The sequence below is a fragment of the Micromonospora sp. NPDC048907 genome, from assembly GCF_055586885.1.
The window spans coordinates 510,099-621,685 of sequence record NZ_JBVJHI010000005.1 but is presented as its reverse complement, the minus strand read 5'-3'; the positions used below and the strand labels follow the sequence as shown (position 1 = coordinate 621,685).

Genomic DNA, 111,587 nt, shown 5'->3' with positions numbered 1-111,587 from the left:
AGTGCGGGGTCTGCGGGGTGCCCGGGGCGCCGAGCGCGTCGCCCACCTCGGCCATCAGCTCGGGCACCGTCTCCTCGTCGTACCAGGCGGCGTCGTCGGCCAGGTCCTCGTAGAGGGCGCGGGCGGCCGGGTCGGCGTCCGGGTCGAGGCAGGCGATGGAGAACCGGGCGGTGCCGGGCCGGTACTGCCGCGCCAGGGAGCGGGCGGCGGCGTCGAGCACCGCGCACGCCTCGTCGACCCGGGTGCCGAGCACGGCCAGGTTCCGCCCGGGGGCCCGGGGCAGCCGCAGCGCCGCCGAGCGGGACTGCACGTCGATGATCTCGCCGAGCAGCGCCACCGGGCTGCGCGGCACCCCCTGCTCGGGGGCGGTGAGCGCCCGGAAGTCGGGCGCCTCGGTCAGCCTCGGGATCGCGTCGCCGTCGAAGAGGCGGGCCGGGGCGGCGTCCTGCGGGCGCATCCGCCACAGCCGGTGCTGGAGCTGGCTCCACGTCTCCCAGTCCCCGGCCGACGGGATCCGGGCGACCTCGTTCCCCTCGGCCAGGCCGGACTCGGCGTTGACCACGGCGTGGTGCCGGGGCAGCGACTGCGCGGCGTCGTTGCGTTCGGCCAGGATCCGCAGCGCCTTGGGCAGCGCGATGCGCAGGGTGAACTGGGCGACCAGGGCGGGCCGCCCCCACAGCGCCTCGATGCCGCGCACGTCCTGGGAGGCGAGGACCAGGTGGATGCCCTGCGACCGGCCCCGCCGGGCCAGGTCCTCCAACAGGTCGGCGGCCTCCCGGGCGACCACGTCCCGGCCGGCGAGCAGCGCCTGGAACTCGTCGACCACCGCCACGATGCGCGGCCAGTGCCCGGTCGGGTCCACAGCGCGCAGCTCGGCCAGCTTGGTCACCTCGTGCTTCTTCGCGGCGTCGGCCCGGCGGCGCAGCTCCTCGGCGAGGAAGCGCAGCAGCGCCAGCCCGAACTCCCGGTCGGTGTTCACGTTGATCCCGACCAGCCGCATGTGCGGCAGCCAGCTCGGGTCCCGCCGGCCCTGGGCGAACCGGGCGAAGGACACCCCCTCCTTGAAGTCGAGCAGGTAGAACTCCAGCTCGGCGGGGGAGTAGCGGGCGGCGAGCGCGCCGATCCACGCGAAGATCAGGTTGGTCTTGCCGGTGCCGGACGGGCCGCCGATCAGCGCGTGCGGCGGGTAGTCGCCGAGGGTGAGCAGCACCTGCCGGCCGTGCGGGCCCTCGCCGATCGGCGCGGTCAGCCCGTGCGCCGAGTCCTCCCGCCAGTACTCGCCGGGCGGGGGGAGCAGGTCGGTGAAGGGCGCCGGCGGCGGACCGGCGTTGACCCGGGAGGCCACCTCGCGGCAGGTCTCGGTGACCAGCCCGGCCGGCGGCGGGTCGTCCAGCGCCACCGGCAGGCCGCCGATCCGGGCGTCGCCCGGATCGACCACCACCCGAGTGACGGTCGGCCCGTCGGGCAGGTCGATCCCGCGGACGACCAGGTGCACGCCGCACGCCGCCCCGGTGCGCACCACCCGGTCCAGCTGGCCGCGCTCGTGCCGGGACAGCTCGTCGCCGCCGAGCAGCACCGCCACCCGCCACGGCTCCGGGCGCCGGCCGGTCGCGGCGGCCAGCTCGCGCAGCGACGCGTACTCGCCGGCCAGCACCGTCTCGTTGATCCGGCGGATCTGCTCCACCAGGTCGTCGAGCAGCCGGCCCAGGCCGCCGGGGCCGACGAAGGTGAGCAGCCCGGCGGTGCCGAGCGGGGCGAACCCGGCCAGCCCGCCGCCCAGGTGCTCCGGGTCGTACCCGAAGAGCCGGACCCCGCCGGGGTCGGCCCGGCCGACCGAGCGCAGCAGCAGCGCGGGCACGACCGCGGCGACGCCCTCCCGGTCGCCGCCGGCGAGGTGCACGTGGCCGGCGTCGAGCAGCGGGACCAGCGCCGGGACCGGCTCGGCGCCGGGGATGCGGACGGTGCCGACCCGGACCGCGCCGGGTGGCTCGGCCCGGCCGGCGGGGGTGGCCCGCCAGTCGTCCCAGGGCGCGGACGCCGCACCCGGCGCCTCCCGCCCGGCCGCGGCGGCGGCCCGGCGGGCCAGCTCGGCGATCCGGGCGGCGTGCCGCGAGTCGATCTCGGCGAGCCGGTGGTCGCGTGCCGCGCCCACCCGCTCGGGCACGGCGGCGGCGGCCCGCCGCACCCGGGCCAGCCGGTCCCGGCCGGTGGCCAGCTCGGCTTCGGCGGCGGCGAGCCGGTTCCGGGTGGCGCCCAGGGCCTCGGAGAGCATTCCCCGGACCCGCGTCACCAGTTGCGCGCGGACGTCAGCCACGGGACGGCTCCCGGTCGTCGGTGTCCTTCGGCAGGTCGCGGCCGAGCCGGTCGAGCAGCACCCCGGTGACCACCCCGGCCGTGACGGCCGGGTCGGCGGCGTGCGGCTGCTCCTGGTCGTCGGCGCGGCGCGGCGGCGGCATCCGGCAGACCCGGGTGAGCAGGGTGTCCAGCACCGGTGGGGGCAGGCCGGGCAGCAGGTCGCGGACCCGACCGTCCAGCTCCCGGCGCAGCCGGGCCAGGTCGTCGGCGCGCGGCGGGTGGCCGAGCAGCTCGCCGGCCAGGCCGCGCAGCATCGGCGGGGCGATCGCGGCCAGCCCCAGCCCGACGTCGGCGTGCGCCCGGCGCAGCTCCCGGTGCAGCCGGTCCCGGTCGCCGGCGCGGATCCCGGTCACGACCCGGCGCAGCAGCTCGCGGGAGTCGCCGACCCGCTCGTCCGGCTCGTCCGGTGCGCCCTCCCGGCCGCCGGTCAGCTCCGCCACCCGCACCGCCCACCAGCGGCGCACCGCCGGCTGCTCGTCGGGTTCGGGGGCGGCGCCCGGGGCCGGTGGTCCGGCCTCGCCGCGGGCCGCGTCGTGCCGCGGCCGGCGGTCGGCGGCCTTCGGCGCGGGCGCCCCGTCGGCGGCCAGCCCGATCGCGGCCAGGTACGCCGACAGCTGCTCCTGCGCCACCCGCAGCGCGTAGCCGGCGGTCTCGGCGTGCTCGGTCGCGGCGGACAGCTCCGGCACCCCCATGGGGTTGGCGGACTCCTGACGCACCCAGCGCAGCCGCTCGGTGGCCTGGCCGAACTTCTCCAGCGCGGCGGCGAGCTGGGCCAGGGGCAGTTCCTCGGCGGCGGCGCGGACCTGCGCGCCGATGTCCTCGACGATGGACACGACCGGTCCTCAGAGGGTCGCGACGTAGAGCTGCGCCTGCTCGACCGCCACCAGCGTGGCGGCGAGACACTCCTCCAGCTCCTGGCTGGCCTGGGTCAGCGAGGCCTGGGCCGCCTCGACGGTCTCGTGGCCGCTGCCCTCCAGCGCGCCGGCGAGGGTCTGCTGCGCCTCGGCCAGCTTCTCCCCGGCCGCCTGCACCGCTGTCTGCCCGTCTCCTATCTGCTGGAGAGCGACATCGATGGCTGCCTTCAGCTCGGCGACGCTCGCCACGGGGGACCTCCTGGGGGCGGGGAGATCTCCATTACAACCCATCCCGTTGGGCGGGAGAACATCCACCCTCGCGGCGTTCCTGCCCGGCTGTCCGATTGTCGCTCTGACGTGCGGAAAGGCGCTCCAGGAGGGTGCCGGGAGTCCCGCCGGTGCACCCTCGGGTCCCGTGCACGGGACGCGCCGTAGGCGTCAGCGGGGGACCCGGCGCGGGCCGTACACCTCGGCGCCGAGCGCGCCCACCCGGGACCGCAGCTCCCGGTCGGCGGTGACCACCGCCCGCCGGCGGTCCGGGGCGGCCGCGACCAGCGCGACGATCGTGTCGTCGCCCGATCCGGGCGCGGAGACCACCGCGCACCCGGGCACCGCCGGGACGTCCCGGGCCGCGCCCTCCACCACGAGCACCACCTCCACGGGCGGCGGCAGCTCCGGCGGCAGGCCGGCCCCGGCGACGGGCACCAGCGCGTCGCGCAGCCGGGCGGCGGCCCCGGCCCGGTCCCGCCACCACCCGTCGGGGCGCGAGCCCACGACGTTCGCGCCGTCGACGATGAGCAGTGGCCGGGTCTCCATGCCCTCAGCGTGCCACCCGCCCGCGTTTGTCGCGCCGACCGCCGGGTAGCCACCGCCGACCGTGCCGCGCCATGTCGCGCCCCGGCGGCCGTGCCGACCGACTGCGGAGGACAGAGATGATGGGACCCGGTGACTTCGGCAACGACCCGTGGGACGAGTTCCTGGCCCGGTACTTCGGGCGGGGCGAGGGGGGACGCCGGCCGGCGCACCGGGTCGACATCACCCGGCTCATGACCGCCGACGCGCGGGAGATGCTGGCCGACGCGGCCCGCCGCGCGGCCCAGAAACACAGCAACGACCTGGACACCGACCACCTGTTGTGGGCGGCGTTGCAGCGCGAGCCGCTGCGCGACCTGGTCCGCCGGGCCGGGGCCGACCCGGACGCGCTGGTCAACGCGCTCGGCGGGCGCGGTGACGGGGCGCCCCGGGGGGAGGTCCCGCCGAACCTGTCGCTCACCCCGGCCGCCAAGCGGGCGCTGCTCGACGCCCACCAGCTGTCCCGGGCCATGGGCGCCAACTACATCGGCCCCGAGCACATCCTCATGGCGCTCCCGCTCAACCCCGAGTCGCCGGCCGGCCGGATGCTCGCCGCCGGGCGGATCCAGCCCGAGTCGCTCCAGGCGGCCAGCGCCGAGCGCGGCCCGATGACCGGCCCGAAGCCGGACCGCGGCACCCCCACCCTCGACCAGTACGGCCAGGACCTCACCGACCTGGCCCGGATGGACCAGATCGACCCGGTGATCGGCCGGGCCGACGAGATCGAGCAGGCCGTGGAGATCCTGTCCCGGCGCACCAAGAACAACCCGGTGCTGATCGGTGAGGCCGGCGTCGGCAAGACCGCCATCGTGGAGGGGCTGGCCGAGCGGATCTGCGACGGCGACGTCCCGCAGACGCTGCTCGGCAAGCGGGTCATTCAGCTCGACCTGGCCAGCCTGGTCGCCGGCACCCGCTACCGGGGCGACTTCGAGGAACGGCTCAAGAAGGTGATCGACGAGATCCGCGCCCACCGCGAGGAGCTGATCGTCTTCCTGGACGAGATCCACACCCTGGTCGGCGCGGGCGGCGCCGGCAGCGAGGGCGGCATGGACGCGTCCAACATGCTCAAGCCCGCCCTGGCCCGCGGCGAACTGCGGGTGATCGGCGCGACCACGCTGGACGAGTACCGGCGCAGCATCGAGAAGGACGCCGCCCTGGCCCGCCGGTTCCAGCCCGTCCTGGTTCCCGAGCCGACCGTCGAGGACACCGTGGCCATCCTGCGCGGGCTGCGCGACCGCTACGAGGCGCACCACCAGGTCCGCTTCACCGACGAGGCGCTGGTCGCCGCCGCCGAACTCTCCGACCGGTACGTCACCGACCGCTACCTGCCGGACAAGGCCATCGACCTCATCGACCAGGCCGGTGCCCGCGTCCGGCTGCGCACCCGCACGCCCGCCGCCGACGTGCGCGACCTGGAGCAGCAGCTCGACGAGGTACGCCGGGACAAGGAACAGGCCGTCTCCGACGAGCAGTACGAACGGGCGTCCACCCTGCGCGACCGGATCGCCGAGCTGGAGGACCAGGTCCGCCGCGCCCGCGGCGACGAGGGCCCCAACCACGTGCCCGAGGTCGGGCCGCGGGAGATCGCCGAGGTGGTCTCCCGGGCCACCGGCATCCCGGTCAACCAGCTCACCGAGGAGGAACGGGACCGGCTGCTGCGCCTGGAGGGGCACCTGCACGAGAAGGTGATCGGCCAGGACGAGGCGGTCAGCGCGGTGGCCGAGGCGGTGCGCCGCTCGCGTACCGGCCTGGCCGACCCGAACCGGCCGATGGGCAGCTTCCTCTTCCTCGGCCCCACCGGCGTCGGCAAGACCGAGCTGGGCCGGGCCCTCGCCGAGGCGCTGTTCGGCGAGGCCGACCGGATGGTCCGGGTGGACATGAGCGAGTTCCAGGAGCGGCACACGGTCAGCCGGCTGGTCGGCGCGCCCCCCGGCTACGTCGGCTACGAGGAGGCCGGCCAGCTCACCGAGGCGGTGCGCCGCCGCCCGTACGCGGTGGTGCTGCTCGACGAGATCGAGAAGGCCCACCCGGACGTCTTCAACATCCTGCTCCAGGTGCTCGACGACGGCCGGCTCACCGACAGCCAGGGGCGCACGGTCAACTTCAAGAACACCGTGCTGATCATGACGAGCAACCTCGGTTCGGAGCTGATCACCGGCACCCAGCGCACGGTCGGCTTCGGCGCCGGTGAGCCCGGCGAGCAGGAGGCCAGCGACCTGCGCGAGCGACTCATGCGCCGCCTCCAGGAGAACTTCCGGCCCGAGTTCATCAACCGCATCGACGAGGTCATCATCTTTCAGCGGCTGGAGGCCGAGCAGCTCCGCCAGATCACCGGGCTGCTGCTGGAGGAGACCCGCCGCCGGCTGCACGCCCAGGACATCCGCGTCGAGTTCACCACCGCCGGCGTGGACTGGCTGGCCGAGCACGGCTACCAGCCCGAGTTCGGCGCCCGGCCGCTGCGCCGGGTCATCCAGCGCGAGGTCGACAACCGGCTGTCCCGGATGCTGCTGGAGAACCAGATCTCGCCCGGCCAGCAGATCACCGTCGACGCCCGGGACGGCCAGCTCGCCATCGACGTGGCCGCCGGCGACCGCGGCTACACCGCCGCGACGACGTCCCATCCGCGATGAGGGAAGGCGCCCCACACCCGACGGATCGGAGGGCGGACATGACCGAACCCGAGGAGACCCGGGAGGACACCGAACGCAGCGAACCCATCGTGGCGCCGCCGACGGCCAACCCGGCCCGGGTCAAGGTGCCGCCGGAGGGCTTGAAGCAGCAGACCGACAAGGGCGAGGGCGACCCGACGCCGTCCGGGTCGCCGTCGGGAGAGGAGGCGTGATGGTACGCGAGGCGCGACTCGATCCGGAGGTCGAGGTGATCTGGGACGACTTCCACGCCGAGGTGAACGTCCCCTCCGAGCAGCTCCGGCAGTGGCTGCTCACCCGCGGCTCCGGGGAGGAGGCGTTCGGCCCGAACCCGGACCTTGACCTGCCCGAACCGGGGCGGCGGATCCTCCAGGTGCTCACCAAGCGCAAGGTGGACCTGACCCCGGAGGACATCGAGGTGATGCGGGACGCCATCGAGCGGATCCGGGCGCTCAGCGCGGAGAAGCCGAGCCGGGGCAACGCCGACGACGAGTGGCGGCACTCCCTGCTCGACCTCGGCCACGACGTCCTCATCGAACGCTGACCGCGGCACGCGGCGGCACCCGGGAACGCGTCCCGGGTGCCGCCGCCGTCGGTCTACTCCGATTCCAGGCTGGGCAGCATCAGCCCGGCGGCGTCCGCGGCGTCCTGCCGTTCGCCGCGGGCCCGCTCCTCCCGGCTGAGCAGGTTGGCGAACTCGGTGATGTCGGCCGGCTCCGGCACCTCCGGCAACCGGCGCAGGAACGCCTCCAGGTCGGCGGAGGCGGCGGTGTGCGCGGCGGCCGCCTGGCGCAGCAGCTCCCGCTGGTCGGCGGCGGGGTACAGATCAGTCATGTCGCCCAGATACCCGCGCTCAGGCGGTTCGCACCCCGCTCGGGGTGGTCGACTGCACGCCGAAGTCCGGGTGGGACAGCAGCCACGCCAGGTAGTCCGGGTGGTTCGCCAGCGCGTCGGTGTACGCCGCCACCGCCGCCTCCAGCACCGGCTCGGCGACCCGGGCCGCCGGGGCGTCCGGATGCCAACCGAGCAGCAGCCGCCAGCGCAGCGGCGCCCCGGCGAGCCGGCGGGTCACCAGGCCGGCCACCGGGCGGAACGTGGCCTGGCACAGCGCCACGGCCTCGCCGGCGTCGACCAGGTCGAGGCAGCCCCGCACGTCCGCCTCGTAGACCTTGCGGGGGGTGAAGCCGGCGCGGGCGCAGGCGGCGGCGAAGCAGTCGCCGAAGCAACCGTCGCCGGGCGCGGCCGCCCACTGCTCGCGGCGCAGGTCGACGAGGCGCACCTCGTCCCGGTCGGCCATCGGGTGGGTCTGCGGCAGGAGCACGAAGACCGGGTCGACGGCCACCTCCCGCCAGCTCAGCCCGGACTCCGCCGACGGGGTGGCGTCGCCGCACACCCCGGTGAGCGCGAAGTCGAGCCGCCCGCCGGCCACCAGCTGGGCCAGTTCGTCCACCGACCACGACGCGTACATGGTGATCTGCACGTCGGGGCGCTCGGCGGCGAGCCGGTGCACCAGCCGGCCGAGGATGGGGCTGTTCACCCCGCCGAACCGGTACCGGCTCAGCGCGTCGCCCGCCCCGGCCAGGCGGGCCGCCTCGTCCTGCAGGCCCTTCATGGCCGGCAGCAGCACCCGGGCCCGGTCCAGCACCAGCTCACCCAGCGCGGTGGGCCGGGCGCCCCGGCGGTCCCGCTCGAACAGCGGCCCGCCCAGGGCCCGCTCGATGCGTTGGAGCTGGGCGGTCAGCGCCGGCTGGGCCAGGCCGAGCGTGGAGGCCGCCTTCGTGACGCTCCCCGTCTCCGCGATCGCGCACACCACCCGCAGGTGTCGCAGCTCCAGATTCATAACGTGACGGTAGGACCACCCAACGGCTGGGCGGAAGGGTCTTACGGCATCGGTATACCTGTATGGGACAGCCGTCAGACGTCGCGGGGGCGCTCCAGGTCCGCGAGGCGGGTCCGCCGCCCGGAGACCACGTCGCGCACCTTGTCCAGCACACCCACCGCCGGCTCGACGATCTTGTTCCACGGCGGGGTGGCCGGGGTGCCCGGGTGCGGCCGGGTCGGCGCCGCCTCCTCGGCGATCTCCCAGCGGTTGCCCAGCCGGATCAGCTCGGCGTCGCTGGCCACCTCGCGCAGCGGCGTCACCAGCGCGGCGACCCGGCCGACGTGCCGGCGTACCCGGTCGGCGACGTCAGCCACCGCCGGGTCGTCCGGCCCGGACAGTCCCTTCAGCGCGGTCAGCAGCGCGGCGTCCGCCTCGATCTCCCGGTCCACCAGTTCGGCGCTCTCCGGAACGGCGGCCCGGGCGGCCGGGAAAAGGTACTGCTCCTCGGCGGAGACGTGCCGGGACACCGCGGCCGTCAGCACGTCCAGCACCTCACGGCGGCGCGCCGGGTCCAGGCTCGCGTCGCCGGCCTGCTCGGCCAGCCCGAGCAGCACCCGGTGCTCCCGGTCCACGAGGTCGGCCAGGCTCCGCCCGCCCGGCCGGTACGCGTCGTCGGCGGTGGGTGGCAACGGCGGCAGGGGGACGGTCATGGTGCCCTCCGTGAGCTGGCGGCCAGGGCCATCCGGGCTCGGCGCCTCTGGCGCCGCGGAACAGCCGATCGACGGGTGTGGTGGTCCGGCGGTACCCGCCCGCGCGATCCGCGAAACCGTGCCCCGACCGGGGGCGACCGGCCGGCCGGCCCTGCTGGTATGAAGAAGCGATGACGAGCGACCCCGCCTCCGCCCGACCGGACCCCACCGACGAGGTCGTGGACCTCTGCCGCGACCTGCTGCGCATCGACACCACCAACACCGGGGACAACGACACCAGCGTCGGGGAGCGCCGGGCCGCGGAGTACGTCGCCGAGAAGCTCGCCGAGGTCGGCGTCGACGTGGAACTCCACGAGTCCGCGCCGGGCCGGGCCAACCTGGTCGCCCGGATCCCCGGCACCGACCCGGGCCGGGACGCGCTGCTCGTGCACGGGCACCTCGACGTGGTGCCCGCCGACCCGGACGAGTGGTCGGTGCACCCGTTCTCCGGCGAGATCCGCGACGGCTACCTGTGGGGCCGCGGCGCCATCGACATGAAGGACTTCGACGCGATGGTGCTGGCCGTGGTCCGCGGCTGGCAGCGCGCCGGGGTCCGCCCGTCCCGCGACATCGTGCTCGCCTTCACCGCCGACGAGGAGGCCGGCAGCGACTACGGCGCGCACTTCCTCGCCCAGCGGCACCGCCACCTCTTCGACGGCTGCACGGAGGCGATCGGCGAGGTCGGCGGCTTCTCCTACTCGGTGGACGAGTCGCGGCGGCTCTACCTGATCGAGACCGCCGAGAAGGGCATCGACTGGCTGCGCCTGCACGCCAAGGGCCGCCCGGGCCACGGCTCGATGGTGCACGACGACAACGCCGTGACCGCGCTCGCCGAGGCGGTCGCCCGGATCGGCGGGCACCGCTTCCCGGTGGTCATGACCGACACCGTACGGGCGTTCCTGGCCGAGATCTCCGACGTCCTCGGCATCGAGATCGACCCCGACGACCCGGAGACCGCGATCGCCAAGCTCGGCCCGATCGCCAACATCATCGGCGCGACCATCCGCAACACCGCCAACCCGACCCGGCTGACCGCCGGCTACAAGGACAACGTCATCCCGGGCCGGGCCACGGCCACCATCGACTGCCGCAGCCTGCCCGGGCAGAGCGAGGTGCTGGAGCGGCAGCTGCGCGAGCTGGTCGGGCCGGACATCGCCATCGAGTACATCCAGCGCCAGCCGGCCCTGGAGACCACCTTCGACGGCGACCTGGTCGAGGCGATGTCCGCCGCGCTGCGCGCCGAGGACCCGGGCGCCCTGCCGGTGCCGTACATGCTCTCCGGCGGCACCGACGCCAAGGCGTTCTCGCAGCTCGGCATCCGGTGCTTCGGGTTCGCGCCGCTCCGGCTGCCCGCCGACCTCAATTTCTCCGGCCTGTTCCATGGCATCGACGAGCGGGTTCCGCTGGACGGACTACAGTTCGGCGTGCGGGTTCTCGACCGCTTTCTCCGCAGCTGCTGACCGTGCCCGTCGCGCCGCCGGCGCGGAACCTCCCCCATCGCGAAGGGACTGCCTCACATGACCGACCAGCACGGTGAGCTGGACGCCGCCCTCGAGCGGGTGATCGACGCGGCCCGCGCCCACCTGGCCGCCGTCCGCGCCGCCCAGGGCCGGATCGACGACGACGCCGTCTGGCAGGCGTACGTCAATTTGAACAACGCCTCGTTCGCCTACGACGAGCAGCTGCTCGACGCGTTCGGCGAGGTGACGCCGTGGGACGTCGAGTCGATCGACCCGGACGAGGCCGACGAGCGCTTCGGCGGGGCCGAGGGCGTCGAGGCGACCGACCCGCACCCGCGGGTGATCTCGGTGCGGCAGCGGCGGGACTACCGCGTCCCCAGCGTCTCCGCCCTGATCCGGGCGGCCGAGGCGGCCCGCCGCGAGGGCACCCCGGAGGAGGACGAGCCGGCCCCGGTCGAGGGCGTCGGCGAGGCGGTCCTGGAGCTGCTGCAGGGCGGCGACGGCTCGCTCTCCGCCCTCGACGTGCCCGAGCTGGAGCCGCTCGACGGCGTGGTCATGGTCAGCGAGGTCGGCACCCCGGTCGACCTGGAGTCGTTCGACGACGACGACCCGGTCGGCCCGTTCCAGCCGGCCGCCGACGACCGGCTGGTCGGCCGGCTCGACGAGCACCCGTTCCTGGAGCTCGACGAGGAACACGACCACGCCCACTAGGCAGCGACGCCCCCGGAGCCACCGCACGGTGGCTCCGGGGACGGTCCCGCCCGGCAGCCGTCAGTAGGAGAGGCCCGGCTGCGGCTGGTTGACCCGGCGCCGGCGCAGCATGACCTGCCGCGTGCCGTCCCGGTAGAGCCGCACCCGGGCCAGCTCCCAGCCGGAGAACTCCGCCTGGATCGCCAGCTGCGCCGCGGCGGTCAACCGATCAACATTCGAGGGCAACCGGAGCGGCGCGTATTCGTAGTCCATGGCTTCCATGCTGCCCAGCCCGGCAGCCCGCCGCCACCCCCTGAGGGTGACCCGCGTCGCCTCTTTCGCGCACCGGCGCCCAGCCGGCGGGGGGTCAGCCGTCCCGTTCCGGGTAGCCCACCGGCACCGCCGAGACGTCGTCCAGCGCCGTGACGATCTCCTCGGGCAGCGTCATCCGCTCCACCTGCAGCGCGCCGAGGAGCTGCCCCACCGTCCGGGCGCCGAGGATCGGCGCGGTCACGCCGGGCCGGTCCCGGACCCACGCCAGCGCCACCTCCAGCGGTGACACGCCCAGGCCCCCGGCCGCGATGGCGACCGCCTCCACGATGCTCGAACAGCGCGGCTCCAGGTAGGTGGCGACGAAGCGCTCGAAGTGCGGCGACACGGCCCGCGAGTCCGCCGGGCGGCCGTTGCGGTACTTGCCGGTGAGCACCCCGCGACCCAGCGGCGACCAGGGCAGCACGCCCAGCCCCATGGCCTCGCAGGCGGGCAGCACCTCGCGCTCCACGCCCCGCTCCAGCAGCGAGTACTCCACCTGGGCGGCGACCACCGGGGCACGCCCCGGCCAGGCGGCCTGCCAGGCGGCGGCGCGGGCGGTCTGCCAGCCGGAGAAGTTCGACACCCCGACATACCGGGCCTTGCCGCTGGACACCGCGTGGTCGAGCGCGGAGAGCGTCTCCTCCAGCGGGGTGTCCGGGTCGTACCCGTGCACCTGCCACAGGTCGACATGGTCGGTGCCGAGCCGGCGCAGCGAGGCCTCCAGGGTGCGCAGCAGGTGCCCCCGCGAGCCGTCCCGGCGGCGGCCGCTGCCCGGGCGCAGCCCCGCCTTCGTGGCGATGAGCAGGTCGTCGCGGGGCACCAGGCTGCCCAGCAGGGAGCCGATCACCGACTCCGCGTCGCCGTCGGCGTAGACGTCGGCGGTGTCCACGAGGTTGCCGCCCGCGTCGAGGTAGCTCTTCAGCTGGGCGGCCGCGTCATCGGCATCGGTGTCCCGTCCCCAGGTCATGGTGCCGAGCGCGAGCCGCGAAACCGCCAGCCCGCTTCGGCCGAGCGGTCGCTGTTGCATGGGTGAACCTTATTTCGAAGCCGGCTTCACGGATATCCTCGCCGCAGTCAACTTCCCGCGCGACCTCCCGCGGGTGTGACGTGTTCGAGGTGAGCCGGTGGTCCGCGCCACCACTGCCATTGCGTAACCTGATGCGACCTGTGGTGCGGATGGTGGGAGGACCAGTGCGACTCGGGCTCAGCCTCGGATACCAGACGGCGTGGAGCACGCCGGCCGACCACCTGGCGCTGGCCCAGGAGGCGGATCGGCTCGGCTACTCGGTGGTGTGGGCGGCGGAGGCCTACGGCTCCGACTCGCCGAGCATGCTGGCCTGGATGGCCGGCCAGACCGAGCGGATCGACGTGGGCGCCGCGGTGATGCAGATCCCCGCGCGCACCCCGGCGATGACCGCGATGACCGCGGCGACCATCGACGCGCTCTCCGGCGGCCGGTTCCGGCTCGGCCTGGGCGTCTCCGGCCCGCAGGTCTCCGAGGGCTGGCACGGCGTCCGCTTCGCCAAGCCCCTGGCCCGCACCCGCGAGTACGTCGACATCGTCAAGCTGGCCGTGGCCCGCAAGGAGGTCGCGTACGACGGCGAGCACTACACGCTGCCGCTGCCGGACGGCCCGGGCAAGGCGCTGCGGCTGGGCTTCCACCCGCCGCGCGAGCACATCCCGATCTACCTGGCCGCCGTCGGCCCGAAGAACCTGGAGCTGGCCGGCGAGATCGCCGACGGCTGGCTGGCCGTCTTCTACGCACCGGAGTTCGCCGAGGAGCAGCTCGCCTCGGTCCGCGCCGGGCGGGCCAAGGCGGGCAAGGAGCTGGCCGGCTTCGACGTCGTCCCGTCCGTTCCCGTGGTGGTCGGCGACGACATCGCCACCTGCGCCGAACTGGTCCGCTGGTACGCGGCCCTCTACGTCGGCGGCATGGGCAGCCGGCAGCAGAACTTCTACAACCAGCTCGCCACCCGGATGGGCTACGGCGACGCCGCCCGCGAGGTGCAGGACCTCTACCTGGCCAAGCGGCAGCGCGACGCGGCTGCCGCGGTGCCCATGGAGTTCATCGACCGCACCTCGCTGCTCGGCCCGAAGGAGCGCATCGCCGAGCGGATGCGGGAGTACGCGGCCGCCGGCGTGACCACCCTGTCGGTCACCCTGTTCGTGGCGGACCGGGACAGCGGCGTGCAGACCCTGCGGACCGTCGCCGAGGCGCTGGACCTCTCCGGAGTCGGCGAGTGACCTGGGTCGAGGCCATCGTCCTGGGCATCGTCCAGGGGCTCACGGAATTCCTCCCGGTCTCGTCCTCCGGGCACCTGCGGATCACCTCGGCGATCTTCTTCGACCGGGACGCCGGCGCGTCGTTCACCGCGGTGACCCAGCTGGGCACCGAGGCGGCGGTGCTCATCTACTTCTTCAAGGACATCTGGCGGATCGTCCGGACCTGGGTGCTCGGCCTGTTCGACAGCTCGGTGCGCTCCAGCCTCGACTACCGCATGGGCTGGTACGTCATCGTCGGCACCATCCCGATCGGCATCTTCGGGCTGCTGTTCAAGGACCAGATCCGCACCGCCGGCCGCGACCTGCGGCTGGTCTCCACCACGCTGATCCTCGGCGCGATCGTGCTCGCCTTCGCCGAGTACTGGGGGCGGCAGACCCGCACGCTGGAGAACTTCCGGATGCGCGACGGCGTCATCATGGGCTTCGCCCAGGCCGCCGCGCTGGTCCCCGGTGTCTCCCGCTCCGGCGGCACCCTCACCGCCGGCCTGCTGCTCAACCTCACCCGGGAGACGGCGGCGCGCTACTCGTTCCTGCTCGCCATCCCGGCCGTGGTGATCTCCGGGGTGTTCAGCATCCCGGACGTCTTCGAGCCGTCCGCGCCGGGCACCGCCGCGCCGAGCGTGGCGCAGATGGTCGTCGCCACCGTGATCGCCTTCGGCATCGGGTACGCGGCCATCGCCTGGCTGCTGCGCTACGTCGCGCACCACACCCTGTACCTGTTCGTCCTCTACCGGGTGGCGCTCGGCTCCCTGGTCCTCTGCCTGCTGCTCACCGGCACGATCGAGGCCACCTGACCTGATGCCGATACGCCGCTGGCCGGCACCCCGTGTTCGGGGTGCCGGCCAGCGGCGATTGCGTTGGGTCAGCTGTTCCAGTGCTGGTGGACGATGTCGGTGGCCTGCTGCTCCCACTGGGCGTAGGCGTCGGGGTAGGCCGAGACCTGCACGGTCTGCGCGGCGTCGGTCAGCGGCATGGTCTCCCAGCCGTCGACCTGCTTGAGGCCCTTGAGGAAGGCGAGGGTGGAGTACTCGGGGTTGGTGATCTGCTCCGGCGTGCCCCAACCGCTGGAGGGGCGCTGCTGGAACAGGCCCAGCGAGTCGTGATCATTCTTGTCGCCGAGGTGGCCCAGGTTCTCCAGCTTCGACTCCTGCAGGCTCGTGGCGATGGAGATGACCGCGGCCCGCTCGGGCAGGCCGGCCTTCTTCGTCGCCGCGATGATCGCCTTGGCGTTGGCGGTCTGCTCGTCGTTCAGGTCGATGTGCGACTGGGCGCCCTGCACCGTAGCGACCGCAGCCGGCTTGGTGCTGTTCACCGGCTCGGCGTGGGCGGCGACCGGACCGGCGAACACACCACCGGTGAAGGCCAGACCAGCGATACCCAGCACGCTCTTACGCAGCATCGTGTTCATGGGGGTAGCTCCATTCGGGGGTTGGCGCACACGCCGATGGGGGTCGGCTGTGCGCAAGCACCACGTCAGGCGCTCAAGAAAGTCTTAGGGGGATCATCCGGCGCACGGGGCGGGGGCCCTTTCGTCGCGCCGGGACCATGTACAACGACCGGCCGGCCACCATCATTCCCGCAGGGCCCGGGTCGGGCGGGCGGGTCGCGGGGGCCGGGCATCCCGTCGGGCGGGGCCGTGGTCCTCGGTCGTGCACCGGGTATAACGACCCCCGCCCACCGGCCATTCCACCGCCGGGATGCCGCCGGTCACCCCGCGAACCGGACACCACACCCACCCGCGCACGGCTCGGTGGAGCGCCATGGAGGTATCCGGCCGCCGGAGGCATCCATAGCGCTCCACTCACCGCCGGAAGCCGGGCATGAACCGGACATCCGCCCCAAGCTCACCGCCCGTGTCGGCGCAACGTGACGACCTGGCGGGATCGGCGTGACCGCCCCAGCCCCACCCACGGGCCACGTAGCCACCCGCCCAACCCAGCCGACCCGCTTTGCTCTGCAGCCATCCACGCACCACCTACGCTCCGTGCCCGCTGCGGCGATGGCTGCAGAGCAAAGGCGGTGAGTGAGCACTTGCCACCCGGCGGCCCAGGCGGCCGCGCTCGCTGTGTGAGGGGCTGCAGATTAGGGGCGGTGGGTGATCCCTGGCGGCCGCGCGCTGCTTCGAGGGCTGCAGAGCGGAGGCGGTGGGTGAGCACTTGCCACCCGGGCGGACCGGGCGGCCGCGCGCTACGGGGAGGGCTGCAGAGCAAAGGCGGTGGGTGAGGACCTGCCACCCGGGCGGGCCGGGCGCCGCGCGCGAACCCGCCCCGACGTGCGCTCGACGGCGGACAGCGGCGGACCCCCGGCGACCCGGGACCGGGGTGCGCGGAAGGCTGGGCGTACACAACAGCGCCGCCCGGCCCCGGAGGGACGGGCGGCGCTTGGGTGTCGGTGTGCAGGTCGCCTCTCGGCGAGTGGCACGACGCGGCTCCAGCCGGACGGTATTCCGCGAAGGCAATTTAGGTGAGGCCCGGGGACACTGGACACACCGACGCTCTGCACAACGGCCCGACCGGCCCCGGTGTTCCGGGCGTCGGCGTGTCCGCCGTCACACCGCCACCCCGGTGCGGCGCGGCCCGACGGGCGACACCGCCACATCCCGTGGTGCAGTCGATCAAGGGGGTGGGAGCGCCTAGGGTGGTCTGCGTGGCGACCCTTCTGCTTCTGCGACACGGCCGGACCACCGCGAACGCCGACGGTGGCCTGGCTGGCCGGCAACCGGTCGAGCTGGACGAGACCGGGCGCGCCCAGGCCGCGGCGGTGGGTGAGCGGCTCAAGGGGCTGCCCCTCGCGGCGGTGGTGACCAGCCCGCTGATCCGCTGCCGGCAGACCCTGGAGCTTGCCCTGCCCGGGGCGGCGCCGGTGGTCGAGGAGGGGCTCATCGAGTGCGGCTACGGCGCCTGGGAGGGGCAGCCGTTGAAGAAGCTGGCGAAGGAGCCGCTCTGGCCGGTGGTGCAGCAGCACCCGAGCGCCGCCGTGTTCCCGGAGGGGGAGTCGATGGCGGCCATGTCGGCGCGGGCGGTCGCCGCGGTGCGCTCCTGGGACGCCCGGGTCAGCGCCGAGCACGGGCCCGAGGCGGTCTGGCTGGCGTGCAGCCACGGCGACGTGATCAAGGCGATCGTGGCCGACGCGTTGGGCGTACACCTGGATCTGTTCCAGCGGATCGTGGCCGACCCGGCGTCGGTGACCGCGATCCGCTACACGCCGCTGCGGCCCTTCCTGGTCCGGCTCAACGACACCGGCGGCGACCTGGCCGGGCTGGTCCCGCCGCCGCGAAAGCGGCGCCGGCGGGCGACCCGGGCGACCGACTCGGACGCGGCGGTGGGCGGCGGCGCGGGGGCGACCCGGTGAGCGGCCTCGCCACGCCCGGGAACGGCGGGCGGCGGCCCTGGCGTTTCGCCCTGGGCGGATTCGGCGTCGGTGCGCTGCGCGACGGTTCCGCACGCCGGATAGGGTCGTGGGTATGACCCACCAGGTGCACGCCTTCGAGCCGCCGGAGCGGTTCGTCGCCGGAACCGTCGGCCCGCCGGGGGAGCGCACGTTCTTCCTCCAGGCGCGCGGCGGGGGCCGGCTGGTCAGCGTCGCGCTGGAAAAGGTCCAGGTGTCCCTGCTCGCCGAGAAGCTGGAGGAGCTGCTCTCCGAGGCGCAGCGCCGGTTCGGCGTCGAGCTTCCGGAGGCGGCCCCGGTGACGGGCGACAACGACCCGCTCGACACCCCGGTCGACGAGGAGTTCCGGGTCGGCACCCTGGGCCTGGCCTTCGACGTGGACTCCGCCACCGTGGTGATCGAGGCGATCGCCGCCGGTGAGGCGGAGGCCGAGGTCGAGCTCGGCGACGCGGACGACGACACCGACGAGGACCCGGACGAACCGGACGACGACCTCGATCGGCTCCGGGTCCGGCTGACCCCCGAGGCGACCCGCGCGTTCATCGAGCGGGCCCGGCGGGTGGTCAACGCCGGCCGTCCGCCCTGCCCGCTCTGCGGCCAGCCGCTCGACCCGGCCGGTCACCTCTGTCCCCGGCACAACGGTTACCACCGGTGACGTCGTCCGAACTCCAGCCCCGACAGGACGGCGCCTCCTCGCTGCGACTGCTCAGCGACGGTGAACTGACCCTGGAGGGGCGGCTGGTCGACGCCTCCAACACCACCCTGCGGGGCATCATCACCCTCGACGGGGCGTCCGCGCGCTGCGTCTACAAGCCGGTCCGTGGCGAGCGCCCGCTCTGGGACTTCCCGGACGGGACACTCGCCGGCCGGGAGGTCTCGGCCTACCTGGTCTCGCAGGCCACCGGCTGGGACCTGGTGCCGCCGACCGTCCTGCGGGACGGTCCGTTCGGTCCCGGCTCCTGCCAGCTCTGGATCGACGAGCCGGAGGACGCCGAGCCGCTTGTCGGGTTCGTGCCGGCCGAGACGGTGCCGCCGCGCTGGTTCCCGGTCGCCGCGGCGCGCGACGACGACGGGGCCGCGTACGCGTTGGCGCACGCCGACGATCCCCGGCTGGCCCGGCTGGCCGTCCTCGACGCCGTGATCAACAACGCCGACCGCAAGGGCGGCCACGTGCTCGTCGGCCCCGACGACCGGGTCTACGGGGTCGACCACGGGGTCTGCTTCCACGTCGAGGAGAAGCTGCGCACCGTGCTCTGGGGCTGGGCCGGCCGGCAGCTCCCGCCGGACGCGGTGGCGATGCTCGACGACCTGGCCGGCCAGCTCACCGGTGCGCTCGGCGACGAGCTGGCTGAGCACCTCACGATCAGCGAGGTCGCCGAGGTGGCGGCCCGGGTGGACCGGTTGCGGGAGACCGGGCGGTTCCCGCTGCCGCCCGAGGAGTGGCCGGCCATGCCCTGGCCGCCCATGTGAGCCGTTGTCGCGTTGATCACCCGAGGCGCGCCACCCGAGCGGCTGACGGATCGTTAGGCTGGAAATCATGGAGTCTTGGGCGGGACACGAGGTGCCACGGCTGCCGGGCAAGGGCACGCCACTGAACTTGTACGACTCGGCGCGGCAGGGCCTCCACTCCAGTCAGCCCGACGGTGCGGCCAGCATGTACGTCTGCGGCATCACCCCGTACGACGCGACCCACCTGGGCCACGCCGCCACCATGATCACGTTTGACCTGGTGCAGCGGATGTGGCGGGACGCCGGCCTGACCGTGCGGTACGTGCAGAACGTCACCGACATCGACGACCCGCTGCTGGAGCGGGCGGAGCGCGACGGCGAGGACTGGAAGGTCCTGGCCATGCGGGAGACCGCGCTGTTCCGCGAGGACATGGAGGCGCTGCGGATCATCCCGCCGGAGCACTACGTGGGCGCGGTCGAGTCGATCCCCGACATCGCCGAGAAGGTGTTGGTGCTGCTCAAGGACGGCGCGGCCTACCGGCTCGACGACGGCACGGGCGACGTCTACTTCGACGTCGCCGCCGCTCCCGCGTTCGGCTACGAGTCCAACCTGTCGCGCGAGCAGATGCTGGAGATCTTCCCGGAGCGCGGCGGCGACCCGGACCGGGCCGGCAAGCGCGACCCGCTCGACCCACTGCTGTGGCGCGGCGCCCGCGAGGGCGAGCCGTCCTGGCCGGGCGGTGAGCTGGGCGCCGGGCGCCCCGGCTGGCACATCGAGTGCGCGGTGATCGCGTTGAACCTGCTCGGCGACCGGATCGCCGTCCAGGGCGGCGGCAACGACCTGCTCTTCCCGCACCACGAGTGCTCGGCGGCGCACGCCGAGCGGCTGACCGGCCAGGCCCCGTTCGCCGACCACTACGTGCACGCCGGCATGATCGGCCTGGACGGCGAGAAGATGTCGAAGTCCCGGGGCAACCTGGTCTTCGTCTCCCGGCTCCGCGCCGACCACGTCGACCCGATGGCGGTCCGCCTGGCCCTGCTCAGCGGGCACTACCGCAGCGACCGCTCGTGGACCGACGAGCTGCTCGCCGAGGCGCAGGAGCGGCTGGCCCGCTGGCGCCGGGCCGCCGCCGCGCCGGCCGGCCCGTCCGGCGAGGAGCTTCTGGCCGGGGTACGCGCCCGCCTCGCCGACGACCTGGACAGCCCCGGCGCCCTGGCCGTGGCCGACGAATGGGCCGACCAGGCCCTCGCCGGGGTCGCCGACGACGCGGCCGCCCCGAAGCTGTTCGCCGACACCGTCGACGCCCTCCTCGGCATCCGCCTCTGAGCGGCTCATCCCGGCGTGGTCCCGCCCGGGGAGGGACTAGCCGAGGACGAGGCCGGGGTCGGGGTCCTGGTCGGGTGCCGGCGCGGGGATGCGGTACTCCTCGGTGAGCGTGGTCATCGGGCCGGGCCAGGTGGCGTGGGCGACCTCGATCGGCTTGCGCTGGGCGTCGTAGGCGACGTGCAGCAGGTGCAGGACCGGGGTGTCGGGGCGGATCTGGAGGATCTCCGCCTCCTCCCGGCTGGGCTGGCGGGCGCTGATCGTGTCGGTCGCGGTGACGTACCGGCGGCCGGTGGCCTCCTCGGCCTCCTGGTAGAGCGGCCGGCCGAACGCCTCCGCGCGCTCCAGGGAGGTGCCGGCGGTGTCGGCGGGCAGGAACCAGGAGGCGCCGACCTCGACGGGTGAGTCGTCGGTGCGGACCAGGTGCCGCCGGCAGAGCAGTTCGGTGCCGTCGGCCACCCCGAACGCGTCGGCCACCTCGGGCGGGGCGGCGGCGCGGCCGACCGAGACGAGCTGCTGCCGGTACCGGGCGGCCAGGTCGGTGTGGTAGCCGCGGAAGCCGCCGTACCGGCCGCGGGAGAGCCGGTTGAGCCGGCGCCGGGTGCCCCGGACGTACGTACCGGAGCCGGGCTTGGTGATCAGGACGCCCTCGACCCGCAGCTGGTCGACGGCGCGCTGCACGGTCTGCTTGGCGACGCCGAACATCTCGGCGATGGCCGGGATGGACGGCAGCCGCTCGCCGGGCCCCCAGTCGCCGCGGCGCACCTGGGCCTTGAGCTGCGCGGCGATCTGCCGGTGCGGGAACTCGGCCGCGCCGGGATTGATCTGCATGCCCGCCTCCTCATGACAGCTAGGTTCCTAGGATGCCGTAGCGGGTGTGACCGCGCCACCCCGGACACGCGAAAACCGGGCCCCACCGGGACCCGGTTCTCCACGCGACAGGGCTACCAGGAGCCGGCCGTGGGGCCGGCGGAACCGCCCCGGCGGCGCAGGTACTTCTCGAACTCCTGGGCGATCTCGTCCCCGGTCAGCGGGGTGATGCCGGCGTCGCCGACCCGTTCCTCCAGCTCACGGACGTACTCGCCCAGCTCGGCGTCCTGCTCCGCGGCGCTGCGCACCCGCTGCTCCCACTCCGCGGCCTCCTCGGCCAGGTCGGCCATCGGCACCGGCAGGTCGAGCACCTCCTCGACCCGGTGCAGCAGCGCCAGGGTGGCCTTGGGGCAGGGCGGGTTGTTGGCGTAGTGCGGCACGTGCACCCAGAACGACACGGCGTCCACCTCGGCCCGGGTGCAGGCGTCGTGCAGCACCCCGACGATCCCGGTCGGCCCGTCGTAGCGGGTGGGGGTGAGCTGGTAGCGCTTGGCGGCGTCGGCGTCCGAGGCGCTGCCGCTGATCGGCAGCGGCCGGGTGTAGGGCACGTCGGCCAGCAGCGCGCCGAGCAGCACGACCCGCTCGACCTCCAGGCTGTGGCAGATCTCCAGCACCTGCTCGCAGAAGGTGCGCCAGCGCATGCTGGGCTCGATGCCGCGGATCAGCACCACGTCGCGCTCGGTGCCCTCGGGGCTGGCCACCATGAAGCGGGTGGTCGGCCACTCGACCCGGCGGGTCTCCCCGTCGGCCATCGTGATGGTCGGCCGGCTCACCTGGAAGTCGTAGAAGTCCTCCGGGTCCAGCTCGGTCACCTGTCGGGCCTGCCAGACCTGCTCCAGGTGCTCCACGGCCGCGGTCGAGGCGTCGGCGGCGTCGTTCCACCCCTCGAAGGCCGCGATGGCTACCGGGGACCGCAGCACCGGCAGTCCGTCGAACTCGGTCACGCCGTCACCTCGAGCCGTCGTACGGTCGCGTCCCTGATGTCCTTCACGTCGCCAGCCTACGTGCCGCCGCCGGGCGCGGCCCGTCGGCCGCGCCGGTCCGCCGACCCGACCAGTCGGGCGAACCGGATGAAAGGTACGCGGTGATCCCGCTGACAGTATGTGGGAAGCCCATGTTGCGGTGACCTCTCCACGCCGCGCCGCACTAACCTGGCCCTGTGCGGACTTCGTTGCTCGATGTGCTGGCGGACCGGATCCTCATCGCCGACGGGGCGATGGGGACGATGCTGCAGGCGGCCGACCTGACCCTGGACGACTTCGACGGCCTTGAGGGCTGCAACGAGATCCTCAACGTCACCCGACCGGACGTGGTCCGCGGCGTGCACGAGGCCTACCTGGCCGTCGGCGCGGATTGCGTGGAGACCAACACCTTCGGCGCCAACCTGCCCAACCTGGCCGAGTACGGCATCGCCGAGCGGATCCGCGAGCTGTCCGAGGCGGGCGCGCGGCTCGCCCGGGAGGCCGCCGACGCGTACGCGACGCCGGAGCAGCCGCGGTTCGTGCTCGGCTCGATGGGGCCCGGCACGAAGCTGCCCACCCTCGGGCACGCGGCGTATGCGACCCTGCGGGACGCGTACCAGGAGAACGCGGCCGGCCTGATCGCCGGTGGGGCGGACGCGTTGATCATCGAGACCTGCCAGGACCTGCTCCAGGTCAAGGCCGCCGTGGTCGGTGCCAAGCGGGCCCGGGCCGAGCTGGGGCGGGACGTCCCGATCATCTGCCAGGTGGCCGTGGAGACCACCGGCACCATGCTGCTGGGCAGCGAGATCGGCGCGGCGCTGACCGCCATCGAGCCGCTCGGCGTCGACCTGATCGGCCTCAACTGCTCGACCGGCCCGGCCGAGATGGGCGAGCACCTGCGCTACCTGTCCCAGCACTCCCGCATCCCTGTCTCGGTCATGCCGAACGCCGGCCTGCCGGTGCTGACCGCCGACGGGGCCTACTTCCCGCTGAGCCCGGACGAGCTGGCCGACGCGCTGGACCGGTTCGTCACCGACTACGGCGTGTCCCTGGTCGGCGGCTGCTGCGGCACCACCCCCGAGCACATCCGGGTGCTGGTCGAGCGGCTGCGCGGCCGGCGGCCGGCGGCCCGGGAGCCGCGTCCCGAGGCGGGCGTCTCGTCGATCTACCACCACGTGCCGTTCGCCCAGGACGCCAGCATCCTGATGGTGGGGGAGCGGAGCAACGCCAACGGCTCCAAGGCGTTCCGCGAGGCGATGCTCGCGGCCGACTGGCAGGCCTGTGTCGAGATCGCCCGCGGCCAGGCCCGGGACGGCTCGCACCTGCTGGACCTCTGCGTCGACTACGTCGGCCGGGACGGCACGCAGGACATGCGCGAGCTGGCCGGCCGGTTCGCCACCGCCTCGACCCTGCCGATCATGCTGGACTCGACGGAGCCGGCGGTGGTCGAGGCGGGGCTGGAGATGCTGGGCGGCCGCTGCGTGGTCAACTCGGTCAACTTCGAGGACGGCGACGGCCCGGAGTCCCGCTACGCCCGGGTGATGCCGGTGGTCCGGGAGCACGGCGCCGCCGTGGTGGCGCTGCTCATCGACGAGGAGGGCCAGGCCCGCACCCGGGACTGGAAGGTACGCGTCGCGTGCCGGCTCATCGACGACCTGACCGGCCGGTGGGGGCTGCGCCGGGAGGACATCCTCATCGACGCGCTGACCTTCCCGATCGCCACCGGGCAGGAGGAGACCCGCCGCGACGGCATCGAGACGATCGAGGCCATCCGGGAGATCGCGACCCGCTACCCGGGGGTCAACTTCACCCTGGGCATCTCGAACGTCTCCTTCGGTCTGAATCCGGCGGCCCGGCAGGTGCTCAACTCCGTGTTCCTGCACGAGTGCGCGCAGGCCGGCCTGACCTCGGCCATCGTGCACGCCAGCAAGATCCTGCCGATGTCGAAGATCCCCGACGAGCAGCGCGAGATCGCGCTCGACCTGGTCTACGACCGCCGCCGCGAGGGCTACGACCCGGTGCAGCGGTTCATCGAGGCCTTCGAGGGCGTCGACGCCGCCTCGGCGCGGGCCACCCGGGCCGAGGAGCTGGCCGCGCTGCCGCTGGACGAGCGGCTCAAGCGGCGGATCATCGACGGGGAGCGCAACGGCCTGGAGGCCGACCTGGACACGGCCATGGCCGAGGGCCGTACGCCGCTGTCCATCATCAACGACCTGCTGCTGGACGGCATGAAGGTGGTCGGTGAGCTGTTCGGCTCCGGCCAGATGCAGTTGCCGTTCGTGCTCCAGTCCGCCGAGGTGATGAAGACCGCGGTGGCCTACCTGGAGCCGCACATGGAGAAGACCGACGACGACGGCAAGGGGCGCATCGTGCTCGCCACCGTCAAGGGCGACGTGCACGACATCGGCAAGAACCTGGTCGACATCATCCTGTCCAACAACGGCTACGACGTCGTCAACATCGGCATCAAGCAGCCGATCAACGCGATCCTGGACGCGGCTGAGGAGCACCGGGCCGACGCCATCGGCATGTCCGGCCTGCTGGTCAAGAGCACGGTCATCATGAAGGAGAATCTGGCCGAGATGGCCGCCCGCGGGGTCGCGGAGCGCTGGCCGGTGCTGCTCGGCGGCGCGGCGCTCACCCGGGCGTACGTGGAGGACGACCTGCGCTCGGTGTTCCCCGGGCAGGTGCACTACGCCCGGGACGCGTTCGAGGGGCTGTCCCTCATGGACCGGGTGATGACGGCCAAGCGGGGCGGCGCGCCGGTGGTGGACCCGGAGCGGGAGGCCGCCCTGGCGGCCCGCCGGGAGCGGCGGGAGCGGCAGCGGGCCCTGGTCCGCGAGGCGCTGCCGGAGCTGGACGACGCGTCGGTGCGCTCCGACGTGGCCGCCGACGTCGAGGTGCCCACCCCGCCGTTCTTCGGCACGCGGGTGGTCAAGGGCGTGCCGCTGGCGGACTACGCGGCGCTGCTCGACGAGCGGGCCACCTTCCTCGGCCAGTGGGGGCTGCGCGGGGCCCGGGGCGGCAAGGGCCCGTCGTACGAGGAGCTGGTGGAGACCGAGGGCCGGCCGCGGCTGCGGTACTGGTTGGACCGGCTCATCGCCGACCAGGTCCTGGAGGCCGCCGTGGTCTACGGCTACTTCCCGGCCTACTCGGAGGGCAACGACCTGGTGGTGCTGGACGAGAACGGGCACTCCGAGCGGGCCCGGTTCTCGTTCCCGCGGCAGCGGCAGGAGCGGCGGCTGTGCCTGGCCGACTTCTTCCGCCCGAAGGGCGAGCAGCTGGACGTGGTGGCGTTGCAGCTGGTCACCGTCGGGCAGCCGATCAGCGAGTACACGGCGAAGATGTTCGCCGGCAACGAGTACCGCGACTACCTGGAGGTGCACGGCCTGTCGGTGCAGCTCACCGAGGCGCTGGCCGAATATTGGCACCGGCGGATCCGCGCCGAGCTGGTCCTGCCGGGCGGGCGTACGGTCGCCGACGAGGACCCGGCCGACCTGGCCGGCCTGCTGCGCACCGACTACCGGGGCTGCCGGTACGCGTTCGGCTACCCGGCCTGCCCGGACCTGGAGGACCGGGCGAAGATCGTGGAGCTGCTGGGTGCCGAGCGGATCAACGTGCAGCTCTCGGAGGAGTTCCAGCTCGTCCCGGAGCAGGCCACGGACGCGATCGTCGTCCACCACCCGGAGGCCAACTACTTCAACGCCAAGTGATCGCCCTGGGCGTGCGGCGACCCGATCGGGGCAGGGCCGAGCGTCGGGCCCCGATCTGAGCGACCGCCTGGAGGATCGGCATCCTCAAGATCATGCCGTGTGCGGGCCGGGCGGTGTCGGGCGCGGCCCGCGATAGGGCAGGGTGGTGCTGTAGACCACGTTGGTGGTGGTGCTGCCGAACCCGGCGAGTTCGTTGACGACCTGTTCGAGGTGCGCCATCGATGTCGCGGCCACCTTCAGCACGTAGCAGTCGTCTCCGGTGGTGCGCAGGCACTCCAGAATCTCCGGCCGTCGCTCCAGCAGCCTGTGCAGCGGCTCGTGCCGGCTGCCGGGGTACTTGAGCCGAACCACCGCGAGCACGGGGAAGCCCGCCTTGGGCAGGTCGATCTCGGCGCGGTATCCGGTGATCACACCGGCCGCCTCGAGCCTTCGCACGCGTTCGGTGGTGGCCGATGCGCTCAGTTTGACCCGGCGGCCGAGCTCGGTGATGGGCAGGCGACCATCGCCCTGCATCTCGATGAGGATGGACCAATCGACGGAGTCAAGATCCTCGGCCATCCGGCCATTCTACCGGTGGATCCACGGCGAACAGCGGGAAGGGCCGGGAACATGATGTTCCCGCCCGGGCCACTCGCGACTAGCGTTGGACCCGTGCAGATTGGTGTGAACGTGCCGAACTTCGGCCCGGGTACCGACCCCGATGTGCTGCGGCGGTGGGCGCAGACGGTCGAGGGCCTCGGGTTCGACCTGCTGATGGTCTCCGATCACATCGCGGTGACCCCGGACGTGGCCGAGCAGTATCCGGCGCCGTTCTACGAGCCGTTCACGACACTGTCCTGGCTGGCCGGCGTAACCGGCCGGATCCGGCTGGGCACCACGGTCCTCATTCTCCCGTACCGGCACCCGCTGCTGACCGCCCGGATGGCGGCGAACCTCAACCGGCTCAGCGGCGGCCGGTTCGTCCTCGGCGTCGGCGTCGGCTGGGCCAGGCAGGAGTTCGAGGCGCTCGGCGTGCCGTTCCGGCGGCGCGGCGCGCTGACCGACGAATATCTGCGCGCCCTGCGCGACGCCTGGAGCAACACCGGCGACTACGACACCGCGGCGATCCCGATCTGGGTCGGCGGCAACAGCGACGCCGGCATCCGTCGCGCGGTGCTGCTCGGTGACGCGTGGCACCCGCTGCGGGTGACGACCGGATGGCTGGCGGAGGCAGCCGAGCGGCTGAAGGCCACCGCCGATGAACTCGGCCGCCCGGTGCCCGCGTTGATGCCTCGTATCAAACTCCGGGAGACCCGGGAAGCGGTCACCGTCTCGGACCGGCTTGCCGGTGTCGGCACCCTCGACCAGATCACCGCGGACCTGGACCGGATTCGTCTGCTTGGCGCGCAGACGGTGGTGCTCGACCCGTTCAACGGCGATCCGACCGAGATCCGCCAGCCCGAGCGCGCCTGGCAGACCCTTGCGGCCGTGGCCGCGTACCACAGATCCCAGGAGGACCGATGACTCCCGACGACGAGAAGTTCCTTCGCCGTGCCGTGGAACTCGCCAGCACGGCCGGGGCATCCGGCGAACGGCCGTTCGGCTCGTTGCTGGTCGGAGCGGACGGCGCCGTCCTGGTCGAGGACCACAACACGGTGGTCTCCGACTCCGACATCACCGCCCACCCGGAACTGAAACTGGCCCGCTGGGCCGCTCGGGAACTCGCCCCTGACCAGGCCGCCACCACCACGATGTTCACCAGTTGCCAGCCCTGCCCGATGTGCGCGACCGCGATCGCCCGCTCCGGCCTCGGCCGGGTGGTGTACGCCCTGTCCGCGGATCAGTTCGAGAAGGTCAAGCCGGCCACCCCGCCGTTGCCCCCGGTGCGCTACGAGGGGCCGGCGCTGTTCGACGAGGCGCGCCAGCCGATCGACAACTACTACTAGCACGCGCCGCCGCGCCGGCAACCCGGGCGTCAGTACGCGTAGGTGACCGAGATCGTGGCGGCGGGGCAGGTGTTCGCCCAACTGGTCAGGGCGCTCTTCTCGGCGCTGTCCACGGTGAGCCGCCACCGCACCTTCACCGCCACCCACTCGCCGATGTAGCGGCAGCGGGCGGAGGCGTACGACGGCAGCCAGGTGGCGGGGTCCTGGTCGCCCTTGGCCTGGTTGACGTTGTCGGTGACCGCGGCCAGCGCGCGGGAGTCGCCCAGGTCGTTCGCGTACGCCTGGCGGCGGCTGGTGGTCCAGTTGCGGGCGCCGGAGTCCCAGGCCTCGGCGAGCGGCACCATGTGGTCGATGTCGAGGTCGCCGGTGAGCGTCCAGTAGGCGTTGTCGTCGTAGGAGTACCAGCGGCCGCCGGAGAGGGTGCAGGTGCCGGTGACCGTGGGTCTGGTGGTGGCTTCGGCCAGGAGGACCTCGTTGCGGGTGGTGCAGCCGTCGCCGTCGGCGTCGATCCAGTGTGGAAAGAGGTCGCGGCTGTAGCCGGTGCGGACCTCGGTGGCGACGGGCAGTCCGGCGACCGTGGTGGTCAGGGAGGCGGAGTAGCCGGCGGCCGGGGCGGGCTGGGTGGGGCCGAGGGTGGCGGCCAGGATCGCGGCGAGGCTGACGGCCGTGGCGCGCAGGGTGCGGTTCATGGGACTCCATCCGGGTGGAATTGGCATGTGCTGGCACCCATATAGACAGAGCTGGAAGTAATGGTCTAGATCAAGTTCTGTGAACACTGGATGACGACGAACGGGACGGACACCGCCGCGGGTGCGGAACCGGGCGGCGGCCCGCGACGGCTCAGGTGTGTGCCGGCGGGGCAGGGGTAGACGCCGGGGGCAGCGACGAGACCAGACGGGAGGTCCCGGTGGAGTCGTACCCGGCGGTGGAGGACCACGGTCTGATCGGTGACCTGCAGACGGCGGCGCTCATCACGAAGGACGGCACGCTGGACTGGTTCTGCGCCCCCCGGTTCGACTCGCCGAGCATCTTCGGTGGCCTGCTCGACCGGCGTCGGGGCGGCTACTTCCAGGTCTCGCCGGACGGCGTCGACTACACCAGCAAACAGCTCTACCTGCCGGGGACCGCGATCCTCATCACCCGCTTCCTCAGCGCGGACGGGGTCGGCGAACTGGTGGACTTCATGCCGGTGGCGGGCGACCGGGCCACCGACCACCACCGGCTGGTCCGCATGCTGCGGGTGGTGCGCGGCACCATGCGCTTTCGGGTGGACTGCCGTCCCCGGTTCAACTACGGGCGGGACCCGCACGAGCAGGAGGCGCACCGGGACGGCACGATCTTCCGCAGTCCCGGACTCTCCCTGACCCTGAACACGGTCCGCTACGCCGACCGGCTCCTCGAAACGGACGAGCGCCGGCGGAGCGAGGACGGCGTCTGCGTCGTCGCCACCCTGCACGAGGGCGAGGTCGGCGGCGTGATCCTGGAGACCGACGCACCCGAGCCGCCGCGTCTCTACTCCCCCCAGGAGGCGCGTGACCTGCTCGAACAGACCCGCGACTTCTGGCGGCGCTGGCTCAGCCGCTCGCGCTACAAGGGACGTTGGCGGGAGATGGTGGAGCGGTCCGCCATGACGCTCAAGCTCATGACGTACGCGCCGACCGGCGCGCTGATCGCCGCACCCACCGCGGGGCTGCCCGAGCGGGTGGGCGGCGATCGCAACTGGGACTACCGCTACACCTGGATCCGGGACGCCTCCTTCTCGGTGCACGCCCTGCTGAGCCTGGGCTTCACCGACGAGGCCTGGCAGTACGAGCACTGGGTCGAGGACCGGATCCGCGACGCCGAGGCCGGCGGCGTGCCGCTGCAGGTCATGTACCGGGTCGACGGCTCACCGGACATCACCGAGGAGGTGCTGGGCCACCTCGAGGGCTACCGGGGCTCCGCGCCGGTGCGGATCGGCAACGGCGCGGCGACGCAACTGCAACTCGACATCTACGGCGAGGTGCTCAACTCCCTGCACCTCGCCAACGACCACGGCCTGAAGGGCTCCCACGACGGGTGGCAGCACCTCGCCCGGACGATGGACTGGCTCTGCGCGCACTGGGACCAGCCCGACGACGGGATCTGGGAGACGCGGGCCGGTCGCCAGGACTTCACCTACGGGCGCCTGATGTCGTGGGTGGCGCTCGACCGGGCCGTCCGGCTTGCCCACCGGCACGGGCGCCCCGGCGACGTCGGCCGGTGGGCGGCGACCCGCAACCGCGTCTACGAGCAGATCATGGCCCGCGGCTACCACCCGGGGCGACGCGCCTTCGTCCAGCACTACGGCACCGACGTGCTCGACGCGTCGCTGCTCGCCATGCCCTCGCTCGGCTTCGTCGCGCCGACCGATCCGATGTGGCAGTCGACGCTGCGGGCCATCGACGCCGACCTCGTCTCCGACAGCCTCGTCTACCGGTACGACCCGGCCGCCACCGCGGACGGCCTCTCCGGCGGGGAGAGCACCTTCACCATGTGCACCTTCTGGTACGTGCAGGCCCTGGCGGAGTCCGGCCGGCTCGACGACGCGCAGTTGACCTTCGAGAAGATGCTCACCTACAGCAGCCAGCTCGGCCTCTACTCCGAGGAGATCGCCCCGACCGGGGAGCAGGCCGGCAACTTCCCGCAGGCGTTCAGCCACCTGTCCCTCATCAGCACCGCGTCGAACCTCGACCGGCTCCTCGACGCCCGCGGATGACCGCCGGGCGCGGGAAACCCGCTGTGCGGCCCGGTCCGGCCCGCTACGGTGACCGGAGTACGGGTTACCGGCCCGGCCCGGGCGGGTAAGCGCCCGCGACCCGCAGCGCGTGCCGCGGTCACCGTCCACGGCGGGGCAGCCCCAGAGATGCGGCTGTGACGTCCGAGGACGAGCATGGGGGTACGACGAAAGGGGCGGAGATGACCGACGACATCGCTTCGGAGGTTCCGCCGGACCCGGCCCCCGTGCTGAGCGCGCCGGCGGGTCCACCGCAGGTCGGGCCGCCGAGCAGCCTGGACCTGTGGGCCCGGGCGCAGACGCTGCACCGCTGCTTCGGTGACGACGACGGCGAACCCCACATCATGCGCGGCCTGGACTGAGGCCACGCCACATCGCAGGCGCCCCGGGCGGGGCGCCGCATCGGCGTGTCCGGCACCCGCCCCGGGCGCGAGGCCGGGACAGTGGACGGACGCCGGTGGGGGCCGGGTCCGCCCGGTCAACCCAGCCGGGCGGCGCGGGCGTGCAGGTAGCGCTGCTGAGCCAGGTTCATCGACCGGCGGGCCGCCGCCAGGTACGCCGTCCGGGCCGCCTCCGGCTCCCCGGCCAGCTTCAGCAGGTGCGCCCGGGCCGCGTGGCGGCGGTGGTCCTCGGCGACCCGGCGGTCGCTCCCCAGCGCGTCGAGCAGCGCCAAGCCGGCGCGCGGACCGCGCGCCATGGCCACCGCCACCGCGTGGTTCAGCCGGACCACCGGGTTGTCGTGCAGGGTCAGCAGCATCTCGTAGAGCGCGACGATCTGCGGCCAGTCCGTCGCCTCGACGCCGGGCGCCTCGTCGTGCAGCGCGGCGATCGCCGCCTGGAGCTGGTACGGCCCCACCGCGCCCCGGGGCAGCGTGGCGGCGACCAGCGCCGTCCCCTCGGCGATCCGGTCGGCCTTCCAGCGCCGCCGGTCCTGCTCGGCCATCGGCACGAGCGTCCCGTCCGGGCCGGTCCGCGCCGGGGTACGCGCGTCGGTGAGCAGCATCAACGCCAGCAGCCCGGCCACCTCCGCGTCGTCGGTGAGCCCGTGCAGCAACCGGGCCAGCCGGATCGCCTCGCCGCACAGGTCGGGCCGGTGCAGCCGCTCTCCGGCGGTGCTCGCGTACCCCTCGTTGAAGATCAGGTAGAGCACGTGCAGCACGGCGTCGAGCCGGGCGGCCCGGTCCGGGCCGGCGGGCGGGGCGAACGGCAGGCCGCTGTCGCGGATGCGCTGCTTGGCCCGGGTGATCCGCCGGGTCATGGTCGCCTCCGGCACCAGGAACGCCCGGGCGACCTCGGCGGTGCTCAACCCGCCGACCGCCCGCAGGGTCAGCGCGATCTGCCCGGCCGGCGGCAGCGACGGATGGCAGCAGAGAAACAGCAGGACCAGGCTGTCGTCGGCGTCGTCCGGCACGCGGTCCGCGGGCGGCGCCACCCAGCGGTCCGCCGGCGCCTCCCGGGCCACGCCGTCCTCCCGGCGGCGCCGGGCCTGCTCGGCCCGGAGCAGGTCGGTCAGCCGGCGGGACGCCACGGTGATCAGCCACGCCTTCGGGTCGTCCGGCAGCCCGCCGGCGGGCCAGCGGGTGGCGGCGGCGAGCAGTGCCTCCTGGGTGGCGTCCTCGGCGGTGTCGAAGTGCCCGTACCGGCGGACGAGCGCGCCGAGGACCTGCGGCGCCAGGGCACGCAGCAGGTCCTCGACGCGCGCGGTGGGCACCGGTCAGCCCTGGAGTTCCTCGATGCCGTCGAGGACGGGCCGCACGTCGACGTACTCGCCCTCGGCGTCCGGGTTGACGAACCGGGCGGCGATCTCGGTGGCCCGGTCGAAGCCGTCGCACTCGACGACCGTGTAACCGGCCAGCACCTCCTGCGTCTCGGCGTACGGGCCGTCCGTGACCACGGGCGCGCCGCCGCGCAGCCGGACCCGCCGGGCGTGCACCGGCGCGGACAGGCCCTGCGCGTCGACGAGTTCCCCGGTCTCGGTCAGGTCCCTGTGGACGGCCTCCATGTGGGCGTGCATCGCGGCGAGCTGCTCCGGACTCATCGGTGGCTGGTCGCCGGGCCGCCCGGCCATCACGTCGTAGTCCCGCTGGCTGCCGTACAGCATGATCAGGTATTTCATCGTGTCTCCTCTCGGCCGGCGCCCCGCGGCGCCGGTCACCCGGGACGTCGGAGCCGCGAGGCCGCCCCGGACACCAGCCCGGAGGCGGATCAGTCGACCCGACCCGAGGCGAGCAGCGCGGCGGTGGGCAGCGCCAGGCTGCCGTCGGCCCGCCCCGCGACCCGGCCGCCGGGGCGGACCACCCGGCGCAGCTCGGCCACCCCGGCGGCGGCGCCGCGGCCCGCCCACCGGGACCGTTCGTGCGCGTCGAAATCGGTGCCGACCACCGCCGCAGCGTAGCGGTGACCGGGCGTGCGGCGGGGCCCTACAGTGGCCGCATGACGACGATCCTCGTGACGCTGGCGGCGCTGGCCGCGGTCGTGGCCGTGATGGTCGGGTTCGTCTCCTGGCGGGACCGGCGGCGGCGCGCCACCGAGGAGGACCCGGCGGCGGTGCGGGCGGCCAGGGGGGAGCGGCACCGGCGGGCGGCCGAGCGGGAGCACGCGCAGCACGACGGCTGGAACAACGGCGGCCACGGCTTCACCGGCTGACGCCGCGGGGCAGCACCGGCACCCGGCGGCGGTCCGGTGGCCGCCGTTCACCACCCCCGACTGAACGAAGGCCGGCGCGCGCACGTGATCCCGGGTGGCATCAACGGCGCACGGTCGGGGTACTGCGCTGACACAGCGGATCAGCCGGGGAGGCATCGGTGGGGGAGAACGCGGGACGCCGGCGGCCGGGATCACTCGCCGGACTGCTGGTCGCCGTGGTCGTGGCGGCCGGCTGCATGGGCGGCGGGCTGGACCAGGGCGAGCCGGAGCAGCCCCGCCCGCGGCCGAGCGGCCAGCCGGCCTCCGCCGGCGCGGACGCGACCCGGGCCGACGGCACGACCAGCGTCGCGGAGTTCAAACAGGACTTCTCCGACGCGGTCGGCATCGCCCAGCGCTACTGGACGGCGCAGTTCCGGGCCTCCGGCAAGCAGTTCCAGCCGATCCGGCGGGTCGTGCCGTACACCCGGTCCGGTGAGGTGTCCTGCGGGGGCGAGGGGCTGCCGCGCAACAACGCCGTCTACTGCTCGGCCGGCGACTTCATCGCCTACGACGTGAACTGGTCGGTGGGGGCATTCCGGCAGGTCGGTGACGCCTTCCTGTTCTACCTGCTCGGCCACGAGTACGCCCACGGCGTCCAGGTCCGCCTCGGCATCCGCTACAACTTCACCATCCAGCAGGAGCTGCAGGCCGACTGCATGGCCGGGGCGTACATCGGTGACAACGTGCGCTCGGGGACGCTGACCCTGGCCGAGGGCGACCTGGACGAGTTCCGGGAGGGACTGCTGGCGGTCGGCGACGACCCGGACCAGCCCTGGTTCGCCGAGGGCTCGCACGGCACCGCCGAACAGCGCAGCGAATCGTTCTTCCGCGGCTACGAGAACTCCCTGGACGCCTGCGACCTCGGCTGATGCCGCAGCTCACTGCCGCGGGGGACGGTGACCGGCCGGCGGGGCGCGGCTGAGAGGATCGGCGGAGACCCGCACCCGAGGAGGCCCCCGCTGAGCAGCACCCATCCCGCCGCCGTGCTCTTCGACATGGACGGCACCCTGGTCGACAGCGAGAAGCTGTGGGACGTCGCGTTGCAGGAGCTCGCCGCGGTCTACGGGGGCACCCTCTCCGAGGCCGCCCGCAGGGCGATCATCGGCACCAGCATGGCCGTGTCCATGCGGATCGTGCACGACGACCTGGGCCAGCCGGAGCGGGACCCGCAGGCCAGCGCCGACTGGATCAACGCCCGGATCCTGGAGCTGTTCCGCGACGGGCTGCGCTGGCGGCCCGGGGCGCTGGCCCTGCTGCGCGCGGTCCGCGCCGCGGGCATCCCCACCGCCCTGGTCACCTCCAGCACCCGGCCGCTGGTCGAGGTCGCCCTCGACACCCTGGGCCGGGACAGCTTCGACGCGGTGGTCTGCGGCGACGAGGTCGAGGCCGCCAAGCCGCACCCGGAGCCGTACCTGACCGCGGCGCGGCTGCTCGGTGTGCCGATCGAGCGGTGCGTGGCGATCGAGGACTCGCCGACCGGGGTGGCCAGCGCCCTGGCGGCCGGGGCCGCCGTGCTGGCCGTACCCGCCGAGGTGCCGCTGCCGCCGGCCGACGGCGTACACCAGTTGGCGAGCCTGACCGCCGCGGACCTGGAGCTGCTCTCGGCCCTGCTCGGCGAACGCCCCGCCTGAGCCGGTCGGTCAGTCGCCCTCGCCGAACACCGCCACGGCGATCTGGTAGCTGTCGAACGCGCGCGCGGCGCCGGCGTAGGCGGCCAGGTGGATGAACACCTCGACGATCTCCTCGCGGGTCACCCCGGAGTGCAGGGCGATCCGCAGCTGGCCGCGCAGCGGCTCGTGGGTGCCCAGCGCCGCGGCGACCGCCACCGACACCAGGCAGCGGGCGCGCAGGTCCAGGCCCTCGCGCGGCCACACGTCGCCGAAGGTGTGCTGGGTGGCCAGCCGGCGGAAGTCCGCGCCGACGGCCGGCTCGCCGGGGCCGAGCGGCAGGGTGAGCGGCCGGCCGAGCAGCCCCTCGGCGTTCTCCAGCGCCCGCGCGTAGGCGTCCTCCGGCACACCCCTCACCCCCTGGCCCCGAGTCTGGCAGCGGGCGGGGAGCCGGCGGGGACGGAAACGGCCCCCGCCACCCTTCGGTGGCGGGGGCCGTCGTGCGCCGGATCAGTCGTGCGCGATGGCGCCCAGCACGTTGATCCGCGCGGCGCGGATCGCGGGCAGCACCGCGGCCACCACCCCGATGATCGCCGCGAGGACCAGGAAGGTCGCCATCTGGCCCCAGGGCAGGACCAGGTCGGTGATGCCCTCGTCCTTGAGCGCCCGGACCACGGCCGCGCCGAGGCCGGTGCCGACCACGACGCCGAGCAGCGCGCCGAAGATCGAGATCACCACCGCCTCCACGGTGATCATCCGCATGGTCTGCGCCCGGCGCAGGCCGATCGCCCGCAGCAGGCCCAGCTCCCGGGTGCGCTCCAGCACCGACAGGGCCAGGGTGTTGATGATGCCCAGCACCGCGATCACGATGGCCAGCGCCAGCAGGATCTGGATCATCCGCAGCGGCGTGTCCAGTTGGCTGGTCTGCTGCTTGATGAACGCGGCCCGGTCCGCCACCGACACCTCGGGGCTGTCGGCGAGCAGCCGCTCGACCTGCGGCTGCACCGCGGCGACCGAGGTGCCCGGAGCGAGCTGCAGGAAGCCCTGGATCGGCTGCGGGATGGCGAAGTCGGTGGCCGCCTGCGGCGGCAGCACCACCGGGTTGGTCAGCTGGGAGCTCTCGTAGATGCCGCTGACCGTGTAGGTGCGGGCCTCGCCCCGGGACAGCTGGACGTTCACCGTCGAACCGACCGACAGGTTGCGGGACTTCGCGGTGTCCGAGCTGAGCAGCATCTGGTCCGGGTTCAGCCGGCTGATGTCACCGGCGGTCGCCTTCGCACCGAAGATCTTCTCCAGCGCGGCCACGTCGCTGGAGGCGGCCACCCAGGTCCGCTGGCCGTTCATCGTGGCCATGTCGCCGTACTCGCCGTCGACCAGCCGCACCCCCGGGATGGCGGCGGCCTTCTCCAGCACCGCCGGGTCGAAGCTCGCCGGCCGCGGGCCGGTCTGGGCGCCGGAGATCACCAGCTCCGCCTTGATGGTGTCCTCCGCCAGGGCGCCGATGCTGCCCTTGGCCGAGTCGAGGATCACCGTCACCCCGGTCACCAGCGCGATGCCGACCATCAGCGCGGCGGCCGTGATCGCCGTGCGGCGGGGGTTACGGCCGGAGTTCAGCCGGCCCAGCTTGCCCGGCACCGACCAGGCGAAGATCGTGCCCAGCAGGGCGACGACCGGCCGGCTGATCAGCGGGGTCAGCAGGGCCACGCCGATGAACGCGAACAGCACGCCACCGAGGATGGTGGCGAGGGTGTTGTCCCCGGCGTTGCCGCTGAGCCCGAGAAGGAGCAGGCCCGCGCCGATCGCGGTGACCACCGAACCGCCGACGGTCACCTTGGTCAGCGGCCGGTCCGGCGTGGCGACGTCCTGCATGGCGGCGATCGGCGGGATGCGCGAGGCGCGCAGCGCGGGCAGCAGGGCCGCCACCACCGTGATCACCGTGCCGACCGCGAAGGCGCCGATGACCGCCGCGGGCGGCACGCCCAGACCGGCCAGGGTCAGCCCGCCGGCGAGCTTGCCGAACAGGTACGCCAGCAGCGCGCCGACCCCGATGCCGGCCGCGAGCCCGAGCACCGAGGCGATCAGGCCGACCGCCACGGCCTCCAGCACCACCGAACCGATGATCTGCCGCCCGCTCGCGCCGATGGCCCGCATGAGCGCCAGCTCGCGGGTGCGCTGGGCCACGATGATCGAGAAGGTGTTGAGGATCAGGAAGGTGCCGACCAGCAGCGCCACCGCGGCGAAGCCGAGGAGGATCTTGTTGAAGAAGGACAGGCCCTCCTTCAGCCCGGCGGACGCGTCGTCGGCGAGCTGCTTGCCGGTCTTCACCTCGTAGTCCGCGCCGAGGGCGCGGGACACCTCGTCGCGCAGCGCCTCCGGCGTGGTGCCGTCGGCGGCCCGCGCGGTCACGTTGGAGAACACGCCCGGCTTGCCGAGCATCAGCTGCTGGGCGACCGGGGTGGTGAACGCCACCTCGTTGACCCCGCCGACCGAGTCCCGGCCGCCGCTGTAGCCGAAGACGCCGACGAGGGTGAACTCCTTCTTCGGCGCCAGGGTCAGCACGCCGACCCGGTCGCCGACCTTGACCTTGGCCGCCTCGGCGAGCGCGACGTTGACCACGATCTCGTCGTCGGCCTGCGGCGCGCGCCCCTCGCGCAGCTTCACCAGGTCGCCCTCGCCGAGCCAGTTCTCGCCGAGCTGCGGCGGGCCGAACGAGGTGACCACCTTGCCGTTGCTGCCGATCAGCCGGGCCCCGTCGGCGTTGACCACGCCCTGGACGTCGGTGACGCCCGGCACCGCCTTGACCCGGTCGACGACCGACGCGGGCACCGGGGCGGCGACCTGCTCGCCCTCGACCTCGGACAGGGCGACCTTCGGCTTCGCGGCCACGTTCACGTCGACCTCGGAGAACGCGTCGGAGAAGACCGCGTCGAAGGAACGGCCGAGGGTGTCGGTGAGCACGAACGCGCCGGAGACGAACATGACGCCGAGCACGACCGCCAGGCCGGACAGCAGCAGGCGCAGCTTGCGCGCCAGCAGGCTCTTCAGAGTGGCGCGGAACATCAGCTGCCCACCTCGGCCGACGCGTCGAGCTTCTTCATGGTGTCCAGCACCGTGTCGGCGGTCGGCTCGATCAGCTCGGAGACGATCTGACCGTCGGCCAGGAAGACCACCCGGTCGGCGTACGCGGCGGCGGTCGGGTCGTGGGTGACCATGACGATGGTCTGGCCGTGCTCACGGACCGAGTTGCGCAGGAAGTTGAGCACCTCGGCGCCGGAGCGGGAGTCCAGGTTGCCGGTCGGCTCGTCGGCGAAGATCACCTCGGGGCGGGCGACCAGGGCCCGGGCGCACGCCACCCGCTGCTGCTGGCCGCCGGAGAGCTGCGCCGGGCGGTGCCCGAGCCGCTCCCGCAGGCCGACCGTGTCGATCACGGTGTCGTACCAGGCCGGGTCGGGCTTGCGCCCGGCGATCGACAGCGGCAGCAGGATGTTCTCCTGCGCGGTGAGCGTGGGCAGCAGGTTGAACTGCTGGAAGATGAAGCCCACCTTGTCGCGGCGCAGCTTCGTCAGGCCGGCGTCGCCCAGCCCGGTCACCGTGGTGTCACCGATCATGACGGTGCCCCGGGTCACCGAGTCCAGACCCGCCAGGCAATGCATCAGCGTCGACTTGCCCGAGCCGGACGGGCCCATGATCGCGGTGAACCGGCCCCGCTCGAACTCGGCGCTCACCCCCCGCAGCGCGATCACCTGCGCCTCGCCGCTGCCGTACACCTTCCACACGTCGCTGGCGCGGGCCGCGGCCTGCGCCTGCTGCCCTACCGTCGCGGTCACGTTCATCTACCTCTTCCGTCAGCCTGCTGATCCGCACCGCCCCCGCTGGTCGGTGCGCAGTGTCCATCCTCCGTGCCGCCGGGCCCGGATCCGTCCGCCCCCGGGCGGACCCGCGCCGGAATTTCCGTTGGGGTCACCCCCGACGCCGGCTCAGGGTCATCCCTGACCGGCCGGCGCCGCCGACGCTAGGACCTCACGCCACGTCATGGTCAACCCCGCCGCGCCGCCGATGGTCACGGTAGGTGACCGGTGCCACCTCACCCGCCGGGGCGGACCAGGCCGGTCTCGTACGCCAGCACCACGGCCTGGACCCGGTCCCGCAGACCGAGCTTGGTCAGCACGTGCCCGACGTGGGTCTTCACGGTGGTCTCGCTCACCGACAGCTCCCGGGCGATCTCGGCGTTGGACAACCCGCGCGCCACCTGCACGAGCACCTCCCGCTCCCGCTCGGTCAGCGCGTCCAACGCCTTCGGCGGGGTGGCCGCCGGGTCGGGCAGCACGTCGGCGAATCGGTCCAGCAACCGGCGCAGGATGCGGGGCGCCACCACCGCCTCGCCGGCCGCGACCGTCCGGATCGCGGTCACCAGGTCCTCGGCCGGCACGTCCTTGGCCAGGAAGCCGCTGGCCCCGGCACGCAGCGCGCCGACCACGTACTCGTCCAGGTCGAAGGTGGTGAGGATGAGCACCCGCACGGGCAGGCGGGCGTCCACGATCGCCCGGGTGGCCGCCACCCCGTCCATCCGCGGCATCCGGATGTCCATGAGCACCACGTCCGGCAGCAGCCGCCGGGACAGCTCCACCGCCTCCACCCCGTCGCCGGCCTCGGCCACGATGTCCAGGTCGTCCTCGGTGCCCAGCACCATCCGGAAGCCGGTACGCAGCAGCGGCTGGTCGTCGGCGAGCAGGATCCGCACCGGTCGGCCGGCGGTGCTGTCGGTCATCGGTCTCCCTCGTTCGGCCGGGTGCCGGTCACGCCGGGACCGCCCCGGCCGGCTCCAGCGGAATCCGCGCGTACACCCGGAAGCCGCCGCCGGGCCGCGGGCCGGTCCGCAGGACCCCACCGTAGAGGGCGACCCGCTCCCGCATGCCGACCAGACCGTGTCCGATCCGATCGGCCACCGGCGCCGGGCCGCGCCCGGTGTCGGTGACCTCCACCGCCAGGAAGCCCGGGGTGACGGTGAGCCGGACCAGCGCGGTGGCCCGGCCGGCGTGCTTGAGCGCGTTGGTCAGCGCCTCCTGCACGATCCGGTAGACGGTCAACGCCACCCCGTCCTCCATCGGCCCGGGCGTGCCGTCGATCCGCAGCGTGACCGGCAGCCCCGCGTCGCGGACCTGCTCGACGAGGGCCTCGATGCCGGTCAGCCCCGGCTGCGGGGTCAGCTCGGCGGCCGGTTCGGCGTCGGTGCGCAGCACGTCCAGCAGCCGGCGCAGCTCCCGCAGCGTGGCCCGGCCGGTCTCCTCGACCGTGGCCATCGCCTCGTCGGCCGCGTCCGGGTCCCGGCGCAGCACCCGGCGCGCCCCGGTGGCCAGCACGCCCATCACGCTGACGTGGTGGGCCACCACGTCGTGCAGCTCCCGAGCGATCCGGCGCCGCTCGTCGGCGACCGCCTGCTCGGTCAACGACCGCTGGGTGGCCTCGGCGATCCGGGCCCGCTCCCGGAGCATCCGGGTGGACTGCCGGCGCGCCTGCACCGCCCGGCCCACCGCGAACGCCACCGACGCGGTGAGCAGGTTGTCGAGCACCAGCACGCCGGGGCCCATGTCCAGCACCCCGTCCAGCGGCGCGACCACGTTCGCCAGCACCACCGGCACCCAGAGCAGCAGCGCGGCCAGGGCCGCCGCGCGCAGCGGCCGGTGCGCCGCCATGGTGTAGGTCAGGACGATGAAGGCCAGCCCCTGGGTGGTGGGCGCCAGCGCGAACAGCACCGGCACGGCCAGCGTGGCCACCGCCGCGCCCACCGCGGGCCAGGGGGCGACCCGGCGGATCGCCACCGGAGCGGCGCAGAGCACGCTCCAACCCAGCGCCGCCCAGAGCTGCTCGGGTCGCAGCTCCCGCGGGGTCAGCAGCAGGAACGCCGCGTCCACGAGCGCCAGCGCGACGGCCGTGGCGGCGTCCGCGGCCAGCGGCCGGTCCCGCGCCCACGCGCGCAGCCGGTTCGTCATGCCCCGACGCTAGCCGCCGCCCGGCGCGGGCCCTCGTCGCCGAAGCCGAACCCGGCCTCCTCCGCGAGGAGGATGCTCACTCGTCCGCGCCGGGCGCGGCCGGCCGGGACCGGGCGTCGGTGAGCGGGTCGGCCGGCCCGCCCACCGGGAACGGCGGCGGCGTGCCGCCGAAGCTCGGGCACAGCGCCTGGTGGCTGCACCAGTCGCAGAGCCGGCTCGGCCGGGGCCGGAAGTCCTGCCGGGCGGTGGCCTGCTCGATGGCCTGCCAGAGCGCCACCACCGTGCGCTCGAAGCGCAGCAGCTCCTCGGCGTCGGGGGAGTAGTCGCACACCTCGGCGTCCTTGAGGTAGAGCAGCCGCAGCACCCGCGGCACCACCCCCCGGGTCCGCCACAGCACCAGGGCGTAGAACTTCAGCTGGAACAGCGCCCGCGCCTCGAACGCCTCGCGCGGGGCGCCGCCGGTCTTGTAGTCGACCACCCGCAGGGCGCCGTCGGGCGCCACGTCGAGCCGGTCGAGGTAGCCCCGGATGAGCAGCTCGTCGTCGACCACCGCGGAGATCAACGCCTCCCGCTCGGCCGGCTCCAGCCGGCGCGGATCCTCCACCGCGAAGTAGCCATCCAGCAGCGCCGCCGCCGAGCGGAGGAACCCCTCCACGGCGGCCGTGTCGCCCTCGGCGAACAGCGTCGCCAGCTCCGGCTGCTCGGTGACCAGCCGGTCCCACTGCGGGGCGACCAGGTCGCCGGCCGACTCCGGGGTGCGCGCCCCCGCCGGCAGGTCGAACAGCCGCTCCAGCACGGCGTGCACGAGCGTGCCCCGGACCTGCTCCACGGTGGGTCGCTCGGGCAGCCGGTCGATGCTGCGGAACCGGTAGAGCAGCGGGCAGGTCTTGAAGTCGGCCGCCCGCGACGGCGACAGCGACGCCCGGACGGTGGCCGGTGCCCCTGCTGTCGGGCCGTGCTGCGTGTCGATCACCGGTTCCGCCGTCATGCCCGGAAGGTTAGGGCACCGGTGTGACAGGGCTGCCGTCGCCGCACCGGTGCATGATCGGCCCCGCGACGCTGTCCTTCGTTCGCGACCGCGGGGCTCGCAGAACCGGCTCACTCCTCGCGCTCACGTAGCATCGGGCCGGTGGAGCAGCGGACCCGACCGTCACGCCGGCCCGGTCTGACCCTCGGCCGGCTCTTCGGGGTGCCGCTGCGCGCCGACGCCTCGATGCTGCTGCTCAGCGCGGTCGTCACCGTGCTCTACGCCGCGCTCGCCCGCCGCCAGCTCGACCTCGGCCACCTCGGCGGCTACCTGGTCGGCCTCGGCTTCGTGGTCTCCCTGCTCGGCTCGGTGCTGCTGCACGAGCTGGGGCACGCGCTGACCGCCCGGCGCTACGGCATCGGTGTGCGGGGGATCACCCTGGAGCTGCTCGGCGGCTACACCGAGATGGACCGGGACGCCCCCAGCCCCAGGGTCGACCTGCTGGTCTCCCTCGCCGGGCCGGCCGTCTCGGCGGTGCTCGGCGCCGGGGCGGTCGCCGCCACCCTGGCCCTGCCCGCCGGCACCCTCGCCCACCAGCTCGCCTTCCAGCTCGCGGTCAGCAACGTCGTGGTCGCCGTCTTCAACAGCCTGCCCGGGCTGCCGCTGGACGGCGGCCGGGCACTGCGCGCCGCGGTCTGGGCGGTCACCCGGGACCGGCACCGGGGCACCGAGGTGGCCGGCTGGGTCGGCCGTGCCGTGGCGGTCGCCACCGTGGCCCTGGTCGTGCTGCTCACCCTGCGCCGGGCGCTCGCCCCGCTCGCCCTGCCGCTCATGCTGCTGGTCGCCGTGACGCTGTGGCGGGGCGCCGGCCAGTCGATCCGGATGGCCCGGATCGGCCGCCGCCTGCCGCTGGTCGACCTGGCCCGGCTGGCCCGCCCGCTGCTGCCGGTGCCCACCGGCACCCCGCTGGCCGAGGCGCAGCGCCGCCGCGCCGAGGGGGCCATGCCCGACGCCGCGCTCGCCGTGGTCGACTCCGCCGGCCGGCCGGTGGCGCTGGTCGACCCGGCCCGCGTCGCCGCCGTACCCCCGGAACGGCGTCCGTGGCTCGCGGTGGACGCGGTGGCCCGCGACCTGGGCCGCGTGCCCGCGCTGCCGGTCGACGCGGACGGCGAGCGGGTGCTGGAGACCGTGCGCACCCACCCGGGCGCGCAGTACGTCGTGACGGCAGGCGAAGATGTGGTCGGCGTCCTGCACATCGCGGATCTCGCCCAGCTCCTGGAACCCAAACGGAAGACGAACACGTGACCGCAGAAACCTCCACCGTCCCGGCGCTGCCCCCGGTCCACCGGGGGCCGTTCCGCCCCGGCGACCGGGTCCAGCTGACCGACCCGAAGGGCCGGATGCACACCGTGACGCTGGAGCCCGGCAAGGAGTTCCACACCCACCGGGGCATCCTCAGCCACGACACGCTGATCGGCCTCCCCGACGGCAGCGTGGTCACCACCGCCGGCGGCGGCACCGCGTTCCTGGCCCTGCGGCCGCTGCTGTCCGACTACGTGCTGTCCATGCCGCGCGGCGCCCAGGTGATCTACCCGAAGGACTCGGCGCAGATCGTCGCCATGGGCGACATCTTCCCCGGCGCGAAGGTCCTGGAGGCCGGCGCCGGCTCCGGCGCGCTGTCCTGCTCGCTGCTGCGGGCCGTCGGCACCGAGGGCGAGCTGCACTCGTTCGAGGTGCGCGACGACTTCGCCCAGATCGCCCGGCGCAACGTCGAGGCGTTCTTCAACGGCCCGCACCCCGCGTGGCGGCTGCATGTCGGCGACGTCGCCGAGTGCGCCGAGACCGGCTTCGACCGGATCATCCTGGACATGCTCACCCCCTGGGAGATGCTCGACATGGTCGAGCGAGCCCTCGTCCCCGGCGGTGTGCTGATCGGCTACGTGGCCACCACGCCGCAGCTCTCCGAGCTGGTCGAGGCGCTGCGCGAGCGGGGCGGCTGGACCGAGCCCCGCGCCTGGGAGTCCCTGGTCCGGGACTGGCACGCCGAGGGGCTCGCGGTCCGGCCCGACCACCGCATGATCGCGCACACCGCCTTCCTGGTCTCCGCGCGCAAGCTCGCCCCCGGGGTCACCGCCCCGCCGCGACGGCGCAAGCCCAGCAAGGGCGCCGAGGCGTACGCCCAGCGCCGCGACGCGCTGCGCGCCGCCGAGGCGGCCCGGCGGACGGCCGCCGAGGAGGCGGAGCCCGAGCGGGCGTGACCCCGCGGTGCGGGCGCGGATGAGCGGGCGGATCATGGGTCCCGGCGGGGACGACACCGAGCGGGTGGAGACGGTGGCATGAGCGAGCGGATCGGGGCACGCGGCGGGCGCCGCGCCCGCCCCGGCGGTCCGGACCGGCGGCGGCACGCGGGCCGGGAGGCGGCGGCATGAGCAACCCGGGCTACGGCAACGGCGACCTGCCCGCCGTGTTCCCCGACTGGTCGCCGTACACCGACCTGGAGTCGGCCGCCCGGGCCTACCTGCGCGACCCCGACATCGCCCTGGACGCCCTCGGCGGGGTGCTGCGCGGCGCCTCCGTGCTCGGCTTCACCCTGGAACGCTTCGTCAACGAGGTCAACGGGGTGTGGCAGGAGGTCGTCGTCTGCGACGGCAGCCGGCTCGTGCTGTGGCACGGCGAGGACGTCCCGCCGGGGGAGGGGCCCGCCGGCTCGATGACCTCCTCGCTGCGGGTGGTGCCGGTCTCCACGGTCACCGAGGTGGGCTGCCGGCGGCGGCTCACCCGCGCCGACACCGGCGAGGTACGGGTCGACAGCATCGACGTCTACCTGCTGCTCAGCTCGCTGGACGAGGCGCCGCCCAGCGACGAGATGACCGGCGCGCCCCGGCACGACGCGCTGCGCTTCGGCAAGACCCTCGACGACGGCGGCGCCGGGCAGATCACCCGGCTGGAGGAGTTCGCCCGGCTGGTCGCCTCGGTCGTCGGCCGCCCGATGCTCTGAGACACCGCGGGCCGGGGACCTCGCGGTCTCCGGCCCGTCGTGTCCGTCGGCTCAGTCGTCGGCCTCCGGGCCGGCCACCTCCGTGCCGTCGCCGGCGCGCACCACGTGGATGCACTCGCCGGGGCACTCCTTCGCGGAGTCGATCACCTCGAGGCGCAGGTGCTCCGGCACGTCCACCCGGGCGCCCGGGGCCTGGCGCAGCTCGCCGTCCGGCCCCTTGACGTACGCGAGGCCGTCGACGTCGAACTCGAAGACCTCCGGCGCGTACTGCACGCACAGGCCGTCACCCGTGCACAGGTCCTGATCGACCCAGACCTGCAGCTGGTCCGTCGCGACGTCGGTCACGAAGCACCCCCCATGTTCTCCCGTCCCACGCTCCGACGGTACCCGAACGCCCGTACCCGCCCGACGACCAGCCCTTGGCGATCAAGCTTCGGTGACGAGCGCGTTGCGGAGGACCGAATCGGGCTCATAGCGGCTAGTGTTAGGTCAGAACGTTCAAGCCCCCCGGGGAGGTGGGACGTGGCACGCAGCGACGACGCGGACTCGCGCGCCGCACGGTGGGAGAAGGAGGCCCACGATCTCTCCACGCAGGTTGCGTTCCTTCAAGAGGAACTCGCCCTGGTGCGGCGCAAGTTGACCGAAAGCCCCCGACACGTCCGGCAGCTCGAGGAGCGGCTGGCGGCCACCCAGGCGCAGTTGGCGCGGCTGACCGAGAACAACGAACGGCTCGTGAGCACCCTCAAGGAGGCTCGCGCGCAGATCGTGACGCTCAAGGAGGAGATCGACCGCCTCGCCCAGCCGCCGAGCGGCTACGGCGTCTTCCTGGCCAGTCACGACGACGGCACGGTGGACGTGTTCACCGGCGGGCGCAAGCTCCGGGTGGCCGTCTCGCCCTCACTCGAGGTCGACGAGCTGCGCCGGGGCCAGGAGGTCCTGCTCAACGACGCGCTCAACATCGTCGACGCGTTCGGCTACGAGCGGGTCGGTGAGGTCGTGATGCTCAAGGAGATCCTCGCGGGTCCCGACGGCGCGCCGGGCGACCGGGCGCTGGTGGTCTCGCACTCCGACGAGGAGCGGATCGTGCACCTCGCCGAGACCCTGATCGGTGCGCCGATCCGGGCCGGTGACTCGCTCATGATCGAGCCCCGCTCGGCGTACGCGTACGAGCGGATCCCGAAGAGCGAGGTCGAGGAGCTCGTCCTGGAGGAGGTGCCCGACGTCGACTACACCGACATCGGTGGCCTCCACTCGCAGATCGAGCAGATCCGCGACGCGGTCGAGCTGCCCTTCCTGCACGCCGACCTGTTCCGCGAGCACCAGCTCCGGCCGCCGAAGGGCATCCTGCTCTACGGCCCGCCCGGCTGCGGCAAGACGCTCATCGCCAAGGCGGTGGCCAACTCGCTGGCCAAGAAGATCGCCGAGCGGGAGGGCAAGGAGCGGCACACCAGCTTCTTCCTCAACATCAAGGGCCCCGAGCTGCTCAACAAGTACGTCGGCGAGACCGAGCGGCACATCCGGCTGATCTTCCAGCGGGCGCGGGAGAAGGCCGGCGAGGGCACGCCGGTGATCGTGTTCTTCGACGAGATGGACTCCGTCTTCCGCACCCGCGGCTCCGGTGTCTCCTCGGATGTGGAGAACACGATCGTCCCGCAGCTGCTCAGCGAGATCGACGGCGTGGAGGGCCTGGAGAACGTCATCGTCATCGGCGCCTCCAACCGGGAAGACATGATCGACCCGGCGATCCTGCGCCCCGGCCGGCTCGACGTGAAGATCAAGATCGAGCGGCCGGACGCCGAGGCGGCGAAGGACATCTTCTCCAAGTACATCCTCTCCGGCCTGCCGCTGCACGCAGACGACCTCGCCGAGCACGGCGGTGACCCGCAGGCCACCGTCGCGGCGATGATCGACGCGGTCGTGCTGCGGATGTACTCGGAGACCGAGGAGAACCGCTTCCTCGAGGTCACCTACGCCAACGGCGACAAGGAAGTCCTCTACTTCAAGGACTTCAACTCCGGCGCGATGATCCAGAACATCGTCGACCGGGGCAAGAAGATGGCCATCAAGGAGTTCCTCACCTCCGGACGCAAGGGCCTCCGGCTCCAGCACCTCCTCGACGCCTGCGTCGACGAGTTCCGGGAGAACGAGGACCTGCCCAACACCACCAACCCCGACGACTGGGCCCGCATCTCCGGCAAGAAGGGCGAGCGGATCGTCTACATCCGCACGCTCGTCTCCGGCGGCAAGGGCGCCGAGGCCGGCCGGTCCATCGAGACCGCCAGCAACACCGGCCAGTACCTGTAGTCCGACGGCACGACGGAGGCCCGCGGCGCACCGCGCCGCGGGCCTCCGCGCGTCCGCACCCGCGCGCCGCCGCGCCCCGCCACACCGGACGCCCCGCGCCGCCGCGCCCCCTTCCCGCGTGACGGCGACTACGCTCGACCTGACGGGGGACCGGGACGGGCGAGCGGAGCGGGCAGGTCGATGAGCGTTAGACGGATCATGGGCACCGAGGTCGAGTACGGCATCTCCGTGCCCGGCCAGGCCGGAGCCAACCCGATGGTCACCTCCTCCCAGGTGGTCAACGCCTACGGGGCGCGGCCGGAACTCAACCGGGGCGGCCGGGCCCGCTGGGACTACGAGGAGGAGTCGCCGCTGCGCGACGCCCGCGGCTTCACCTACTCCGGGGCGGCCTACGACCCGGCCGAGGCGCTCGCCGACGAGGATCTCGGGCTGGCCAACGTCATACTCACCAACGGCGCCCGCCTCTACGTCGACCACGCGCACCCCGAGTACTCGACGCCCGAGGTGACCAACCCCCTCGACGTGGTGCGCTGGGACAAGGCCGGTGAGCGGGTGATGGCCGAGGCGTCCAAGCGGGCCGCCACGATCCCGGGCAGCCACCCCATCCACCTCTACAAGAACAACACCGACAACAAGGGCGCCAGCTACGGCTCCCACGAGAACTACCTGATGCGGCGGCAGACCCCGTTCGCCGACATCGTGGCGTACCTGACGCCGTTCTTCGTCACCCGGCAGATCGTCTGCGGCGCCGGCCGGGTCGGCATCGGCCAGGACGGCGGCCAGAGCGGTTTCCAGATCTCCCAGCGCGCCGACTTCTTCGAGGTCGAGGTGGGGCTGGAGACCACCCTCAAGCGGCCCATCATCAACACGCGGGACGAGCCGCACGCCGACGCCGACAAGTACCGCCGGCTGCACGTCATCATCGGCGACGCCAACCTCTCCGAGATCTCCACCTATCTCAAGGTCGGCACCACGGCGCTGATCCTCACCATGATCGAGGAGAAGGCGCTCGGCTCCGACCTGGGCATCGCCGACCCCGTCAGCGAGCTGCGCGCGGTCAGCCACGACCCGTCGCTCACGCACCTCATTCGGCTGCGCGACGGCCGCAAGCTGACCGCGCTGGACGTGCAGTGGGCGTACCTGGAGCGGGTCCGGTCCTTCGTGGACGACCGCTACGGCGCCGACGCCGACGCCCAGACCGTCGACGTCCTCGACCGCTGGGAGAGCGTGCTGGACCGGCTCGGCCGGGACGCCTTCCTCTGCGCCGACGAGCTGGACTGGGTGGCGAAGCTGCGGCTGCTGGAGGGCTACCGGGAGCGGGAGAAGCTCGGCTGGGGCTCGCACAAGCTCCAGCTGGTGGACCTGCAGTACTCGGACGTGCGGCCGGAGAAGGGCCTCTACCACCGGCTGGTGCAGCGGGGCTCGATGAAGACCCTGCTCACCGACGAGCAGACCCGCTCGGCGATGACCGAGCCGCCGGAGGACACCCGGGCCTACTTCCGGGGCCGCTGCCTCGCCCAGTACGCCTCCGAGGTGGTCGCCGCGAGCTGGGACTCGGTCATCTTCGACGTGGGCCGGGAGTCGCTGGTCCGGGTGCCGATGATGGAGCCGGAGCGGGGCACCCGCACGCACGTGGGGGCGCTCTTCGACCGTTGCGACACCGCCAAGGACCTGCTGGAGATGCTGACCGGCGGCTGAGCCGGATGCCGGAAAGCCCGTTCCGTGCCGGTACCCGGCGCGCGACGGGCTTTTCGTCGTCGGCGCGAGGTAAGTTGATCGCAGGCGATCGTGGAGGAGGCACACCATGGCGACCCAAGAAGGCGGCCAGACCCAGTCCGGCAAGTCGCACGAGGAGGTCGAGGAGGTCACCGCGCAGGCCAACCCCGAGGTTGCCGAGCGGCACGCCGAGATCACCGAGGACGTCGACGACCTGCTCGACGAGATCGACTCCGTCCTGGAGGAGAACGCAGAGGAATTTGTCAGAGGCTATGTACAAAAGGGGGGTGAGTAGGGCATAGTCGGTCGAATCGGACATGCCCCGCTCGCTCGATGATCGGGACGGCCTCCGCCGCTGTCGTGACTGCGACGAGTGGAAGCCGCTCGATGATTTCTGCGCTAACAGCCGTCGACCCGACGGCCGTGGCAGCTACTGCAAGCCTTGCTTCAACCTTCGCTCGAAGGCCAGTTATGCCAAGCGCCTGAAGGAGAAGCACGGTCGGGAGGTGCGCGAGCTGCCAACGGTCCCGGACGGTTACCGCCGCTGTCCCACGTGTGGTGAGACCAAGGAGCTCGACCACTTCCCGCGTAATCGGTCGGGCCGGGGCGGCTACGGCCGATACTGCAAGCCGTGCCACAACGAGAAGGGTAAGGAAACCGCGCTGCGCCTGTATGGCGGTAGCCGCGAGTATCACCTGCGGCGGCGGTATGGGATCGGGCAGAAGGAGTTCGATGAGCTTCTCGCCGAGCAGGGTGGCGTGTGCGCGATCTGCGGGTCACCCGACCCGGAACACCTGGACCACGATCATCGCACCGGATGGGTGCGCGGGATACTCTGCTTCAACTGCAACGGTGGTCTTGGCCAGTTCCGTGACAGTCCCGCGAGGCTGGCCAGGGCGATCACGTACCTGAGAGGAACCACGTGGCAGCGGGTTTTGATCCATCCGGGCGTCTTCCAGATGTGTTCACCAACGCGGGGACGTCCTCCTTCACAACGTTCCTGAGCAGGGTGGCTCCCGAGATGCTGCCCGGCCGTCGGCCGCTGCCGCCCGGCATGGCCGCCGACCTGGCGCCGCACGCGACGACCATCGTGGCCATCTCGGCCAGCGGTGGCGTGGTGATGGCCGGCGACCGGCGCGCCACGATGGGCAACCTGATCGCCCAGCGGGACATCGAGAAGGTCCACCCGGCCGACGCGTACTCGCTGGTCGGCATCGCGGGCACCGCGGGCATCGGCATCGAGCTGATGCGACTGTTCCAGGTGGAGCTGGAGCACTACGAGAAGATCGAGGGCGCCATGCTCTCGCTCGACGGCAAGGCCAACCGGCTGGCCTCGATGATCCGGGGCAATTTGGGCGCCGCCATGCAGGGTCTCGCCGTGATCCCGCTCTTCGCCGGCTTCGACCTGGCCGCCGCCGATCCGGCCCGCGCCGGGCGGATCTTCAGCTTCGACGTGACCGGCGGCCCCTACGAGGAGACCGGCTACGACGCGATCGGCTCCGGCTCGCTGTTCGCCAAGTCCGCGCTGAAGAAGCGGTTCCGGGCGGGTCTGTCGATCGACGACGCGACCCGGCTGGCCGTCGAGGCGCTCTACGACGCGGCCGACGACGACACCGCGACCGGTGGCCCGGACCTGACCCGCCGGATCTACCCGGTGGTGATGACCGCGACCGCCGAGGGCACGCACCGGCTCACCGACGCCGAGACGGCGGCGATCGCCGAGGGTGTGGTGGCCGGCCGGATGGAGAACCCGGGCGGCTGACCCCGCTCCCACCACCTGAGTCAGCAGTCCGCAGCACAGCGCCCGAAGGAGAACCGCCGCCGTGGCCATGCAGTTCTACGCCTCGCCCGAGCAGATCATGCGCGACCGCTCCGAGCTGGCCCGCAAGGGCATCGCCCGGGGCCGCAGCGCGGTCGTCCTGAGCTACGAGGGCGGGGTGCTCTTCGTCGCGGAGAACCTGTCCAGCACCCTGCACAAGGTCAGTGAGATCTACGACCGGATCGGCTTCGCCGCGGTCGGCCGGTACAACGAGTTCGAGAACCTGCGCCGGGCCGGGGTGCGGATGGCCGACCTGAACGGCCTGAGCTACGACCGCCGGGACGTGACCGGGCTGGGCCTGGCGAACGCGTTCGCGCAGACGCTGGGCGCGATCTTCACCGAGCAGTCGAAGCCGTTCGAGGTGGAGATCTGCGTCGCCGAGGTGGGCGCCACGCCGGACGACGACGCGCTCTACCGGCTGACCTACGACGGGTCGGTCAACGACGAGCCGGGCCGGATGGCGATGGGCGGCCAGGCCGAGGCGATCACCGGGGTGCTGAAGAACGAGCACCGGCCGGACATGTCGCTGTCGGAGGCGGTCCGGGCGGCCATGAAGGCGCTGAGCAGCGTCGGCGGCGAGGGCGGGGCGGCGCGCACGATCGCGGCGAACCAGCTGGAGGTGGCGGTCCTGGATCGGCGCCGGGTGGGGCGGACGTTCCGGCGGATCACCGGGGCGGCGCTGACCGCGCTGCTGGACGGCGACGCGAGCGCGGACGCGGCGCCGGCGGCCGGGCGGGCGAAGACCCCGACGGTGCCGACCGAGGAGGCGAAGAAGCCGACCACGTCGGCGGGCTCGGCCGACCTGGAGGGTCAGCCGCAGGAGGAGCAGCCCGAGGAGTGACGCCGGCCGGGTGCCGGGTCGTGGGCCCGGCACCCGTCAGCGGTGCGGCTTCAGGGGCGTCCACCAGGCCCGGTTGTCCCGGTACCAGGCGACGGTGGCGGCGAGCCCCTGGTCGAGGTCGACGGTGGGCGCCCAGCCCAGCTCGCGGCGGGTGGTGGTGGTGTCCAGGGCGTACCGACGGTCGTGGCCCTTGCGGTCGGCGACCGGCCGGACCCGCTCCCAGCCGGCGCCGCACGCGGCGAGCAGCCGGCCGGTGAGTTCCCGGTTGGTGAGTTCGGCGCCGCCGCCCAGGTGGTAGACGCCGCCGGCCCGGCCGCGGGTCTGGGCGAGCGCGACGCCGTGGCAGTGGTCGTCGACGTGCAGCCAGTCGCGCACGTTGCCGCCGTCGCCGTAGAGGGGCACGTCGTGCCCGTCGAGCAGGTTGGTGACGAACAGCGGAATGATCTTCTCGGGGTACTGGTAGGGCCCGTAGGTGTTGGCGCCGCGGGTGACCACGACGTCGAGGCCGTGGGTGCGGTGGTAGGCCAGCGCGAGCAGGTCGCCGGCGGCCTTGCTGGCCGAGTACGGGGAGCTGGGGTCGAGCGGGGCCCGTTCGGTCCAGGCGCCGGTGGCGATGGAGCCGTACACCTCGTCGGTGGAGACCTGGACGAAGCGGCGTACCCCGTGGCGCAGGGCCGCGTCGAGCAGGGTCTGGGTGCCGACCACGTTGGTGGTCACGAAGTCGGCGGCGGCGGCGATGGAGCGGTCCACGTGCGACTCGGCGGCGAAGTGCACGACGGCGTCGTGGCCGGCGACGGTGACGTCGACCAGGGCGGGGTCGCGGATGTCGCCGCGGACGACCCGCAGCCTCGGGTCGGCGCGGACGGGGTCGAGGGCGCCCTCGGTGGCGGCGTAGGTCCAGGCGTCGAGCACGGTGACGGTGTCCGCCGTGAGGTCCGGCTCGGCGCCGGTGAGCAGCCGCCGGACGTACGCCGAGCCGATGAAGCCGGCGCCGCCGGTGACGAGGATTCTCACGGCTGGGACCGTACCCGGCCGTGGGAGGTGCGAACGCGGGGAATGCCCGGCCCGGTGCGGATGAGACCCGTGGGTTGAGCGCTGCCCATCCGGGGCCCCGGGCGGCTAATGTCACATCATGGAGCGGCGAATCTTCGGCCTCGAAACCGAGTACGGCGTCACCTGCACCTATCGCGGGCAACGCCGACTGTCCCCCGACGAGGTCGCGCGGTACCTGTTCCGGCGGGTGGTGTCGTGGGGCCGGTCGAGCAACGTCTTCCTGCGCAACGGAGCCCGCCTCTACCTGGACGTGGGCTCGCACCCCGAGTACGCGACGCCGGAGTGCGACTCGGTGACCGACCTCGTGGCCCACGACCGGGCGGGGGAGCGGATCCTGGAGGGGCTGCTCGTCGACGCGGAGAAGCGGCTGCACGACGAGGGCATCGCGGGCGAGATCTACCTGTTCAAGAACAACACCGACTCGGCCGGCAACTCGTACGGCTGCCACGAGAACTACCTGGTGTCCCGGCACGGCGAGTTCGGCCGGCTGGCCGACGTGCTGATCCCGTTCCTGGTCACCCGCCAGTTGATCTGCGGCGCCGGCAAGGTGCTCCAGACGCCGCGCGGGGCGGTCTACTGCCTGTCGCAGCGGGCCGAGCACATCTGGGAGGGCGTCTCCTCGGCGACCACCCGCAGCCGGCCCATCATCAACACCCGGGACGAGCCGCACGCCGACGCCGAGCGCTACCGGCGGCTGCACGTGATCGTCGGCGACTCGAACATGAACGAGGTCACCACGCTGCTGAAGGTCGGCACGGCCGACATCGTGCTGCGGATGATCGAGGCCGGCGTGGTGATGCGGGACCTGACGCTGGAGAACCCGATCCGCGCGATCCGGGAGGTGTCCCACGACATCACCGGGCGGCGCAAGGTGCGGCTGGCCTCCGGCAAGGAGGTCTCGGCGCTGGACATCCAGCAGGAATACCTGGCGAAGGCGACCGAGTTCGTGGAGCGCCGCGGCGGCGACCAGACCGCGAAGCGGGTGGTGGACCTGTGGGCGCGGGTGCTGCGGGCCGTGGAGACCGGCGACCTGGACCCGGTGTCCCGGGAGATCGACTGGGTGACGAAGCTGCGGCTGATCGAGCGCTACCAGCGCAAGCACGACCTGCCGCTGTCGCACCCGCGGGTGGCGCAGATGGACCTGGCCTACCACGACCTGCGGCGCGGCCGGGGGCTCTACGGGCTGCTGGAGCGGCGCGGCGAGGTGGACCGGGTGGCCACCGACCCGGAGATCTTCGAGGCGAAGGAGACCCCGCCGCAGACCACCCGGGCGCGGCTGCGCGGCGAGTTCATCCGGCACGCCCAGGAGAAGCGGCGGGACTTCACCGTCGACTGGGTGCACCTCAAGCTGAACGACCAGGCGCAGCGCACGGTGCTGTGCAAGGACCCGTTCCGGGCGTACGACGAGCGGGTGGAGCGGCTGATCGCGAGCATGTGACCTGGGGCCGGGCGGCCGGTGCCGGGGCGCCGGCCGCCGCGTCCACGGGTACGCTGGCGTCGCGATGAACACTTCCGAACCTGCCGGCCGCCCGGGCCGCGACACGTCCGCCGCCCGCGACCGCGGCACCGAGAAGCTCAACTGGGTTGAGCGGCGCCGGGAGAAGATCCGCGCCGAGGTCGAGCGCAACCGCCGCGGCGAGTTCGCCGTGCCGACCTGGGTGCTGGCGGCGGCGCTGGTGCTGATCGTGGTTGCCTGGCTGGGGCTGATCTTCCTGGCCGGCTGACCGCCGGAGCGGCGGCGGGGCAGTTGCGCGCCGGCCCGGCCACCCGGGAAGGTTGTCACATCGACCGGATTCGACCCGCCGGCCCCGGCCGGCGCGGCACGGGAGGGTGACGTCATCGCACACATCGATCTCGGCCTGGACGAGCAGGCCCACCCCGGCATCAACGGGCTGGCCCGCTACCGCCCGGAGACGGCCAAGCCGCTGTTCGACCTCGCCGACACGCTGCTGCACGCCCCGCATCCCACGCTGAGCGCGGGCGAGCGGGAGCTCATCGCCGCGTACGTGTCGGATTTGAACGCCTGCACGTTCTGCTGCGCGTCGCACTCGGCGTTCGCTGCCGCCCAGTTGCCCGCCGGGATGCCGCTGGTGGAGCAGGTCCGCCGGGACCTGGACGGCGCGCCGGTCGATCCGAAGCTGCGGGCGCTGCTGCGGATCGCCGGGGCGGTGCAGCGCGGCGGCCGGGAGGTCACCACCGCGCTGGTCGAGGCGGCCCGCGCCGAGGGTGCCACCGACCTGGAGATCCACGACACGGTGCTGATCGCCGCCGCGTTCTGCATGTACAACCGCTACGTCGACGGCCTGGGCACGCTGGCGCCGGCCGACCCGGCGGGCTACACCCGGGCCGCGGAGCACATCGTCGCGCACGGCTACGGGCCGCGCTGAGGGGTCAGCCGAGCAGGCGGGCCGCGTGCCGGCCGGCGGCGGCCGCGGCCAGGAAGTAGGCGTGGTCGCCGTCGAGCCCGCGCCCCATCGTCGACAGGCCGACCGGGCTGGCCCGCAGCGCCGCGTCCAGGCCGTCGGTGGGCACGGTGACGATCCGGTGCCGCGCCGCGAGCGGGGCCAGCGCCGCACCCACCTCGGCCGCGAGAGCGGGATCCAGGCCGTCCGGCACGACCAGCTCGGCGGGGGCCAGGGCGACCCGCCCGTACGCGGTGAGGCTGTGGTGGGAGACGCCGCGGTGCCGGGGGCGGGGGTCGGCCGCGGAGATCCGCAGCGAGCCGACCGGCCGCCCGCCCAGCGTGGCGACCGCGTTGACCGCCTCGCCGACGGCCACCCCGGAGAAGCCCCAGCGGGTGCCGGTGCCCAGGTTGCCGGGCCCCTGGGCGACGATCGCGACGTCGGCGCCGAGCACGTGCCGGGCGGCGAGCAGCCCGCTGTGCAGGGTGCTGGCCTCCAGGTCGCCGCCGAACGCCTGGCCCACGCTGACCGTGCCGGCGAGGTGGCCGGCGAGTCCGGCGAGGGTGCGGGAGAACCAGGCCGGCAGCGCCCCGCCGTCGGTGAGCAGGTAGGCGACCCGGGCGTCCGGGGCGTCGGCGTGGACGCCGGCCAGGATCGCCGGCAGCGCGGAGTGCAGGTCGGCGGTCACCACGGGCATCCCGTCGACGGACTCGGCGGCGGCCAGGCGCGCGTGGTGCGGGGAGGCCTCCTCGTCGACGCCCAGCAGGATCGGCTGCAGCGGGGTGTAGCGGGCCTTGACCAGGTGCCCGGCGTCGCGGGTGTCGGCGGCCTGCGGCGGGTCGGCGGGGAGCCGGTCGGGCAGGGCCACGACGAGGGCGTACCCGCCGGTGCCGAGACCCATCAGCAGCGCGCCGGCGTTGAGCAGCACCCGGTCGCCGGGCTCCGGGTCACCGACCAGAGCCGGGTAGGCCAGGGCGCGCATCCGGCCGCCGCCGGGCAGGTCGACGTCGAGTTCGGCGGCGCCGGCCCACCGCCGCCGTACCGCCGCCACCGTGCCGGACCGCCATCGCACCATGCCGGGCACGGTATCGGCCGGCGCCGGGCCGGGGTGCGGCCGGGTCGCCGGCCTGCCGGTCAGGGCACCCCGCCCGGCTCCTGGTCCACGGCCCGCTCGTCCTCGTCCTGGGTGGTCCGGGCCCGGTGCCCGTCGCTGCCGCGCCTCGACCGGGTCGGGTCGAGGAAGACGTACCCGATCTCCGGGAACCGGTCGGTGAGCCGCCGCTCGGCCTCGTCGGCGGCGGCCTCGATGTCGGCGCCGGTGGCGTCGTCGTGGAAGTCGACCTTGGCGGCGACCAGGATGTCCTCGGGGCCGAGGAACATGGTCATCAGGGTGTCGACCCGGTCCACCGCGGGAAGCCCGGCCAGCTCGTGCTCGATCTGCCGGTGCACCCGGTCGGACACCGCCCGGCCCACCAGCAGCGAGATGTTGCTGCGGGCCAGGATGCCGGCGACCACCAGCAGCAGCACGCCGATGAGGATCGAGGCGACGCCGTCGTAGACCTCGTCGCCGGTGAGGTGCGACAGCGTGAGCCCGGCGGCGGCGAGCAGCAGGCCGATCAGGGCGGCGCTGTCCTCCAGGAACACCGCCTTCACCGTGGTGTCGGCGGTCAGCCGCAGGTAGCGGCGCGGGGTGGCCCGCCAGCGCCGGGACTCGTTGCGGACCTGCCGGACGGCCCGGGCCAGCGAGACCGACTCGATGGCGAAGGAGACCGCCAGCACGACGTACGAGGCCAGGTAGTTGCCGGTGTGCTCGTGCACGAGGATCGTGGTGACGCCGTGGGTGATGGCGAAGCCGGCGCCGACCACGAACGTGAACAGCGCGGCGAGGAAGGCCCAGACGTAGCTCTCCTTGCCGTACCCGAAGGGGTGCCGGGTGTCGGCGGGCCGCGCCCCGCGGCGCAGCGCCATGTAGAGCAGGACCTCGGTGGTCGTGTCGGCGACCGAGTGCGCGGCCTCGGAGAGCATCGCCGCGGAGCCGGAGAGCAGGCCCGCGATCAGCTTGGCGATCGCGATGGCGAGGTTCGCCGCGCCGGCCACCACGACCGTGCCGACGCTCTCGCTCTTGACCTCCGGCTCCGCCATGCGAACCACCCTATGGCCGCCCTCGGCCCTCCGCGCGGCGAGCGGGACGGGCCGGGGGCGGTGTGGTGCGCATCGCCTCCGCGGCGGGACTCCCGCGCGCCGCGCCCGCGCGGGTGCGCGCCGCGGACGTGCGGGCTGCTAGCGTTTCCCACGTGTCGCGGACCCGTACCGAACGCCTGGTCAACCTGGTGATCTGCCTGCTGTCCACGCGACGGTTCCTGACCGCCGCGCAGATCGCCGCGACCGTGCCCGGCTACGAGCACGATCCGGACGACGCCAAGGACCACGAGGCGTTCCAGCGCAAGTTCGAGCGGGACAAGGCCGAGCTGCGGGAGCTCGGGGTTCCGCTGGAGACCGGCACGGCCAGCGTGTTCGACGCCGAGCCGGGTTACCGGATCGCGCCCCGGGAGTACGCCCTACCCGACATCCCCCTCGAACCGGACGAGGCCGCCGCCGTGGGCATCGCCGCCCGGCTGTGGCAGCACGCCGGCCTGGCCGCCGCCGCCTCCTCCGGGCTGGCGAAGCTGCGCGCCGCCGGCATCGACGTGGACCCGCAGGCCACGCTGGGCCTGGAGCCGATGGTCACGGTCGACCCGGCGTTCGCGCCGCTGACCGCCGCCGCCCGCGACCGGCGCGAGGTCAACTTCGACTACCGGGTGCCCGACCGGGACGCGCCGACCCGCCGCCGCGTGCAGCCGTGGGGCGTGGTCTGCTGGCGCGGCCGCTGGTACGTGGTCGGCCACGACCTGGACCGGGCCGCGACCCGCTGCTTCCGGCTCTCCCGCGTGGTGGGCGCGGTCCGGGTGACCGGGCAGCCCGGGGCGTACGAGCCGCCCGCCGGGGTGGACCTGATCAGTCACGTGGCCCGCTGGTCCGGGCCGGTGGAGCGGACCGGCCGGGCCACCGTGCTGGTCGCCGCCGGCCGCGCCGCGGGGCTGCGTCGCTGGGCGGTGGAGACCCAGGCCGGGCCGGACGGCGACCGCCTCGTCCTGCCCTACGCCGACGCCGACTACCTGGCCGGCCACATCGTCGGCTACGGCCCGGACGTGCGGGTGCTGGAGCCGCCGGAGGTCCGCGAGGCGGTCATCCAGCGGCTGAAGGAGATCGCGACCCGGCACGACGACCTGGCCGTGACGGGGGGCGCCCGGTGACCCGCCCGGCGGCCCGGGGCGGCCGCGCGTCGGCGGACCGGCTGGCCCGGCTGCTCAACCTGGTGCCCTACCTGCTGGCCCGCCCCGGCATCGAGATCGCCGAGGCGGCGCACGACCTCGGGGTGACCGAGAAGCAGCTCCGCGAGGACCTGGAGCTGCTCTGGGTGTGCGGGCTGCCCGGTTACGGCCCCGGTGACCTGATCGACATGGCGTTCGACGGTGACCGGGTGACGATCACCTACGACGCCGGCATCGACCGCCCGCTGCGGCTCACTCCCGACGAGGCCCTGGCCCTGGTGGTGGCGCTGCGGATGCTGGCCGAGACACCCGGGGTGGCCAACCGGGAGGCGGTCGAGCGGGCCCTCGCCAAGATCGAGAGCGCGGCCGGTGACCTGGCCGGCGCCCCGGTCGAGGTGCGGCTGCCCGGCGACACGGCCCGGGTCCGCGAGCTGCGCGCCGCCGTGGAGCGCGGCCGCGCGTTGCGGATCACCTACTACACGGCCGCCCGCGACGAGACCACCGAGCGCACCATCGACCCGCTGCGGATGCTGATGGTCGGCGGCCGGGCGTACGTGGAGGCGTGGTGCCGCCGGGCCGAGGCGGTCCGGCTGTTCCGGGCCGACCGGATCGACGCGGTCACCGAGCTGGCCGAGCAGGCGGTGGTCCCGCCGCAGGCCCGCCCGCACGACCTCAGCGACGGGGTGTTCCGACCGTCACCGGACCTTCCGCTGATCACCCTGCGGATAGGCCGGGGCGAGCGGTGGATCACCGAGTACTACCCGTGCGAGCGGGTCGAGGCCGACGGCGAGCAGTGGCTGGTGTCGCTGCGGGTCACCGACCTGGGCTGGGCTCGCCGGTTCGTGCTCGGCCTCGGGCCGGACGTGACGGTGGTCGCGCCGACCGAGCTGGCCGAGCAGGTGCGGGCCCAGGCGGCCGCCGCGCTCGACGCGTACGCCACCCCGGTCGACCGCGCCGACCCGGCGGTGGCCGGCGTCACCCAGTAGGCTGACCGCCGTGGTGACGTGGATCGTGCTCGGGGTCGTGCTGTTCGCGCTGGTCGTGCTGGCCCTGGCGGTCCGGCCGGTGCTGGCGCGCCTGCCCCGGCTGCGCCGCGCCGCGCTGGCCCTCCAGCGTCGCGCGACCGAGGCGGAGTCGCTGCGCTCCGCCGCCGAGGAGCTCCAGGCGCGGGCCGCGTCGCTGCAGGAGCGGGCGACCGTCGCGCAGGAGCGGATGGCGGTCATCAGGGCCCGGCGCGGGGAGTGATCGACGGCGGTCGGTCCGCTGCGCGGTAGCTGCGCGTTCGCGCCCGGATCCGCGCACGATTGCGCCCCGTGGGTGGTTGACGGGACACTACGGGTTGGCCGAGACTTCACCGGCCAGGCCCGCAACCGGGGGCCGGGCAGGGTGGCAACCGCCTTCGACGCACGTACGATGGGCTCCGACCACCCTCACCGACACAGAGCGACTGGAGCTTCCCATGGGTGCCCTCAAGCCGTGGCACATCGCCGTACTCGTGGTCGTGCTGATCCTGCTCTTCGGCGCGAAGCGGCTCCCCGACGCGGCCCGCTCGCTGGGCCGTTCGCTGCGGATCATCAAGGCCGAGACCAAGAGCCTGCACGACGACGACCGTGACCTGGCCGAGAAGGCCGACGCGCAGGCCGGCTACCAGCCGCTCCCGCCGCAGCAGCCGCAGTTCGCCCCGCAGCCGCAGCAGCCGGTCGCCCCGCCGGTCGACCCGGTGCAGCGCGTCCGCGAGAACTGATCCGAAAGGGCCCCACCACCGTGGCCTTCGGGTTGAAGAAGCGCGGCCCGAGCACGTTCGAACGGGCCGCCGACGGCTCGATGACGCTCATCGAGCACGTCCGGGAGCTGCGTAACCGGCTGTTCCGCGCGTCGCTGGCGATCCTGGTCGGCTTCGGCTTCGGCGTCTGGCTCTCCGGGCCGGTGCTGCACCTGTTGCAGAAGCCCTACTGCGACCTGCCGAAGGCGCGGCTCGTCAACGGCACCTGCAACTTCGTGCAGCTCGGTCCGGCCGACCTGTTCCTGTTGCAGATGAAGGTCGCGCTCTGGGTCGGCCTGATCATCGCGGCGCCGATCTGGCTCTACCAGCTCTGGGCGTTCATCGCCCCGGGCCTGCACCGGCACGAGCGGCGGTACGCCTACTTCTTCACCGCCCTGGCCGCCCCGCTGTTCGCGGCCGGCGCGGTGCTGGCGTTCTTCGTCACGTCCAAGGGCCTGGAGTTCCTGCTCAACGTCTCCGGTGGCGGCGACGTCACCACGACGCTGGACATCACCCGCTACATCGGTTTCGTCACGAACCTGATCCTGCTGTTCGGCGTGGCGTTCGAGTTCCCGCTCATCGTGCTGATGCTCAACTTCGTCGGGCTGGCCAGCGCCAAGCGCCTGCTGGGCTGGTGGCGGGTGGCGATCTTCGTGTTCTTCGCGTTCTCCGCGGTGGTCACGCCGACGCCCGACCCGTTCGGCATGACGGCGCTGGCGTTCTGCCTCTCCGCGCTCTACTTCGGCGCGGTGGCGGTGGCGTTCGTCAACGACAAGCGGCGGGGGCGCGGTCGGGAGATGTACGCCGACGTGCCCGACGACGAGGTCTCGCCGCTGGACCTGACCGTCGAACCGGTCGGGGCCGTCGGCGGGGTCGAGACGGCCGCCCCGGTCGGAGCGCCCGAGCCGGTCGCCGGCCCGGCGCCGATCGAGCGCCGCTACGACGACATGACCTGACCGGTCCACCCGAGCACCTGACGCGAACGCCGCCCCCGCACCCAGGGGCGGCGTTCGCGCACCCGGGGCGGTCAGAGCCGGGCCGACGGTGGCTCGGCATACTGTCGGCCGTGATCGACAACGACCGGGCCGGGCGCCCCGACCTGCCCTCCGCGCTGCGTTTCCTGACCGAACTGGTCGCCTGGGTCGCCACCCCGTGGGCTCTCGCCCGGCACTCCGTGGTGCTGGCGGTCGCCTCGGTGGTGCTGCTGATCGGCCTGCCCACCGTGTTCGCCACCCCCGGCGACAAGCGGCAGGTCATCGTGCCGGTGTCCGGGCCGGTCACCGTCGCGCTGGTGCTGCTGCAACTGGTCGCCGCCGCGCTCGGGGCCTGGGCGGCCTGGCCGCGGCCGGTCGCGGTCACGGTGATCCTGCTGGCGGCGGTCACCGTGGTGACCGAGCTGCCCCGCTGGCGCCGGCTCATCCCGCTCGGTCACGACGGCCGTCCGGCCCGCCGCGCCGCCTGACCCGGGCGGACGTCCCGTCGGCGAAGTAAGGCGGTCGGGTCCGGGGGACGCCGCCGCCCGCGCTGGGCGTGATCGGAGCCGGCCGGCTCAGGCCACCCGGCGGGCCGCGCCCTCCGGCGGGGCGGGGACGGCGTCCGGGTGCAGGATCGCCGCGATCGCCTCGGCCCCGTCGACCAGGCGCGGGCCGGCCCGCACGATCAGCCCGTCGGCGTCCAACGCCCAGACCTCCGCGCCGGGGAAGTGCGCGGTCACCCCGGCGGCCTGCGCGGCGGCTCCGTCCAGGTCGAAGCCGCACGGCGCGACCAGCACCACCTCGGGCCGCGCGGCGCGCAGCGCCGCCCAGGTGGTCGGCGTGGACCGGGCACCAGGGTGGGTCGCCACCGGCTCGCCGCCGGCGGCCTCGACCAGGTCGGGGATCCAGTGTCCGGCGCCGAACGGCGGGTCGACCCACTCCACCACGGCGACGCGCCGCCGGGGCCGGCCGGCCACCGCCGCGCCGACCGCCGCGAGCCGCGCCCGCAGCCCGTCCACCAGGGCCTCCGCCCGGTCCGGCACCCGGGCCGCCGCGCCCACGGCCAGGATCGTGTCCAGCACGTCCGCCAGGGTGTACGGGTCGAGCGACAGCACCTCCGCCCGGCAGCCGAGGTGCTCGACGGCGTCCGCCACCCGGCCCGAGGGCAGCGCGCAGACCCGGCACAGGTCCTGGGTGAGGATCAGGTCCGGGTCCAGCCCGGCCAGCGCCCCGGCGTGCAGGGTGTAGAGGTCCGCGCCGGCGGCGAGCTGGCCCTTGACGTAGGCGTCGATCTCGCCGGGGCTCATGCCGCGGGTGTCCCGGCCGCCGACCACGATTGTGGTGCCGGCCCGGTACGCGGGCGGCACCGCACACTCGAAGGTGACCCCGACCAGGTCGTCGCCGAGCCCCAGGGCGTAGACGATCTCGGTGGCCGAGGGGAGCAGGGAGACCAGGCGCATCCCGCCATCCTGCCGGCCACCGCAGTTCCCCCGATCCCCGGGTCCGTGCCGGGGCCCGGCGATAGTCTGGGGCGGCGCCCGAGGCGGTGCGGACGCGCCCGTCGTCGCAGCCCGCCGGGCATCGGTGCCGGCGGCGCGCCGGCCCTCTCCCGGGAGGCGGTGCGGTGTCCGATCCGATCGAGGCGTTCTTCGCGCAGCTCGCCCGGCAGGCACCCCAGCGGGTGCTGCGCCGCACCACCGGCACGATCCGCTTCGAGCTGGAGGGGTCCGACGGGGTCGACGCCTGGCACGTCACCATCCACCACGGCCGGCTCGCGGTGGAACACCGCGCCCGGTACGCCGACACGGTGATCCGGACCCGGCGGGACTTCTTCGTGCGGATGGCCCGGGGTGAGGTCAAGCCGCTGACCGCCTGGCTGCGCAACGAGATCGTCGCCGACGGGCACTTCCGGTTCGTGGTGCTGCTGGAGCGCCTCTTCCCGGCGCCGCCCGGGATGCGGCACCCGCGGGAACGCGCCCTCCGGAGGCCCGGATGAACCAGAACCTGGTGCGCGTGCTGGACGGCAACGTCTTCGTGCTCAGCGACGACAACGGCGACATCGAGGCGACCGTGGCCAATCCGGTGGGCTTCTTCGACTTCGACACCCGGTTCCTGTCGGTCTGGCGCCTCACGCTCAACGGCGAGCGGCTGTCGTCGCTGTCCATCGCCGAGCGGGACCACCTCCAGATGCGGTTCTTCCTGGTCCCGGGCGCCCCGACGCACTACGTGGACGCCAAGTCGTCGCTCATCCGGGAGCGCGCGATCACCGGCGGCGCCTTCGAGGAGCGGTTGACCCTGTTCAACCACCACCACGTGCCGGAGGAGTTCACCGTCCGGCTCGACGTGGGCAGCGACTTCGCGCCGATCCTGGGCGTCGCCGCCGAGCGCACGCCGCCGGGGCGGCTCTACCGGCAGGTCGAGGAGCGCGGGCTGCGCCTCGGCTACCAGCGGGAGAGGTTCCAGCGGGAGACCGTGGTGACCAGCAGCGAACCGGTGCGGGTGGACGAGCGGGGTCTCACCTGGACGGTGCGGCTGACGCCCAAGGAGGCCTGGACCACGACCCTGCGGGTGCGGTCGTACGTGCTGCGCCCGGACGGCATCGACGTCCGGGACCGGTTGGAGCGGCGGCCCCGGGCCAGCGCCGAGGAACGGCAGGACGATTTGAACGCGTGGCTGTCCCGCACGCCGCAGCTCACCTGTGACTGGGAGGCGCTGACCGAGGCCTACCGGCGCAGCCTGGTGGACCTGGCGGCGCTGCGCTACTCGCCGCTGACCCTGCCCGACCAGGTGATGCCCGCCGCCGGCCTGCCCTGGGCGGCCACCATCACCGGCCGCGACAGCATCCTGACCAGCTTCATGGCGCTGCCGGTGGCGCCCGAGCTGGCGTCGGCGACGGTGCGGATGCTCGGCATCGACCAGGGCGCGGTGCTCGACGACTTCCGCGACGAGGAACCCGGCAAGATCCTCCGCGAGTTCCGGTACGGGGAGATGGTGGCGTTCGAGGAGCGCCCGCAGTCCCCGTACTACGGCACCGCCGACGCCACCCCGCTCTACGTGATCCTGCTCGACGAGTACGAGCGGTGGAGCGGCGACGTGGACCTGGTGCGGGAGTTCGAGGACGAGGCGCGGGCGGCGCTGCGGTGGATCGACGAGTACGGCGACCTGCTCGGCGACGGCTACGTCCGCTACCTGTGCCGCAACGAGCGTTCGGGGGTGGCGAACCAGGGGTGGAAGGACTCGCCGGAGGCGATCTGTCACGCCGACGGGCGGCTGCCCGGCCCGCCGCTGGCCACCTGCGAACTCCAGGGGTACGCGTACGACGCGAAGCTGCGGGGCGCCCGGATGGCCCGGGAGTTCTGGGGTGACCCGGCTTACGCCGACCGGCTGGAGCGGGAGGCCGCGGCGCTGCGGGAACGCTTCGACCGGGACTTCTGGATCGCCGACGAGGGCCACTACGCGCTGGCCCTCGACGGCGACGGCGGGCAGGTCGACGCGCTGGCGTCCAACATGGGCCACCTGCTGTGGAGCGGCATCGTCCCGCCGGAGCGGGCCGCGGAGGTGGCCGCCCACCTGCTCGGGCCGCGGCTCTTCTCCGGCTGGGGCATCCGCAGCCTGGCCACCGGGCAGGAGCGGTACAACCCGCTCGGCTTCCACGTGGGTGCGGTGTGGCCGTTCGACAACGCGCTGATCACCTGGGGTCTGCGCCGCTACGGCTTCGCCGAGGAGGCCGGGCGGGTCGCCGAGGCCATCGTGGATGTCTCCCGCTATTTCCACGGCCGGCTGCCCGAGGCGTTCGCCGGCTACGACCGGGTGCTGACCGAGTATCCGGTCAGCTTCCCGACCGCGAACACTCCGCAGGCGATGGCGACGGCGGCCCCGTTCCTGCTGCTGCGGGCCCTGCTCGGGCTGGAGGCGGCCGGCGAGCACCTGCTGATGGCGCCGCGGGTGCCGGCCCGGTTCGGCCGGGTGGAGCTGCTCGACGTGCCGGGCCGGTGGGGGCGGCGGGACGTGATCGGCAGCGGGCTGGCCCATGTCGCCCGCTGACCCGCCCCGGCGGGTGGCCGCGGCCGCGCCAACCTGTCCCCTTGCCAGGACGGCCGGCGCGCTTAGACTCTCCTGACTCCGCCGAAGTCCCCCGGGCGGTGTGCCCGGGGTGGTTGTCGGCGTCCGTCCTGGTCAGCGCGCTGACCTCCGCCCCGGAGAGCCGATGAAGAGCCGTACCGCCGCCGTCGTGGCCGCGATCTGCGCCACCGCCGCCCTCACCGCCTGCGGTGACGACGACCCCGCCCCCACCGGCTGGCAGGTCCCGGTGACCGCCACCGACACCAGTTGCGAGGTCGCCACCACCCTCTTCAACCCGGGCGCGGTCACCTTCGCGGTGACCAACCGGGGGCAGCAGGCCACCGGGGTCTACCTGTACGGCCGTGAGGGGGCCGGTTTCACGAAGGTGGTCGCCGAGGCGGCGGACGTCGCACCCGGGAAGACCGGGGACCTGCGGGCCACCCTCGCCACCGGCCTGTACGAGGTGGCGTGCAAGCCGGGCCGGCAGGGCGACGGCGTGCGAACCCGGATCACCGTCTCCGACGACGGCGCCGTGGCCAGCGCCGCGGCCGAGACGGCGTACGACCGGGAGGTCGCCGTCGAGCTGACGGCGGCCGGGATCACCGGCGCGGAGGGGCTGATCGCCGAGCCGGGCGAGAAGATCCAGTTCCGGGTGACCAACAAGACCGGGGCGGCCCGGACGCTGGACGTGCTCGACCCGGACGGCAAGCGCGCGGCCGAGGTCAAGGCCGGGCCGAACGGCACGGCGGACGCGGTCGTGACGTTCGGCGGCGCCGGCACCTGGACGTTGAAGATCAAGGGCGACGGCGCCGCCCCGGTGACCAGGCAGCTCGTGGTGCGCTGACCGGTGAGCCCCGCCACGCGGCCGGTGAACGACAGTCGCGGCGCGTCCCGGGCGGTCTAGTGTTCGCCCGGGGCCGCCCGCCCCGCCGCCGGCCGCACCGCCCCGGCGCCCGCCCCGCCCACCGGAGGACCTCCGCCCATGCGCGCCACCGTGATCCACGGCCCGAACGACATCCGGGTCGAGGAGGTGCCGGACGCGGCCGTCCGCACCCCCACCGACGCCGTCGTCCGCACCGTGCTGGCCTGCATCTGCGGCAGTGACCTGTGGGCGTACCGGGGCGTCGCCCAGCGGCAGCCGGGGCAGCGCATCGGTCACGAGTTCCTCGGCGTGGTCGAGGCCGTCGGCGCCGAGGTCGGCTCGGTGCGGGTCGGCGACCTGGTGGTGGCGCCGTTCGTCTGGTCCGACGGCACCTGCGACTTCTGCCGCGAGGGGCTGCACACGTCCTGCCCGCACGGCGGCTTCTGGGGTTCGGTCGGCTCGGACGGTGGCCAGGGGGAGGCCGTGCGGGTCCCGTACGCCGACGGCACCCTGGTGAAGCTGCCCGCCGAGGCGGCCGGCGACCCGCGGCTGCTCACCGCGCTGCTGGCGCTCTCCGACGTGCTGGCCACCGGGCACCACGCGGCGCTCGCCGCCCGGGTGCGTCCCGGGGCCGCCGTGGCCGTGGTCGGTGACGGCGCGGTCGGGCTCTGCGGGGTGCTCGCCGCGAAGCGGCTCGGCGCCGAGCAGATCATCGCGCTGGGCCGGCACACCGCGCGGACCGACATCGCCCGCTCCTTCGGGGCCACCGACGTGGTCGCCGAGCGGGGCGAGGCGGCGATCGCCGCGGTCCGGGAGCTGACCCGGGGGCAGGGCGCGCACGCCGTGCTGGAGGCGGTCGGCACCGAGGAGTCGATGCGGACCGCGATCTCGATCGCCCGGGACGGCGGCGCGGTGGGCTACGTGGGCGTGCCGCACGGCGGCAGCGCCGGGGTGGACATCCAGCAGATGTTCGACCGCAACGTGGCCGTCGCCGGCGGCGTCGCGCCGGCCCGCGCGTACATCCCCGAGCTGCTGGCCGACGTGCTGGACGGCGCCATCGACCCGTCCCCGGTCTTCGACCGCTCGGTGACCCTCGACGGGGTGCCGGACGGCTACCGGGCGATGGACGAGCGGACCGCGCTGAAGGTGCGCATCACGTTCTGACCGTCAGTGCGGGTAGCGGCCGAACTGGCTGCTCAGCGCCGTGCCGGCCGTGCACGGCAGCTCCCCGGGGGCGAGCTGGGTGTGGGCGGGTCGCCACGTCTGGGCGCCGGTCGGGCCGACCCGGGCCAGCAGGCAGTCGTACTGGGCGGCGCGCAGGGCCACCCCGACCGTGCCGCGGGCGGCGGCGACCTCCCGCCGCACGGCCGGGTCGAGTCCGAGGCCGTCGACCGCGGCGCGGACGGCCGCCTCGTCCGGGCCGGCGGCCGCGAGGGCGCGCTTCAGGCGGTCGTCCACGCCGCTGAGCGAGGGGTCCGGGCGGACCGGCAGCGGGTCGCCCGACGGGCAGTCGACGCCGTCGTCGCGGCTGTCCCGCTCGGGGCCCAGCCGGAACCGGAAGCAGACCTGTGCGTCCCCCTCGACGACCGTGCCGTGGCCGTTGACCCCCTGCCCGTGCCCGGTGACCCGGAGCACCAGGGTGACCCCGGTCTGCCAGTGTGTCTCGCCCTGGACCCGGAGCACGGCCACCCCGGGCTCCTGACCGGCGGTGTGCGCGTAGTCGGCCGCCTTGTAGAGGTGATCGCGGACGAAGCGCGCCTGGATCCGGTCGGCGGTCTCGGTGGCGTCGACGACCGCGTTGTCGTGCCAGGCCGGCTCGACCGGGCGCTGGGCCCACCAGAGGCCGCCGGCCAGCAGGAGCGGGGCGAGCGCGATCGGAGCGGCGACGGCGAGCAGGGTGCGGGTGCGCATCACGGGGAGTATGCCGGGCGGTCGCTCGCCGCGCCGCCCCGTCCATCGCGGACGAGGGTGTCGCCCCTGGTGAGGGGCGTGGCTCGTGCCGTACGGTGCTCGCCGTGACCGCGCACGATCTTGTTCCGCCCGGCCCGGTGGCCGTGCTCGCCAACCCGACCGCCGGCCGGGGACGGCACCGGGGCCTGCTGCCCCAGCTTCTCGAGCGGCTGGGCGCCGCCGGCCGGCCGGTCGAGCTGCTGCGGGCGCGTACCCCGGAGGAGGCCGAGGCGGCGTGCCGGGCGGCGGTCGCGGACGGCGCCGGCGCGCTGGTCGCCGTCGGCGGGGACGGCACGGTGCACCGGGCGTTGCAGGCGGTCGCCGGCACGACGGTGCCGTTCGGGCCGGTGCCCGCCGGCACCGGCAACGACTTCGCGATGGACACCGGCTTCCCGGCCGACCCCCTGGCCGCCGTCGAGGTGATCGCCGACGCGCTGCGCGCCGGCCGCACCCGCCCGGTCGACCTGGCCCGGCTGACCACCCCCGGCGGCGGCGAGCGCTGGTACGGCGCCGTGCTGGCCGCCGGCTTCGACGCGATCGTCAACGAGCGGGCCAACCGGATGCGCTGGCCGCGTGGCCCGCGCCGCTACGACCTGGCCATCCTCGTCGAGCTGGCCCGGCTCCGGCCGCGCCGCTACCGGCTGCGCCTCGACGGCGCCGAACACGAGGTGGACGCGGTGCTGGTGGCGGTGGGCAACGCGGCAAGCTACGGCGGCGGCATGCGGATCTGCCCCGACGCCGACCCGCACGACGGCCTGCTGGACGTGGTGGTCGGCGGCCGGTTCGACCGGCGCACGCTCATGCGGGTCAAGCCCCGCATCTACCAGGGCACCCACGTCACGCACCCGCTGGTCCGCAGCTACCGGGCCCGCACCGTGGAACTGGACGCCGAGGGCATCACCACGTACGCCGACGGGGAGCGGGCGTTCGACCTGCCGGTGCGGGTCAGCGCGGTGCCGGCGGCGGCGCGGCTGCTGCGCTGACCAGCGCGCCGCTCTCGGCGTCCGGCCCGGCGGGCGGCGGCGCGGCGGCCGGGGCGCCGGCGCGTACCGCGCCGATGCTCGCGGCGATCACCAGGCCGATGGCCAGCACCTCCACCGGGTGCAGCGCCTGGTCGAGCACCAGCCACCCGGCCAGCGCGGCGATGGCCGGCCCGAGGCTCATCAGCACGGCGAACGTCGCCGTGGGCAGCCGCCGCAGCGCCAGCAGCTCCAGGGTGTACGGCAGCACCGAGGCGAGCAGGGCCAGCCCGGTGCCGAGCCCGAGCACCGCCGGGTGCCAGAGCCGGCCGCCCGACCCGACCAGCCCGATGGGCAGGGTGACCAGCGCGGCCACAGCGAGCGCCAGCGCCAGCCCGTCGGCGCGGGGGAACCGCCCGCCGACCCGGGCGGAGCAGACAATGTACGCCGCCCACAGCGCGCCGGCGACCAGCGCCAGCGCGGCGCCGACCGGGTCCAGCCGGTCGAATCCGCCCTGCCCGAGCAGGGCCACCCCGGCCAGGGCCAGCCCGGCCCAGCACCAGGCGGCCAGCCGCCGGGCGGTGACCACGGACAGCGCCAGCGGGCCGAGCACCTCCAGGGTCACCGCCGGTCCCAGCGGGATCCGCTCGATGGCCTGGTAGAAGATCGAGTTCATGCCGGCCAGCGCCAGCCCGAACGCGACCACGGCCGCCCAGCCGCCTCGGCCGTGCCCGCGCAGCCGGGGGCGGCACACGGCGAGCATCAGCAGCGCGCCGATGGTCAGCCGCAGGGTGACCGCCCCGGCCACCCCGGTACGCGGGAACAGCAGCGCGGCCACGGCCGAGCCGAACTGCACCGACAGCGCCCCGCCGAGCACCAGCCCGACGGCGCCGAGCCGGCCGCCGGAAAGCCGTCCGGTGAGCCGGGCACGAAAGGAGCGGTCGGGCGTCATGCCGTGACGCTAGCGCCGCTGGTCAGCTGCGGCGCCGCCGGGCCTCCCGGGCGGTGCGGTCAGGTCCGGAGGGCGAGGTCGAGCACGGCGCCCAGCCCGTTCGGCCGGCCCGGGTCGGCGCCGGGCAGCACCAGCACCTCGCAACCCGCCGCCACGGCGCCCGCGTCGGCGGGGCTGTCGCCCACCATGAGCGCCCGCTCCGGGTCGACGCCGAGCATCCCGCAGGCCCGGAGGAAGATCCCCGGGTCCGGCTTGCAGCGCCCCACCTCGTACGACAGGGCCCAGGCGTCGACCAGCCCGTCCAGCTTCCAGGCGGCGAACAGCGGCCGGAGGTCGAAGCCGATGTTGCTGACGAGCGCCACCTTCACGCCGGCCTCCCGGAGCGTGGCCAGCACCGGCTCGGTGTCCGGGTACGGCACCCAGCCCTCGGGCACCAGCACCCGCTCGTAGAGCGCGTCGGCGAAGCCGTCGATGCCGGTGTCGACCGTCTCGGCCAGGCCGGTGTAGGCGCCCCGGTGGGCGTGCGGGTAGAGGTCGCGGTCGGCCCAGAGCTCCGCCAGTCGGGGCGGCACCCGGGCCGGCAGCGGCCCGCCCGCCCGGCCGGCGGTGAGCAGCCGGTCGGCCAGCGAGGTGGCCCGCACCCGGTCCAGCGCGACCCCGCAGGCCGCCGCGGCGGCGATCACCCAGTCGCGGGGCTCCTCCACCTGCGCGAGGGTGCCGTGGAAGTCGAAGAGCACCGCCTCGACGGGGCGGCGGGACGGGCTCGGGCGGACGGCGTCGTCGGCGCCGCTCGAGAGTCGGGGCGGTTCGGCATGATCCGGCACGTCGTGCACCCTACCGACCCGCTCCGACCCACCTGCCGGACGGCCTTGGGGGGTGGTCGTCGTCGGTACCGATTAATCTTGGGGACATGTCGAGTCCCGCCGAGCGGTACGCCGCGGCGCGCCGCCGGGCCGCGCAGGCTTCCGCCTTTCCGGCCCTGGACGAATTCGCGCTCGATCTGGGGTTCGACCTGGACGACTTCCAGCGGGAGGCGTGCGAGGCCCTGGAACGGGGAAGCGGCGTGCTGGTCTGCGCGCCCACCGGCGCCGGCAAGACCGTGGTGGGCGAGTTCGCCGTACACCTGGCGCTGCGCGGCACGCCCGGTAAGCCGGCGGCGGCCGACGGCGGCGGCGGGCCGACCACCCGGCGCAAGTGCTTCTACACCACGCCGATCAAGGCGCTGTCCAACCAGAAGTACCACGACCTGGTCGACCGCTACGGCGCCGAGCAGGTCGGCCTGCTCACCGGCGACAACGCGATCAACGGCGACGCGCCCGTGGTGGTGATGACCACCGAGGTGCTGCGCAACATGCTCTACGCCGGCTCGGCCACCCTGGAGGGCCTGGCCTACGTGGTGATGGACGAGGTGCACTACCTCGCCGACCGGTTCCGCGGCGGCGTCTGGGAAGAGGTGATCATCCACCTGCCCGCCTCGGTCACCCTGGTCTCGCTCTCCGCCACCGTCTCCAACGCCGAGGAGTTCGCCGACTGGCTGGTCACCGTGCGCGGGGAGACCGCCGTGGTGGTCAGCGAGCACCGCCCGGTGCCGCTCTGGCAGCACATGCTGGTCGGCAAGCGGATGTTCGACCTGTTCCACGACGCCGACGCGGCCCGCAAGCACGACGTCCATCCGGAGCTGCTGCGCTACACGCGGGACACCGTGCGCCGGCTGGAGTTGGGGGAGGGGCGCAGCGCCGGCCCCGGTGCGGGCCGTCGCGGGCCCCGGTGGCGCGGGCCGATGCGCCCCGACGTCGTCGAGCGGCTGGACCGGGAGAACCTGCTCCCGGCGATCCTGTTCATCTTCAGCCGGGCGGGCTGCCAGGCGGCCGTCCAGCAGTGCCTCGCCGCCGGGCTGCGGCTCACCTCGCCCGAGGAGCGCACCGAGATCCGCCAGGTGGTCGAGTCGCGGATCACGGCCATCCCCGGCGAGGACCTGGCCGTGCTGGGCTACTGGGAGTGGCTCGACGGTTTGGAGCGCGGGCTCGCCGCCCACCATGCCGGCATGCTGCCCGCGTTCAAGGAGGTCGTCGAGGAGCTGTTCGTCCGCGGCCTGGTCAAGGCCGTCTTCGCCACCGAGACCCTCGCCCTGGGCATCAACATGCCGGCCCGCTGCGTGGTGCTGGAGCGTCTGGTCAAGTTCAACGGCGAGGCGCACGTCGACCTCACCCCGGGCGAATACACGCAGCTCACCGGGCGGGCCGGCCGGCGCGGCATCGACGTCGAGGGGCACGCCGTGGTGGTCTGGTCGCCGGAGACCGACCCCCGGCACGTCGCCGGCCTCGCCTCCACCCGCACCTACCCGCTGCGGTCCAGCTTCCGGCCCTCCTACAACATGGCGGTCAACCTGGTCGGCACCGTCGGTGCGGAGCCGGCCCGGGCCCTGCTGGAGTCCTCCTTCGCGCAGTTCCAGGCCGACCGGTCGGTGGTCGGCCTGGCCCGGCAGGTGCAGCGCAACACCGAGACCATCGAGGCGTACGGGGCCGAGGCGTCCTGCCACCAGGGCGACTTCGACGAGTACTTCGCCCTGCGGGTGGCCATCGCCGACCGCGAGCGCGCCATGGCCCGGCAGGGCCAGACGCAGCGCAAGGCGGCGGCCGTCGCCTCGCTGGAGCGGCTGCGGGTGGGCGACGTGATCCGGGTGCCCTCGGGCCGGCGGGCCGGCCTGGCGGTGGTGCTCGACCCGGCCACCGGCGGCTTCGGCGAGCCGCGCCCGCTGGTGCTCACCCAGGACCGGTGGGCCGGGCGGGTCAGCCCCGGGGACTTCAGCACCCCGGCGGAGGTGCTCGCCCGGATCCGGGTGCCCAAGCACTTCAACCACCGTTCGCCGGCGGCCCGCCGGGACCTGGCGGCCGAGGTCAGCGGCACCGGGCTGGACCGGCACGGGGGTCGCCGCGGCGGCCGCTCCCGGCAGGCGGTCGGCGAGGACCACCAGCTCAGCCAGCTGCGCACCGAGCTGCGCCGGCACCCCTGCCACGCCTGCCCGGACCGGGAGGAGCACGCCCGCTGGGCGGAGCGGCGGCGCCGCCTGGAGCGCGACACCGAGGAGCTGCGCCAGCGGGTGGCCGGGCGGACCGGTTCGCTGGCCCGCACGTTCGACCGGATCGTCGCGCTGCTGACCGCGCGCGGCTACCTCTCCGCCGACGGCGAGGTCACCGACGCCGGCCGGACGTTGGGCCGGATCTGGACCGAGGCCGACCTGCTGGTCGCCGAGTGCCTGCGCCGCAAGGTGTGGGACGGGCTCTCCCCGGCCGAGCTGGCCGCCGCGGTCTCGGTGGTGGTCTTCGAGGCCCGCCGCGACGTCGACGAGCGGGCGTCGCTGCCGCGCGGCGCGGTCGTCGACGCGGTCGACGAGACGCTGAAGCTGTGGGGCGACATCGAGGCGGACGAGGCCTCCCGCGGGCTGGCGGTCACCCGCGAGCCGGATCTCGGCTTCGCCTGGCCGATCTACCGGTGGGCGCGCGGCGAGGCCCTCGCCAAGGTGCTCGCCAGCGGGCACCAGATCGACGGCGAGATGCCGGCCGGCGACTTCGTCCGCTGGGCCCGGCAGGTGGTCGACCTCCTCGGCCAGCTGGCCGATTCCGGTGGTGCCTCCACCGAGCTGCGCTCCACCGCCCGGCAGGCGATCGCGGCGGTCAACCGGGGCGTGCTGGCCTACCACGCCGCCGCCTGAACGGGCCGGGCCGCACCTGGCCCGGCCGGGTGGTCAGGATCGGGGCATCGCGAGCGCGTCCACGAGGCGGCGGCACGAGCCGGCGAGGTTCCACCGCTGCGCCAGCTCCAGCAGCCGGTCCGGGTCCGCGGGCGCCGTCGGCAGCGCGGTGGCCAGGTCCGGCAGCGGTACGTCGAGGGCGACCTGGACCACCTTCGGCGCGACGGCCAGGTAGTCCCGGGCCGCGTTGAGCTTGGTGCGCAGGCCGGGGGCGAAGCCGGAGCCCGGGTCGTCCAGTGCGGCGAGGATGCCGGGCAGGCCGTCGTAGCGTTCGATGAGGCGGGCCGCGGTCTTCTCGCCCACCCCGGGCACGCCGGGCAGGCCGTCGCTCGGGTCGCCGCGCAGCGCCGCGAAGTCGGCGTAGCGGTTGGCCGGGACGCCGTAGCGCGCGCGGACCGCCGCGTCGTCGCAGTCGTCGAGCTTGGCCACGCCGCGCCCGACGTAGAGCAACCGCACCGGGCGGTCGTCGTCGACGAGTTGGAACAGGTCACGGTCGCCGGAGACCACCTCGACCGGGCCGGGCTGGGTCACCGACAGGGTGCCGAGCACGTCGTCGGCCTCGTAGCCGGTGGCGCCGACCGCGGTGATGCCGAGCGCGTCGAGGACCTCCAGGATCATCGGCACCTGCGGGGAGAGCGTGTCCGGCACCACCTCGCCGCCCTCGGGCGCCACCCGGTGCGCCTTGTACGACGGCAGTAGCTCCACCCGCCACGCCGGGCGCCAGTCGTGGTCGAGCGCGCAGACCATCCGGTCGGGCCGCCGGGTGCGGACCAGCTGGGCCAGCATGTCGAGGAAGCCACGGACGGCGTTGACCGGCTGGCCGTCGTCCGTCTTCGCCGCCGACTCGGGGATGCCGAAGTAGGCGCGGAAGTAGAGGCTCGGGGAGTCGATCAGCAGGATCGGGGGTCGGTGTGCCACGCCGACAGCCTGGCACAGCCCACCGACGAGGTGGGGGACCCACCGGCAAAATACTAGCCATGTACATCATATACATGTACTGTTTCTGGCATGGACGGAATCCCGATCGGTCCCAGCCCCGGCCACCTGGTCTGGCGGCTGGCGATGCGCTGGCGGGTGGCGGTCGACCGGGCGCTCGCCCCGCTCGGCCTCACCCACGCGCAGTACGTACTGCTCTCCTCGCTGCACGGGATGCGCCGCGCCGGCCTGCACCCGAGCCAGCGGGAACTGGCCGACCACACCGGCCTGGAGCCGCTCTACGTGTCGAAGCTGGCCCGGGCCCTGGAGGCCGACGGCCTGGTCGGGCGCGAGCGCGACGCCGCCGACACCCGGGCGGTCCGGCTCACCCTGACCGACCGCGGCCGCGAGGTGGTCCGCCCGGCGATCGACACCGTCCAGGCGCTGCTCGGCCAGTTGCTCGCCCCCCTCGGCGGCCGGGACGACCCGCGCACCGCGGGGTTCGTCCGTGACCTGACGGCGCTGCTGGACACCCCGCTCGATCCACCCGACTGACGAACCGATCCACCCGACTGACGAAGGAGCGCCGGGACATGCCCGAGACGCGCGTGCTCGACTCGACCATCCACCACACGGAGACCGGCGACGGGCCGGCGTTCGTCCTCCTGCACGGCAACCCCGGCTCGTCGCACACCTGGCGCGGCGTGCTGCCCCGGATCGGGGCGGGCCGGCTGCTCGCACCCGACCTCATCGGCATGGGCCGCTCCGGCAAGCCCGACTCCCCGTACCTCTTCGCCGACCATGCCCGCTACCTGGACGCCTGGTTCGACGCTCTCGACCTGACCGACGTGGTGCTGGTCGGCCACGACTGGGGCGGCGCGCTCGCCTTCGACTGGGCAACCCGGCACCCCGAGCGGGTCCGCGGCGTGGCGTTCCTGGAGACCATGGTCAGGCCGATGGCCTGGAACGAACTCTCGCCGCAGGCCCGGGCCCGGTCCGAGGCGCTCCGCACGCCGGGGGTGGGCGAGCAGCTCGTGCTCGACCAGGACCTGCTCGTCCGGCAGGCGTTCACCGGCGGGGTGCTCCAGCCGGTGGGGGAGGAGGACCTGAAGACCTACCTCGCTCCGTACCCGACTCGGGAGAGCCGCCGGCCGCTGCTGGCCTGGGCGCGCCAGATGCCGCTCGGCGGCGAGCCGGCCGAGCTGGTCGCCCGGATCGAGGCGTACGACCGGTGGCTGGCCGCCAGCGACCGGGTGCCGAAGCTGCTGCTGACCTTCGAGGGTTCACCGACGTTGCTGATCACCCCGGAGCTGGCCGACTGGTGCGCGCGGAACATGGCGGCCCTGGAGACGGTGGCGTGCGGGCCGGCCGGCCACCACGCGCCGGAGGACCGGCCCGCCGAGATCGCCGCCGCCATCTCCGCCTGGGCGGACCGCCACCACCTCCGCTGACCGGCCGCGTCGGGCGGAAACCGGGCGGCGCGGGCGGCCCGCCGTGCGCAGACTGGCGGGGTGACATTCGTACCCGGGCTGACCCTGGCGCACCGCTTCCACGACGAGGTGGTCGCCCCGCTGCTGGCCCGCCGGCTGCCCGGCCTGCGCTACGCGGCCGGGCTGCTCGACGGCGGCTCCGAGCTGCTCGGCCTGGACACGCCCCGGTCCACCGACCACGACTGGGGGCCGCGCGCCCAGCTCTTCGTCGCCGACGCGGCCGAGGTGGCGCCCGTGCGCGCGGTCCTCGACGCGGAACTGCCGGCCGAGTTCCTCGGCTGGCCGACCCGGTTCACCGGCGGCCCGACGGCCCGGCTCGGTGTGGCCCGCGCGGACGGCGAGCGGCACGGGGTGAGCGTCGACGAGCTGGGGGCGTGGCTGCGGGACCGGCTGGGCGGGGACCCGCGGGCCGGGATGACGGTGGCGGACTGGCTGGCCACGCCCACCCAGCGGCTCGCCGAGCTGACCGGCGGGGCGGTGTTCCACGACGGGCTGGGCGGGTCGCTCACCGACGTCCGGGCCCGCCTGGCCTGGTATCCGGACGACGTCTGGCGGCACGTGCTGGCGGCCGGGTGGCAGCGGATCGGGCAGGCCGAGCACCTGGCCGGCCGCTGCGCCGAGGTCGGCGACGAGCTGGGCAGCCGGGTGGTGACCGCCGGGCTGGCCCGTGACCTGATGCGGCTCGGCCTGCTGCTGCACCGCCGCTGGCCCCCGTACGCGAAATGGCTCGGCACGGTCTTCGCCACGGTGCCGGGCGCGGCGCCGGTCGTGGACGTGCTGACCGTCGCCCTCGGGGCGGGCGGGTGGCCCCGGCGGCAGGCCGGGCTGGTCCGGGCGCTGGAGGCGGTGGCGGCGTGGACGAACGACACCGGGCTGGCCGTGCCGGTCGACCCGGCCGCCCGGCCGTTCCACGGCCGGCCGTTCCTCGTCCTGCACGCCGAGCGGTTCACCGCCGCGCTGCGCGCCGCCATCGCGGACCCGGCGCTGCGTGCCCGCCCGCCGGTCGGCGCGGTGGACCAGTACCTGGACAACGTCGACGTGCTCACCCGCCCGGCGCGGGCCCGCCGGGTCGCCGAGGCCGTCCTGCCGGACTGAGGGCCTCAGGTCACCGGGCCGCCGCGACGCTCTCCCGGCCGGTCGGCTCCTCGACCCGCAGGTCGGCCAGGTCGCGCAGGCGGCGCACCGGGGACAGCAGCAGGGCCAGGGGCGCCAACACGGTGGCCGCGGCGAAGCAGAACAGGGTGACCCGGCCGCCGGCGAGCCCGGCGAGCGCCCCGGCGAGCAGACCGCCCACCGGGATGGCGCCCCAGGAGACGAAGCGGACCGTGGCCATCACCCGGGAGAGCAGGGCGGGTGGGCTGGCGGTCTGCCGGTAGGTGCGGGTGGTCACGCTGAGCACCACGACGCCACCGGCGAAGAGCACGTTGCCGGCCGCGAACGCGAGGTACGCCGGCCAGCCGGCGCCCAGCGGCACCAGGAACGCCCCGCCGACGGCCACCACGCAGGCGACCAGCAGCGACCGGGCGGTGCCCCAGCGCCCGGTGATCCAGGGGGTCAGGGTCGCGCCGACCAGCGAGCCGACCCCCTCGACCGCGAGCAGCACACCGACCAGCGCGGCCGGGGCGTGCAGCTCGCGGACCAGGTAGAGGGGGTAGACGGCGAGCTGCGCCCCGCAGACGAAGTTGACCGCGGTGGCCGTCCACATGGTCGGACCCATCACCGGGTGCCGGGTGACGTACCGCCAGCCCTCGCCGATCATGGCGCGGACCGGGGGCCAGCGGTCCGGTGCGTCGACCCGGCGGGCGGGCAGCGACCCGAGCAGGGCCGCGGAGAACAGGTAGCTGGCCGCGTCGACCAGCACGGCCGGCACCGCGCCGAGGGTCTGCACCGCGAGGCCGCCCAGGGACGGGCCGCTGAGCTGGGTGGCGGCGTGGGTGGCCGAGGTCAGGCTGTTGCGGGCGTGCAGCTGGTCACGGCCGACGATGGCCGGCAGGAAGGTGGCGTTCGCGACGTCGAACAGCACGTTGGCGAAGCTGACCACCAGCGCCACGATCACCAACTGGGTCACGGTGAGCCGGCCCCACCACCAGGCGAGCGGCACGGAGGCCACCGCGGCCGCCCGGGCCAGGTCGGCGCCGACCTGCGCCCCGCGCAGCGGCAGCCGTTGCACGATCACGCCGGCGGGCAGCCCGATGACCAGCCAGGCCACGTAGCTCGCGGCGGCCACGAGCCCCATCTGGAACGCGGACGCGTCCAGCACGGTCAGTGCGGTGAGCGGCAACGCGACGGCACCGACCGCCGACCCCACCGAACTGGTGGTGCCGGCGGTCCACCAGCGCCAGAACACTCCGGCCCCCTGCCCGACGGACATGCCGCCAACCCCCGATCCGAGCCAGCGAGTTCCAAACTGAAACGCACTATAGTCGGGGCTGCGGGCCGAGCGGAGGTGGGATGTGAGACGGGCGGACCTCGGCGACGCCGACTGCGGCATCGCGCAGGCGCTCGGCGTGCTGGGCGACTGGTGGACCGTGCTGATCGTGCGCGAGGTCGCCGGCGGCGTCACCCGGTTCGACGGGCTGCAGCGCGAGTTGGGCGTCAGCCGCCGGGCGCTCACCGAGCGGCTCGGCGGACTGGTCACGCACGGCGTGCTGCGCCGCGAGCCCTACTCGGCACACCCGCCGCGCCACGACTACCTGCTCACCGCGAAAGGGGAGGCGCTGCTGCCGGTGCTGGTCGCGCTCCAGGACTGGGGCACCCGGCACGTGATGGGCGACGGCGCGCTGACCGCCACCGCCGACGAGGACTCGGCCGAGGCCCGCCGGGCGCACCGGCTGGTCGGCCGCCGCGTACCCCCGATGAGCCTGCGCCGGCACGACGGCGGCGCGGAGCCGCCGGCGGCGCCCGGGCGGTGGACCGTGCTCTACCTCTTCCCGGGGGCGTTCGCGCCCGGCGCACCGGCCCTCCCGCCGGGCTGGGGTGAGATCCCCGGCGCCGCCGGGTGCACGCTGGAGTCGCGGACGTACGCCGACCGGCACCCGCTGTTCCGCGCGGCCGGAGCCGAGGTGCGGGGGGTGAGCACCCAGCGCCCGGACCAGCTCGCCGCCTTCGCCGCGCACGCCAGGTTGCCGTTCCCGTTGCTGTCCGACGAGGACGGTCGGCTCGCCGCCGGCCTGCTGCTGCCGACCTTCCGGGCCGGGGGCGTGGCCCGGTTGAAGCGGCTCACCCTGCTGCTGGACCCGGAGGCGGTGGTGCGGGCGGTGCAGTTCCCGGTCACCGACCCGGCCGGCTCGGTGGACGAGATGCTCGCCGAGGTGCGCCGCCGCACCGCCGCCGCGGCGGCCTAGGCCCCTGACCCCAGCCGCGAAGTGGCGATGACCCGGTGACCCGGACCGTACGATTGTTCGTCATGGCATCTGATCTGCGCTGCGCCGTGCTGGACGACTACCAGGGGGTGGCACTCGACCTGGCGGACTGGTCCCGGGTCCGGGCCACCAGCTTCCGCGAGCACTTCAGCAGCGCCGAGGAGCTCGTGGCGGCCATCCACGACTGTGAGATCGTCGTCGCCATGAGGGAACGCACGCCGTTTCCCGCCGAGGTGTTCGACCGGTTGCCCCACCTGCGGCTGCTCGTCACCACCGGCATGAGCAACGCCGCCATCGACCTGGCGGCGGCGCGGGCGCACGGCGTCACGGTGTGCGGCACGGGCGGCGGCTCGACCTCGACGGTCGAGCTGACGTGGGCGCTGATCCTCGGCCTGGCCCGCCACCTGGTGCCCGAGGCGACCGCGCTGCGCACCGACGGTACCTGGCAGCAGACCGTCGGCACCGACCTGCACGGACGTACCCTCGGGCTGCTCGGCCTGGGCAGGATCGGGTCGCAGGTGGCGGCGATCGGCCGGGCGTTCGGCATGGACGTGCTGGCCTGGAGCCAGAACCTGACGCGCGAGCGGGCGGAGGAGGGCGGCGCGCGGCTGGCCCCCGGCCTGGACGCCCTGCTCGCCGGCTCCGACGTCGTCTCCGTTCACCTCGTGCTCAGCGACCGGACCCGCGGGCTCGTCGGCGCGCGGGAACTCGCGCTGATGAAGCCCACCGCCTACCTGGTCAACACCTCGCGGGCCGCGATCGTCGACCAGTCCGCCCTGGCGTCCGCGCTGCGCGAGGGGCGGATCGCGGGGGCCGGGCTCGACGTGTTCGACGAGGAACCGCTGCCCGCCGGCCATGAGTTCCGTACGCTGCCGAACGTGCTGGCCACGCCGCACCTCGGCTACGTCAGCGAGCGGAACTACGCGACGTTCTTCCGGGACGCCGTGGACGACATCGGCGCCTTCCTCGACGGCAGCCCGACCCGGGTGCTGACCTGACTCATCCGACTCCGGTCTTGGCCGGGAAGGCGTCCCGAAGGCCGCCGGCCCGTGGTGCGCGGCGTGCAGACACGGTGAGGGTGTCTGCGCGCCGCGCACCGAACCGCTCGACGAGCTGTTCGCCGGTTCGACCGGATCGAACGTTGCCGGTCAGCGCTCCAGCAGGCGCATCGCGGCTTCGTCGTGGGTCTCGCCGACAGCGGGAGGAAGGTTGTCGAGCTTCTCGATCTGCTCGGCGGTCAGCTCCACGGCGTCGGCCGCGCTGTTCTCCTCGACGCGTGCCACGCGCTTGGTGCCGGGGATCGGGGCGATGTCGTCGCCTCGGGTCAGCAACCAGGCCAGGGCGACCTGCGCCGCGGTGACGCCCGCTTCGGCGGCGACGGCCTGGACCTCGTCTGCGAGACGCAGGTTGCGCTGGAAGTTCTCGCCGGTGAAGCGCGGGTTGTTCTTACGCAGGTCGGTCTCGTCGAAGCCGCTGGTCGAGCGGATCTGCCCGGTGAGGAATCCGCGTCCCAGGGGCGAGTAGGGCACGAATCCGATGTTCAGCTCGCGCAGCAGGGGCAGCACCTCTGCCTCCGGGTGCCGGGTCCACAGGGAGTACTCCGACTGGACGGCAGCGATGGGATGCACGGCGTGGGCGCGGCGGATGGTCTCCGGTCCGGCCTCGGACAGGCCGATGTGGCGGATCTTGCCCTCGCTGACCAGTTCGGCCAGCGCCCCGACGGTGTCCTCGATGGGCGTGTTCGGGTCGACCCGGTGCTGGTAGTACAGGTCGATGTAGTCCGTGCCCAGCCGCTTGAGCGAGCCCTCCACGGCGGTGCGGATGTTGGCCGGGCTGCTGTCCAGTTGCCCTGCCCCGCCGCCCGCGTGCGAGATCATGCCGAACTTCGTCGCCACCACGGCCTGCTCGCGGCGGCCCTTGAGCGCCTTGCCGAGGAGTTCCTCGTTGATGTACGGGCCGTAGACCTCGGCGGTGTCGAGGAAGGTGACGCCCAGTTCCAGGGCCCGGTGGATGGTGCGGATCGACTCGGCGTCGTCCGTGCCGGCTCCCGTGTAGGCGTAGGACATCGACACCAGGCCCAGACCGATACGGGAGACGTCCAGGTCCCCCAGCTTGATGTGCTTCATGACAGTTCTCCGTTTCTCTGGAAGTTCGTACGGGTTGCTGGCACTGCGGACGCTCCGCCGCAGCCAGCGGGTGGGACGGTCAGGCGACGGGGACCCAGGTGAACCGGCCGTCGGGGCGGCGCTCGGCGCGTCCGAAGACCACGTCGGCGAAGTGGCAGCCGTAGCCGATGGTGTCGGGACGGCTCAGCTCCTGGACCAGGCGGCGGCGGTACTCGCCGGCCTCGGCGGGGTCGTGGTCGATCCCACAGCCCCATTCGGGGTGGGTGACCTGGACCGGCGCGTGCATCGCGTCGCCGAACGCGATGAGCCGCTGGTCGCCGTCGGTGATGGTGTACGTGGTGTGGCCGACGGTGTGTCCGACCGAGAACGAGGCCCGTACGCCGGGGAAGATCTCCTCGCCGTCCTCGGCCATCCGGACGCGGGGTGCGAAGGCGGCCAGACGTTCCTCGGTCGCCCCGCCCTCGGCGGCCAGGGCGCGCCGCTCCCACTCGGGTGCCGCGACGAAGTGGGTGGCGTGCGCGAACGGCGGCGCATCGGTGCCGGGCTCGTTGCTCCAGGCCCAGCCCAGGTGGTCGAGGTGCAGGTGGGTGATGGCGACCGCTTCGATCTGGCGCGGCTCGCGGCCCAGCCGCCGCAGGCCGTCCAGCAGCCCACCGCCGTGGATGCTGCCCAGCATCGGGTTGGCCGGGTCGTCGGGGTGGGACTCGGGTCCGAACCCGGTGTCGATGAGCAGGGCCCGGTCACCGCGCTCGACCAGCAGCCCGCCGATGGCGGCGGGCAGGAAACCGCCGTCGTCGAGATGGTCGCGGTTGGCCGCCCAGTCGGCGTCGGTGGCGGCGGGCAGCCAGCCCTGCGGTTTGCACAGGGCCAGCCCGTCCGGGATGTAGGTGATCTTCAGTTCACCCAGGCGGAGTGAACGAACGCGCGGCGCGCTGGTCAGCCGTACGCGGTCGAAACCGGTCGTCGTGGCCATATGGTCCTACCTCTTGCTCGGGGAAGGTGCCGCCGGGTGGCGGAGACGACTGGAAGTTACAACTAGAACAGCTCTAACTGCAACTATGTGAGTTGCAGTAGACTGTTGCCATGGCCACTGAGCGTGAGACCCCAGCCGACGGCGACCGCCAGCTGTGCGGGCTGGTCAAGGACCTGGCCAATCACATCGAAGCCCACCTTCGGGTCCGGGCGGCCACCCTCGGTCTCACCGCCTCGCAGGGCACCGCGCTGCGCGAGCTGACCGGCCCCATGACCCTGCGCGAACTCGCCGAACGGATGAGCTGCGAGCCCTCCAACGTCACCTTCATCGCCGACCGCCTCGAGGAGCAGGGCTACCTGGAACGCCATCCCCACCCCGGCGACCGGCGCGCCAAGCAGCTCGTCCTGACCCCCAAGGGCACCGAACTGCGCGAACGCCTCCTCGCGCTGCTCTCCGAAGACTCCCCGCTGTCCCCCCTCGCACCCGAGGAGCAGGACGTCCTGCAGCACCTCCTCACCCGCGCCCTCATCCGCTGACCCGACGGCTCGGCGTGCGGGGGCCCGCTCTGTCTGACACGGGCGCCCCGACGGCGGATCGGACGAGCCGGACCTGGGAGTGGGACGGGGCCGGAGTTCCCCGCCGTACCGGCTGGGAAAACCGCTGTCGGACAAATGGATCAAGGTGATAGAACGACCGCTGTGCACAAGACCCTGGAGTTTCCCGATCTGCTGCGGCTGATCGACGAACGTGCCACCGCCTTCCGCGCCGCCATCGCCGCCGCGCCCCGCCTCGACCTGCCCGTGCCGACCTGCCCCGGGTGGACGCTGTCCGACCTGGTGCAGCACATCGGCGAGGGCCGCCGCCGCTGGGCCGCCACCGTCGCCGCCGGGCCGGACGCCACGTCCAGGACCCCGGCCCAGGGTGACGCCGTCGCGCCGCAGGAGCGCGAGGCCGTGCTGGCCTGGCTGGCCGCCTCAACCGAGCTGATGCTGGCGGCCCTGCGGGAGGCCGGCCCGGACCAGGGCTGCTTCACCGGCTGGGGTTACACGCAGACGCCGCACACCGCCGGTGGCGTCGCCCGGCACCAGGTCCAGGAGATCGCGGTCCACACCTACGACGCCCAGCTCACCGTGGGCCAGCCGGCCGCACTGCCTGTCGAGGTGGCGCTCGACGGTGTCGAGGAGAACCTGTTCATCACCCACTTCACGACGAGCGCCTGGCCGCACCAGCCCACCGCCTTCGACTTCCACGCCACCGAGGGCCGCTCCTGGCGCCTCACGGTCGACGGCGACGGTGCACGGACCACCCGGCTGCCCGCTGCAGGCGAGGACCCGGACGCGGCAGGCCTCTCCATTCGCGGCACGGCCAGCGATCTGGTCCTCTACCTGTACCAACGCATTTCCGTGGACGCCCTGCACCTCGACGGGGACCCGGAGCTGCTCGACCTGCTCCACGCCTGGGAACCGGAGGACTGGGCGTGAGACGGGGGAGTCCACAGTCGGGTTAGGCGCGGGTCGCCGGCGCGGCCGGCTGCCATTCGCGGGCCAGCAGCGACCTCACCTCGATGTCGAGCCGCTCCCCGAGGAACGGGAACGCCGCGCGCAGCACGCCCTCCCGGCGTCGCGGGCCTGGGCGTCGACGTGGCGCCGGAGGAAGGCGGCCGGCCGGCCCGAGGACTTCCGGAAGTTGTTGTCGACCACCCGGTCGGGGCCTAAACTCCGATTCGGACCGCAGATCTGCGGTCGTCTATCTCGTCTCCGAGGGTCCGGGCCGCCGTCGAAGGCGCCTCGCCGGCGAGCACGCCGCGAGCGCACCCGCCCTGCGCGGCGTCCCCACCACCTCAGGAGATGCCATGCTGCCCAGAAGGAGAAGACTACGGCTGCTCGGCGCCGCCGTGGCCGCCGCCGGGCTGGCCGCCCTGGCGGCGCTCACCGCTCCCGGCCCCGCCACAGCCGCCGCGCTGACCGAGGTGACGAACTTCGGCGCCAACCCGAGCAACCTGCGGATGTACCTGTACGTCCCGAACACCGTCGCGGCGCGGCCCGGCCTGCTCGTGGTCAACCACTACTGCACCGGGTCCGGGCCGGCCATGTACTCCGGCACCCAGTTCGCGGCCCTGGCCGACCGGTACGGCTACCTCGTCGTCTACCCGTCGGTGACCCGCAGCAGCCAGTGCTTCGATGTCTCCTCGCCCCAGGCACTGCGCCGCGACGGCGGCAGCGACCCGGTCGGCATCAAGTCGATGGTCGACCACGTGCGGCAGCGGTACCCCGTCGACCCGAACCGGATCTTCGCCACCGGCGTCTCCTCGGGCGCCATGATGACCAACGTGCTGCTCGGGCTCTACCCGGACGTGTTCAGCGCGGGCGCGGCCTTCGCCGGCGTGCCCTTCGGCTGCTTCGCCACCACCAACGGCTCGGAGTGGAACAGCGAGTGCGCCAACGGCCAGGTCGTGAAGACCCCGCAGCAGTGGGGTGACCTGGTCCGCAACGCGTACCCGGGATACAGCGGGCGGCGGCCCCGGATGCAGCTCTGGCACGGGACCAACGACGAGACGCTGCGGTACCCGAACTTCACCGAAGAGATCAAGCAGTGGACCGACGTGAACGGGTTGAGCCAGACGCCGGCGTACACCGACAGCCCGCAGGCCGGCTACACCCGCACCCGCTACGGCGGCACCGGCGGCACCGCGACGGTCGAGGCGATCAGCATGCAGGGCGTCTCGCACAACCTGCCGGTCGACGCGGCCCAGGCCGTGCGCTTCTTCGGTCTGGACACCACGACGCCGCCGACCAGCCCTCCGCCCACCAGCCCGCCGCCGACGAGCCCCCCGCCCACGACGCCGCCGCCGAGCACGCCGCCGCCGTCGGGTGGGTGCCGGGTCGCGTACGGGGTGAACGCGTGGAACACCGGGTTCACGGCGTCCGTGACGATCACCAACACGGCCGGCACGGCGGTCAACGGCTGGGCCCTCGCGTTCACCCTGCCCGGCGGGCAGAGCATCACCAGCGGCTGGAACGCCACGTACGCCCCGGCCAGCGGGGCGGTGACCGCCCGCAACGTCTCCTACAACGGCACCATCGCCCCGAACGGCTCGGTGAGCATCGGCTTCCAGGCCACCCACACGGGCAACACCGGGCGGCCCGCCGCCTTCACCCTCAACGGCATTCCCTGCACCGTCACCTGACCCGGGCGGCGGTCGCGGGAGGGCGCTCCCGGCGGCCGTCCCCCGCTTAGTTCCGGACTTTTCACAAGGCGCGAAAAAAGCCCCGCGAGGCGCTTCGAGGAATTGACATACGTCCCTGTCCGGAGGAAGGGTCCAGCGGAACGGCAGACCGCAACATCTCGGTAACCGGTCTGTCGTTCCGCTCCCCTCCACCCCCGCCACGGAGACGCCCATGTCACCCGTCCCGCCGCACCACAACCCACCCCGCCCGCCGCTGCGCCGGCTGCTCGCCGTGCTGGCCGCGCTGCTCGCCACCGTGGCCCTGGTGGCGCCGCCGTCCGCGGCCCGGGCCGCCGATCCGCTGCTCTCCCAGGGGCGGCCCACCACCGCCTCCTCGGTGGAGAACGCCGGCGTGCCGGCCAGCAACGCCACCGACGGCAACACCGGCACCCGGTGGGCCAGCGCCTTCGCCGATCCCCAGTGGATCCAGGTCGACCTGGGCGCCACCGCCACCATCTCCCGGGTCACCCTGGCCTGGGAGGCCGCGTACGCCCGGGCGTACCAGATCCAGACCTCGACCGACGGCACCACCTGGACCACCGTCTTCAGCACCGCGGCCGGTGACGGCGGCACCGACGACCTCACGGTCAGCGGCACCGGCCGCTACGTGCGGATGACCGGCACCGCCCGGGCCACCGCCTACGGCTACTCGCTGTGGGAGTTCCAGGTCTACGGCGCCACCGGCGGCGGCGCCGGCTGCGACACCGCGACCAACGCCGCCCAGGGCCGCCCGGCCACCGCCTCGTCCACCGAGAACGCCGGCACCCCCGCCGGGGCGGCGGTCGACGGCAGCGCGACCACCCGGTGGGCCAGCGCGGCGAGCGACCCGCAGTGGCTCCAGGTCGACCTCGGCAGCGTCCGCACCCTCTGCCGGGTCGTGCTGAGCTGGGAGGCCGCCTACGGGCGGGCCTACCAGATCCAGACCTCGACCGACGGCGCCGCCTGGACCACCGTGTACGCCACCACCACCGGGGACGGGGGGAGCGACACCCTCACCGTGAGCGGTTCCGGCCGCTACGTGCGGATGTACGGCACCGCCCGCGCCACCGGCTGGGGATACTCGCTCTGGGAGCTCACCGTGAACACCACCGGCGGCGGCACCATCCCGGGCGGCGGCTCGCTCGGGCCGAACGTCATCACCTTCGACCCGTCGATGTCGAGCGCGAGCATCCAGAGCCAGCTCGACGCGGTCTTCCGCACCCAGGAGTCGAACCAGTTCGGCACCCAGCGGTACGCCCTCATGTTCAAGCCGGGCGACTACTCGGGCATCAACGCGCAGATCGGCTTCTACACCTCGATCATGGGGCTCGGCCGGAATCCCGGCGACGTCCGGATCCACGGGGACGTCACCGTCGACGCCGGCTGGTTCAACGGCAACGCCACCCAGAACTTCTGGCGGTCGGCGTCGAACATGCAGGTGTTCCCGTCGGCCGGGTTCACCCGGTGGGCCGTCTCGCAGGCCGCGCCGTTCCGCCGGATGGACATCCAGGGCGACCTCAACCTGGCCCCCAACGGCTACGGCTGGGCCAGCGGCGGCTACATCGCGGACAGCCGGGTCACCGGCGTGGTCCAGCCGTACTCGCAGCAGCAGTGGTACACGCGGGACAGCAACGTGGGCGGCTACCTCAACGCCGTGTGGAACGTGACCAACTCCGGGGTGGTCGGTGCGCCGGCCACCAGCTTCCCCAACCCGGCGTACACCACCCTGGCGCAGACCCCGGTCAGCCGCGACATCCCCTACCTCTACCTCGACGGCGGCGGCGCCTACCAGGTCTTCGTCCCGTCGACCCGGACCAACGCCAGCGGCGCGTCCTGGCTGGGCGGGGCCACCCCCGGCACCTCGGTGCCGCTGAGCCAGTTCTACGTCGCCAAGCCGGGTGACTCGGCCGCCACCATCAACGCGGCCCTGGCCCAGGGCCTGAACCTGCTCTTCACCCCCGGCGTCTACCCGGTCAGCCAGACCATCACGGTCACCCGTCCCGGGACCGTGGTGCTCGGCGTGGGCTACCCGACGCTGATCCCGCAGAACGGGGTCGTCCCCATGACCGTCGCCGACGTCGACGGGGTCCGGCTGGCCGGGCTGCTCTTCGACGCCGGCCCCACCAACTCGCCGGTGCTGCTCCAGGTCGGCCCGGCCGGCGCGACCGCGAGCCACGCCACCAACCCGACCTCCATCCAGGACGTCTTCTTCCGCATCGGCGGCGCCGGCGCGGGCAAGGCCACCACGAGCCTGGTGGTCAACCAGAACGACGCGTTGATCGACCACATCTGGGCCTGGCGCGGCGACCACGGCACCGGCGTCGGGTGGACGGTGAACACCGCCGACACCGGCCTGATCGTCAACGGCAACAACGTGACGGCGCTCGGGCTCTTCGTCGAGCACTACCAGAAGTACGAGGTGATCTGGAACGGCAACAACGGGCGGACGATCTTCTTCCAGAACGAGTTGCCGTACGACCCGCCGAGCGCGTCGGCCTGGATGAGCGGCTCGCGGGTCGGCTACGCCGCGTTCAAGGTGGCCGACGGGGTCAGCGCGTTCGAGGGCTGGGGGATGGGCAGCTACTGCTACTTCAACGTCGACCCGACCATCGCGGCGTACCACGGCTTCGAGGCGCCGACCAGGGCCGGCGTGCGGTTCCACAGCCTGCTCACCGTCTCGCTGGGCGGCAACGGGTCGATCACCCACGTCATCAACGACACCGGTGGCACGGCCCAGGGCACGAACACCGTCCCGGTGAACGTGGTCAGCTACCCGTGACCCCGGGCCGGGGGCGGCAGGGAAGCAGCCTGCCGCCCCCGGTTACCGCGCATGACGGCGGCCCCGGCGGGTACCCGACCGCGAACCGGGAAACCAGCGGGAACGGAGGAACGGGATGAAGGTCCGAAGCTCCCTGCGCGCGCTGAAGCGCAAGGCCAACTCGATCGTGGTACGCCGCCGAGGCAAGGTGTTCGTGCTCAACAAGGCGGATCCCCGGCAGAAGGCGCGGCAGGGCTGACCGAGGTGGCCGACATCCTGATCACCGGGGCCGGCAGCGGCCTCGGCCGGGGCGCCGCCCTCGGCCTGGCCCGCGCCGGCCACCACGTGATCGCCGGCGCCGAGATCTGGCCGCAGGTGCGCGACCTGCGCGCCGAGGCCGAGCGCGCCGGGGTGGCCCTCGACGTGATCAAGCTGGACGTGACGGACCCGGCCGACCGCGCCGCCGCCCGGCGGCACCGCGTGGACATCCTGGTGCTCAACGCCGGCGTCCAGGAGGCCGGGGCGGTGGTGGAGATCCCGATGGACCGGATCCGCCGGTCCTTCGAGGTGAACGTGTTCGCGCACGTGCACCTCGTGCAGGACCTCGTGCCGCCGATGCTGGCGCGGGGCGCCGGAAAGGTCGTCTGGGTGTCCTCCGCGGTCGGCATCCGGACCCGGCCGTTCATCGGCGTCTACGCCGCCACCAAGCACGCCATCGAGGCGCTGGCCTGGGCCATGAAGGGCGAGCTGGAACCGCGCGGCGTCCGGGTGGCCGTGGTCAACCCCGGCCCCTACCGGACCGGCTACAACGACACCGGTGTCGAGGCGATGTCCCAGTGGTGGGACCCCTCGACCGCCCTGCTGGACCGGCCCGACTTCGCCGACTACCTGGAGAACCAGCGCGACCCGGGGGAGATGGTCGAGGAACTGGTCCGGTTGATCCCGGCCGACCACCATTCCTTCCGGACGGCCTGGCCGCAGGAGCTGCGGCACCAGCTCAGGGAGTTCGAGTCGCAGGTGTGGGACGCGACGACGTGACCCCGGCCGGGGCCATACCGTCGCCGCGGCGGTCCGGCCCGAGCACCCGGGCGGCGGCGAACCGCGCCAGCGGCCCGTAGATCCGGGCCGAGTCGGTCAGCGAGGAGAAGTGCGACGAGGCGTTGCCGGCCTGGTAGCGGGTGGCGATCGGGACCTGCGCGATCGGCAGTCCGGCCCGGGCCGCGTGCAGCAGCACGTTCATCTCGTACTCGAACCGCTCGCCGGGGACGGTCCGCAGCCAGCCGAGCAGCCCGGCCGGGTACGCCCGCAGCCCGGTCTGGGTGTCCCGCACGGGGACGCCGGTGGCCAGCCGGAACGCGGCCCGGGTCACCGCGTTGCCGAGCCGGCTGCGCAGCGGCACCTCGCCGTCGAACCGGCGCACGCCCAGTGCCAACGCGCCGGTGTCGCGCATCCGGCCGGCGACCCGGACGACGTCGGGGATCAGGTGTTGCCCGTCGGCGTCCACGCACACCACGTCGCGCCCCGGGTGGTGGCCGGCGACGTAGCGGAAGCCGGTCTTCAGCACGATGCCCTTGCCCCGGTTGACGCGGCGGCCGAGCACGGTGGCGCCCCGGTCGTGGGCGGCCGCGAGCACCGCGGCCGCGGTCGGGCCGCTGCCGTCGTCGACGACCACGACGTGCGCCGCGGGCAGCGCGGCGGCCAGGTCGACGACGAGCCGCAGCAGGTGGTCCCCGGGTCGGTACACCGGCACCAGCACGATCACGGAACCTCCCGGGTGGACCCGTCGCCCGCCGGCCCCGCCGTCGGAACCGATCGACGACCGTCCTTACCCGTGGCGCCGGCCGGCGAACCCCTCCCGGTCAGCCACCGAACAGGTGCGCGACGCGCTGCGCCGAGCGGGCCAGGCCGCGTTCCCGGCGCAGCAGCGCCTCCGGGCTGCGCAGGCCGAGATAGCACACGCGGCTGGCGGCCCGGGCCACCCGCTCGCGGCCGGCGGGCACCGGATCGGGCCCGGTCACGGGCACGTCCAGCAGCGCCGCGCCGGACAAGCCGAGCACCTTGCCGGCGAGGAACCGGATCCGGGGCAGGTGCCACGGGTGGGAGACCAGCCCGAGCGGCCGGGCCGGGGTGAAGACCTCGCCGGCGAGCAGTCCGTCCTGGACGGTGTGTGCCAGGTTCTGCAGGGTGGTCCGGGACCGCGTCTCGGCGTGCAGCCGGGCGTATCCGTCGAGCCCGGCGGCGCGGGCCAGGGCGAGCATCAGCTCGCCCTCCCGGTACCCGGCGGGCGGACCTGGCGCCCCGGCGGGGCCGTGCGGCCAGCCGCCGGTGAACACCACCCGCGCCCCGGCGGCCCGCCGGAACTCGGCCGCGTGCGCGCGGACGTACCCGATGGCCGCCCGGGCCCGGGCGGCGCTCCCGGCGCTGAGCCGGTAGCCGTCGTCGCCCGCGAGCACCCCGCGCCCGAACACCAGCAGGACGGTGGCGGTCGGCGTCATCCGATCCACGGTACGCCGGCCGGCGGCCGTCCTCGCCCGCGTCGCGCGGCGGTCAGTCCTCCTCGGAGTCCGGCGGCCACGGCGGGGCGCCCACGCCGGTGATCCGCACCCCGCCCCACGGGTCGGCCTCGGCGAGCCGGCCCCGGGCGACCCGCTCACCGACCCGGACCTCGACGTCCCGCCGGCCGGAGCGGAGCAGCCGCAGCATCCGGGGCTCCGGCTCGATCCGCCCGGCCCAGTGGTAACGCCCGTCGACCGGCTCCCAGCGCCCGCTGGCGTGCAGCCGGACCGGGGTGCCGGCGATCTCCGCGGGACCCTGCCAGCTCACCGCTCGATCCGCTCGTGGGCGCGGGTCAGCTCGTGGGGCAGGTCGGCGCCGCGCCGGACGCCCTCGATGCCGCTCCAGAGCAGGGTGGTGAGGTAGTCGGTGAGCGCGGCCCGGCGGATCGGCTGGCCGTGCGTGGCCCACCAGTCACCGACCGCCTGCACGAACCCGACCAGCCCGTACGCCCAGGGTTCGGCCGGGCCGGCGTCGAGCCCGAGCGCGCGCAGCCGGTCGCCGATGACCCGGGCCAGGCCGGTGGCCACCTGCCGGCTCGTGCCGGTCACCACCTGCTGGATGCCGGGATGCCCGGCCTCGTGCAGCAGGAACCGGTAGAGCGTCGGCTCGGACTCGATGATGCTCAGGTACGCGTCGATGGTGGCCTCGACCAGCGCGCGCTCCTCGCGGACGCGCTCGACGGCGGGGGCCACGGCGTCGACGACCCGGGCCGCCACCACCTCGCTGACGGCCAGCCAGAGCTGGGCCTTGTCGGCGAAGTAGCGGTAGAGCACGGGCTTGCTGACCCCGGCCGTGGCGGCCACCTGGTCCATGTCGACGGTCGGCCCGTGCCGCAGCAGCGCCTGCACGGCGGCCCCGATCAGCTCCTGCCGCCGCTGCTCGCGGTGGTCGGCCCAGCGGTCGCGCCGGCCGGTGCGCGCGGGTGCGGCCGGCTCCGGCGGTGTGTCCAAGCCATTGACATCGGTGGAGGTGCGTCGCATGCTACCAGTCGTAACAGTTACTCGAAGTTACGTCAATCAGGAGGGGTCATGGAGGGGACGTCGGCCGGATTCCCGCGCGAGGCGGTGGCCACCCGCCTGCTCGCCGCCTCGGTGCGCACGAGCTACGACCCCGTCGTCGACATCGACTGGTCGGCGCCGCACGTCCCCGGGGCGTACTGGATGCCGCCGCGGCGCAGCAGCCTCTACGGCACCGCGCTGTGGGAGGCGATGAGCGAGGAGCAGCGGATCGCGCTGACCCGGCACGAGGTGGCCAGCGTGGCCAGCGCCGGGCTGTGGTTCGAGACGATCCTCATGCAGATGCTCATCCGGCACTACTACGACGCCGACCCGACCAGCCGGCACGCCCAGTACGCGCTCACCGAGGTCGCCGACGAGTGCCGGCACTCCATCATGTTCGGCCGGCTCATCGAGGCCCTCGGCTGCCCGGTCTACCGGGCGGATCCGGTCGACCACCTGCTCGGGCGCTGGCTCAAGGCCACCGCCACCGGCCCGCAGATGTACGCGGCCATCCTCATCGCCGAGGAGATGCTCGACGCGTTCCAGCGGGAGGCCATGGCCGACGAGTCCATCCAGCCGCTGATCCGGATGGTGTCCCGGATCCACGTGGTCGAGGAGGCCCGGCACGTGCGTTTCGCCCGGGACGAGCTGGCCCGTCAGGTCGAGGCCGCCGGCCCGGTCGCGCTGGGCTACGCGCGGCTGGTGATCGGGCGGGCCGCGTACTCGATCACCCGCCGCCTGGTCAACCCGCGGGCGTACGCGGCCGTCGGCATCCCGCCGGCGGACGGGGTGGCCGCGGCCCGGGCGAACCCGCACTGGCGGGCCACGCTGCGCTGGTCGGCCCAGCGCATCGCCGAGCACCTCGGCGAGCTGGGCCTGATCGCCGGTCCGGGCCGGCTGCTCTGGCGCCGCGCCGGACTGCTGCCGGACTGACCGGCGGCGGCCCCTCAGGAGGCCGCCGCCGGCCGCGCCGGGATCAGGACGTGGGGAAGTTGTCCGGGGTGCGGATGCGGTTGCGCAGGAAGGTCCCGGAGTCGGTGAGGACGGCGGTGCCGGCGTAGCTGCCGCCCGCGCAGGTGCCCGGCCGGAACGCCGCGCTGCCCTCACTCGCGTCGGAGTACGTCCAGTTCGCGTAGCTGATCTTCAGCCGGTCCAGCAGGTCGAGCCAGGCCGTGCTGCTGGCCGTGTCGACCGCGCCGTCGCCGGTGTAGGTCACCGTGCCGAACTCGGTGACGAACAGCGGCAGCCGGGCGGCCGCCCGCTGCACCTCGTTGCGGTAGTTGTCCTTGTGGGACGCGGCGTAGAAGTGGAACGTGTACATGATGTTGTCGGCCCGGACCGGGTTGTTGACGATCTCGTCGGAGTTGCCGCCCTCGGACACGCCCAGCGACGACCAGCCCCGGGTGCCGACGATGACCACGGCGTCCGGGTCGTTCGCCCGGATCACCGGGATGACCTGCTCGGCGTAGTTCCGGATGGTCGACCAGCTCACGCCGTTGGGCTCGTTGGTGATCTCGTAGATCACGTTGTTCTTCGCGGCGTTGCGGGCCGAGACCGCGGCGAAGAACGTCTTCGCCCGGTCCAGGTTGTACATCGGGTCGCCCGGCGTCAGCGTGTGGAAGTCGATCAGCGCGTACAGGCCGCGCGCGGCGGCCTTGTCCACCAGGTTGTTGACCTGGTTGGTGAAGCCGGTCGGGTTGGTCTCGTAGCCCTGCTCCTGCACGTACATCGAGATGCGCAGCAGGTCCGCCTGCCAGTCGCCGGCCAGCGCGTCGAGGGAGGCGTCGTTGTAGCAGTTGGCGAACCACTGCAGCCCGTGCGTGCTCATGCCGCGCAGCTGGATCGGCCGGCCGTACTGGTTGCAGAGGTTGACCCCGCACACCCGCAGCTGGCCGTTGATCGCCACCGGGGTGGTGCCGGTGGGCGGGGGCGTCGTCGGCGGCGGCGTGGTCGGCGGCGGGGTGCTGGGCGGGGGAGTGGTGGTCGGCGGCGGCGTGGTCGGGGTGGTCCCGCCGGTGCAGGCCGTGCCGTTGAGGGTGAACGAGGTCGGGGCGGGGTTGGCGCCGGTCCAGGAGCCGTTGAAGCCGACGGTGGTGCTCGCGCCGGTGCCGAGGGAGCCGTTGTAGCTCATGCTCCGCGCGGTGACCGCGCTGCCGCTCTGCTGCCAGGTCGCCGACCACCCCTGGGTGACCCGCTGCCCGGCGTCGGGGAACGTGAAGCCCAGGGTCCAGCCGTTCACCGGGTCCCCGAGGTTCTTCACGGTGACCGTGGCGGTGAAGCCGCCCTGCCAGGAGTTGGTGGAGTAGGTGACGGCGCAGCCGGTCGCCGCCATGGCGTTGGTGGAGGGCAGGACGGCGGTCGCGGCCAGCGCCAGCGCACCGACGGCGCCGCCCACGAGGAGGTGCCGCCGGGACGGGCGGGGGATCGAGAACATGCGGGATCGTCCCATCTGGTGGGTGGTGGTTGGACGGTGCCCGCCGGGAACTCGCCCGGAAAGTCCGACGTGGCAGCCACGGGAGCGCTCCCACGCCGAGGGTAGAGGCGAGAGTCGATCCGTGCAACCACTCAGCGACCGCGGCGCCACCCGCAACGCAGCCGGAGCGCGTTGCAGACGTCGAACACCCCGGAGACGTCCCAGGCCAGCTCGCCGGCCGCCCGCCGGGTCTCCGGATCGGTCACCACCCCGGCCAGGATCACCACCCGGTTCTGCGCCGTGACCGTGATCTGCTGGCGCCGGGTGGTCCAGTCGATGCTCAACCGCTGCGCCACCAGGGCGGCAAGCCGCACGTCCGCGCCGTCGGGCGGGGGCCCGTCGCCGGCGAACGGGAAATCGGGGTACGGCCAGGACATCACGAGCTGCGGGCTCCTTCGGCTCGTTCGCGGCTCTCCACCGGCGCCGCGGGACGACGCGGCGCCGGACCGGCCGACCCGCCCAGCGCCCGGGCCCGGCTGTCGACGACCGCGAAGACCCCGTCCAGCCGCATCGTGTGCAGCACGGTACGCACGAACCGGGACGGCGCCACGAGGCACAGCCGTCGCCCGTCCCGCCGGGTCTCCTGGTGGGCCCGGACCAGCAGCCCGAGCCCGGCCGAGTCGATCACCTCGACCTCGGTGAGGTCGACAAGCACCCGGTCACCCACCGTGGCGGCCTCCGCCAGCGCCCGGCGTACCCGATCGGCGGAGTCGGCCTCGGGGACGGCCGGCGCCCCACCCACCCCGTCGAGGTCGTCGACGCCGAGGCCGCCGTCGTGCAGGGCGGCCCGCGCGCCGCACCGGGGGCAGTGGTGCGGCCCGGACGCGAAGGGGGAGCCGACCCAGCCGTTGTCGAACACCAGCGTCCAGACCACCTCGGCGTCCGGCAGGATGCAGCCGGTGCCCGTGACGCTGTCACCGCAGCCGTCGCAGATGAGCAGCATCAGGTGCTCCGCGGGTACGACCGTCACAATCCCTCCTTCCGCCGCGCGCCCGGTCGGGGCGGCGGTTGCTTCCCGGGCCCCGGACGCCCGGCGGCCAGCACCGCGAGCACGACCGCGACGGCGGCAAACCCGGACTGCACGACAAGCGGCCACACCGCCGGCCCACCGGGACCGGTGTCCACCAGGCCCACGACGATCGCGCCGAGCAGCGCGGCGGCCACGCCGAGGGCGAGGGTCAGCCAGACCGGCGCGGCCGTGCGCCCGGGCACGACCAGCCGACCCACCGCGCCGACGGCGAGCCCGACGACGAGCGCTCCGACCAGCGTGCTGCCGTTCACCGTTCCTCCCTCGCCGCCCGCGACTGTCCGGTCCGGCTCCACCCTGCGCACCGACCGTGGAGGGCGCCGCGCGGTTGTGTGACAGTTCCATGACAAAAGCCGGGAACGGCTGACGTGGGTGGGCGCCCCGGGGGCGGGCCGTCATGATGCGCATATGACGGCCGTACTGGTGATCGAGGACGACGACCGCATCCGGCTCGCGCTGCTGCTCGCCCTGGAGGAGGAGGGCTATTCCGCGTCCGGGGCGGCCACCGCGGAGGAGGGGCTGCGCCGGCAGCGCGAGAACCCGGCCGACCACGTGCTGGTCGACCTCATGCTGCCCGGCCTCGACGGGTTCGAGTGCATCCGCCGGCTCCGCCGCGACGACGACGTCCCGATCGTGGTGGTCAGCGCCCGCGACGACACCCACGACATCGTCGCCGCGCTGGAGGCCGGCGCCGACGACTACGTCATCAAGCCCGTGGCGATCAAGGAACTGTCCGCCCGGCTGCGGGCCCTGCGCCGGCGCGGCCGGGTCGTGACGGACGCCGTCCCGGCCCAGGTCTTCGGCGACCTGGAGATCAGCGCCGAGGCCGGCGAGGTCCGCCGCGCGGGCCGGCCCGTCGCGGTGACCCGCACCGAGTTCCGGCTGCTCTGCGAGCTGGCCGAACACGCCGGCCGGGTGCTGTCCCGGCAGCAGTTGCTGCGCCGGGTCTGGGGGTACGAGACCGGCGACGAGCGGCTGGTCGACGTGCACGTCGGCCGGTTGCGGCAGAAGATCGAGCCGGACCCCGCCAACCCGCGGCATCTGGTCACGCTCCGCGGCCTCGGCTACAAGCTCCAGCGATGACCCGCCTCGGACTGCGCGCCCGGGTCACCGCCGCGTTCGCCGTCGGCGCGTTGCTGCTCGCCGCCGTGATGGCCCTCTTCTCGTACGACCTGACCCGCCGCTCGCTGCTCGACGAGCGGGAGCGCGCGGCCGTCCGGGCCGCCTACTACGACGCCGCAGTGGTCCGGTCCGGGCTGGACACCGGGACCCCGGACGTCGTGGCGGTGCTGCGCTCACTGGACACCGGCAGCAGCCGCCGCCCGCTGCTGCACCTGCGCGACGGCTGGTACGCCCGCACCGCCGACGTCGGTGCCGGCTCGGTCCCCGTGGAGCTGCAACGCCTGGTCGCGGACGGCCAGCCGGCCGTGCAGCGGGTCCGCCTCGACGGGCAGCCGACGCTGCTGGTCGGCGTCCCGCTCTCCGGTGAACGGGGCTACTACGAGCTGACCTCGTTGCGGGAGGTCGAGGGGACCTTCCAGGTGGTCGGGCTGGCGCTGACCGCGGTGGCCATCATGGTGGCCGGGGCCGGCGCGGCCCTCGGCTGGTACGCGACCCGGCACAGCGTCCGGCCGCTCACCGCGGTCGCCGACGCCGCCGAGCGGATCGCGGCCGGCGACTTCGCCACCCGGCTCGACCCCACCACCGACCCGGACCTCACCCGGCTCTCCACCTCGTTCAACCACATGGTCGACCAGTTGGTGCGGCGGATCGAGCGGGACCGCCGGTTCGCCGCCGACGTGAGTCACGAGCTGCGCTCCCCGTTGCAGACCCTGGCCGCCGCCGCGAGCGTGCTGACCCGCCGCCGGGAGCACCAGGACGCGCGGACCGCGACCGCGGCGGGACTGGTCGCCGACGAGGTGGCCCGGTTCCAGCGCCTGGTGGACGACCTGATCCAGCTGGCCCGCACCGAGCAGCCCGCGCACCGCGACACGGTCGACGTGGCCGCGCTGGCCCGCGCCGCCTGCCGCGAGCGGGCGCTGCCGGAGAGCCTCGTCGAGATGGTCGACGGCAGCCCGGCCCGGTGGCGGGTCGACCGGCGCCGGTTCGAGCAGATCCTGCTGAACCTGCTCGACAACGCCGTGCGCTACGGCGGCGGCCCGGTCGCCGTACGCCTGGGGATGAGCGACGGGATCGGCGTCCTGGAGGTCGAGGACGAGGGACCGGGCGTGCCGGAGGCCGATCGGGAGGTCATCTTCGACCGCTTCGTCCGTGGCCGGGCCGCGCACGCCCGGGCCGGCACCGACGGCACCGGCCTCGGTCTCGCCCTGGTGGCCCAGCACGCCGCCGCGCACGGCGGGCACGCGGCCGTGGTGGACCGGGAGCCGGGCGCCCGGTTCCGGGTCGAGCTGCCGGGGGCGGGCGCATGACCCGCCGGCTGCTCCCGGTGCTGGTCGCCGCGGCCCTGCTGGGCGGCTGCGGGGTGCCCGTCGACGACGAGCCCCGCCCGGTGCGGCCGCCGGCCGGCGGCTTCCCGACCCCGGCGGGCACGGCGACGGCCGAGCCGGACGGGCGGGTGGACGAGCCGCTGTGCTTCGTCCGGGGCGACGGGCTGGCGGCGGTCACCCGCCGGGTCGACGGCCTGCCGGGGGTGGACACCCACCTGCAACACCTGCTGGCCGGGCCGGACAGCGCGGAGCGGGGCCGCGGGCTGGCCACCGCCCTGCCCGGCACGGTCGCGGTGGCCGGGGCCGTCCTGGACGGCACGGTGGTGACCGTCGACGTGCGCCAGGCCGGCGAGGAGACCGGCCGCAACGACGAGGTCCTCGCCTTCGGGCAGATCGTCTGCACGCTGACCCAGCGCCCCGACGTGGACAGCGTCGCGTTCCGCCGGGGCGGGCAGCCGCTGGAGGTGCCCCGGGCCGACGGGAACGTGTCGTCGCTGCCTCTCACGGCCGCCGACTACCGGCCACTGCTGGACCGCTGACCGCTCGCGTGGGATGCGCCACCGGGTATTTGTCCGCTTCTGAGGGAAATCTCCATCGTCCGTTCGGTTGATCAGACGGCATCCTTTGGTCTAGGGTGACTGGCACGACCGGTGCTCAGGAGGCACCCGTTCTCCTCAGGACAGGAAGGGCAGCATGACCACGACGACCATCGCGCCGACCACGACCGGCGAGGTGCACCGCACGGCGGTGACCGGCGAGGAGACCCGGGCCAGCCAGCTGATCACGGCTCTGGCCGAGCTGCCCGAGGGCCACCCGGCGCGGCCGGCCCTGCGCAACCAGGTCATCGAGGCGTGGCTGCCGCTGGCCAACCACCTCGCCGCCCGCTACAGCGGCCGCGGCGAGCCGGCCGGCGACCTGGCGCAGACCGCGGCGCTCGGCCTCATCAAGGCCGTGGACCGCTTCGACGCCTCCCGGGGCGTGGACTTCGCGGGCTTCGCCATCCCGACCATCCTGGGTGAGATCAAGCGGCACTTCCGCGACCGCACCTGGAACATCCGGGTCCCGCGCCGCCTCCAGGAGCTGCGGCTGCGCATCTCCGAGGCGAACAGCACGCTGACCCAGACCCTCAACCGGGCCCCGACCGTCGCCGACATCGCCAGCCACCTCGACGTCACCGAGGAAGAGGTGCTCGAGGGCCTGGAGGGCGCCCGCGCCTACAACGCCGTCTCGCTGTCCACCCCGATCGGTGACGGCGACAGCGCCACCGAGCTGGGCGACACCATCGGCACCGAGGACAACGAGTACGAGCTGGCCGAGCTGCGCGCCTCCCTCGGCCCGGCGCTCGCCACCCTCGACGAGCGTGAGCAGAAGATTCTCACCCTGCGCTTCTACGGCAACCTGACCCAGAGCGAGATCGCCGCCCGGGTCGGCGTGTCCCAGATGCACGTGTCCCGGCTGCTCGCCCGCGCGCTGACCAAGCTGCGGGGCCAGCTCACCGAGGCCTGATCCGTTCCGGGCGGTCCACCGCCCGGCCCTTCACCATCCCGTGCGACGCACGGCGCTGCCGCCTCGCCCGGGCCCACGCACCGCCACCGACTCCCCTCGGTGGCGGTGCGTTTTCCTCTCCCACGCCTCGCCCGCGCACCGGGCCGGCGCGGGTCTGTGCATACTTGCGCGGTTGCAATCGTTGCCGGGAGGCACCCGGCTGTCCCGGAGGCGGTAGTGGTGGTCGACCAGACGATCCCGCGGCGACGCGAAACGACCCCGGCGGCGGGCGGCCCGATGGCCGACCCGGGCCTCCGGCAGTTGCTGGCCGGTCTCACCGCGGTCCGGGACGGCGACTTCGGCACCCGCCTGCCGGAGGACGCCGACGGCCTGCTCGGCGAGATCGCCACCGTCTTCAACGGCATGGTCGACCAGCTCTCCCTGTTCACCTCCGAGGTCACCCGGGTGGCCCGGGAGGTCGGCACCGAGGGTCAGCTCGGCGGCCAGGCCGACGTGCCGGGTGTCTCGGGCACGTGGAAGGACCTGACCGATTCGGTCAACGCGATGGCCGGCAACCTGACCGACCAGGTGCGCGACATCGCCGAGGTGGCCACGGCGGTGGCCCGGGGTGACCTGTCGCAGAAGATCACGGTCGACGTGCGCGGCGAGATCCTGGAGCTGAAGGTCACCATCAACACGATGGTGGACCAGCTGTCGTCGTTCGCCGACGAGGTGACCCGGGTGGCCCGGGAGGTCGGCAGCGAGGGCCGGCTGGGCGGTCAGGCCGAGGTGCCCGGCGTCGCCGGCACCTGGCGCGACCTGACCGACTCGGTGAACTTCATGGCCGGCAACCTGACCAGCCAGGTACGCAACATCGCCCAGGTGACCACGGCGGTGGCCCGGGGCGACCTCTCCCAGAAGATCACCGTCGACGCCCGGGGCGAGATCCTGGAGCTCAAGAGCACCATCAACACGATGGTGGACCAGCTGTCGTCGTTCGCCGACGAGGTGACCCGGGTGGCCCGGGAGGTCGGCACCGACGGCCGGCTCGGCGGGCAGGCCCAGGTCAGCGGGGTTGCCGGCACCTGGCGGGACCTGACCGACTCGGTGAACTCGATGGCCGGCAACCTGACCGACCAGGTGCGCAGCATCGCCCAGGTGGCCACGGCGGTGGCCCGGGGCGACCTCTCCCAGAAGATCACCGTCACCGCGCACGGCGAGATCCTGGAGCTGAAGAACACGATCAACACGATGGTGGACCAGCTGTCGTCGTTCGCCGACGAGGTGACCCGGGTGGCCCGCGAGGTGGGCACCGAGGGCCGGCTCGGCGGCCAGGCCGACGTCAAGGGCGTCTCCGGCACCTGGAAGGACCTCACCGAGTCGGTGAACGTCATGGCGGACAACCTCACCGCCCAGGTCCGCAGCATCGCCGAGGTCACCACCGCGGTCGCCAAGGGCGACCTGACGCAGAAGATCCGGGTGGACGCCCGGGGCGAGATCCTGGCCCTCAAGGAGACCATCAACACGATGGTCGACCAGCTCTCCGCGTTCGCCGACGAGGTGACCCGGGTGGCCCGCGAGGTGGGCACCGAGGGCCGGCTCGGCGGTCAGGCGCGGGTCTCCAACGTGGCCGGCACCTGGAAGGACCTGACCGACAACGTCAACGAGATGGCGAACAACCTGACCAACCAGGTGCGCTCCATCGCGCTGGTCGCCACCGCCGTCGCCCAGGGCGACCTGAGCCGGCAGATCACCGTCGAGGCCAAGGGCGAGGTCGCCGTGCTCGCCCAGACCATCAACACGATGGTCGGTACGCTCAGCGCGTTCGCCGACGAGGTGACCCGGGTGGCCCGCGAGGTCGGCACCGAGGGGCAGCTGGGCGGCCAGGCCCGGGTGCCGAACGTGGCCGGCACCTGGAAGGACCTGACCGACAACGTCAACTCGATGGCGAACAACCTCACCGGGCAGGTGCGCAACATCGCCCAGGTGACCACCGCGGTGGCGCAGGGCGACCTCACCAAGAAGATCGACGTCGACGCCCGCGGCGAGATCCTGGAGCTCAAGACCACGATCAACACGATGGTCGACCAGCTCTCCAGCTTCGCGGCCGAGGTGACCCGGGTGGCCCGGGAGGTCGGCAGCGAGGGCCGCCTCGGCGGCCAGGCCGAGGTCGAGGGCGTCTCCGGCACCTGGAAGCGGCTCACCGAGAACGTCAACGAGCTGGCCGGGAACCTGACCCGGCAGGTGCGGGCGATCGCCGAGGTGACCAGCGCGGTCGCCACCGGCGACCTGACCCGCTCGATCACCGTCGACGCCTCCGGCGAGGTCGCCGAGCTGAAGGACAACATCAACTCCATGGTGGAGTCGCTGCGCGAGACCACCCGGACCAACCAGGAACAGGACTGGCTCAAGACCAACCTGGCCCGGATCTCCGGTCTCATGCAGGGCCACCGGGACCTGGAGGTGGTCGCCGGCCTGGTGATGAACGAGCTGGCCCCGCTGGTCTCCGCGCAGCTCGGCACGTTCCTGCTGGTCGACGACACCGCCGACGGCCGCGGCCTGCGGGTGGTCGGCGGCTACGGCCACGACGCCACCCGCCGCCGGTACGCCCTCGGCGACTCGCTGGTCGGGCAGGCCGCGCTCAGCAAGCGGGCCATCGTGGTGGACGCCGTGCCGGCCGACTACGTCACCGTCTCGTCCAGCCTGGGCGCGGCCGTGCCGCTGCACCTGGTGGTGCTGCCGATCCTCTTCGAGGACCAGGTCCTCGGCGTCATCGAGCTGGCCAGCATGGGCCGGTTCACCGACGTCCAGCGGGACTTCCTGGAGCAGCTCACCGAGACCATCGGCGTCAACGTCAACACCATCGTCGCCAACGCCCGTACCGACGTCCTGCTGACCGAGTCGCAGCGGCTGGCGGCCGAGCTGCAGGCCCGCTCCGAGGAGCTGCAGGCCCGCTCCGAGGAACTCCAGAGCTCCAACGCCGAGCTGGAGGAGAAGGCCGCCCTGCTGGCCCGGCAGAACCACGACATCGAGACGAAGAACTCCGAGATCGAGCAGGCCCGCCAGGAGCTGGAGGCACGCGCCCAGCAGCTCGCGCTCGCCTCGAAGTACAAGTCGGAGTTCCTCGCCAACATGAGCCACGAGCTGCGTACGCCACTGAACTCGCTGCTCATCCTGGCCCAGCTGCTGGCCCAGAACCCCAACCGCAACCTCACCCCGAAGCAGGTGGAGTACGCCACCGTCATCCACTCGGCCGGCGCCGACCTGCTCCAGCTCATCAACGACATCCTCGACCTGTCGAAGGTCGAGGCCGGCAAGATGGACATCAACCCGGAGACGTTCGAGCTGTCCACGCTGCGCGACTACGTCGACGCCACGTTCCGCCCGCTCACCACGCCGCGCGGGCTGGAACTGGACCTGGTCACCGGCCCGGACGTGCCGGCCCGGCTGCACACCGACGAGCAGCGGCTGCGGCAGGTGCTGCGCAACCTGGTCTCCAACGCGGTCAAGTTCACCGAGAAGGGCCGGGTGCAGCTGCGCATCGAGCGGGCCCGCCCGGACGAGCTGCCGGCCGGGATGTCGGCGGGGGAGACGGTCATCGCGTTCCGCGTGGTCGACACCGGCATCGGCATCGCCGAGCAGCACCTGACCGCCATCTTCGACGCGTTCCAGCAGGCCGACGGCACCACCAGCCGGCGTTACGGCGGCACCGGCCTGGGCCTGTCCATCAGCCGGGAGATCGCCAGGCTGCTCGGCGGGCAGATCACCGCGGAGAGCGTCCTCGGGCAGGGCAGCACCTTCACCCTCTACCTGCCCGCCACGGCCACCGCTGCGCTGGCCGAGGCCGGCCCCGGCGTTCCGGCCCTCATGGCGGCACCGCCGGAGTCGGAGGCCCAGCGCTGGGTGGAGCAGCAGCAGCGGCGGGTGCTGGTGCTCGAACCGCACGAGAAGGGGCTGCTCACCCTGCTCGCGCGCGGGGTGGCCGCGGAGATCGGCGGCCCGGTCGAGGTGTCGACCGCGCTGGACGTCGAGGCGGCCGTCGACGCGCTCGCCCGGCACCGCCACCACCTGCTCGTCCTGCAGCTCGACGCGGGCGACGAGCGCGGCACCGCGCTGCTCAAGGCGCTGCACGAGCATCCGGGCCTGCGCGGCCTGGCGGTGCTCGCGTACCACGGGCAGCCGCTCGCGGCGGGGCAGGACGCCCTGCTCCACGGCATGGCCACGGACCGTCCGCTGGAGATCCTCGGCAGCCTCGACGAGCTGCGGGAGCGGATCGTGCTGCACCTGACGGCGGATGCCCCGGAGCGGGTGCCGTCGTTCACGGCGCCGGCAGCGGACCGCGGCCCGGCCGTTGACCCGGTGGTCCGGGAGCTGTCCGGCCGCAAGGTGCTCGTGGTCGACGACGACGCCCGCAACGTCTTCGCCCTCACCAACATCCTCGAACTGCACGGCATGGACGTGGTCTACGCGGAGAACGGGCGCAAGGGCATCGAGACGTTGATGCGGCACGACGACATCGACCTGGTGCTGATGGACGTCATGATGCCCGAGATGGACGGGTACGCGGCCACCGCCGCGATCCGGGCCATGCCCCGCTACGCGGACCTGCCGATCATCGCGGTGACCGCCAAGGCGATGCGCGGGGACCGGGAGAAGAGCATCTCCTCGGGCGCCAGCGACTACGTGACCAAGCCGGTCGACGCGGAGGACCTGCTCACCTGCATCCACCGCTGGCTGACCAGCTGAGCGCCTCCGCTCAGCAGCGAGATCCGTCCGCCCCCGGGCCGGGAGCGGCCCGGCGGGTAGTCGCCCGCCGGGCCGCTGTCGAAGGGGTCACCTCACCACGGCGCGGGCGGTGGCGGAGGCGTCACGGGCGGGCGGTCGTCGCAGGTGATGGTGTTGGGCAGCAGCCAGGGGGCGAGCCAGCCGCCGTCGTTGCCACCGAGGTCGGTGAGGGTGAACTCCGACCCGGCCGGGGTGAAGTGGAACGACCCGCAGTTGTTCACCGGGACCGCGCCGACGTTGCGCGCGTCCACGTCGGCGAAGGACGCGGAGCCGGCGGTCCGGGCGCTCACCACCGAGGTGCCGGTGCCGTCGACCCGGATGTCCCGGAAGTGGACGTTGCTGATCGAGACCGCGTCCTTCACCGGCCAGTCGCTGACCAGCATGATCGCGTTGTAGGTGTTGTCGAGGTAGCGGTCGCCGACCACCTGGATGTCGGCGTCGATGCTGCGGTCCAGGGCGTAGAACCAGATCGCGCCGAGGCCGATGTTCCAGTTCAGGTCGTACGTGCCGGCCCGGACCGTGGTGTTGCCGGTGATCCGGAGCTGGCCGCCGAACGGCTCGGCGCCGAACCGGGAGCCGACCTGGATGGCGCTGCCCTCGCGGACCGGGTCGGCGATCAGATTGTGCGAGACGGTGAGGTCGCTGCCGCCGTAGAGGGCGATGCCGTTGGCCAGCACCGGGGACTGCACGGTGTTGTGGTCGAAGGTGTTGTGCGCGTTGGCGGTCCCCTCCGACCACATGGCCAGGGCGTCGTCGCCGGTGTTGCGGATGAAGCTGTGCGAGATCGAGGAGTGGGTGACGCCGGTGTGGAAGTTCAGCCCGTCGGCGATCTGGTCGGCGATGACCGTGCCGGTGACCCGCAGGTCGGTCATCGGGCCGTCGAACCACAGGCCGACCTTGGTGTGGTGCAGGTAGAGGCCGTCGACGGTGGAGTGGTTGAGCGCCCCGCCGATGGCGTTGACCTGGTCGGTGTCGATGCGCTCGCGCACGTCGCCCTCGATGGCGAAGCCGGAGAGGTGGACGTCGCTGCTGCCGCCGTCGGCGGCGTCGCGGCCGTAGAAGCCGACGCCGGTGTGCACCGAGCCGTCGGGTGCCGGGGTGTCCAGGGCGACCTCGCGGCCCTTGACGATCGTGTACCAGCTGCCGGCGCCCGTGATCGTCACGTCGTCGACGGTGATGTGCCGGTTCACCTGGTACGTGCCCGGCGGCAGGTACAGCGTCCGGTCGACCCGGCGGGCGTACGCGACGGCCCGGTCGAACGCGTCGGCGGACTCCCGGCGGCCGGTCGGGTCGGCCCCGAAGGCCAGCACGTTCACGGCGTGGGGCAGCACCCGGGGCGGGGCGACGAGGTGCGCGTCGAGCAGGTCGATCACCGTCCACGCGGCGGCCGTGCCGGTCGGCGCCGTCAGCCGGACCACCTCGCCGGCCCGGTGGGTGCGGCCCAGCAGCAGGCGCTGCTCGTCGTAGAAGTGGTGCGGCCGGAACGGCTTGGTGATGGTCGGTGCGGGCGTGGTGGCCGCCGGCACGCACGAGCACTCGGTGATCCACCAGTCCGGGTGGAGCAGGTCGGCGCCCGGGTCGTTGGTGAACGGGTACTGGTTGTAGAGCCAGGCGTACTGGGAGGTGAGCGTCATGGTGCGGGCCGGCCCGCGGCCGACGGTGACGCGCAGCGGCGCGGTGATCCCGCCGCCGCCGGGGGCGTCGGGGATGCTGTACCGGACGGTGAGCGCGTTGGCCGCCCGCGGGAGCGTGAACTCGACGTACTGGCCGGGGGAGAGGCGGACCGCCCGCCGCCCGGACGCCTCGCCGGCGAGGGTGTAGGCGGCGCGGTCCGGGCCGATGACCGTGCCGGTGGTTCGGGCGTGCTCGGCCTCCTGCTCGACGAAGTCCACGTCGGCTCCCCGGCCGGCGACCAGCGCCGGGTCGAGCCCGGCCCGGGTGACCACCGGGGTCGGGCCGGTGCGGCCGCCCGCCAGGGCGGCGCTCCCGGACGGTACGGCCAGCGCGAGGGCGGTGGCCGCCGCCGCGAGGATCCTGATTGTCGGCACGGCCGGGCGCCGGCCCGCCGCGCCTTCCACGCTCCGCTGCATCGGACTACCCACTTTCACCGGGGGACGGGGGAGACGGTGGTGGCGTCGGCGCGGCTGAGACGCGCCCGCCGAGAAGTGCCTCATGTTATTCCCGGCGTTTGTCAATATTCAAGCTCCTGTTTGTTCGAATCTTTCTAGCACTCGCGGTGACCCCGACCCCGTCCGCGTGGCCCTCGCGCGGCCCGGACCAGGCACATTCACCGCCAACCCTTGTTCATTTCTTGCAAGAACACGACGTAGGATTGCGGCCGTGACGAAACGGTTGACGGAGGTGGCCCGCAAGGCGGGCGTCAGCGAGGCCACCGTGAGCCGGGTGCTCAACGGGCGCGGGGGCGTGTCCGAGGCGACCCGGACCGCGGTGCTCACCGCGCTCGACGTGCTCGGCTACGAGCGCCCGACCAAGCTGCGCGGCGAGCGGGCCCGGCTGGTCGGCCTGGTCCTGCCCGAGCTGCAGAACCCGATCTTCCCGGCACTCGCCGAGGTGGTCACCGGCTCCCTCGCGCAGCGCGGCTTCACCCCGGCGCTCTGCGCCCGCACGATCGGCGGCGTGTCCGAGTCGGACTACGTCGAGATGCTCCTCGACCACCAGGTCTCCGGCGTGATCTTCGCGGGCGGGTCGTACGCCCTGGCCGACGCCACGCACGAGCACTACCGCCGGCTGACCGACCGGGGCCTGCCCGTGGTGCTGGTCAACGCCGGCGTCGACGAGCTGGGCTTCCCCCGGGTCTCCACCGACGACGCGGTGGCCGTCGAGCAGGCGTACGGGCACCTGCGCTCGCTCGGGCACGAGCGCATCGGCATGGTGCTCGGTCCGGAGGGGCACGTCCCGTCCCGGCGGAAGCTGGCCGCGATGATCCAGGCGGCGGGCTGGGCCGACGACACGGCGTACGTCGAGCGCTCCAGCTTCTCCATGGAGGGGGCGCGGGTCGCGGCGAGCAAGCTGATCGAGCGGGGCGTCACCGGCGTCATCTGCGCCAGCGACGTGCTGGCCCTGGGCACCATCCGGGCGGCGCGGCGGCTGGGCCACGCGGTGCCCACCGACGTGTCCGTGGTGGGCTACGACGACTCCGCGTTCATGACCTGCACCGACCCGCCGCTGACCACGGTGCGGCAGCCCATCGAGACGATGGGGCAGGCCGCGGTGGACCTGCTGGTCACCCAGATCGAGGGGGCCGGGGTGCTGCACGACGAGCTGCTGTTCGAGCCCGAACTGGTGGTGCGCGGCTCCACCGCGCCCGCCCCCGGTCGCTGACCGCCGGGCCGGGCGCCGAGGGCGCCCGGCCCGGATCGCCTGCCCGACCCTCCGACGACGCTCCGGCCGTCGACCGCTGAACCGCGGTCGGCGGCCGTTCTCGTTGCCGCACCCCGAACGCGAGGGGCGGAGCCGCTGTCGACATCTGTCGTCACAAAGTCGTGTCCTTTCACGTCACGATCGAAACCTTGCCGCAATGAGTCCGCCTCGCTACAGTGACTCCACTCACACCGGCCCCGACGTCGGGCGGTGGCGATCACGGCAAACCAAGCGAAGGCCATGGATACACCCGTTCCCCGAAGGGATGGACAGATGTCCGTACCGCAGTACCGGAAGGCTGCGGCGATAGCGCTCGTGGCCGGCCTGGGGCTCAGCCTGACGGCGTGCTCCACGAAGAGCGACGACGCGGCGAAGGACGCCAGCGGCAAGGTCACCATCACTGTCGACTGCCAGCCGGTCGGCGCCCAGAAAGAGCTGCTGAAGAACTGGAACGACGACGTAGCCGAGTTCCAGCGGCAGAACCCGAACATCGTCATCAAGAGCGTCAGCGTCGGCGAGCAGTGCAACAACCCGCCGGACTTCACCGCCCGCCTCGCCGGCGGCACGGTGACCGACGTGTTCTACGGGTACATGACCGATCTCCAGCAGGTGCTGGACTCCGGTCAGGCCATGGACATCACGGAGTACGTCAACAAGGACACGATCCCGACCTGGGACAGCGTCGACCCGGCGCTCAAGGGGGTCTTCACCGACGGCGGCAAGCTCTACGCCGTCCCGGTGAAGAACTACTCCATGGGCCTGGTCTACAACAAGGTGCTGTTCCAGCGGGCCGGCCTCGACGTGAACAACCCGCCCAAGACGTGGGCGGAGGTCCGGGCGGCGGCCAAGAAGATCTCCGCCCTGGGCAACGGCATCGCCGGCTACTCCGAGTACAGCGCCGGCAACACCGGCGGCTGGCACTTCACCTCCCTGCTCTACTCGCAGGGCGGTCAGGTGCTGACCGAGGACGGCAAGAAGGCCGACTTCAACAACGCGATGGGCAAGCAGGTCCTGCAGAACCTCAAGGACATGCGGTACGGCGACAACAGCATGGGCAGCCGCCAGCTGCTCCAGTGGGGTGACCTGCTGACCAACGCCGGCGCGGGCAAGGTCGGCATGTTCATCGGCGCCCCGGACGCCACCCAGGCGATCGTCAGCCAGTTCCAGGGCAAGTTCCAGGACTGGGCCATGGGCCCGCTGCCCGGCCAGGACGGCGCGGCGAAGGCGACGCTCGGTGGCGGCGAGGGCTACTTCTTCAAGAAGGGCCTGACGCCTGAGCAGGTCAAGGCCGGTCTGAAGTGGGTCGCGTACCAGAAGTTGACGCCGGGCAAGGGCCAGTTCGACTACGTCCGGGCCAAGCCGCAGAACTACCCGGTGGGTCTGCCCCAGCCGCTGCTGTTCGCCAACGGCAGTGACGCGCAGAAGAAGGAGCTGGAGCTGCGCAAGGCGAACGCCAACGTCGACACGGCGAACTTCGCGATCTTCGAGGCGAACCCGGTCCCGATCAAGGGTGAACCCCGCAACGCGCAGGCGATCTACGCGGTGCTCGACGCGGCGATGTCCGGGGTCCTCACGAACCCGAACGCGAACATCGACGCGCTGCTCAAGACGGCCGAAGAGAAGGTCAACCAGCTGCTGGCCACCGGCAGCTGAGCCGACCGGTGTGGGGGCCGGCGCGCCGGCCCCCACACCCCGCCCCGTCCCGTCACCGACGTCCGCAGGAGAAGCCTTGGCGATCACCACCGTCCCGGGTACCACCAGGAAACCGGGTCGCCCCGAGCCGCCGTACCCGTCGAGCCGCCGCCGGACGAGCCTCGGCCGCAAGGTACGGGACAACCTCACCGGGCACACGTTCCTGATCGGCGCGCTCGTCTGCTTCGCGGTCTTCTCCTGGTACCCGATGGTCCGCGGCATCGTGATGAGCTTCCAGCGCACACGCCGGGGCGAGACCACCTGGGTGGGCTGGGACAACTACACCCGCATCATCGCCGACCCGAGCTTCTGGACCGCCTGGAAGAACACGTTCTACTTCACGTTCCTCGCGCTGGTCCTCGGCTACGCGGTGCCGTTCTTCGTGGCGATCCTGCTCAACGAGTTCCGCCACGCCCGGGGCTACCTGCGGATCCTGGTCTACCTGCCGGTCATGCTGCCGCCCGCGTCGGCGCTCTTCCTCTTCAAGTTCTACGCCTACGACCCCAGTGAGGCGGGCCTGTTCAACGCGGTCCTCGCGGCGCTGCACCTGCCGACCTCGGAGTGGATGCAGTCGCCCGGGATGACCATGCCGGCCATGGTGCTCGCGTCGACCTGGATGAACATGGGCAGCGCCGTGCTGATCTACCTGGCGGCGCTGCAGAACATCCCCGGTGAACTCTACGAGGCGGCCGAACTCGACGGCGCCGGCATCTGGCGGCGGATCCGGCACGTGACCATCCCGCAGACCCGGCTGATCCTGGCGCTCCTGGCGATGATGCAGATCGTCGCGACCATGCAGCTCTTCATCGAGCCGCTGATCCTCGCCAACGGCGCGGGCACGGGCGACTCGGCCACGTCGGTGGCGTACCTCATCTACCAGCACGGGTTCTTCCAGAACGACCTCAACGGCGCCGCGGCGCTCGGCGTGATCATGCTCGTCGTGCTGGCCGGCTTCTCCGCCGGCTACCTGCGGCTGACGGCGAAACAGGACTAGGACGGACGAGGAATGGCACAGGACTCCGGGACCCGGACCCTCATCTCCCAGGCCCAGCTCGACCGGGGACGCGGCCGGATCATCTACTGGACGCTGCTCGCCGTCGTCGTGGTGGGGTTCACGCTCGTCTTCATCGGGCCGCTCTACTGGATGGTCACCGGCGCGCTCAAGTCCGGTCAGGAGATCGCGCAGACCCCGCCGTCGCTGTATCCCAAGGACCCGCAGCCGCAGAACTACGTCGACGCGTGGAACAACCTGGACCTGGCAAAGCTGTTGTTCAACACGTTCTACTACGCCACCGGAGCCGTGCTGTTCCAACTCGTCCTGGACACGGCGGCGGCGTACTCGCTGTCGAAGCTCCGGCCGATCTTCGGCAACGCGATCCTCGGCCTGATGCTGGCGACGCTGATGATCCCCGCGATGGTCCTCATCGTCCCGCAGTACGTGACGGTGATCGACCTGCCGATCCTGCACCTCAACCTGCTCGACTCGCCGTTCGCCATCTGGCTGCCCCTGGTGGCCAACGCCTTCAACATCTTCCTGCTGAAACGGTTCTTCGACTCGATCCCGGAGGACCTCATGGCAGCGGCCTTCGTGGACGGGGCGACCCCGCTGCGCACGCTCTGGTCGATCATCCTGCCGATGTCGCGCCCCATCCTCGGCGTCGTCTCGATCTTCGCGGTGACGGCGGTCTGGAAGGACTTCCTCTGGCCGAAGCTGGTCATGCCGTCACCCGAGACCCGGACGGTCAGCGTCGGCATCTACGCCTTCGCCGGTGGCACCCCGATGAACGTGGTGATCGCCGCCTCCGTCATCGCCGCGATACCGACCGTCGTCATCTTCCTGATCTTCCAGCGCAACATCATGTCCGGCCTGACCACCGGCAGCCTCAAGGGCTGACCGGCCGGACACCACCGGCGTAACCACCCGAGGCGACCGACGACCGTTCGCCCGACACATCCAGGTCCGGCGAACCCGCCGACGTACCGACGCAGAAAGCAGGTGCTCGTGTCCACAGCAGACAGCGGTCCGTGGTGGCGTGGAGCGGTGATCTACCAGGTGTACCCGCGGAGCTTCGCCGACGGCGGTGGCGACGGCATCGGCGACATCGCCGGCATCCGGTCCCGGCTCCACTACCTGTCCGAGCTCGGCATCGACGCGATCTGGTTCAGCCCCTGGTATCCCTCCCCGATGGCCGACGCCGGCTACGACGTTGCCGACTACCGCGACATCGACCCGGTCTTCGGCACCCTCGCCGAGGCGGAGGCGCTGATCAGCGAGGCACACGAGCTGGGCATCCGGACCATCGTCGACATCGTGCCCAACCACTGCTCCGACGCGCATCCCTGGTTCCAGGCGGCCCTCGCCGGCGGGCCGGACGCGCCGGAGCGGGAGTTGTTCTGGTTCCGCCCGGGCCGCGGCCCGGACGGCGACCAGCGGCCCACCGACTGGGTCGGCGAGTTCGGCGGCCCCACCTGGACGCGGACCGTCAACCCGGACGGCACGCCCGGCGACTGGTACCTGCACCTGTTCGCCCCCGAGCAG

The 111,587-nt window shown here is 73.5% G+C and carries 108 protein-coding genes and 1 pseudogene (2 of these 109 cut by a window edge); 65 read left to right on the top strand and 44 right to left on the bottom strand.

The window, feature by feature from the left end; translation table 11 throughout:
- The 4 genes from ACZ6PY_RS20970 to ACZ6PY_RS20955 all read right to left on the bottom strand — a co-directional run.
- A protein-coding gene (locus tag ACZ6PY_RS20970) for an FtsK/SpoIIIE domain-containing protein (RefSeq protein WP_466074563.1) crosses the window boundary here: on the bottom strand, nucleotides 1–2,314 show its 5' portion. Its footprint begins 359 nt before the window's first position; 2,314 of the gene's 2,673 nt are visible here — the first part of the coding sequence; its start codon is at nucleotides 2,312–2,314; its stop codon lies off the left edge, out of view.
- Nucleotides 2,307–3,188 (bottom strand): hypothetical protein, encoded by an 882-nt coding sequence (locus ACZ6PY_RS20965; protein ID WP_466074561.1) that lies wholly within the window; start codon nucleotides 3,186–3,188, stop codon nucleotides 2,307–2,309. The genes ACZ6PY_RS20970 and ACZ6PY_RS20965 overlap by 8 nt, the downstream gene beginning before the upstream one ends.
- A gap of 9 nt (nucleotides 3,189–3,197) precedes the next feature.
- A complete protein-coding gene (locus tag ACZ6PY_RS20960; RefSeq protein WP_030504016.1) occupies nucleotides 3,198–3,458 on the bottom strand; it encodes a hypothetical protein in 261 nt (86 codons plus the stop codon).
- 189 nt (nucleotides 3,459–3,647) lie between these two features.
- Nucleotides 3,648–4,025 carry a hypothetical protein gene (locus tag ACZ6PY_RS20955; RefSeq protein ID WP_466074559.1) on the bottom strand — a complete coding sequence of 126 codons (378 nt, stop codon included), beginning with the start codon at nucleotides 4,023–4,025 and terminating at the stop codon, nucleotides 3,648–3,650.
- A gap of 116 nt (nucleotides 4,026–4,141) precedes the next feature.
- On the opposite strand from ACZ6PY_RS20955, the gene ACZ6PY_RS20950 reads away from it, so the two are divergent.
- From ACZ6PY_RS20950 to ACZ6PY_RS20940, 3 genes are read left to right on the top strand one after another with little or no spacing between them, the layout of a single operon-like run.
- Nucleotides 4,142–6,691, top strand: a complete 2,550-nt coding sequence (locus tag ACZ6PY_RS20950) for an ATP-dependent Clp protease ATP-binding subunit (RefSeq protein WP_466074557.1) — start codon at nucleotides 4,142–4,144, stop codon at nucleotides 6,689–6,691.
- A 38-nt stretch (nucleotides 6,692–6,729) separates the two neighbouring features.
- Nucleotides 6,730–6,903: a hypothetical protein gene (locus tag ACZ6PY_RS20945; protein WP_466074555.1), complete on the top strand. Its 174-nt coding sequence runs from the start codon at nucleotides 6,730–6,732 to the stop codon at nucleotides 6,901–6,903.
- Complete coding sequence (locus ACZ6PY_RS20940; RefSeq protein ID WP_151464370.1) at nucleotides 6,903–7,253, top strand: DUF3140 domain-containing protein; 351 nt, start codon at nucleotides 6,903–6,905, stop codon at nucleotides 7,251–7,253. The genes ACZ6PY_RS20945 and ACZ6PY_RS20940 overlap by 1 nt, the downstream gene beginning before the upstream one ends.
- Nucleotides 7,254–7,306: 53 nt before the next feature.
- On the opposite strand, the gene ACZ6PY_RS20935 is transcribed toward ACZ6PY_RS20940, so the two are convergent.
- The 3 genes from ACZ6PY_RS20935 to ACZ6PY_RS20925 all read right to left on the bottom strand — a co-directional run bounded on the left by ACZ6PY_RS20935 (nucleotide 7,307) and on the right by ACZ6PY_RS20925 (nucleotide 9,241).
- Nucleotides 7,307–7,543: a hypothetical protein gene (locus ACZ6PY_RS20935; RefSeq protein WP_466074552.1), complete on the bottom strand. Its 237-nt coding sequence runs from the start codon at nucleotides 7,541–7,543 to the stop codon at nucleotides 7,307–7,309.
- A gap of 19 nt (nucleotides 7,544–7,562) precedes the next feature.
- Nucleotides 7,563–8,549, bottom strand: coding sequence for a LysR family transcriptional regulator (locus tag ACZ6PY_RS20930; RefSeq protein WP_466074550.1), 987 nt, complete (start codon nucleotides 8,547–8,549; stop codon nucleotides 7,563–7,565).
- 74 nt (nucleotides 8,550–8,623) lie between these two features.
- Nucleotides 8,624–9,241: a hemerythrin domain-containing protein gene (locus ACZ6PY_RS20925; RefSeq protein ID WP_466074547.1), complete on the bottom strand. Its 618-nt coding sequence runs from the start codon at nucleotides 9,239–9,241 to the stop codon at nucleotides 8,624–8,626.
- Between the two features lie 170 nt (nucleotides 9,242–9,411).
- On the opposite strand from ACZ6PY_RS20925, the gene ACZ6PY_RS20920 reads away from it, so the two are divergent.
- On the top strand, nucleotides 9,412–10,740 hold the full coding sequence (locus ACZ6PY_RS20920; RefSeq protein ID WP_466074545.1) for a M20/M25/M40 family metallo-hydrolase: 1,329 nt from the start codon (nucleotides 9,412–9,414) through the stop codon (nucleotides 10,738–10,740).
- Nucleotides 10,741–10,797: 57 nt separating this feature from the next.
- Nucleotides 10,798–11,451, top strand: coding sequence for a hypothetical protein (locus ACZ6PY_RS20915; RefSeq protein WP_466074543.1), 654 nt, complete (start codon nucleotides 10,798–10,800; stop codon nucleotides 11,449–11,451).
- Nucleotides 11,452–11,511: 60 nt separating this feature from the next.
- Here the strand turns inward: ACZ6PY_RS20915 and ACZ6PY_RS20910 are convergent, their stop codons facing one another.
- Nucleotides 11,512–11,703 carry a DUF5703 family protein gene (locus ACZ6PY_RS20910; RefSeq protein ID WP_091265978.1) on the bottom strand — a complete coding sequence of 64 codons (192 nt, stop codon included), beginning with the start codon at nucleotides 11,701–11,703 and terminating at the stop codon, nucleotides 11,512–11,514.
- A 94-nt stretch (nucleotides 11,704–11,797) separates the two neighbouring features.
- Nucleotides 11,798–12,769: an aldo/keto reductase gene (locus tag ACZ6PY_RS20905; RefSeq protein WP_313721510.1), complete on the bottom strand. Its 972-nt coding sequence runs from the start codon at nucleotides 12,767–12,769 to the stop codon at nucleotides 11,798–11,800.
- A gap of 164 nt (nucleotides 12,770–12,933) precedes the next feature.
- Here ACZ6PY_RS20905 and ACZ6PY_RS20900 point away from each other — a divergent pair, with 164 nt between their 5' ends.
- Entirely contained in the window at nucleotides 12,934–13,986 is a 1,053-nt protein-coding gene (locus ACZ6PY_RS20900; protein WP_091265972.1) for an LLM class F420-dependent oxidoreductase, read from the top strand.
- Nucleotides 13,983–14,819 (top strand): undecaprenyl-diphosphate phosphatase, encoded by an 837-nt coding sequence (locus ACZ6PY_RS20895; protein ID WP_466074539.1) that lies wholly within the window; start codon nucleotides 13,983–13,985, stop codon nucleotides 14,817–14,819. Before ACZ6PY_RS20900 ends, ACZ6PY_RS20895 begins: the two co-directional genes overlap by 4 nt.
- A gap of 68 nt (nucleotides 14,820–14,887) precedes the next feature.
- Here the strand turns inward: ACZ6PY_RS20895 and ACZ6PY_RS20890 are convergent, their stop codons facing one another.
- Nucleotides 14,888–15,433, bottom strand: coding sequence for a hypothetical protein (locus tag ACZ6PY_RS20890; RefSeq protein ID WP_466074537.1), 546 nt, complete (start codon nucleotides 15,431–15,433; stop codon nucleotides 14,888–14,890).
- 1,229 nt (nucleotides 15,434–16,662) lie between these two features.
- On the opposite strand from ACZ6PY_RS20890, the gene ACZ6PY_RS20885 reads away from it, so the two are divergent.
- The 4 genes from ACZ6PY_RS20885 to mshC all read left to right on the top strand — a co-directional run bounded on the left by ACZ6PY_RS20885 (nucleotide 16,663) and on the right by mshC (nucleotide 20,188).
- Entirely contained in the window at nucleotides 16,663–17,376 is a 714-nt protein-coding gene (locus ACZ6PY_RS20885) for a histidine phosphatase family protein (protein WP_466074690.1), read from the top strand.
- Between the two features lie 112 nt (nucleotides 17,377–17,488).
- Complete coding sequence (locus ACZ6PY_RS20880; RefSeq protein WP_466074535.1) at nucleotides 17,489–18,067, top strand: DUF3090 domain-containing protein; 579 nt, start codon at nucleotides 17,489–17,491, stop codon at nucleotides 18,065–18,067.
- Nucleotides 18,064–18,882, top strand: coding sequence for an SCO1664 family protein (locus ACZ6PY_RS20875; RefSeq protein WP_466074533.1), 819 nt, complete (start codon nucleotides 18,064–18,066; stop codon nucleotides 18,880–18,882). The genes ACZ6PY_RS20880 and ACZ6PY_RS20875 overlap by 4 nt, the downstream gene beginning before the upstream one ends.
- 67 nt (nucleotides 18,883–18,949) lie before the next feature.
- A complete protein-coding gene (gene mshC, locus ACZ6PY_RS20870) occupies nucleotides 18,950–20,188 on the top strand; it encodes a cysteine--1-D-myo-inosityl 2-amino-2-deoxy-alpha-D-glucopyranoside ligase (protein ID WP_466074531.1) in 1,239 nt (412 codons plus the stop codon).
- A gap of 36 nt (nucleotides 20,189–20,224) precedes the next feature.
- On the opposite strand, the gene ACZ6PY_RS20865 is transcribed toward mshC, so the two are convergent.
- Both ACZ6PY_RS20865 and ACZ6PY_RS20860 read right to left on the bottom strand, forming a co-directional pair.
- On the bottom strand, nucleotides 20,225–21,016 hold the full coding sequence (locus ACZ6PY_RS20865; RefSeq protein ID WP_466074529.1) for a GntR family transcriptional regulator: 792 nt from the start codon (nucleotides 21,014–21,016) through the stop codon (nucleotides 20,225–20,227).
- 113 nt (nucleotides 21,017–21,129) lie between these two features.
- Nucleotides 21,130–21,999: a PAC2 family protein gene (locus ACZ6PY_RS20860; RefSeq protein WP_030504102.1), complete on the bottom strand. Its 870-nt coding sequence runs from the start codon at nucleotides 21,997–21,999 to the stop codon at nucleotides 21,130–21,132.
- Nucleotides 22,000–22,214: 215 nt separating this feature from the next.
- Between ACZ6PY_RS20860 and metH the strand changes: the two genes are divergently transcribed.
- Complete coding sequence (gene metH, locus ACZ6PY_RS20855) at nucleotides 22,215–25,730, top strand: methionine synthase (RefSeq protein WP_466074527.1); 3,516 nt, start codon at nucleotides 22,215–22,217, stop codon at nucleotides 25,728–25,730.
- A gap of 90 nt (nucleotides 25,731–25,820) precedes the next feature.
- On the opposite strand, the gene ACZ6PY_RS20850 is transcribed toward metH, so the two are convergent.
- A complete protein-coding gene (locus tag ACZ6PY_RS20850) occupies nucleotides 25,821–26,288 on the bottom strand; it encodes an Lrp/AsnC family transcriptional regulator (RefSeq protein WP_466074525.1) in 468 nt (155 codons plus the stop codon).
- Between the two features lie 93 nt (nucleotides 26,289–26,381).
- Here ACZ6PY_RS20850 and ACZ6PY_RS20845 point away from each other — a divergent pair, with 93 nt between their 5' ends.
- Entirely contained in the window at nucleotides 26,382–27,233 is an 852-nt protein-coding gene (locus ACZ6PY_RS20845) for an LLM class flavin-dependent oxidoreductase (protein WP_466074523.1), read from the top strand.
- Nucleotides 27,230–27,655, top strand: a complete 426-nt coding sequence (locus tag ACZ6PY_RS20840) for a nucleoside deaminase (RefSeq protein WP_466074521.1) — start codon at nucleotides 27,230–27,232, stop codon at nucleotides 27,653–27,655. Before ACZ6PY_RS20845 ends, ACZ6PY_RS20840 begins: the two co-directional genes overlap by 4 nt.
- Nucleotides 27,656–27,684: 29 nt before the next feature.
- Here ACZ6PY_RS20840 and ACZ6PY_RS20835 read toward each other — a convergent pair whose 3' ends face one another.
- On the bottom strand, nucleotides 27,685–28,344 hold the full coding sequence (locus ACZ6PY_RS20835; protein ID WP_466074519.1) for an HNH endonuclease family protein: 660 nt from the start codon (nucleotides 28,342–28,344) through the stop codon (nucleotides 27,685–27,687).
- 218 nt (nucleotides 28,345–28,562) lie between these two features.
- Here ACZ6PY_RS20835 and ACZ6PY_RS20830 point away from each other — a divergent pair, with 218 nt between their 5' ends.
- Entirely contained in the window at nucleotides 28,563–30,392 is a 1,830-nt protein-coding gene (locus ACZ6PY_RS20830; RefSeq protein WP_466074517.1) for a glycoside hydrolase family 15 protein, read from the top strand.
- 200 nt (nucleotides 30,393–30,592) lie between these two features.
- On the top strand, nucleotides 30,593–30,772 hold the full coding sequence (locus ACZ6PY_RS20825; protein ID WP_466074515.1) for a hypothetical protein: 180 nt from the start codon (nucleotides 30,593–30,595) through the stop codon (nucleotides 30,770–30,772).
- Nucleotides 30,773–30,888: 116 nt separating this feature from the next.
- On the opposite strand, the gene ACZ6PY_RS20820 is transcribed toward ACZ6PY_RS20825, so the two are convergent.
- The 3 genes from ACZ6PY_RS20820 to ACZ6PY_RS20810 form a co-directional block, all read right to left on the bottom strand.
- Entirely contained in the window at nucleotides 30,889–32,121 is a 1,233-nt protein-coding gene (locus ACZ6PY_RS20820) for an RNA polymerase sigma factor (protein ID WP_466074513.1), read from the bottom strand.
- Between the two features lie 3 nt (nucleotides 32,122–32,124).
- The gene (locus ACZ6PY_RS20815; protein WP_466074511.1) at nucleotides 32,125–32,526 is read right to left on the bottom strand and encodes a YciI family protein; all 402 of its coding nucleotides are present in this window, start codon (nucleotides 32,524–32,526) and stop codon (nucleotides 32,125–32,127) included.
- An 89-nt stretch (nucleotides 32,527–32,615) separates the two neighbouring features.
- Complete coding sequence (locus ACZ6PY_RS20810; protein ID WP_466074509.1) at nucleotides 32,616–32,792, bottom strand: hypothetical protein; 177 nt, start codon at nucleotides 32,790–32,792, stop codon at nucleotides 32,616–32,618.
- Between the two features lie 51 nt (nucleotides 32,793–32,843).
- On the opposite strand from ACZ6PY_RS20810, the gene ACZ6PY_RS20805 reads away from it, so the two are divergent.
- From ACZ6PY_RS20805 to ACZ6PY_RS20795, 3 genes and pseudogenes are all read left to right on the top strand, one after another.
- Nucleotides 32,844–33,056, top strand: coding sequence for a hypothetical protein (locus tag ACZ6PY_RS20805; RefSeq protein ID WP_466074507.1), 213 nt, complete (start codon nucleotides 32,844–32,846; stop codon nucleotides 33,054–33,056).
- 152 nt (nucleotides 33,057–33,208) lie between these two features.
- A pseudogene (locus ACZ6PY_RS20800) lies at nucleotides 33,209–33,964 on the top strand (neutral zinc metallopeptidase); the annotation flags it as partial.
- A gap of 114 nt (nucleotides 33,965–34,078) precedes the next feature.
- Nucleotides 34,079–34,726 carry an HAD family hydrolase gene (locus ACZ6PY_RS20795; RefSeq protein WP_466074505.1) on the top strand — a complete coding sequence of 216 codons (648 nt, stop codon included), beginning with the start codon at nucleotides 34,079–34,081 and terminating at the stop codon, nucleotides 34,724–34,726.
- Nucleotides 34,727–34,735: 9 nt separating this feature from the next.
- On the opposite strand, the gene ACZ6PY_RS20790 is transcribed toward ACZ6PY_RS20795, so the two are convergent.
- From ACZ6PY_RS20790 to ACZ6PY_RS20765, 6 genes are all read right to left on the bottom strand, one after another.
- Nucleotides 34,736–35,110 (bottom strand): carboxymuconolactone decarboxylase family protein, encoded by a 375-nt coding sequence (locus ACZ6PY_RS20790; protein WP_466074503.1) that lies wholly within the window; start codon nucleotides 35,108–35,110, stop codon nucleotides 34,736–34,738.
- Between the two features lie 102 nt (nucleotides 35,111–35,212).
- On the bottom strand, nucleotides 35,213–37,762 hold the full coding sequence (locus tag ACZ6PY_RS20785; protein WP_466074501.1) for an ABC transporter permease: 2,550 nt from the start codon (nucleotides 37,760–37,762) through the stop codon (nucleotides 35,213–35,215).
- A complete protein-coding gene (locus tag ACZ6PY_RS20780; protein WP_313721485.1) occupies nucleotides 37,762–38,529 on the bottom strand; it encodes an ABC transporter ATP-binding protein in 768 nt (255 codons plus the stop codon). The genes ACZ6PY_RS20785 and ACZ6PY_RS20780 overlap by 1 nt, the downstream gene beginning before the upstream one ends.
- A gap of 257 nt (nucleotides 38,530–38,786) precedes the next feature.
- The gene (locus tag ACZ6PY_RS20775; protein WP_154226162.1) at nucleotides 38,787–39,470 is read right to left on the bottom strand and encodes a response regulator; all 684 of its coding nucleotides are present in this window, start codon (nucleotides 39,468–39,470) and stop codon (nucleotides 38,787–38,789) included.
- Nucleotides 39,471–39,498: 28 nt separating this feature from the next.
- Nucleotides 39,499–40,692 carry a sensor histidine kinase gene (locus ACZ6PY_RS20770; protein ID WP_466074499.1) on the bottom strand — a complete coding sequence of 398 codons (1,194 nt, stop codon included), beginning with the start codon at nucleotides 40,690–40,692 and terminating at the stop codon, nucleotides 39,499–39,501.
- 76 nt (nucleotides 40,693–40,768) lie between these two features.
- Nucleotides 40,769–41,680 (bottom strand): RecB family exonuclease, encoded by a 912-nt coding sequence (locus ACZ6PY_RS20765; protein WP_466074497.1) that lies wholly within the window; start codon nucleotides 41,678–41,680, stop codon nucleotides 40,769–40,771.
- A gap of 225 nt (nucleotides 41,681–41,905) precedes the next feature.
- On the opposite strand from ACZ6PY_RS20765, the gene ACZ6PY_RS20760 reads away from it, so the two are divergent.
- The 3 genes from ACZ6PY_RS20760 to ACZ6PY_RS20750 all read left to right on the top strand — a co-directional run bounded on the left by ACZ6PY_RS20760 (nucleotide 41,906) and on the right by ACZ6PY_RS20750 (nucleotide 44,657).
- A complete protein-coding gene (locus ACZ6PY_RS20760) occupies nucleotides 41,906–42,964 on the top strand; it encodes a M50 family metallopeptidase (RefSeq protein WP_466074689.1) in 1,059 nt (352 codons plus the stop codon).
- Nucleotides 42,961–43,917 carry a tRNA (adenine-N1)-methyltransferase gene (locus ACZ6PY_RS20755; protein ID WP_466074495.1) on the top strand — a complete coding sequence of 319 codons (957 nt, stop codon included), beginning with the start codon at nucleotides 42,961–42,963 and terminating at the stop codon, nucleotides 43,915–43,917. Before ACZ6PY_RS20760 ends, ACZ6PY_RS20755 begins: the two co-directional genes overlap by 4 nt.
- A 167-nt stretch (nucleotides 43,918–44,084) precedes the next feature.
- Nucleotides 44,085–44,657 carry a hypothetical protein gene (locus tag ACZ6PY_RS20750; protein ID WP_262286123.1) on the top strand — a complete coding sequence of 191 codons (573 nt, stop codon included), beginning with the start codon at nucleotides 44,085–44,087 and terminating at the stop codon, nucleotides 44,655–44,657.
- A 51-nt stretch (nucleotides 44,658–44,708) separates the two neighbouring features.
- Here the strand turns inward: ACZ6PY_RS20750 and ACZ6PY_RS20745 are convergent, their stop codons facing one another.
- Nucleotides 44,709–45,002, bottom strand: a complete 294-nt coding sequence (locus ACZ6PY_RS20745; RefSeq protein WP_262286122.1) for a ferredoxin — start codon at nucleotides 45,000–45,002, stop codon at nucleotides 44,709–44,711.
- A 177-nt stretch (nucleotides 45,003–45,179) separates the two neighbouring features.
- Between ACZ6PY_RS20745 and arc the strand changes: the two genes are divergently transcribed.
- The 6 genes from arc (at nucleotide 45,180) to prcA (ending at nucleotide 51,337) form a co-directional block, all read left to right on the top strand.
- A complete protein-coding gene (gene arc / locus ACZ6PY_RS20740) occupies nucleotides 45,180–46,961 on the top strand; it encodes a proteasome ATPase (RefSeq protein WP_466074493.1) in 1,782 nt (593 codons plus the stop codon).
- 180 nt (nucleotides 46,962–47,141) lie between these two features.
- Nucleotides 47,142–48,659 (top strand): depupylase/deamidase Dop, encoded by a 1,518-nt coding sequence (gene dop / locus ACZ6PY_RS20735; RefSeq protein WP_466074491.1) that lies wholly within the window; start codon nucleotides 47,142–47,144, stop codon nucleotides 48,657–48,659.
- 106 nt (nucleotides 48,660–48,765) lie between these two features.
- Nucleotides 48,766–48,972 (top strand): ubiquitin-like protein Pup, encoded by a 207-nt coding sequence (locus tag ACZ6PY_RS20730; RefSeq protein ID WP_046562769.1) that lies wholly within the window; start codon nucleotides 48,766–48,768, stop codon nucleotides 48,970–48,972.
- A 22-nt stretch (nucleotides 48,973–48,994) separates the two neighbouring features.
- Nucleotides 48,995–49,681, top strand: a complete 687-nt coding sequence (locus tag ACZ6PY_RS20725; protein ID WP_466074489.1) for an endonuclease domain-containing protein — start codon at nucleotides 48,995–48,997, stop codon at nucleotides 49,679–49,681.
- Nucleotides 49,600–50,439 carry a proteasome subunit beta gene (gene prcB, locus ACZ6PY_RS20720; protein ID WP_466074487.1) on the top strand — a complete coding sequence of 280 codons (840 nt, stop codon included), beginning with the start codon at nucleotides 49,600–49,602 and terminating at the stop codon, nucleotides 50,437–50,439. The genes ACZ6PY_RS20725 and prcB overlap by 82 nt, the downstream gene beginning before the upstream one ends.
- A gap of 61 nt (nucleotides 50,440–50,500) precedes the next feature.
- Nucleotides 50,501–51,337 (top strand): proteasome subunit alpha, encoded by an 837-nt coding sequence (prcA, locus tag ACZ6PY_RS20715; protein WP_466074485.1) that lies wholly within the window; start codon nucleotides 50,501–50,503, stop codon nucleotides 51,335–51,337.
- 36 nt (nucleotides 51,338–51,373) lie between these two features.
- On the opposite strand, the gene rfbB is transcribed toward prcA, so the two are convergent.
- Nucleotides 51,374–52,351: a dTDP-glucose 4,6-dehydratase gene (rfbB, locus tag ACZ6PY_RS20710; protein WP_466074483.1), complete on the bottom strand. Its 978-nt coding sequence runs from the start codon at nucleotides 52,349–52,351 to the stop codon at nucleotides 51,374–51,376.
- A gap of 118 nt (nucleotides 52,352–52,469) precedes the next feature.
- On the opposite strand from rfbB, the gene pafA reads away from it, so the two are divergent.
- The 3 genes from pafA to ACZ6PY_RS20695 all read left to right on the top strand — a co-directional run bounded on the left by pafA (nucleotide 52,470) and on the right by ACZ6PY_RS20695 (nucleotide 54,777).
- The gene (gene pafA / locus ACZ6PY_RS20705) at nucleotides 52,470–53,828 is read left to right on the top strand and encodes a Pup--protein ligase (protein WP_262286115.1); all 1,359 of its coding nucleotides are present in this window, start codon (nucleotides 52,470–52,472) and stop codon (nucleotides 53,826–53,828) included.
- A gap of 64 nt (nucleotides 53,829–53,892) precedes the next feature.
- On the top strand, nucleotides 53,893–54,114 hold the full coding sequence (locus tag ACZ6PY_RS20700; RefSeq protein ID WP_466074481.1) for a hypothetical protein: 222 nt from the start codon (nucleotides 53,893–53,895) through the stop codon (nucleotides 54,112–54,114).
- Between the two features lie 282 nt (nucleotides 54,115–54,396).
- Nucleotides 54,397–54,777: a carboxymuconolactone decarboxylase family protein gene (locus tag ACZ6PY_RS20695; protein WP_466074479.1), complete on the top strand. Its 381-nt coding sequence runs from the start codon at nucleotides 54,397–54,399 to the stop codon at nucleotides 54,775–54,777.
- A 4-nt stretch (nucleotides 54,778–54,781) separates the two neighbouring features.
- Here ACZ6PY_RS20695 and ACZ6PY_RS20690 read toward each other — a convergent pair whose 3' ends face one another.
- Both ACZ6PY_RS20690 and ACZ6PY_RS20685 read right to left on the bottom strand, forming a co-directional pair.
- Nucleotides 54,782–55,867, bottom strand: coding sequence for a DUF3866 family protein (locus ACZ6PY_RS20690; RefSeq protein WP_466074477.1), 1,086 nt, complete (start codon nucleotides 55,865–55,867; stop codon nucleotides 54,782–54,784).
- 59 nt (nucleotides 55,868–55,926) lie between these two features.
- A complete protein-coding gene (locus ACZ6PY_RS20685; protein WP_466074475.1) occupies nucleotides 55,927–56,934 on the bottom strand; it encodes a cation diffusion facilitator family transporter in 1,008 nt (335 codons plus the stop codon).
- Between the two features lie 152 nt (nucleotides 56,935–57,086).
- Here ACZ6PY_RS20685 and ACZ6PY_RS20680 point away from each other — a divergent pair, with 152 nt between their 5' ends.
- From ACZ6PY_RS20680 to ACZ6PY_RS20655, 6 genes are all read left to right on the top strand, one after another.
- The gene (locus tag ACZ6PY_RS20680; RefSeq protein ID WP_466074473.1) at nucleotides 57,087–58,085 is read left to right on the top strand and encodes a helix-turn-helix transcriptional regulator; all 999 of its coding nucleotides are present in this window, start codon (nucleotides 57,087–57,089) and stop codon (nucleotides 58,083–58,085) included.
- On the top strand, nucleotides 58,082–59,089 hold the full coding sequence (locus tag ACZ6PY_RS20675) for a helix-turn-helix transcriptional regulator (protein ID WP_262286109.1): 1,008 nt from the start codon (nucleotides 58,082–58,084) through the stop codon (nucleotides 59,087–59,089). The genes ACZ6PY_RS20680 and ACZ6PY_RS20675 overlap by 4 nt, the downstream gene beginning before the upstream one ends.
- Nucleotides 59,090–59,099: 10 nt before the next feature.
- Entirely contained in the window at nucleotides 59,100–59,348 is a 249-nt protein-coding gene (locus tag ACZ6PY_RS20670; protein ID WP_466074471.1) for a hypothetical protein, read from the top strand.
- Nucleotides 59,349–59,562: 214 nt separating this feature from the next.
- A complete protein-coding gene (gene tatA / locus ACZ6PY_RS20665) occupies nucleotides 59,563–59,847 on the top strand; it encodes a Sec-independent protein translocase subunit TatA (protein ID WP_466074469.1) in 285 nt (94 codons plus the stop codon).
- Nucleotides 59,848–59,867: 20 nt separating this feature from the next.
- Nucleotides 59,868–60,821, top strand: coding sequence for a twin-arginine translocase subunit TatC (gene tatC / locus ACZ6PY_RS20660; protein ID WP_466074467.1), 954 nt, complete (start codon nucleotides 59,868–59,870; stop codon nucleotides 60,819–60,821).
- 110 nt (nucleotides 60,822–60,931) lie between these two features.
- Nucleotides 60,932–61,327, top strand: coding sequence for a hypothetical protein (locus tag ACZ6PY_RS20655; protein WP_466074466.1), 396 nt, complete (start codon nucleotides 60,932–60,934; stop codon nucleotides 61,325–61,327).
- A gap of 87 nt (nucleotides 61,328–61,414) precedes the next feature.
- On the opposite strand, the gene ACZ6PY_RS20650 is transcribed toward ACZ6PY_RS20655, so the two are convergent.
- On the bottom strand, nucleotides 61,415–62,299 hold the full coding sequence (locus ACZ6PY_RS20650; protein WP_466074464.1) for an ABC transporter substrate-binding protein: 885 nt from the start codon (nucleotides 62,297–62,299) through the stop codon (nucleotides 61,415–61,417).
- Nucleotides 62,300–62,463: 164 nt separating this feature from the next.
- Between ACZ6PY_RS20650 and ACZ6PY_RS20645 the strand changes: the two genes are divergently transcribed.
- The 4 genes from ACZ6PY_RS20645 to ACZ6PY_RS20630 all read left to right on the top strand — a co-directional run bounded on the left by ACZ6PY_RS20645 (nucleotide 62,464) and on the right by ACZ6PY_RS20630 (nucleotide 66,927).
- A complete protein-coding gene (locus ACZ6PY_RS20645; RefSeq protein WP_466074462.1) occupies nucleotides 62,464–62,835 on the top strand; it encodes an SCP2 sterol-binding domain-containing protein in 372 nt (123 codons plus the stop codon).
- Entirely contained in the window at nucleotides 62,832–64,883 is a 2,052-nt protein-coding gene (locus tag ACZ6PY_RS20640; RefSeq protein ID WP_466074460.1) for an amylo-alpha-1,6-glucosidase, read from the top strand. Before ACZ6PY_RS20645 ends, ACZ6PY_RS20640 begins: the two co-directional genes overlap by 4 nt.
- 163 nt (nucleotides 64,884–65,046) lie before the next feature.
- Nucleotides 65,047–65,745 carry a hypothetical protein gene (locus ACZ6PY_RS20635; protein ID WP_466074458.1) on the top strand — a complete coding sequence of 233 codons (699 nt, stop codon included), beginning with the start codon at nucleotides 65,047–65,049 and terminating at the stop codon, nucleotides 65,743–65,745.
- A 138-nt stretch (nucleotides 65,746–65,883) separates the two neighbouring features.
- A complete protein-coding gene (locus ACZ6PY_RS20630) occupies nucleotides 65,884–66,927 on the top strand; it encodes a zinc-dependent alcohol dehydrogenase family protein (protein ID WP_466074456.1) in 1,044 nt (347 codons plus the stop codon).
- 3 nt (nucleotides 66,928–66,930) lie between these two features.
- Here ACZ6PY_RS20630 and ACZ6PY_RS20625 read toward each other — a convergent pair whose 3' ends face one another.
- Complete coding sequence (locus ACZ6PY_RS20625; RefSeq protein ID WP_466074454.1) at nucleotides 66,931–67,674, bottom strand: hypothetical protein; 744 nt, start codon at nucleotides 67,672–67,674, stop codon at nucleotides 66,931–66,933.
- 95 nt (nucleotides 67,675–67,769) lie between these two features.
- On the opposite strand from ACZ6PY_RS20625, the gene ACZ6PY_RS20620 reads away from it, so the two are divergent.
- The gene (locus ACZ6PY_RS20620) at nucleotides 67,770–68,696 is read left to right on the top strand and encodes a diacylglycerol kinase (protein WP_466074452.1); all 927 of its coding nucleotides are present in this window, start codon (nucleotides 67,770–67,772) and stop codon (nucleotides 68,694–68,696) included.
- Here the strand turns inward: ACZ6PY_RS20620 and ACZ6PY_RS20615 are convergent.
- Nucleotides 68,659–69,624, bottom strand: coding sequence for an EamA family transporter (locus tag ACZ6PY_RS20615; protein ID WP_466074450.1), 966 nt, complete (start codon nucleotides 69,622–69,624; stop codon nucleotides 68,659–68,661). The two genes, ACZ6PY_RS20620 and ACZ6PY_RS20615, sit on opposite strands and share 38 nt — an antisense overlap.
- A gap of 59 nt (nucleotides 69,625–69,683) precedes the next feature.
- Nucleotides 69,684–70,448, bottom strand: a complete 765-nt coding sequence (locus tag ACZ6PY_RS20610; protein ID WP_466074448.1) for an HAD family hydrolase — start codon at nucleotides 70,446–70,448, stop codon at nucleotides 69,684–69,686.
- A gap of 86 nt (nucleotides 70,449–70,534) precedes the next feature.
- Here ACZ6PY_RS20610 and ACZ6PY_RS20605 point away from each other — a divergent pair, with 86 nt between their 5' ends.
- Nucleotides 70,535–73,336 carry a DEAD/DEAH box helicase gene (locus ACZ6PY_RS20605; RefSeq protein ID WP_466074446.1) on the top strand — a complete coding sequence of 934 codons (2,802 nt, stop codon included), beginning with the start codon at nucleotides 70,535–70,537 and terminating at the stop codon, nucleotides 73,334–73,336.
- 33 nt (nucleotides 73,337–73,369) lie between these two features.
- Here the strand turns inward: ACZ6PY_RS20605 and ACZ6PY_RS20600 are convergent, their stop codons facing one another.
- Nucleotides 73,370–74,293: a 5'-3' exonuclease gene (locus ACZ6PY_RS20600; protein WP_466074444.1), complete on the bottom strand. Its 924-nt coding sequence runs from the start codon at nucleotides 74,291–74,293 to the stop codon at nucleotides 73,370–73,372.
- Between the two features lie 90 nt (nucleotides 74,294–74,383).
- On the opposite strand from ACZ6PY_RS20600, the gene ACZ6PY_RS20595 reads away from it, so the two are divergent.
- From ACZ6PY_RS20595 to ACZ6PY_RS20585, 3 genes are read left to right on the top strand one after another with little or no spacing between them, the layout of a single operon-like run.
- Nucleotides 74,384–74,845: a MarR family winged helix-turn-helix transcriptional regulator gene (locus tag ACZ6PY_RS20595; protein WP_262286091.1), complete on the top strand. Its 462-nt coding sequence runs from the start codon at nucleotides 74,384–74,386 to the stop codon at nucleotides 74,843–74,845.
- Nucleotides 74,842–75,741, top strand: coding sequence for a haloalkane dehalogenase (locus ACZ6PY_RS20590; RefSeq protein ID WP_466074688.1), 900 nt, complete (start codon nucleotides 74,842–74,844; stop codon nucleotides 75,739–75,741). The genes ACZ6PY_RS20595 and ACZ6PY_RS20590 overlap by 4 nt, the downstream gene beginning before the upstream one ends.
- Before the next feature lie 60 nt (nucleotides 75,742–75,801).
- A complete protein-coding gene (locus ACZ6PY_RS20585) occupies nucleotides 75,802–76,875 on the top strand; it encodes a DUF4037 domain-containing protein (protein WP_466074442.1) in 1,074 nt (357 codons plus the stop codon).
- A gap of 10 nt (nucleotides 76,876–76,885) precedes the next feature.
- Here ACZ6PY_RS20585 and ACZ6PY_RS20580 read toward each other — a convergent pair whose 3' ends face one another.
- On the bottom strand, nucleotides 76,886–78,151 hold the full coding sequence (locus ACZ6PY_RS20580; RefSeq protein ID WP_466074440.1) for an MFS transporter: 1,266 nt from the start codon (nucleotides 78,149–78,151) through the stop codon (nucleotides 76,886–76,888).
- Between the two features lie 82 nt (nucleotides 78,152–78,233).
- On the opposite strand from ACZ6PY_RS20580, the gene ACZ6PY_RS20575 reads away from it, so the two are divergent.
- Both ACZ6PY_RS20575 and ACZ6PY_RS20570 read left to right on the top strand, forming a co-directional pair.
- The gene (locus tag ACZ6PY_RS20575) at nucleotides 78,234–79,124 is read left to right on the top strand and encodes a winged helix-turn-helix transcriptional regulator (RefSeq protein WP_466074438.1); all 891 of its coding nucleotides are present in this window, start codon (nucleotides 78,234–78,236) and stop codon (nucleotides 79,122–79,124) included.
- A 62-nt stretch (nucleotides 79,125–79,186) separates the two neighbouring features.
- Entirely contained in the window at nucleotides 79,187–80,140 is a 954-nt protein-coding gene (locus tag ACZ6PY_RS20570; RefSeq protein ID WP_466074436.1) for a D-2-hydroxyacid dehydrogenase family protein, read from the top strand.
- 150 nt (nucleotides 80,141–80,290) lie between these two features.
- Here the strand turns inward: ACZ6PY_RS20570 and ACZ6PY_RS20565 are convergent, their stop codons facing one another.
- Together ACZ6PY_RS20565 and ACZ6PY_RS20560 are read right to left on the bottom strand one after the other, a co-directional pair.
- Nucleotides 80,291–81,268 carry an aldo/keto reductase gene (locus ACZ6PY_RS20565; protein WP_466074434.1) on the bottom strand — a complete coding sequence of 326 codons (978 nt, stop codon included), beginning with the start codon at nucleotides 81,266–81,268 and terminating at the stop codon, nucleotides 80,291–80,293.
- Between the two features lie 79 nt (nucleotides 81,269–81,347).
- Nucleotides 81,348–82,241 (bottom strand): MBL fold metallo-hydrolase, encoded by an 894-nt coding sequence (locus ACZ6PY_RS20560; RefSeq protein ID WP_466074432.1) that lies wholly within the window; start codon nucleotides 82,239–82,241, stop codon nucleotides 81,348–81,350.
- Between the two features lie 110 nt (nucleotides 82,242–82,351).
- Here ACZ6PY_RS20560 and ACZ6PY_RS20555 point away from each other — a divergent pair, with 110 nt between their 5' ends.
- From ACZ6PY_RS20555 to ACZ6PY_RS20530, 6 genes are all read left to right on the top strand, one after another.
- Entirely contained in the window at nucleotides 82,352–82,777 is a 426-nt protein-coding gene (locus ACZ6PY_RS20555; RefSeq protein ID WP_466074430.1) for a MarR family winged helix-turn-helix transcriptional regulator, read from the top strand.
- A 162-nt stretch (nucleotides 82,778–82,939) separates the two neighbouring features.
- On the top strand, nucleotides 82,940–83,722 hold the full coding sequence (locus ACZ6PY_RS20550; protein WP_466074428.1) for a maleylpyruvate isomerase family mycothiol-dependent enzyme: 783 nt from the start codon (nucleotides 82,940–82,942) through the stop codon (nucleotides 83,720–83,722).
- Nucleotides 83,723–84,093: 371 nt separating this feature from the next.
- Entirely contained in the window at nucleotides 84,094–85,428 is a 1,335-nt protein-coding gene (locus ACZ6PY_RS20545) for an extracellular catalytic domain type 1 short-chain-length polyhydroxyalkanoate depolymerase (protein ID WP_466074426.1), read from the top strand.
- 211 nt (nucleotides 85,429–85,639) lie between these two features.
- Complete coding sequence (locus ACZ6PY_RS20540; protein WP_466074424.1) at nucleotides 85,640–88,225, top strand: discoidin domain-containing protein; 2,586 nt, start codon at nucleotides 85,640–85,642, stop codon at nucleotides 88,223–88,225.
- A 115-nt stretch (nucleotides 88,226–88,340) separates the two neighbouring features.
- Complete coding sequence (locus ACZ6PY_RS20535; protein WP_091265774.1) at nucleotides 88,341–88,463, top strand: 50S ribosomal protein L36; 123 nt, start codon at nucleotides 88,341–88,343, stop codon at nucleotides 88,461–88,463.
- A 5-nt stretch (nucleotides 88,464–88,468) separates the two neighbouring features.
- Nucleotides 88,469–89,242: an SDR family oxidoreductase gene (locus tag ACZ6PY_RS20530; RefSeq protein ID WP_466074422.1), complete on the top strand. Its 774-nt coding sequence runs from the start codon at nucleotides 88,469–88,471 to the stop codon at nucleotides 89,240–89,242.
- Here ACZ6PY_RS20530 and ACZ6PY_RS20525 read toward each other — a convergent pair.
- From ACZ6PY_RS20525 to ACZ6PY_RS20510, 4 genes are all read right to left on the bottom strand, one after another.
- Complete coding sequence (locus ACZ6PY_RS20525; protein WP_466074420.1) at nucleotides 89,202–89,966, bottom strand: glycosyltransferase family 2 protein; 765 nt, start codon at nucleotides 89,964–89,966, stop codon at nucleotides 89,202–89,204. The two genes, ACZ6PY_RS20530 and ACZ6PY_RS20525, sit on opposite strands and share 41 nt — an antisense overlap.
- A gap of 97 nt (nucleotides 89,967–90,063) precedes the next feature.
- On the bottom strand, nucleotides 90,064–90,699 hold the full coding sequence (locus ACZ6PY_RS20520) for an ElyC/SanA/YdcF family protein (protein WP_466074418.1): 636 nt from the start codon (nucleotides 90,697–90,699) through the stop codon (nucleotides 90,064–90,066).
- A gap of 52 nt (nucleotides 90,700–90,751) precedes the next feature.
- On the bottom strand, nucleotides 90,752–91,027 hold the full coding sequence (locus tag ACZ6PY_RS20515) for a DUF4873 domain-containing protein (RefSeq protein ID WP_466074416.1): 276 nt from the start codon (nucleotides 91,025–91,027) through the stop codon (nucleotides 90,752–90,754).
- Nucleotides 91,024–91,740 carry a TetR family transcriptional regulator gene (locus ACZ6PY_RS20510; protein ID WP_466074414.1) on the bottom strand — a complete coding sequence of 239 codons (717 nt, stop codon included), beginning with the start codon at nucleotides 91,738–91,740 and terminating at the stop codon, nucleotides 91,024–91,026. Before ACZ6PY_RS20510 ends, ACZ6PY_RS20515 begins: the two co-directional genes overlap by 4 nt.
- Nucleotides 91,741–91,788: 48 nt before the next feature.
- Between ACZ6PY_RS20510 and ACZ6PY_RS20505 the strand changes: the two genes are divergently transcribed.
- A complete protein-coding gene (locus ACZ6PY_RS20505; protein WP_466074412.1) occupies nucleotides 91,789–92,691 on the top strand; it encodes an AurF N-oxygenase family protein in 903 nt (300 codons plus the stop codon).
- 43 nt (nucleotides 92,692–92,734) lie between these two features.
- On the opposite strand, the gene ACZ6PY_RS20500 is transcribed toward ACZ6PY_RS20505, so the two are convergent.
- From ACZ6PY_RS20500 to ACZ6PY_RS20485, 4 genes are all read right to left on the bottom strand, one after another.
- Nucleotides 92,735–94,192 carry a cellulase family glycosylhydrolase gene (locus ACZ6PY_RS20500; RefSeq protein WP_466074410.1) on the bottom strand — a complete coding sequence of 486 codons (1,458 nt, stop codon included), beginning with the start codon at nucleotides 94,190–94,192 and terminating at the stop codon, nucleotides 92,735–92,737.
- 131 nt (nucleotides 94,193–94,323) lie between these two features.
- Nucleotides 94,324–94,608 carry a BON domain-containing protein gene (locus ACZ6PY_RS20495; RefSeq protein ID WP_466074409.1) on the bottom strand — a complete coding sequence of 95 codons (285 nt, stop codon included), beginning with the start codon at nucleotides 94,606–94,608 and terminating at the stop codon, nucleotides 94,324–94,326.
- Entirely contained in the window at nucleotides 94,608–95,201 is a 594-nt protein-coding gene (locus ACZ6PY_RS20490) for an STAS domain-containing protein (RefSeq protein WP_466074407.1), read from the bottom strand. Before ACZ6PY_RS20490 ends, ACZ6PY_RS20495 begins: the two co-directional genes overlap by 1 nt.
- Nucleotides 95,198–95,512 (bottom strand): hypothetical protein, encoded by a 315-nt coding sequence (locus ACZ6PY_RS20485; RefSeq protein ID WP_466074405.1) that lies wholly within the window; start codon nucleotides 95,510–95,512, stop codon nucleotides 95,198–95,200. The genes ACZ6PY_RS20490 and ACZ6PY_RS20485 overlap by 4 nt, the downstream gene beginning before the upstream one ends.
- A 154-nt stretch (nucleotides 95,513–95,666) precedes the next feature.
- Between ACZ6PY_RS20485 and ACZ6PY_RS20480 the strand changes: the two genes are divergently transcribed.
- From ACZ6PY_RS20480 to ACZ6PY_RS20460, 5 genes are all read left to right on the top strand, one after another.
- Entirely contained in the window at nucleotides 95,667–96,341 is a 675-nt protein-coding gene (locus ACZ6PY_RS20480) for a response regulator transcription factor (protein WP_466074403.1), read from the top strand.
- Nucleotides 96,338–97,687, top strand: coding sequence for a sensor histidine kinase (locus ACZ6PY_RS20475; protein WP_466074401.1), 1,350 nt, complete (start codon nucleotides 96,338–96,340; stop codon nucleotides 97,685–97,687). The genes ACZ6PY_RS20480 and ACZ6PY_RS20475 overlap by 4 nt, the downstream gene beginning before the upstream one ends.
- Nucleotides 97,684–98,244: a GerMN domain-containing protein gene (locus ACZ6PY_RS20470; RefSeq protein ID WP_466074399.1), complete on the top strand. Its 561-nt coding sequence runs from the start codon at nucleotides 97,684–97,686 to the stop codon at nucleotides 98,242–98,244. Before ACZ6PY_RS20475 ends, ACZ6PY_RS20470 begins: the two co-directional genes overlap by 4 nt.
- A 154-nt stretch (nucleotides 98,245–98,398) precedes the next feature.
- A complete protein-coding gene (locus ACZ6PY_RS20465; RefSeq protein ID WP_466074397.1) occupies nucleotides 98,399–99,211 on the top strand; it encodes a SigB/SigF/SigG family RNA polymerase sigma factor in 813 nt (270 codons plus the stop codon).
- 276 nt (nucleotides 99,212–99,487) lie between these two features.
- Nucleotides 99,488–103,936 (top strand): HAMP domain-containing protein, encoded by a 4,449-nt coding sequence (locus ACZ6PY_RS20460; RefSeq protein ID WP_466074395.1) that lies wholly within the window; start codon nucleotides 99,488–99,490, stop codon nucleotides 103,934–103,936.
- 92 nt (nucleotides 103,937–104,028) lie between these two features.
- On the opposite strand, the gene ACZ6PY_RS20455 is transcribed toward ACZ6PY_RS20460, so the two are convergent.
- On the bottom strand, nucleotides 104,029–106,065 hold the full coding sequence (locus tag ACZ6PY_RS20455) for a glycosyl hydrolase family 28-related protein (protein WP_466074393.1): 2,037 nt from the start codon (nucleotides 106,063–106,065) through the stop codon (nucleotides 104,029–104,031).
- 250 nt (nucleotides 106,066–106,315) lie between these two features.
- Between ACZ6PY_RS20455 and ACZ6PY_RS20450 the strand changes: the two genes are divergently transcribed.
- The 5 genes from ACZ6PY_RS20450 to ACZ6PY_RS20430 form a co-directional block, all read left to right on the top strand.
- Nucleotides 106,316–107,317: a LacI family DNA-binding transcriptional regulator gene (locus ACZ6PY_RS20450; RefSeq protein WP_466074391.1), complete on the top strand. Its 1,002-nt coding sequence runs from the start codon at nucleotides 106,316–106,318 to the stop codon at nucleotides 107,315–107,317.
- Nucleotides 107,318–107,629: 312 nt separating this feature from the next.
- Nucleotides 107,630–109,009 (top strand): ABC transporter substrate-binding protein, encoded by a 1,380-nt coding sequence (locus ACZ6PY_RS20445; RefSeq protein ID WP_466074389.1) that lies wholly within the window; start codon nucleotides 107,630–107,632, stop codon nucleotides 109,007–109,009.
- 76 nt (nucleotides 109,010–109,085) lie between these two features.
- Nucleotides 109,086–110,042, top strand: coding sequence for a carbohydrate ABC transporter permease (locus tag ACZ6PY_RS20440; protein ID WP_466074387.1), 957 nt, complete (start codon nucleotides 109,086–109,088; stop codon nucleotides 110,040–110,042).
- Nucleotides 110,043–110,054: 12 nt separating this feature from the next.
- Nucleotides 110,055–110,942 carry a carbohydrate ABC transporter permease gene (locus ACZ6PY_RS20435; RefSeq protein ID WP_466074385.1) on the top strand — a complete coding sequence of 296 codons (888 nt, stop codon included), beginning with the start codon at nucleotides 110,055–110,057 and terminating at the stop codon, nucleotides 110,940–110,942.
- A gap of 108 nt (nucleotides 110,943–111,050) precedes the next feature.
- Nucleotides 111,051–111,587: the start of a glycoside hydrolase family 13 protein gene (locus tag ACZ6PY_RS20430; protein ID WP_466074383.1), read on the top strand. Its footprint extends 1,089 nt past the window's final position; 537 of the gene's 1,626 nt are visible here — the first part of the coding sequence; the start codon lies at nucleotides 111,051–111,053; its stop codon lies off the right edge, out of view.

Bases quoted from the DNA above. Each gene is read 5' to 3' on its own strand.
- ACZ6PY_RS20955 (WP_466074559.1), bottom strand. From the start codon at position 4,025: ATGGAGACCCGGCCACTGCTCATCGTCGACGGCGCGAACGTCGTGGGC.
- ACZ6PY_RS20950 (WP_466074557.1), top strand. From the start codon at position 4,142: ATGATGGGACCCGGTGACTTCGGCAACGACCCGTGGGACGAGTTCCTG.
- ACZ6PY_RS20945 (WP_466074555.1), top strand. From the start codon at position 6,730: ATGACCGAACCCGAGGAGACCCGGGAGGACACCGAACGCAGCGAACCC.
- ACZ6PY_RS20940 (WP_151464370.1), top strand. From the start codon at position 6,903: ATGGTACGCGAGGCGCGACTCGATCCGGAGGTCGAGGTGATCTGGGAC.
- ACZ6PY_RS20935 (WP_466074552.1), bottom strand. From the start codon at position 7,543: ATGACTGATCTGTACCCCGCCGCCGACCAGCGGGAGCTGCTGCGCCAG.
- ACZ6PY_RS20930 (WP_466074550.1), bottom strand. From the start codon at position 8,549: ATGAATCTGGAGCTGCGACACCTGCGGGTGGTGTGCGCGATCGCGGAG.
- ACZ6PY_RS20925 (WP_466074547.1), bottom strand. From the start codon at position 9,241: ATGACCGTCCCCCTGCCGCCGTTGCCACCCACCGCCGACGACGCGTAC.
- ACZ6PY_RS20920 (WP_466074545.1), top strand. From the start codon at position 9,412: ATGACGAGCGACCCCGCCTCCGCCCGACCGGACCCCACCGACGAGGTC.
- ACZ6PY_RS20915 (WP_466074543.1), top strand. From the start codon at position 10,798: ATGACCGACCAGCACGGTGAGCTGGACGCCGCCCTCGAGCGGGTGATC.
- ACZ6PY_RS20910 (WP_091265978.1), bottom strand. From the start codon at position 11,703: ATGGACTACGAATACGCGCCGCTCCGGTTGCCCTCGAATGTTGATCGG.
- ACZ6PY_RS20905 (WP_313721510.1), bottom strand. From the start codon at position 12,769: ATGCAACAGCGACCGCTCGGCCGAAGCGGGCTGGCGGTTTCGCGGCTC.
- ACZ6PY_RS20890 (WP_466074537.1), bottom strand. From the start codon at position 15,433: ATGAACACGATGCTGCGTAAGAGCGTGCTGGGTATCGCTGGTCTGGCC.
- ACZ6PY_RS20880 (WP_466074535.1), top strand. From the start codon at position 17,489: ATGACCCACCAGGTGCACGCCTTCGAGCCGCCGGAGCGGTTCGTCGCC.
- mshC (WP_466074531.1), top strand. From the start codon at position 18,950: ATGGAGTCTTGGGCGGGACACGAGGTGCCACGGCTGCCGGGCAAGGGC.
- ACZ6PY_RS20865 (WP_466074529.1), bottom strand. From the start codon at position 21,016: ATGCAGATCAATCCCGGCGCGGCCGAGTTCCCGCACCGGCAGATCGCC.
- ACZ6PY_RS20850 (WP_466074525.1), bottom strand. From the start codon at position 26,288: ATGGCCGAGGATCTTGACTCCGTCGATTGGTCCATCCTCATCGAGATG.
- ACZ6PY_RS20840 (WP_466074521.1), top strand. From the start codon at position 27,230: ATGACTCCCGACGACGAGAAGTTCCTTCGCCGTGCCGTGGAACTCGCC.
- ACZ6PY_RS20835 (WP_466074519.1), bottom strand. From the start codon at position 28,344: ATGAACCGCACCCTGCGCGCCACGGCCGTCAGCCTCGCCGCGATCCTG.
- ACZ6PY_RS20825 (WP_466074515.1), top strand. From the start codon at position 30,593: ATGACCGACGACATCGCTTCGGAGGTTCCGCCGGACCCGGCCCCCGTG.
- ACZ6PY_RS20815 (WP_466074511.1), bottom strand. From the start codon at position 32,526: ATGAAATACCTGATCATGCTGTACGGCAGCCAGCGGGACTACGACGTG.
- ACZ6PY_RS20805 (WP_466074507.1), top strand. From the start codon at position 32,844: ATGACGACGATCCTCGTGACGCTGGCGGCGCTGGCCGCGGTCGTGGCC.
- ACZ6PY_RS20785 (WP_466074501.1), bottom strand. From the start codon at position 37,762: ATGTTCCGCGCCACTCTGAAGAGCCTGCTGGCGCGCAAGCTGCGCCTG.
- ACZ6PY_RS20775 (WP_154226162.1), bottom strand. From the start codon at position 39,470: ATGACCGACAGCACCGCCGGCCGACCGGTGCGGATCCTGCTCGCCGAC.
- ACZ6PY_RS20770 (WP_466074499.1), bottom strand. From the start codon at position 40,692: ATGACGAACCGGCTGCGCGCGTGGGCGCGGGACCGGCCGCTGGCCGCG.
- ACZ6PY_RS20765 (WP_466074497.1), bottom strand. From the start codon at position 41,680: ATGACGGCGGAACCGGTGATCGACACGCAGCACGGCCCGACAGCAGGG.
- ACZ6PY_RS20760 (WP_466074689.1), top strand. From the start codon at position 41,906: ATGCTGCTGCTCAGCGCGGTCGTCACCGTGCTCTACGCCGCGCTCGCC.
- ACZ6PY_RS20750 (WP_262286123.1), top strand. From the start codon at position 44,085: ATGAGCAACCCGGGCTACGGCAACGGCGACCTGCCCGCCGTGTTCCCC.
- dop (WP_466074491.1), top strand. From the start codon at position 47,142: ATGAGCGTTAGACGGATCATGGGCACCGAGGTCGAGTACGGCATCTCC.
- ACZ6PY_RS20730 (WP_046562769.1), top strand. From the start codon at position 48,766: ATGGCGACCCAAGAAGGCGGCCAGACCCAGTCCGGCAAGTCGCACGAG.
- ACZ6PY_RS20725 (WP_466074489.1), top strand. From the start codon at position 48,995: ATGCCCCGCTCGCTCGATGATCGGGACGGCCTCCGCCGCTGTCGTGAC.
- pafA (WP_262286115.1), top strand. From the start codon at position 52,470: ATGGAGCGGCGAATCTTCGGCCTCGAAACCGAGTACGGCGTCACCTGC.
- ACZ6PY_RS20700 (WP_466074481.1), top strand. From the start codon at position 53,893: ATGAACACTTCCGAACCTGCCGGCCGCCCGGGCCGCGACACGTCCGCC.
- ACZ6PY_RS20690 (WP_466074477.1), bottom strand. From the start codon at position 55,867: ATGGTGCGATGGCGGTCCGGCACGGTGGCGGCGGTACGGCGGCGGTGG.
- ACZ6PY_RS20685 (WP_466074475.1), bottom strand. From the start codon at position 56,934: ATGGCGGAGCCGGAGGTCAAGAGCGAGAGCGTCGGCACGGTCGTGGTG.
- tatA (WP_466074469.1), top strand. From the start codon at position 59,563: ATGGGTGCCCTCAAGCCGTGGCACATCGCCGTACTCGTGGTCGTGCTG.
- ACZ6PY_RS20650 (WP_466074464.1), bottom strand. From the start codon at position 62,299: ATGCGCCTGGTCTCCCTGCTCCCCTCGGCCACCGAGATCGTCTACGCC.
- ACZ6PY_RS20640 (WP_466074460.1), top strand. From the start codon at position 62,832: ATGAACCAGAACCTGGTGCGCGTGCTGGACGGCAACGTCTTCGTGCTC.
- ACZ6PY_RS20635 (WP_466074458.1), top strand. From the start codon at position 65,047: ATGAAGAGCCGTACCGCCGCCGTCGTGGCCGCGATCTGCGCCACCGCC.
- ACZ6PY_RS20630 (WP_466074456.1), top strand. From the start codon at position 65,884: ATGCGCGCCACCGTGATCCACGGCCCGAACGACATCCGGGTCGAGGAG.
- ACZ6PY_RS20625 (WP_466074454.1), bottom strand. From the start codon at position 67,674: ATGCGCACCCGCACCCTGCTCGCCGTCGCCGCTCCGATCGCGCTCGCC.
- ACZ6PY_RS20615 (WP_466074450.1), bottom strand. From the start codon at position 69,624: ATGACGCCCGACCGCTCCTTTCGTGCCCGGCTCACCGGACGGCTTTCC.
- ACZ6PY_RS20605 (WP_466074446.1), top strand. From the start codon at position 70,535: ATGTCGAGTCCCGCCGAGCGGTACGCCGCGGCGCGCCGCCGGGCCGCG.
- ACZ6PY_RS20595 (WP_262286091.1), top strand. From the start codon at position 74,384: ATGGACGGAATCCCGATCGGTCCCAGCCCCGGCCACCTGGTCTGGCGG.
- ACZ6PY_RS20580 (WP_466074440.1), bottom strand. From the start codon at position 78,151: ATGTCCGTCGGGCAGGGGGCCGGAGTGTTCTGGCGCTGGTGGACCGCC.
- ACZ6PY_RS20570 (WP_466074436.1), top strand. From the start codon at position 79,187: ATGGCATCTGATCTGCGCTGCGCCGTGCTGGACGACTACCAGGGGGTG.
- ACZ6PY_RS20565 (WP_466074434.1), bottom strand. From the start codon at position 81,268: ATGAAGCACATCAAGCTGGGGGACCTGGACGTCTCCCGTATCGGTCTG.
- ACZ6PY_RS20560 (WP_466074432.1), bottom strand. From the start codon at position 82,241: ATGGCCACGACGACCGGTTTCGACCGCGTACGGCTGACCAGCGCGCCG.
- ACZ6PY_RS20555 (WP_466074430.1), top strand. From the start codon at position 82,352: ATGGCCACTGAGCGTGAGACCCCAGCCGACGGCGACCGCCAGCTGTGC.
- ACZ6PY_RS20545 (WP_466074426.1), top strand. From the start codon at position 84,094: ATGCTGCCCAGAAGGAGAAGACTACGGCTGCTCGGCGCCGCCGTGGCC.
- ACZ6PY_RS20540 (WP_466074424.1), top strand. From the start codon at position 85,640: ATGTCACCCGTCCCGCCGCACCACAACCCACCCCGCCCGCCGCTGCGC.
- ACZ6PY_RS20535 (WP_091265774.1), top strand. From the start codon at position 88,341: ATGAAGGTCCGAAGCTCCCTGCGCGCGCTGAAGCGCAAGGCCAACTCG.
- ACZ6PY_RS20520 (WP_466074418.1), bottom strand. From the start codon at position 90,699: ATGACGCCGACCGCCACCGTCCTGCTGGTGTTCGGGCGCGGGGTGCTC.
- ACZ6PY_RS20510 (WP_466074414.1), bottom strand. From the start codon at position 91,740: ATGCGACGCACCTCCACCGATGTCAATGGCTTGGACACACCGCCGGAG.
- ACZ6PY_RS20505 (WP_466074412.1), top strand. From the start codon at position 91,789: ATGGAGGGGACGTCGGCCGGATTCCCGCGCGAGGCGGTGGCCACCCGC.
- ACZ6PY_RS20500 (WP_466074410.1), bottom strand. From the start codon at position 94,192: ATGTTCTCGATCCCCCGCCCGTCCCGGCGGCACCTCCTCGTGGGCGGC.
- ACZ6PY_RS20495 (WP_466074409.1), bottom strand. From the start codon at position 94,608: ATGTCCTGGCCGTACCCCGATTTCCCGTTCGCCGGCGACGGGCCCCCG.
- ACZ6PY_RS20480 (WP_466074403.1), top strand. From the start codon at position 95,667: ATGACGGCCGTACTGGTGATCGAGGACGACGACCGCATCCGGCTCGCG.
- ACZ6PY_RS20475 (WP_466074401.1), top strand. From the start codon at position 96,338: ATGACCCGCCTCGGACTGCGCGCCCGGGTCACCGCCGCGTTCGCCGTC.
- ACZ6PY_RS20470 (WP_466074399.1), top strand. From the start codon at position 97,684: ATGACCCGCCGGCTGCTCCCGGTGCTGGTCGCCGCGGCCCTGCTGGGC.
- ACZ6PY_RS20465 (WP_466074397.1), top strand. From the start codon at position 98,399: ATGACCACGACGACCATCGCGCCGACCACGACCGGCGAGGTGCACCGC.
- ACZ6PY_RS20460 (WP_466074395.1), top strand. From the start codon at position 99,488: ATGGCCGACCCGGGCCTCCGGCAGTTGCTGGCCGGTCTCACCGCGGTC.
- ACZ6PY_RS20455 (WP_466074393.1), bottom strand. From the start codon at position 106,065: ATGCAGCGGAGCGTGGAAGGCGCGGCGGGCCGGCGCCCGGCCGTGCCG.
- ACZ6PY_RS20445 (WP_466074389.1), top strand. From the start codon at position 107,630: ATGTCCGTACCGCAGTACCGGAAGGCTGCGGCGATAGCGCTCGTGGCC.
- ACZ6PY_RS20435 (WP_466074385.1), top strand. From the start codon at position 110,055: ATGGCACAGGACTCCGGGACCCGGACCCTCATCTCCCAGGCCCAGCTC.